Below are 115,343 nucleotides of genomic sequence, written 5' to 3' on the forward strand. Positions count from 1 at the left end.
CGCCGGTGCTCGGCTCCGGTCGGGAGGACGTCCCGTTCGACGACGGTGACGCGCTCGAACGACTCGCTGAGGACGCGAGCGGCCAGCAACCCGGCCATGCTCGCGCCCAACACGACGGCGTGGTCGCCCCGGCGATGCGGCACGGCGATCCCCCTTGAACGCGGATGACACGGACAGAACCCTGGGCAGTGTCACCGTCGTCCATCGGATCGGTATCCGTCTTCTTCGAAGATGCCGTCCCGGCCCGGCTACCAGTCCCGGCCGGTGAAGAAGACGTTGAACGGCAGGGCGCTGATGTTCCCGTATCCGTCCCAGCACTGCACCTCGACCGCCTGGTCGCTCCAGTTCACGACGCCGCAGTAACCCGCCTGGTCGCCGTGTGCGACAGCCTGGACGTCTCCCCACCCGGTATACGGGGGCATCGTGACCTTGGTGATCCCCGTGCTCGGGTCGTAGACCTGGGCCATGGTGCCGGTGCCGTAGGTGCTGAAGGCCCAGTCGGCCTGCGGCGTCCCCGTGGTTCCGGCGGCGGCCCAGGCGTAGCTGGACGGCAGGGCGCCGCTCGTGCCGCCGGACTTCGGCCGGTTCGGAGCGTCGAAGAGGTTGCCCTTGCCGACGTAGGTGAGGGTGAACTGCGAGTCTGCCGGCTTGCCGCCCGCGTAGCAGCCGATCGTGGCGGTCGAGCCGTAGGAACCGCTCACCTGGCACGTGACGTTGCCGTTGACGACCCGTTTGGTGGCCGGGTCGTAGGTGATGCCGGCGGCGCTGACCAGGACGCTGTTATACGTCGCGTTGACGACGACCCCGGTCATGGCGACGGTGTATCGGCCGACCCCCGTGCGCACGACCTTGTTGAGCGGCTGATCGACGTTGGTGCTGTACTGAGAACTCGGGTCCGGGGTGTAGGACGCCGCGGTCGGGTTGTTCGCGAACAAGTACCCGTAGTCATAGCCGCTGAAGGCCCTCATGTTGGTGTATGAGGCGGTGAACTGCCGATCGACCGGCTGCCCGGACGGTGTGAAACAACGGACCGCCACCAGTTGGTCGGGACCGTTCGATCGCCACGAGGCGACCTTGCACTGCCCGGTCTGCGGCGGTTCTCCGGGGGCGGCCGGCGCCAGATCGGGACCGTAGGCGGTGACGTGGGCGATGCCGCCCGGCTGCCCGAGTCCGGCGAAGCGCACCACGTAGGAACCGACGTCCACGTGGTCGACCGAGTTGGGGTTCCGGGTGGAGTTGTACTGGTAGGCCGGATCAGCGACCACCCTGTCGCCGGGATCGGCCGCGCAGTCCGCGTCGTAGACGTAGCCGTACCCGACGCCGTCGGCCGTCGGGGCCGGCGGCGGTGGCGTCGGCGTGCCGCCGAACAGATTCTGCCGCTGGATCGCGCAGATGCCCATGTTCGCCGCCGCGGGCGGGGCCTGCACGATCGACCCGGCCAGCAGCGATCCGGCGAATCCGGCCGTCGTCACCACCACCGCGGCCCTGGTCCCGAGCGGGCCGTCGAGCCGTATCCCAGCTCGCAGAGCCCTGATTTTCCACATGCTGCGTCCCCCTGATCGATCGATCCCTTCCGCGCCATAATCACGAAGGGCATCAAACTTTTCTCAAAGCGAAGGACGTGCGGTGAACGAGATCGCTTTGGTGCGGGCGAGTCTGGACGCCGGCGACCACGACCTCGCCGTGCGGCTGCTGTCCTCGCACGGCCAGGACATCCTCGCGCGGGCCGGCATGGCCACCCTCATCGAGCTCCTCGAGCGCGTGCCGGAGAAGCTGTGGACGACCCGGATGCGCCTGGTCCACGCCGAGGCCCTGGCGCTCAACGGCGACGTGGACGGCTCCCGGAGCCGGCTGACGGACCTGGTGGCCGGCCGGGAGCGGATCGAGCCCGGCCTCGCGCGGCGTCTCGGCTACCTCGACTACCGCAACGGCGACGTCCAAGCCGCGTTGGACGTCTACCGCCACGGGCTCCTCGACCAGGAGGACACCGAGGAGGAGGCGCTGTTGCTGGCCTGGATGAGCGTGGCCCACTGGGCGGCGGGACAGATCCAGGAGGCGGTGGACGCCGCCGAGCGCGCGGCGCCCGCCGCCCGCCGGGCCGCGAGCTACCGGGCGGAGATCGCCGCCAACATCGCCCTCGGGTTCACGGCCGAGGCCCGCGGCGTTCCGTCGGCCGAGCAGCATCACTACGAGGTCGTGCTGGAGCTGGCGGAGAAGAACCGCGACGTCATCCAGACCGCGCTGGCCCGCAACAACCGGGCGTCGCGGCTGTTCGGCGAGGGCCGCCTGACCGAGGCGCTGGCCGACGCGCGGGTGGCGATCGAGTCGGCCGAGACGATCGGCCTGGCGGCCATCATGGGCATGGCGTTGTGCAACGCCGGACGCTCGCTGCGCCAACTGGGACGGCTGGACGAGGCCGTGGAGATGTTCGAGCGGGCGATCGCGCTGGAGCACCGGGTCGGGTCAGCCTGGCTCTCCCGGCCGCTCGCGGACATCGGGGACGTGCACCGGCTACGGGGACAGGTGAATCTGGCCCGCGCCGCCTACGAGGAGGCCGCGCGGATCGCCGAGGACCACGGCGACCGCCACGGACTGGTTCCGGCGCTGGCGGGGCTGGCGCTGACCCTCGCCGACCACGACGCGGCCGCCGCTCGCGCCGCCGTCGACCGGGCCCGGCCGCACGCGGTCGGCCCGCCCGAGGCGACCTACCTGGCGGCGGCGGGACACGTCGCCCGCGCCGCCGGCGACCGTGCCGAGGCCGCGGATCTGGCGCAGCGCGCCGCTGCGGCGGCGCGGCTGCATCGAGACCGTTTCGCGCTGGCGTCAGCCCTCGAACTCGTGGCGGTCACCACTGAGGACGCGCGCCTCGCCCGGCAGTCGCTCGAAGAGGCGTGCGGCATCCTGCGCGGTCTCGATGCGCGGATCGACGTCGATGTCCTCGTGGCGCTGTCCGGGACGCTGCCCGACAGCCGGGTGGGGGACCGCACCGCCGCGAAAGCGGCTCGGGACCGCCTCGCGGCCGCCGGGATCCCGGTTCCGGGCCACACGGCCTGGTCCGGCGGAGCGGGGCGGCCGGTGGTCGAGGTGCTCACCCTCGGCCGCTTCGCCGTCGTCATCGACGGGACGCCGGTCCAGAACTCGGTGTGGCAGTCACGCAAGGCGCGTGAGCTGTTCAGACTGCTGCTGGCGCGGCGGGGGAGGCCGGTGCCGCGCGAGGAACTCTGCGTTCTGCTTTGGGGAGACGACGACCTGGAGAAGACGACGCACCGGCTGGCGGTGGCACTGTCGACAGTGCGCTCGGTGCTGGATCCGGACCGTTCGCTGCCGTCGGACTGTTTCATCATCACGGATGCGAGCAGCGTCGCGCTGGACACCAGCCGGCTGATCGTCGACCTGGAACGGTTCCTGGAGGAGGCTGATCACGGGCTCCGCCTGCGCGCGCGTGGCGACGTCGCAGGCGCGCGCGAGGCACTGGTGATCGCGGAGCAACGCTATGGCGGCGACTTCTTGGAGGACGAACCGTATACCGAGGCCGGTACAGCGGTCAGAGCGTTGGCCAGAGCGCGCTATCTGCAAGTGCTGCGTGCGTTGGTCGAGATCTGCCGTGAGGCGGCGGACTTCGAGACCTGCATCCACTACCTGCACCGCATACTCGCCGTCGACCCGTATGACGAACAAGGACACCAGGACCTGATCGCGGTGCTGACGGACGGCGGTTCGCACGGCGAGGCGCGCCGGGCCCGCGACCGCTATCGGCGGGCGATGGCGGAGCTTGATGGTTGAGCCGGCTTTGAAGCGACCTTGAGACCGCTCGAGATGCTGGCGGCAAGCGTCACAGCTCGAACGACAGAGAGGTCGACCATGCTCACCAAGAAGCGCACCTTCCGCACCACCGCCCTCGCCCTCGCCACCGCCGCCACCTTCCTGGCGACCGCCACGACGGCGAGCGCCGCACCGCTGCCGCCCCAGGGACCGAACCCCGACCAGTGGCACTGCACCCCGGCCGGCTTCTACGACGACAGCATCTGCTTGCACCTTAACCAGGTCCTGGGCTGGTGGACCGGCTTCAACGCCGAGTACTTCCGGGGCGACAGCGGGCCGTCCCTGATCACACTGTGGCTCCACTGGGATGGGCCCAACGGTCAGCACGGTGACTTCCCCAACAACACCACCGGTGCGGGCTACGGCTTGTTTCCCGGCGACACGGCTCCGATCGACAGCTGGGCGAGCCTCCCCTCCCGCTCCTGTATCACTGTCAGCGGCACCGTGTTCGACGGGTGGAGGTACTACCCGGTGACGCATCTGTCGGTGTGCCGCAACAACTGAGAGGTCAAGGCTGCTAGTCCGAGAAGTCCTGCGTCATCCACACGTCGCCCTGCGGATCCCGGGTCACGAGGATCCCGATGTGCCGGAAGGACGGGCTCAGGATGTTCTGACGGTGCCCGTCGTCGGGCGCCGTCTCGGCGAGCATCGCGTCGGTGAGGCCGACCGCCATCGAGACGGCACCACCGGCAGACGAAACCGGCCCACCAGACCCGATGTTCTCGCCCGCCGTGCCCCATCGGACCCCCGCCGCCGTCTCCCGCGCACCGAGGGCTGCCTCGCCGGGGCACTGGTGACTCAAGCCGCAGCCGGCGGCCATGGCGCGGTTGTGCGCGGCGGCGCTGGCATCCAGGGCCGGGGTCCGCGTCATGGGCGGCAGGCCGTGGCTGGCGCGGGCATGGTTGATGACGGCGAGGACCTGCTCCTCGGCTGTGGGTGACACGGTCGTCGACTTCGTCGTGGCCGGTGGTGACGGGGTCGTGGCGGCGGTCGTCGCCGCGGCCGACGACGGTGCCGAGGGGCGGGCCACCGTGCCCACGCCCGATTCGACGGCGGCCACGGGCGGCCGGTGGCCGCCGTCCGGCAGGCTCACCATCACTGCCGTACCCGTGGCCGCGACGGCCGTGAGTGCCGCCGCGGTGACCTTGCCCGTGAGGGTATGCAGGCCCAGGTGACCGGCCTTCGGAGCGGCATGTCCAGCCCGGCCCACCGTGGCCGAATGACGCACGGCCACGTCGGCAACATTTCCCGCACCACGGACGCCGACGTGTGCCGTCTGCAACGCCGCCATATGGAGTCCCGACCCCGCGGGCACGGGGACCAGCGCCAGGCCGGCGAGTAGCCGCTCGGCGGGTATGAGCCCGGACGGCGTCACGCCGCAGTCTTCGCAGTCGCGGATGTGGCGGGCGAACCGCTTCCGCCACAGCGGAGTGGGCACACCGTCCCACCGCTCCCCGACCTCCCTGATGCCCCAGCAGCGCGACCGCCTTGCCAGCACCCGCACTATCTGCCGCGCCACTGCCAGCTGGTCCCGCATCCGCGCGATGCGGACCGTGACGTGGTGCCGGTCCAGCCCGACCGCGGCGACCAGTTCGCCGCGCGTCAGCTCCCCGGCCTCGACCAGCCACCACAGGGCGAGCAGTTCGCGGTCGCCCTCGTCGAGCCAGCGGGTGGCCTCGGCGACCTCGCGTCGCTGGCCGGACAGGTGCAACCGGAGCACGGTCTCGTCGACGAAGTCACCGCCGGGGTCGGCGAACTCCGTGATGTCCTCCACCGGGGTGGGACGGGTGCCCTGCACCCGGACGTGGTCCCGCACCTGGTTGATGACCACCGCCACCAACCACGACCGGAAACGCTCGGGATCCCTGAGCCCCGGCAGCCCGCGAACTACCCGCAGCATCGCCTCCTGGACCACGTCGTCCACATCCGCGGCGCGGCGCAGCGCATGGCCGACGATGTTGTAGGCGAGCGGCAGGAACTGCGCCATCAGCGTCTCCAGCGCCTCGGCGTCGCCGGCCCGCGCCGCGACCACGAGCGTGGAGTCGGTGTTGGTTCCCATGCGTGGGGAGACGTGGCGCGCACGGAGGCGGTCACAGAAAAGTCGGCCCGGAAAGTTGTGGCGCTTCACCTGGAGGCGGGGGCTGAGGCCTCGGCCACCTGATCGAGCGTCTCCATGGGAGGCCAAGGTACCGGCGTCCATGAGGGGTGATCGCGGCGCAACCCGATGTAGATCAGGCGTCTATCCCGGCATTCGAAAGTTGGCGGCGTTCCGCCGACCACCGACTTTCGACTCGAAGGAGTACCGTGTCCGACCCTGCCCGGATCGCCGACGATCCGCGCTTCGCTGAACTCAGGGGCGCCTACCGCCGCTTCGTCTTCCCGGTGACCGTGGCCTTCTTGGTCTGGTTCCTGACATATGTGGTCTGCTCTGCCTACGCGCGCGGCTTCATGGCGCACAAGGTGGCTGGGAACGTCAACGTCGCCTTGGTGTTCGGGCTGCTGCAGTTCGTCTCCACGTTCGGTATCGCCGCCGCGTACGCGCGCTTCGCCGGCCGTCGGCTCGACCCGCTGGCCGCGGCGTTGCGGACGTCGGCAGAGGCCGCCGCTCCCGTCGCCGCCGCTCCGGCCGCCCCGACCACCGACATCCGCCTCATCGAGGAATCCGTGTGAACCACCACCTCCTGCTGGCCGCGACCGAGCCGGCCAAGTCCACCAACAAGGCGCTGACCGTCGGCATGTTCGTCGTCCTGGTGCTCGCCACGCTCGGCATCACGTTCTGGGCCCGCCGCAGCACTCGCGGCACCGGCGGCTTCTACACCGCCTCCGGCGAGTTCAACGCCCTGCAGAACGGCATCGCCATCTCCGGCGACTACCTGTCCGCGGCCTCGTTCCTCGGAATCGCCGGCATCATCGCGCTGTCCGGCTACGACGGGTTCCTGTACTCGATCGGGTTCCTGGTCGCCTGGCTGGTGGCCCTGTTGCTGGTCGCCGAATTGCTGCGGAACACCGGTCGTTTCACCATGGCCGACGTGCTCGCCGCGCGGTTGCGCAACGGCCCCATGCGTACCGCCGCCGGCGTGTCCACCATCGTCGTGTCGATCTTCTACCTGATCGCGCAGATGGTCGGCGCCTCGACCATCGTGGGGCAGCTGCTCGGCGTCACGGGCGCCGGTGCGCAGATCTGGACCATCGTCGGGGTCGGCGCCCTGATGATCGTGTACGTGGTGGTCGGCGGTATGAAGGGCACCACCTGGGTGCAGATCGTCAAGGCCGGCCTGCTGATCGCCGGCACGCTGACCATGACGGTGTGGGTGCTGGCGAAGTACGGCTTCAACGTCAGCCACCTGCTCGGCGACGCCGCCGCCCAGTCCGGCAAGAAGGACGCGTTCCTGCAGCCCGGCCAGAAGTACGGGGCCACCGACGGCTGGTCCAAGCTCGACCTGATCAGTCTGGGCGTCGCGCTGGTGCTCGGCACCGCCGCACTCCCGCACGTCCTGGTCCGCTTCTACACGGTTCCGACCGGCCGCGACGCACGCAAGTCGGTGAACTGGGCCATCGGCATCATCGGCGTGTTCTACCTCATGACCCTGGTTCTGGGCTTCGGTGCGGCGGCGATCGTGCACACCGCGGTCATCAAGGAGAAGGACCCGTCCGGCAACACCGCCGCCACCCTCCTCGCCGAACACCTCGGCGGCGGAGCCGGCACCACCGGCGGCTCGATGATGCTGGCGTTCGTGGCCGCGGTCGCCTTCGCCACCATCTTGGCGGTCGTCGCGGGCCTGACCCTGACGTCCTCCTCCTCGTTCGCGCACGACCTCTACGCGAACGTCATCAAGAAGGGCAAGGCCACCGAGCGGCAGGAGCTCTTCACGGCGAAGATCGCCTCGGTGGCGATCGGCGCGGTCGCGATCGTGCTGTCCATCCTCGCGCGCGAGCAGAACGTCGCGTTCCTGGTGGCCCTGGCCTTCGCCATCGCGGCCTCGGCGAACCTGCCCGCGATCCTGTTCACCCTGTTCTGGAAGCGGTTCACCACCTTCGGCGCCAAGTGCGGCATCTACACCGGACTGATCGCCTCGGTCGGCCTGGTGCTGCTCTCGCCGATCTGCTGGGGCGGCGCCACGAGCACGGTGCACGCCGCCAAGCTCAGCGCCAAGCAGGCCGCCGACTGCGGCGTGCCCGTGCAGAGCAAGGAGGTCGGCAACGCCACCGCGCTGTTCTCCTGCACGGCCAAGGCACCGGTGCCGTTGCAGAACCCGGGCCTGATCTCGATCCCGGTCGGCTTCGTGGCGGCGATCGCCGGTACGCTCCTCGGCGGCCGCCGCCGGGACGAGGAGCAGCAGGAGGCTGAGACGTACGAGGCGCTTGAGGTGCGGGCGCTGACCGGCGTCGGCGCGGTCTGAGACGTGTGGGAAGTGGACGGTCGGCAGCAGCCGGCCGTCCACGGCCACGATGGGTCCCTCCGCCGCCATGGCACCCGGCCCGTGGCACCTGGCCCATGGCAACTGAACTCATGGCACCTGACCCCAGGCGGCAATGATTCCGAGCCCTCGACCCGTGTTGATGAGGGAAGCGAGGGAGGAACCTTTGGACACCGAGCACGAACAGGAGTTCCGTGCGTTCGTCGCCGCCAGATCCAGGGCGCTGACGGCGACGGCGTACCTGCTCAGCGGTGACGCGGAGCAGGCCCGCGACATGGTGCAGAGTGCGTTGGCCGCGGCGTGGGTCCGGTGGTCCCGGCTCAACGACCGCGGGCGGGCCGAGGCCTACGTGCGCAAGACCATGTACCACGCCTACGTCGATCGGACGCGGCTGTTCTCCTGGCGGAGGGAGCGCAGCGCGGCCGAAGTGCCGGAGCCCGTGCCCGCCGGTGCCGACATCGCCGACGCCGTGGCCCGCAGTCACGATGTCGCGGCGCTGGTCCGGCGGCTGCCGCGCGGGCAGCGTGCCGTCATCGTCCTGACCTACTACGAGGACAAGTCCGATACCGAATCCGCCGAAGTGCTCGGCGTCAGTGTCTCCACGGTGCGCACCCAGCGTTTCAAAGCCCTGCGTGCTCTCCGCGTCATGGTCCGCGAAGAAGAAGATGAGCGGCTCGCCGACAGCGCGGGCCGGGAGGTGATCGCGTGAACGGCACCGGTCCCACCTACACCGAGGCCGAGCTCCACGCCGGTCTGGCCGCATCCGCCGACGAGGAGGACTTCGACCTGCTGCTGACCGGAATGGCCGATCGCGCCATGACGCAGGGGCGGTCTCTCGCCCGGCGCCGCCGCGCGACCACGGTGGGCGCCTCCCTGGCAGTCCTGGGCCTTGCGGCTTCGGCGGCGTTCTCCCTCCGACCGGGGCATGAGGACGATCAGCCAGCGGTTCCGCCGCCCGCAGGGATCACCACCGTCGGAGCGACGGCCCTGACCGCATACGACGCCACGTGTTTCGACGGCCCAGTGGCACAGCCGTCGCTGACGACGTATGTGTGGGATCCGGTGACGAAGCAGTATGCGAAGACCACAGCGGGTCCCACGATCACCCTGTCCCCGGACGGCAGGCTGGCGCTGCTCCAGACCGGCATCACCACCGATGGGGTCACCAGCTACGCCGTGGCCTCCTGGCCGGATGTGGTGGCGGGGCGGGTTCCGGCCGGTGCGTACCGGCAGGTCCCGGCCCAGGTGTCCCTCAAGTGGACGACCGACAGCACGGGTCTGATCGACGAGGCGGCTGGCCGGAACGCGAGTGACCCCAGCGATGCCTCCATCGACTTCTACAACCCCACCAACCTTGGGAAGACGGCTCGCCCGCTCCCCGCCGCCGTCGTGGACATGATCACGACGCGGCACGCCGGCGGACCGTGGCACGTCATCGACATCTCGGGCACCGTGGTGGACTTCACGGTCACCGTCGTGTCGAAGGACTACAAGCAGCTGCGCGTCATCACCAGCGGGGGGCAGACCATCAGGAACCTGAAACTGCCGAGCGTTCCGAGTCGGCTCGTTCAGAACAGCCCCAGGCTCGCCTTCTCACCCGACGGCCGCTATCTGGCCCTGTGGAACGGCTCCGGCTCGGCCGTCTACGATCTCGCGACCGCGTCGAGCCGCATGGTCTTCCACGTCGAACGCAGCGGTTCAGCCGACGGCGGCAAGCCCGACCCCCAGAACTTCGAGCTCACCGGTTGGACCGCCCACGACCAGCTGTTCGGCGTCGTCCGCTGGTCGACCTCCGGTAGCCAGCAGCGTGACGTCCATCAGGAGATCAGGCTGCTGACGCCCTATGGCGAGGAGGTCGACTCGGTCGAGGTCTCCGTCCCGGGTGACACCAAGCGTGTCTGTTCGCTGTTCACCATGACCATCGGCCCGGCAGAGGACTTCCCGACGGCGACCAAGGTGTAGGGGCAGTGGGGTGTGCGCTCCTGGGATCCGGGAACGCACACCCCGCGTCGCGTCGACGACGACCGACCTACTTGGTGTTCAACGCGGTGTCATCGAGGACGAAGCTGGTGGTGCCTCCGTTCTTGTCGGTCTCGGTGCCGGTGGCCCGCAGCGTGACCGTCTGGCCCGCATAGGCCGAGAGGTCGCTGCTGTGCTGGGTGTAGCCGCTGCCCCGGTTCAGGTTGCTGTAGCTGGCGAGCGTCGTCAGGACGGTGCCGGACGAGTTGAGCAGTTGGACGGTGAAGGTGTCCGGTGTCGCGGTGGTGGTGTTCTCCGTCGAATCGATGTGCAGCCAGTACGACAGGGTCGCGGTGCAGCCGGACGGGATGGTCACCTTCTGCGAGACGGTGTCGGTGTCGGAGCTTCCGTTGCCGTTGAACCAGGCTTCCCAGGAACCCGCGTGGGGAGGCTCGCCGCTGGTGCTGTTGGTGATCGGGTTGAACCCGAGCGTGGAGGCGCCGGTCCAGCCGCTGCCGGTACCGCTCTCGAAGCCGGGATTGACCAGTAGCTGGGCCGCGGTGCAGCCGCCGCCGGTGGTGGGGGTGACGGTCAGGGTGTAGGTGGTGGTGTGGGTGCCGGACGCCGCTGTGCCGGTGACGGTGATCGGGTAGGTGCCGGCCGCGGTCGTGGAGTTCGTCGCGACCGTCAGGGTGGAACTGCCGCCGGAGGTGACCGACGCCGGGGTGAAGGTGACCGTGGAGCCGGCCGGGCCGCCGGTGGCGCTCAGGGCGACGGATTCGGCGCCGCCGGCGGTGACGGCGGTGGAGATGGTGGCGGTCGCGGTGCCGCCGGCGGTGACGGAGGCCGTGGCCGGGCTCGCCGACAGCGAGAAGTCGTTCGACGTCGTCGAGGCCGGGATGAACGTCCACGTCTTCGTGCTGCTGGAGCTGCTGCCCGCCTTGACCTTGCCGGAGGAGTCGTTGATGTACTTCTTGCCGGACTGGATGTCGGTGAACGTCAGGTCCGTGTTGTACGACCACTGCTGACTCGGTCCCGCCGTGCACTTCTGCATCGAGATCTGTGTCGTCGAGTAGTCCGCGCAGAGGTGGTTGATCTGGAGGAACGTGCCGTCGAATGTGAACCGTTGGCCGGCCGCCGCGCTGTCACAGGTCGAGGTCACCAGCAACACCCCGGCTGTCGAGCTGTCGTTCGGATCGGTCATGCACTTCCCGGTCGAGACGTTCTTGTACTGGCCGACGGTGATCGTCGGCTTCGCGCCGCCGTAGCACGCACCGGTGCTCGTGGTGAAGATCGGGGTGGAGGTCACCGTCTCGTTCGACGGCGGGTTGACGATCACCGGCTCCATGGTCGGTGTGCCGTCGGCGTTGTAGTCGGTCAGCGCGTTCTCGCACTCGATGGCGGCGAAGGCGTCGCCTCCCTCGCCGCCGAGCCACAGGTCGAGGTGCCGCAGGCCGGGTCCGCCGTTGGGGCCGTGACCGGTCCAGTCCGAGCTGCATTCGTCGCAGCCGTCCTCCATGATGAAGTACTTGGCGACGCGGGGTACGTAGACGATCGTTCCCGGCGGCTGCTCGCTGGAGTCGGTGGCGAGGGTGATCGGGTCGGCGTAGGTGCCGGTACCGCCGGCGGTCTGGTGGATCTGCGGGTAGGAGATGTCACCGCCCGGCGGGGTGTTGTCCCACCAGCCGTAGAAGGTGAGGAACGTCTGCTCGGTGGTGGCGGATCCTGCGGCCTGGGCCGGGCCCGCGAGCAGACCGAGAGCGGCGCCGAGGCCCAGACAGAGAGCTGCGAGTGCTGTGATCATGCGCCGCGCGGATGGCTTCATAGCTGTTCCCCTTTCGTCGGAAGGGTTGGGGATGCGACGGGGCGGGCGGGCAGGCCGGTGCCCGCGGTTCGCGCTGATGCGTGGGGGCGATCGCCATGGTTGCGCCGGTCCGGCGATCGGGCTTACCGCGTGCCCTGATCCGCGGCGGGGATACGCCGGCGAATCTTTGGTTAGTAACCTTTCCTAACTCAATGGAGGAGAGTAGGTAGCGCCGGCCGGAGCGTCAAGACACGTCATCGCTGTTTCAGGCCTCGAAGATCCTCGCCGGATGGACGACTCCGAGGTATCGACACACGTCCGTGACTGCCTTACATTGTGCAGGCGCCGGTCACATCAATGAACTCAGTTCACATATATGAACGACTTCGGTGAATCGCCACGGGCGGAGCCGTCGAAGTCCTTCGTCGATGAGAGGGCACCATGAGACCTATCTCCACCCTGGGCAGATCACGCCACGTACTCTCCGCGGGCGCGGCACTCGCGATCGCCGGCGCCGCCGCGCTGGTGACGATCGGCTCGTCCGCGCAGGCCAGTGCCACGGACCTCGCCTGCGGGCGCCCCGCGAGCGCGTCGTCGAACTCCGCGACGGCCGGCCACGCCGACGACTGCGCCGCCGGGACCGTCTGGCAGAGCGGCACCACCAAGCCGCAGCAGTGGCAGGTCGACCTCGGCGCCGGCACGATCGTCGACCACGTCACCGTGACCTGGGGCGCCGGCTACGCCACCACCTACAAGATCCGCACGTCCAGCGACGGCTCCACATGGCACACCGTCGTCGGCACGTCCACGGGTCACGGCGGCACCGAGACGCTCACCCTTCCGGCGAACACCACGACCCGGTGGATCCAGCTCTACCTGAGCCAGTACGCGGGAACCGCGGGATTCACCATCGACGAGGTGGCGGTGTACGGCACGCCCGGCACGCCGAGTTCATCGTCGACCTCTTCCACCACGCCGTCGACCACGCCTTCCACGACACCGTCGACCACGCCGTCGACGACCCCCTCCACGACGCCCTCCACGACCCCCTCCACGTCGCCCTCTCCCGGCGGGCACACCTGGAACGTCACCACCGCATCCGGGCTCACAGCCGCCTTGGCCGGCGTGGCCCCCGGCGACACCATCTCGCTGGCCGCCGGCACTTACGACGGAGCGTTCTACGCGACGACGTCGGGCACCTCCAGCAAGCCCATCACGCTGACCGGCCCCCGAACCGCGAAGCTCTCCAACAGCGCGTCGGGGTGCGACCCGAACGTGCCGTCGTCCCCGGCCGGCATCTCCTACTGCGGCTACGGACTGCACCTGAACGGCGTGTCCTACTGGCACCTGTCCGGATTCGCCGTCACGGGCTCGGCCAAGGGCATCGTGCTCGACCGGTCCAGCAACAACATCCTGGACGGCGTCGAGGTCTCGGACACCGGTGACGAGGGCGTGCACTTCCGGACCGACAGCTCCGACAACCTGATCGAGAACTCGTCGATCCACGACACCGGCCGCGTCCAACCGGGCTACGGCGAGGGCCTGTACCTCGGTTCGGCGCAGAGCAACTGGCCCAAGTACGGCGAGAACGGCGGCACCGGCCAGGACCGCAGCAACAACAACCGGGCGGTCGGCAACGCCTTCGGTCCGGGCATCGCCGCGGAGCACATCGACATCAAGGAAGGCACCACCGGCGGTCTGGTCCAGGGCAACACCTTCACCGGCGGCGTCTCGGGCGAGAACAGCGCCGACTCGTGGGTGGACGTCAAGGGCAGCGACTACACGCTGACCGGCAACCACGGCAGCTACGGCAGCGGCGGCGTCCTGGCCGACGGGTACCAGGTGCACCAGATCGTCGCGCCGTTCGGCTGCGGAAACGTCTGGAAGGACAACGACTCGGACCTCGGGGGAGTCGGCGGCTACGCCGTCAACGTCACCGACCAGTCCCGCTGCACCGCTGATCCGAACGTGGTCTACAGCAGCAACACGGTGACGCGCGCGGTGACCGGGCTCACCAACATCACGGTGACCGCCGGCGGGTGACCGTACCGTCCGGCTGCGTGCCGCGTTCTCAGGCCTCTGCCCTGGGAGCGCGGCACGACGGTGAACGGGCCGAGGTGAAGCCGTGATCGCTGAACAGGATTCGGCGGCGTGTCCTACAGTTGGTGCGGTCTTCACGAGGGGGTTGAGAAGCCGTGGATACTTGCCCGAACTGCGGGAGCGAGCTGCCGATCATGGGAGGCGGAGCGTTCTGCACGCATTGCGGCGCGAGGGTGCGTTCCGGTGCCTCGGATGCGGCGCAGGACGAGACGATGGTGCTCGCCGCGGTGCGGCCCCATGTGGCGAGTGCCACGTACCACCAGCCGGCCGACAGCGGCTGGCCGGGCGAGACGCCGCACACGGTCGCCGACTTCGACGGCGGCAGCCCTTACCGGGACGCGTATTACGACGCTCCGGCCGGCCCCCGGGCCAATCTCGGTGTGGTGATCGCCGTCGGGGTCGCGGTCGTCGCGGCGGTGGTCGTCGGCGTCTCCCTGGTCACGCTCGGAGGCGGCGGCGAGTCGCCGGCCGCTGCCCCGCCCCCGCAGGGGGCGACCGAGGTCGTCACGCCGACGAACCCGGTGACGACGTCGCCGACGGCCGAGGCGTCCAGCCCCTCGGAGGCCCCGAGCAGCTCGACGAGTGCCACCACGTCCGCGGCTCCGCACGCGGCCCCGATCATCGGAGCCGGGAGCGCCAAGTGCATGGACATCCCGGGCGCTCACAACGCCGACGGATCCCAGCTGGATCTGTTCACCTGCAACGGGACCGCCGCCCAGGCGTGGACCTACAACGGCGACGGAACGGTCCGGGCCATGGGGAAATGTCTGGACGTTCGGGGCGCCGATCGGCGTGACAAGACCGCGGTGCAGGTCTTCACCTGCAATGGCACCGCCGCGCAACGGTGGAGTTACGATCCGCGCACCGGGGAGCTCAAGACGCTGGGCAAGTGCCTGGACGCTTCCGGCGCGAGCACCGCCGACAACACTCCGCTGATCCTCTATACCTGCAACAAGGGCACGAATCAGCAATGGCACATAGCTTCGCTGTCCTGAACTGCGGAACGAGCGTAACACCCTGCCATGCCGACCGAAAAAGGTATGGAACCGGACAACAGTCGTCCTTGAGCCACATATAAGAACAGGTCGGATGGTTCGGGCGGATGCTGGGTCCGGACTCAAACCCCGGGGGTCAAGAGCTCGCCGTCTGGGCATATGCTTCTGCCCGTTGGCAGCAGCCGTCTCGACTTGCATTGGTGTCGGAGCTCAATGACCGCAGCGCTCTCCCACGACTCGGTGGCGGCAGGCCGGCGTACGCCGCACCTGCCGTTGATCATGATGTACCACTCGGTGGGTGTCCGCCCGTACGACCCGCACAACCTCGCGGTGACCCCGGAGCGGTTCGAAGAACAGATGGCGACGCTGAGCCGGCGCGGGCTGCGCGGTGTCTCCGTCGCCGAACTCCTCGCCGCGCGAGCCGCCGGGTCGGCGCGGGGCCTGATCGGCCTCACCTTCGACGACGGGTACACCGACGTTGTCGAGAACGCGCTCCCGATCCTGCAGCGTTTCGGCTTCTCCGGGACGTTCTACGTTCTGGCCGGCCGGATCGGCGGGGCGAACGAGTGGGACGAGGGCACTCCGTGGCCGCTGGTGGACGAGACGGGGATCCGGCGTTGGGCTGACGCCGGGTTCGAGGTCGGGTCGCACGGCACGATGCACACGGCTCTGGCCGGCGCCGCCCCGGAGGTGCTGCGCAGCGAGGTCGCGGACAGCCGCGAGAAGCTGTCCGAGATCATCGGGAAGCCGCCGAGCGGCTACTGCTACGCCTACGGGTCGATGGACGCCGCGGCCCGCACGGCGGTCGCCGAGGCCGGCTACGACTACGGGTGCGCCGTCGTATCCCGGTTGTCCTTGGGGCGGCACGCTCTGCCCCGGATCTGGATCGGCCAAGTGCACACGTCCAAACATATTCTCAAAATGCTCTACACATACCGGCTCCATCGACGGATCTCCGGGCGGAATGCCCTATGATTTCGAGGCCGCACGCCACCGACGGCCCGGCGCCCCCGACAAGTTCCACCGCTCGTGACAGGGCTCGTAGTTCTTGTCTTCCGGTGCCCCTTGAATACGTGCACGACGCGTAACCCTGCCGTACACCTTTCGCCACTGGCCGATTCCGGCCACAGGGCCGAAGGAGCAACCGCCAGACCGTTCCGTTGGGGGGACTCGAATGCGATCGTTGTCGGTCGTGATACCGGCTTATAACGAGGCCGAGAACATAGAAGCCGTCATAGCTTCGATACCGGTTTCGGAGTTGGCCGATCTCGGCTGGTCGACGGAGATCGTCGTCGTGGACAACAACTCCAGCGACGGGACCGGGGAGCTGGCGCGGGCCTGCGGCGCCCGGGTCGTGTTCCAGCCCGAGAAGGGCTACGGCAACGCCTACAAGGCCGGCTTCGCCGCCGCCCAGGGCGACGTGATCGCCTCCGGCGACGCCGACCGGACCTACCCGTTCGACCACCTCCCGGAGCTCCTCGCCGAGCTGGAGAGCTCCGGCGCGGACTTCCTGACCACCGACCGCCTGCACTCGGCCAACCTGGGCGCCATGAAGCACTCCCACTTCTGGGCCAACCACGTCCTGAGCTTCGTCAGCCGCCTCATCTTCCGCCACGGCATCCGGGACTCCCAGTCGGGAATGTGGATCTTCCACCGCCACGTCTGGGCCGGCGTGGACGTCCGCTCCCCGGGCATGGCCTTCTCCCAGGAGATCAAGAACGCGGCGGTCCTCGCGGGATATAAAGTGACGGAGACTCACATCGAGTACCGGGTGCGCGGCGGCGATGTGAAGCTCAACTCGGTCCGCGACGGAGTCCGGAACCTGGCTCACCTGATCGGCCACCGGATCCGGCACGACAGCCCGGCGACCGGCGGCTCGTACCAGGTCCAGGACGCCCCCGTCCGGTCCGAGGTCCATCGCACCCGGTTCCCAGCGATGCGTTCGGCGAACGCGTCAGAGGCAGAAGGAGCAACACCGGGATGCCAGACCGGCAGCGGCACGGCCGCCTGAGCGACGCGTTCGCCCGGCTGTTCGCGGCCCGGTCCCCGAAGTCCCCGGCCGCGGGACAGGCCGGCGCCGCCGTCCCGGGAGACGGACACCGGGCACCGGGACGTCCCTACGAACCCGTTTCCCACGAACCGGTTTTTGACGAACCAGGTACCCACGAGCCCTTCTTCCACGACCCGCGATCCGGTGGCCGGAGCCCTGTGGCCGGGCCGGGCGAACCGATCTGGCCGGGCGACCCCCGGGCCGGAACAGCGGAGTCGAGGCGGCAGGCCTGGCAGCTCGCTGCTCAGCAGAGCCACGAGCCGGACCGTCCGGACCCGATGGCCGACACCACACAGTTGAGCCCGCTGACAATGCCGCGGCAGACCGCGGAGCCGGCAGCTCCGGGCTACGGTCCTGACACCGGCCTGGTCGACACCACCGACGCCCAAGCCAGCGCTCATGCCGCCGCCGATGCTGCGGCCGCTGCCGTCGATGCGCCCACCCGTTCGGGGTCCGTCCGTTCCTTCCTCGTGCAGAAGCGCCGACGCCTTGCGGCGGGCGCGGCGGGCGTCGCCGCCGTCGGCGTGCTGCTCACGCTGCCGCCGGTCCGCGCCGAGCTGCGGGACTCGTTCACGAGGACGCCGCAGCCGTACACGGCTCTCTACTTCACAACACCGCCTCAGGTCGACGGCACCGTACTGACCGTGCCGGTGAGCGTGCACGCCGTCGAAACCGGCACGGACGCCTATAGCGTCCGGGTCTGGACGGTCGACGCCAAGGGCAACGTCGACGACAGCCGCAGTTCCGTCCTCACCTGGGACGGCCAAGCGATCAGCGCTGTCGTCAGCATGCCCGTCAACCCAGCGGCCGAATACGTGTGGGTCGCCCTCAACGGCAGCGACCAAACCCTCCACTACAGGATCGCGGTGGCATGACCGAGCAGAGTTCTCCTGAGCACATCCCCCCCGTCGGTTCCGTCGCCGGCTCCGCGTCGGGCAAGCGCCGACGCGTCGTTCAGGTCACTCCGAACTACCCGCCGCTGCTCGGCGGTCTGGAGCAGGTCGTCCAGATCCTGGCCACTCGGCTCGCGGCCCGGAACGACGTCAGCGTGGTCACCACCGACAACGGGGCCGACGGCGCGCCGCGCCAGGCGGTTGAAGAGGGCGGCGTCCAAGTCCGGCGGCACCGTGCGCTGACCGTCGCGCATACACCACTCGCCCCCGGCATGTTCGGCTCACTGCTGCGGATCCGGCGTGGCACCGTGGTCCATCTGCACTGTGCGGCGGCGGTGGTGCCGGAGCAGGTCTGGCTCACTGCGCGGCTGCGCGGCCTGCGGTACATCCTGCACTTCCACATGGAGGTCGACGCCTCGGGACCGCTCGGCCGTCTGCTCCCGTTCTACAAGAAGCACCTGTTCGGCCGAGTTGTCCGGAGCGCGGCCGGCGTCATCGTGCTCACCGAGTCGCAGCGCGACTTCCTGGCCGAGCGGTACGGCGCGGACCGGGCGAAGATCTACGTGGTCCCCAACGGCGTCGCCGACGAGTATTTCCTGCCGCCGCGCGCTCCGAGTGTGGAGCCGGCAGTGGGTTCGGGACCCGACCCGCTGCGGCTGCTGTTCGTCGGCCGACTGGGCACCCAGAAGAACGTGGCCCGGCTTCTCGACGCGATGGCGAAGGTCACCGAACCGGTACGGCTGCGGCTTGTCGGCGACGGCGACCTGGGCCCGGCCCTCCGGGAGCAGGCGACGCGGCTCGGGCTGGACGATCGCGTGGAGTTCGCCGGGCGCAAGCACGGCGAGGACCTGATCAAGGAGTACGCGGACGCCGAGCTGTTTGTCCTTCCGTCGGACCGCGAGGGCATGGCGCTGGTGGTGCTGGAGGCCATGGCCGCCGGGCTGCCGGTGCTGGCGACCGCGGTGCCCGGCAACATCGAGACGGTCGAGGGCGCCGGCCTGCTCGTCCCGCCGACGCCGCAGGACCTGGCCGCCGCGATCGACAACCTTGCCCGGGATCGCTCGGCGCTGGCCGCCCTGGCGGCGACGGGCTCCGCGCGGGTCATCGGCAGTCGCTGGGACCACGTGGTCTCAGCGATCGAGGACGTCTACGAGCAGGTGGGATTCTGAACACCGAGAGGATTCTGAACCGGGAGAGCTCGAACGGCAGGACAGCCCTGCTGGCGAGCGTCGTCCTCGCCGGCGTGACCGCCTCCTTCGGCGCCTACTACCTCCCCGGTCCGCTGGCCACTCTGGCGGGTCTGTGGCTGATCCTCGGAGCGCCCACCACGTTGTGGCTGGGCCTGGCGCGTCGCGTCGTGTCCCGGCTCGACGCCGCGCTGCTGGTGGCCTTCGCCTTCGCAATCGTCACCGACTTCGGCGTGCTGCTCCTCGTGAACTTCGGCGCGCCGCTGGTCGGCTACCACCGACCGCTCGCGACCGTTCCGTTGGCGGCCGGGTTTGCGCTGGTCAACCTGATGATCGGGGCGTTCTCCCCGGAGTGCGGACCGGTGGACTGGAGCCGGGTGCGGCGGCTGCCCGGCCTGCAGGTCGTCGCGGGCTACGGCGCACTGTGCCTGGTCCTGGCCTTCGCGGGCGCCACGCGGTTGAACAACGGGCTCGGCCCCCAGGTCAGCATGCTGGCGTACACGGGGGTCGCCGGGTTGCTGGCCCTGATGCTGATCCGGCACAACCGGTACGCGGTCGAGGTGCTGGAGCTCGGCGTCTTCCTCGGCGCCGGCGCACTGCTGCTGCTGACGTCGCTGCGCGGGTGGCTGATCACCGGGCACGACATCCAGGTGGAGTACGAGGTCTACCGGCTCAACCTCGGCGGCGGGCACTGGGTGATCTCGGACTACCCGACCGCGTACAACGCCTGTCTCAGCATCACGTTGCTGCCGCTCGCGCTGACCAAACTCACCGCGATCTCCGCGGCCGGGGTCTGGAAGATCGTCTTCCCGCTGATGTTCGCGGCGGCTCCGGTCGCCCTGTTCCGTTCGGTCCACAACCTCGCCTCGCGGCAGGTGGCACTGCTGTCCTCGGCGCTGTTCCTGACGTTCCCGACGTTCTTCACCGACATGGCGTACATGGCACGCCAAGAGATCGCGTTCGTCGTGCTGGGTGCCGCGGTCGTGGTGATGTCCGAACAGAGGGGGGACGCCCGAACACGTCGCTACGCGTTGATCCCCTTGATGGCCGGGATCGTGCTCGCGCACTACTCGACGGCGTATGTGCTGGTGATGGTTCTGGGGTCCGGGGTGGTGATCACGACGGCCTGGCGGCTGCTGGACCGGATCGGAGAGCGGCGGCGGAGCCGGGACGGCCACGGCGCCGCCGCAGACGGACAGACCGCTGCCATAAGAACCGCCGACAGCCAGACCGCAGGCGTCTGGGCCTATGGCGACGGCGTGGACACGGCCCGCGAAGACGGCGCGTCCGACGCGGACATCACGGCCACGGTGCTCATCCCGGCCGTCGCCTTCACCGCAGGCGGCGCCGACTCGGTCCGGCGGCGCTCCGCCCCTGCCCAGTCCCCGGCCGCCCCGCCGCCGGTCCCGGACAGCTCGATGCCGAAGCGGACCGCCCCGGCGTTCCTCACCGTCTGGCTGGTCGCCCTCACCGCCGTTCTGGCCGTGGGCTGGGCCGGCCCGGTCACCAACACGAGCGGACAGCTGACCAGCACCCTGACCTCCGCGTGGAAGGAGGTCATCGGCCAGAAGTCGGATGTCGGTTCCGCCGACACCGCCAACAGCCTGGTCGGCGCCTCCCAGGTCACCGACCAGCAGCGCATGGACGCCTACCTGGCCGAGACCCGTGCTTCGACCGCCGGCGACCGCGAGCAGGGCCTGCTGTTCCCGCAGGAAGTCATCGACAAGTACCCGACGCCGATCACCTCCATCCCGGATCTGCCGCTGACCTCGCTCGGCACCAAGCTGCAGAGCCTCGGCCTGCCGGTGGCGAGTCTGAACGGCCTGGTCCGCTTCGGCATCGCCGCCGCGATCCAGCTCCTGCTGCTGCTCGGCACCGCCGTCGCCCTCCTGGGCCTGCGCTACCGGCGGGTCCGCGCCGAACTGACGCCGACCCGGGACCAGGCCGCACTGGCCGTGGGCTCGATCGGGGTCCTGGTCCTGCTGACGCTCGTGCCGCAGCTCACGGTCGACTACAGCGTCCTGCGCGCGCTCCAGCAAGGCATCTTCTTCTTCGGCCCGTTCATGGCCGCCGGTCTGCTCTGGGCGCTGCGCTGGTGCGGCCGCTACCGGACACCGCTGCTCGCGGCGATGATCGCCGCGATGGCCGTCGACATCACCGGTGTGGTGCCCCGCCTCACCGGCGGCTATCAGCCGCAGCTCGCGCTGTCCAACTCCGGCAAGTACTACGACGAGTACTACCCGACCGCGCCGGAGAACGACGCGGCGGCCTGGCTCCAGAGCGTGTTCGACCGCACCCCGCCGGACGCGCAGCAGACCATGCTGCTCCAAACCAGTCAGGACGTCTGGGAACGGATTCAGACGATCTTCATCGGCCCGGTCGAGATGACGGTCAACCCGCTCCTGCTGCAACCGGGGAGCTACGTCCTGCTCGGGCACGCGGAGGTGGACGAGGACCGGGCGTCCATCGACTACCGGGGTACGGCCGTGCCCTACGTGTACCCGACCAAGCTGCTCGAAGACCTGATGGACAAGATCTACGTCAGCCCCGGAGTGGAGATCTACCGATGAGTGACGACGTCGCCGGACCGCTCAAAGTCCTCCTCGTCTGCCACTACTACCCGCCACACCTGGGCGGCATCGAGAACGTGGTGTACTCCGAGGCCCGTCACCTGACCGCCGCCGGGGTCGACGTGACGGTGCTCACTACCGGGGACCGAAGCAGCATCACCGATGAGGACGGGGTCCGGGTGGTGCGGGTCCGGGCCTGGAACGGTCTGGAGCGCAAGGCCGAAGTGCCGTTCCCGATCCCGGGACCGAAGCTGCTGCGCAGTGCGGTGCGCTGGGCGCGCTGGGCCGACGTCGTGCACATCCACGATGCCTTCTATCTGACGTCGTGGGCCGCGCTCACCGCGGCCAAGGTGACCGGCACCCCGATAGTGGCCACGCAGCACGTGACGCTGGTGCAGCACAAGTCGGCCGCTGTGGGCCTGATCCAGAAGGCCGTCTATGCGACGGCCGGCCGGCTGCTCATGCGGACCGCGCGCTCTGTCTTCACCCTGAATTCGGACGTCGCGGCCTTCGCCCGCGGCCTCGGGGCGCGGCCGGAGCGGATGCGGCACCTGCCGAACGGCGTCGACACCGCACTGTTCCAGCCGGTCCGGGACGCCGCCGAGCAGGCCGCCGAGCGGGAGAAGCTGGATCTGCCGCGAGACGGCGTGCTGGTGCTGTTCGCCGGGCGGTTCATGCCCAACAAGGGATTCGACATGTTGCTCGCGGCGGACGATCCGGCCTACCGGCTGGTGTTCGCCGGTGGGCCGGCCGAAGCGCTGGCCGCGGCGGAGGACTCCGTGATCTACCTCGGCTCCCTCGCTCCCGTCGACATGGCCGCCGCCTACCGGGCGTGCGACATCTTCGCCCTCCCCTCGACGGCCGAGGGGTTCCCGCTCACCGTCCAGGAAGCGATGAGCTCCGGAATCGCTGTCGTGACCACCGATTTCAGTGGATACGCAGCCTATGAGCTGGATCGCGATCGGATATCGTTGATCGACCGGGACACGGAGACGCTCCGCCTCCGGCTACGGGAGATCGCCGCGGATTTCGAGCTGCGTCAACAGATGGGCAAGTACGGCCGGGAGTACGCGCTGGCGCGCTTTGCGTGGCCGGACCATGCTTCCACGCTGATCGAGACCTACCGTGCGGCGATCGGCCCGGGGAAGAGTACTGCCGACCGGGGATGATGTATGAGGACGATGTTCCGGCCCGCCGCTGAGACGGCGATGGTTGCCGGGCTGTTGGGCTGGGTCTATGTGGCTCTGATCGCGGTGCTGCGGCCCGGGGTGCTCAGTGAGCCGATCACCGCCGTGCTGCCGCTGCGGCGTGACACCTTCGGGGCGCTGTGCCTGGCGCTGTCGTTCGGGTGCGCTTTCGCGCTGCGTGCCCGGACCGGCACGTTCTGGACCCGTCGGGCCGGGCGGCCGGACGCGGTTGAGGCCGGGTTGGCCGCGGTCGGCGGGTACTCGTTCCTGGTGTGGGTTTACCTGTGCCTCGACAACCTGTCCCACCCGCAGACCACTGGATACCGGCTCACCCACTTCTTCGAGCACCCGTCGGAGGGCACGACGGCTGTGCTGTGCTTCCTGCTGTTGTCGGGCTGCCTGTTCGGTCTCCGGGTCCGGAAGGCGCGGCATGGCTAAGGGGCGCCGCCGACGGGGGGCCGCCGAACCGGACGCAGACACTTCGAATGCCGGCCATGCGAACGCCGACTATTCGGACGCTGACGGCTCAGACCACGACGGTGCGGACACCGGCGACGCGGGTGGCGGCGCGGGCACGAAGATGCTCCGGAACTCGCTGTTCCTCATGGCCTCCGCCGGCCTCACCGCAGGCATAGGCTTTATATTCTGGGCGCTCGTCGCGCACCTCTACAGCTCGACCCAGATCGGCTTGGCGACCACGCTGCTGTCGGCGATCTCGCTCATCTCGTTCATGAGCACCTTCGGGTTCGGGGCCACGATGATCCGGTTCCAGGCCCGCGGCGCGGCGCGCAACCGCCAGGTGTCGGTGATGCTGGGGCTCGTGGCGGCGGCCAGCTTCCTGATCGGCACGGGCTATGCCCTGGCCGTGAAGAAGATCTCGCCGGACCTCGCCTTCGTTCAGGACAAGCCGGTCTACGCCGTGGTCCTGATCGGCATCTGTGTCTTCGCCACGGTCAACCTCGTGACGGACTCGGTCTTCATGGCCGCGCGCCGGGCCGAGTACAACACGCTGGTGGACGGGTTCGTCCAGAGCCTGGCCAAGCTGATGATCCCGGCGGCGGTGGTCGGCATGGGCGCCATGGGCATCGTGGCGGCCTCCGGAGTCGGATACGTCGTCGCCACCCTGGCGTCGGTGTACTTGATGTACCGGAAGCTGGGTTTCCGGTTCTCCTTCCGGCTCGGAGGCACCCGGATCCGGGAGACGGCGAGCTACTCCGCGACCACGCACTTCTCCTCGCTGCTCAACCTGGTCCCGCAACTGGCGCTGCCGATCATCGTGTTGCGCTGGTTGGGGCCCGACAATGTCACGTACTACTACCTGGGCTCCCAGATCGCGGCGCTGCTGTCGACCGGTTCGTACGCAATCGGCGACGCGCTCTTCTCCGAGGGCGCCCACGACCCCGCCCAGCTCCGCAGCCTGATGAAGCGGTCCGCGAAGATCATGACCGCGGTGATGGTCCCGGGCGTCGCGGCCGTGATCCTGGTGCGCAAGCCGCTGCTCAGCCTGTTCGGCGGCAAGTACCCGGAGCACGCGCAGGGGCTGCTGACGGTGCTGGCGCTGGGCGCGCTCGCGGTCGCGTTCCACACCTGGGCCAGCAGCGCGCTGCGGATCACGGGGCGGATGAAGCCGCTGCTCGGCAGCAACGTGGTGTACCTGGTCGCGACGCTGGCGTTGGCGCTCGGCTTCGCGCACCGGGGCCTGAACTGGGTCGGCTGGGCCTGGGCGCTGGGGAACCTGGCCTCGGGGCTGTTCGCCGTGGCGTTCGTGCCGGGGGCGAAGATGGCGGAACTGGACGCGGTCGGCGAGGAGTACGACGCCTACGACTCCTTCGAGGTGGAGACCGACGAGGACTTCGCCCCCGACGGGGAGCGGGCTCCGGCCGGCGTCGGCGCCGCGGCGCCGCCCGGCGGCCTGCGGGAGCGTCCGCGAGCCCGGCAGAGCCCGTGGATCGGGGTCGGCGACTCGACAGCCGTCACCGAACCGATGTTCTTCCCATGGAACCGTCCGGAGGCACGAGGGCGCAGCGACCGCTTCGACGCGTACGGTGCGGGCGTGGACGGCACAGAGGACGACGGCTATGCCACGCCGCGGTTCTACGGACGGGAGAGCTGGCGGCCGCCGCGGACGGGGGGCCTGCGGGTACGGCCCCGGTCGACGCCCCGTCAGCCGGGACCGGCGGGATCAGGAGGACCGGCAGGTCAGGGGTCTGCGGCCGAGCAAGCCCGGTTGCAGTACCGGGACGGATCGCCGGGCCGGGTGCCGCCGCCGTCGGCGGCGGACGCGGAGACCCAGATCCTGCGACCGATCGTCGTGCCCGAATCGTTCTTCCGCCCGGAACCCGAAGAGCGCGATCCGCTTCCGGAACCAGGTCGTCGCCGTGCTGGGCCGCCGGGCGCGGATCGATGACGGTTTCCGGGCGGGTGCGGCGGACGAGGTGCCGACAGCCGCCCGGACTATCCGGCGCCGGCTCCCACCGGCGCCAGCGCGCCAGTCCTACCAGCGCCGGTGCGCCAGCTGGACCCCTTCCCAGACCATGTGCTTGAGCCGGGTCACCGGCACACTGAGCCCTAGTCGCCGGGCCGCCGCCACCTTCTCGCGCCGCAGCAGGCCGCTCTGCGGCATGATCTTCGCCCGGTGGCTGAACTGCCCCTCATGCACGCGGTAGCGCAGCAGTTCCTCCGGCACCGCGGCGATCTCGGCCCGGCCGAGGATCCGGAGCCAGAGGTCATAGTCCTCGCACTGGATCGCGGCGCTGCGGAAGTAGCCCGCCTCGCGCACCACCTCCGGCCGCGCCATCACCGTGGACACCGTCACCGTGTTGAACAACAACAGTCGGCGGGCCAGCGCGTCGGACTCGGTGGGGCAGTGGAGCGGGCCGAGGTCGGCACCGGTGGCGCTGTCGAAGCGGCGGGCCCAGGTGGAGACCATCCCCAGGGTGGGACGGCGGTCGAACTCGGCGACCTGCCGGGCCAGTCGCTCCGGCTCGCACAGGTCGTCCCCGTCGCAGAAGGCCACCAGGTCGCCGCGGCACTCGGGGAGCCCGGCGTTCCGGGCCGCCGCTATGCCGGAGCGCTCTCGCGGTGTGACGGCGAACCGGAGCTGGTCGGGGGGCAGCATGGAGGCCACCCGCCGGTTCTCCTCGCACTCGCCGTCCAGCACCAGGACCACTTCCCAGTCCTGGAAGGTCTGCTTCTGGATGGAGAGCAGTGTCTCGTCGAGAAAGGGCTGACGGGGGACGACCGGAATGACCACGGAGACCCGTGGCGCCTTGCCCGTGTTCATCGTGCCTTCTTCGCGTCGGCGATGATCTGCTTCAGGGCGTCGAACGAGGGCCGGTAGGTCCCGTCGCCCCGCCGCAGCCCGAAGACCAGGTGGGCGGGTGGGTCGTCTTGGTAGGAGAACCAGAAGAAGGACACCACGTTCGGATACGAGGACAGTACCTCCACCTCGCGCTTGGCCTGCTGCACCTGCGCCGTCTCCTGTGGCTTGACCTGCTCCGGCGGTCCCCAGATCAGCGCTGGGATGTTCGCTCCGGTCTCGGTGATCCAGATCGGCATGTTCGGGGCCCCGGCCTGGTTCAGCGCGGCGATGATGCTCTTCGGCGATTTGCTGATGGCCAGGAAGGTCTTGCTGGTCGCGGGGTCGCCGTCCGGGTAGGGGTGGTAGCCGATCGCGTCGACGGCCTTCAGACCGCCGGCGTTGGCCACGGCGGTGATGAAGTCGTACGGGGCGATGAAGGGCGCGCCGGGGCTCGGATGGTCGGCCGCGAGGCCCCCCATCAGGATGTAAGCGTGCGGGTCCGCGGAGCGGATCGCCGCGGAGACCGTCACAAGGAGTTTGGTGTAGTCCGCCGGGTCCGGGAGCGGGGCCCAGGCCACGATGTTGGGCTCGTTCCACACTTCCCAGTAGTGGACGCCCCGTGCCGAGTAGCGCGCAACCGCCTGCTTCACGAACTTCGCGAACAGCGCGTTGTCGGCGGGCGGGCAAGCGGCGGTGTCCTTGCAAGCGTCCCGGCGCGCCCACGGTGGCGGGAAGTCGATGGTGGCCAGGATCTTCAGGCCGTGGGCGTTCGCTCCGGCGACGACCTTGTCGAACTTGGAGAAGTCCGGCGGGAAGTTCGCGAAGTTCTGGTGGTCCTCCCAACCGAAGTCGACGCGGATGTAGTCCATCCCGAGTCGTTTGGCGTCGTCGAGGGCGGTTTTCACCTGGTCCGGCGTGTCGTATGCCAGGGTGTCGCTGTAGTCCAGACCCCACTTCATGTCGGCCAGCTGCGCGTTCTTGGCGGCACTCGTGCTCGGTGCGGTGATGCCGGGTGCGGAGCCGTTCGACGTGGAGCCGGTGCTGCCGGCCGGAGCCGTGGGCGCGCCGGCCGGGCTTGTGGTGCCGGACGTCGCCGCCGGCGAGTGGCCGAAAGCCGTGGGCCCGCCGGGGTCTCCACCGGAGACGGCGGTCGCGATGCCGGCGCCGACGACGACCGCGGTCACGGCGGCGCCGACAAGCGCCCAGTGCCGTCGCTTGCTGTTCGCCATTATGATTTCGGGGCCGGTGACCGGCTGCCCTTCGCTCCCCTCGGCCGGATTTCGTCGCTTGGCGGATCCGGTCGGTGACCGGGAGCGGCCGGGAGGCCGCCGCCGTCGCCGGGCGCCCGTGAAAAGGACGCCCGTCTGCGAGCGTTCATAGTGCCATGGTTCGGTGTCCTCGGTGTGGCTGTGCCGATTCTCGAACCAGGGCGGTTCGCAGCCCCCCTTGTCGGTTCGAGGATTGCGCGGCGCCCGTGAGAATTCTGCACATCGTCAACCTGGGCTTCGAAGCCGGGGGCGCGGAGAAGTTCGTCCGCATGCTCCGGGACGGCCAGAGCGCCCGGGGCCACGAGGTCCGGGTGGTGGCTCTCGACATCCCTTCGGGCGATCGGCCCGTCTTCGCCGACGATCTCGTCCCGCCGGTGGCCGGCGGGCCGGTCGGCAAGCTGGCCGGGTTCGTCTGGCACCACCGGGCGTACCGCGAGGTGCGACGGATCATGCGGGAGTTCCAGCCGGACTGCGTCCATCTGCACACCGTCGGCGGGTTCGGCCCGGCAGTGTTCCCGGCCACGCGCGGCGCGGTGCGGATTCTCACCATCCACGGCCCCGAAGACTGGACCCGGAGACTGCTGCGCTGGCAGGTCGCCGACAACGCCGGCCGGATCTCGCCCGGTGCGCTGCTCCGCTACCTGCACCTGCGTTTCCTGATGCGGCCCGCCTACCGGCTGTTCGGCCTGACCCGGATCGACGGTTTCGCGGCCCCGAGCCGGTTCGTCGCCGACGCGATCCGCCCCGACACCGGCCGGGTGCCGGTCCGGGTGATCCCGCACGCCGCGGACCGGGTCTTCGCCCCGGCTCCGGTCACGGACGTGTGGCAGGCGGCCTTCGTGGGCCGGCTCAGTCCGCTGAAAGGCGCCGACGTCCTGCTGGCGGCCTTCGGCATCCTGGCCCGGACGCAGCCGAAGGCGCGGCTCGTGGTGGTCGGCGACGGTCCGGAGCGCGCCCGCCTGGAGGCGGAGGCCGCGGACCTGGTGGCGGCCGGCACGGTCGAGTTCCGAGGCTGGCTGACACCGCCGGAGGTCGCCAAGTGCCTCCGCGGCTCCGCGCTGCTCGCCGTGCCGTCGACCACTCCGGAGATCTTCGGGCTGACCGCCCTGGAAGCGTTGGTGCAGGGCCGGCCCTTGGTCGCCAGCCGGATCGGGGCGCTGCCGGAACTGGTCGGGCCGGACAACGGCGTGCTCGTCGCCCCCGGCGACGCCGCCGCTCTGGCCGAGGCGCTGGGCGGGCTGCTCGGCGACGCCGAGCAGCTGGCGCGGTTGGGTGAGGGCTCGGCCCGGCGCGCCGAGGAGTTCGACCTGGATCGTTGCCTCGACGATTATGAATCCTGGTATCGGGAGACGCTCGCCGCCGGTGGCCGTCCGTAGCGGGCGCGTCCGTTGCCCGGGGAAAACGTCCCCGGTGTGGGCTTCATCGGCTGAGACGGTTCTTCGCGGCCTGCCACAGCGTCCGTGCACCGCTCAGGAAGAACGGGGCGAGGTCGTCACGGGCGAACCAGGCGGCCTCGTCCGCGGCGCGTAGGGAAGCCAGCCAGGACCGCGTCGACAGGGTCCCCTCTCGCCGATAGCCGAGTGCGGCGAGCGGATCGAAGTTCTCCACGACCAGAGCCCGGCCGGGCACCGCATCGCCCGGGGTGAAGCCGCGCCCGGTGAGGTCCAGGTGCAGGGCCCGGACAGCGTCGATGCCGGCCGTGTCCTGGAACAGCCGGAACTGGGCACCCAGCCGGGGGTTGAAGTCCAGGAGCCGATAGCTGTCGTCGCGTGGGTCCCACCGGTAGTCGAGGTCGACGACCCCCTGGTAGCCCAACCCGGACAGCAGGGCGACCGCCTCCGCGCGCAGCCGGTCGTTCGGTACCCACCGGCCGTAGGTCGTCAGACCCGCGTTGACCGGGAAGGAGCGCTCCTTGATCCCGGTGTGGCCGAACAGGCAGCGCGAGGCCGTGTCGAAGTAGCCGTGGAAGAACCAGTCCTGGCGCGTACCGGTCGGCGCGGGCGCGAGGTATTCCTGGAGCAGCAGGCCGGTGTCCGGGCCGTCGCCGGTCGCCCGGCGGGCCCGCTCGACCAGCCCGAGCAGTTCGTCCCGGCCGCGGACGATCGTCGTGCTCTGCACTCCCACTGTTCTGTCGGCGGCCCAGGGGAGATTCACCTTGGCGACGACCGGATAGCCGCAGGAATCGGCGAAGGCTGTGGCCTCGGCGGCGTCCACGGGAACCACCGTCGCCGGATGCGGCACCCCGGCGGCGCGGCAGATCTCGGCGAGCGTCGCCTTCCCGGCCGCCCGGCGCGGCAGATCGGCCGGGGGATCGGGGAAGAGATAGCGGGGACGCAGCTTGTCACCGTGCTCGGCCAGGAAGATCGCGCCGGCGTCGTCCGTGGTGACCAGGACGGCCGGTCCGGGGAGCCCGTCGGCGAGCCGGTCCAGCAGATCGAGCACGTCGTCGGGATGGGCGCGGGCCGGCATCGGTGACATCGTCCGGCGCGCGTAGCGGGAGACCCCGGCCGGGGTGAACCGGTCCTCGCGCATGGCGTGGACCCGGATCCCCAGTCGTCCCAGACTCCGGATCACTCCCAGCCCGCCATGGTGGAAGATGTTCCGGTCGAGCTTCAGGAGCACGGCGTCGGTCGCGGTGTCCGCGTCCATCGACGCTCTCACTGACATGGAAACCAGCTTATAGTGAAGTTCAAGGTAGCCCTCGTCTTGCCAAGGAAATGCCGAACCGAACGGAAGCCCTGGTGGCGGAGCTCGACCTGATCATATGGCTCGTCTCTGTTGACTCGGCGTGAAGACCACCGTGCGGCCCGAGCTCAGCGTGGCAACCTCGGCGCCACTTTGCGAGCCGCGAACGCGGACCCGAACACGAACCGCATGGACGGCCCGAACGTCGCCGCCGCCGCCAGCCCCACGATGTGCAGTCCGGGCACCGACGAGTCGAAGCCCGCGCCGAGGTGCGGCGGGCCGTACGAGCCCAGCAGGCCGCGGACCCGGCCGCGCAGCTCGTCGCCCAGTACCGTCAGCTTCCGGATGTCCACCTCGAACCCGGTCGCGGCGATCACCCGGTCGGCCTCCAGCTCCCGGCCACACGACAGCTCCAGCCGGAGCGCATCGCCCTCGGGCTGGGCCGAGGTGATCTGGGTGCCGGTCAGGACGTGCGCGTCGTCGAAGGACTTCTCGAAGCGGTCGCGGATCCACCACGAGCCCTGCGGGCCGAGCGTCTTACGGACGACCTCCATGCGGTACGCCCCCGGCAGCCGCCGGAACAGGGACGGAAGGTCGCCCAGCACCTTGTTGTAGTAGCCGGGACCGAGGCCGCTCTCCGGCTGGCGGAGCCGCTGCCACAGGCTGGTGGGCAGATCGGCGGGGAAACTGTTCCACGCCAGCCTGGCAGCCCGCGCCACCAGTGTCACGTCCGCGCCCACCTCGTCCAGCAGCACGCCGATCTCGATCGCAGCCTGTCCCGCGCCGACCACGGTGACCCGCTTGCCGGCGAAGGCGGACAGGTCGTTCACCGTGCTGCTGTGCAGCACCTGCGGGGCCTGGAGCCCGGCCAGCGCCTCGGGTATTCGCGGGAACGGCAGGAAGCCTGCGGCGAGCACCACCGTGCGGGCCCGCACCGAGCCCCCGTCGGCCAGCTCGAGCGTGAACACCGAACCAGTCTGATCAACCCGTACCACGTCGGTCTCGTGCACATCCGGCACGGCCTCCTGCTGGAACCACCGGCCGTAGTCGACGAACGTCTCGACGGGCGTGGGGACACCGTGCGCGTAGGGCAGCCCCTTGAGCCGGCAGAACTCCCTCAGCGTGTACTGGTCACGCGGATCCGACAGGTGCGAGGCCCACGGCTCGGACTTGAGCTTCATGCCCACCGGCATGTGCTCGGCCCAGGCCCGCATCGGCGTGCCGAACACCCGGGTGCGGGAGCCCCGCGCCCGGGCGTGCGCCCCCACCGAAAGGCCGTAGGGCCCGGCGCCCACCACGGCGGTGTCGAGGACCTCTGTACCTGTCATGCGTTTCCCCCTCGCTCCCATCCCGCGGAACCTGTTCCCAAGTCTCGCGGATGCCTTCTTCCGCATGGATCCGGGCATACCGGCCGAGGCGGATCGCCCGGTTTCCTGCCGCGGTGATCGCTTGACGACAAATCAGGACTCTTCACTGGACCGGCTGTCGAACACCAGATTGTGGCACGATTTCGCAGCGGTTCAGCCGCATGTGACCCGTTCGTCAACGCGATCACGCGGGCTTGCTGCTAAGAGCCTCCGTCTTGCCGGCGGGCCGGGCCGAAGGCGTAGCCCGCCAGAGTGCGCATGCCGGAGGCGTTGCCACGCCGCATGGCGGAGGGCAGGAGAGTGGCGGCGTGGATGCGGGAGGACAGGTGCAGGCGGGCTGCACGGGCCGCTTTGTGCCAGCCGAGGTCGTCCATTCTGGCGGCCTCGTCGAGGAAGAACGCGCGCTCCTCGGTGAAGCGGGTGCCGGCGAAGGCACGCTCGCTGGAGACGCTGACGGCGTGGCGGCGGTACTGGAAGCAGGCGGTGTCCGAGACGACGATCTGGGCTCCGGCGCGGACCCAGGCCAGCGTCAGGGCCAGGTCCTGCACGACGCGCAGGGCCGGGTCGAAGCCGACCTCGGTGATGACGTCGGCGCGCCAGCAGATGGCGGGGAAGTACATCCAGTTGCCGCGCAGCAGGCTGACGGCAAGGCTTTCACCGCTGAGGGCGGCCGCCCCGTGGACGCGGGGGGCGTACACCCGGCTCTTGATCTTGTCGACCCAGGGCTCGGTGAGCTCGCCCTTCTCGTCGATGATCTCGACGCCGGGCTGCGCGAGAGAGGCTTGAGGGAAGTCCCTCATCAGGGCGCGGACGGTGCCGACGTAATTGGGCAGCATGCGGTCGTCGCTGCCGATCATGGTGACCAGCGGCTGGGTGACCAGGCTCAGGCACTTCTGGAAGTTCTCCGTGATGCCGAGGTTGGTCTCGTTGCGCTGGTAGCGGATCTTGTCGGCCCCGTGGACCGCGGTCAGCTCGGCGAACCACTCCGGGACGCCGGGCTCGGCGCCGTCGTCGACCACGGTGAGCCGCCAGTGCGGGTCCTGCTGGGCCAGGACGCTCCGGACCGCTTCCTGCATCATGCCGACGTCCCCGTAGTAGGGCATCATCACGTCGACCAGATCCCGGCCTGAATCATCGGCGCCCTGTTCCGACAGCGGCGCTCGATGTGACGGCTGCGGCTCGAAGGCGTTCATCACCGATCATATATATCACTGGTCCTTTGGCACTTTCCACAGCCCGACCAGGCTCCGGGTCACAGCGGTGGAACCTGCGTCGAGCTGGGAACATGCCACTCAAGGAAACGGCCACCCGCTACTGGACCGGCGTATGTTCGGCATCTGATCCAGCCGTTATATTTTCTTGTATTGCTTGTACGCGGCATTGTCGATCTAGAAGCCCGGCTCCGCTGGCCGAGGAATCGCTCTCCGCATTCCTGCTGTGGCTCACCCACCGGCTCGACACCACCCCGGGCCGAGTCGCCGCCCTGACCGGCACCGCCGCTCCAAACAGGGCCAACGTCCCGGCCAACCGCATTTTCTGCTCGGCGACAGCACGCTGCATCCGGCCGCATGCCGAGTACCGATCGGCTGCCGTGTCGTGACGGTTCCGAGGCATACCGCTACGCGTTCCTCCAGAAGCTGACCATGCTCCATGCCGTCGGGGGAGAACTCGAGGTGGTCCGGGGGGCTCGTGTACGCCTTGATCACCGACTGCGTCGACAGCGTCGCCACGATCGTGGCGATCAGCTCCGCACAGTTGTCGCTGAGTTCTCACCCCATGGTCTTTGCGCCGTCGAGTGACTCGCGGATGATGTCGGCATGTCCGGAGTGCTGGGCGATTTCGCCGATCAGGTGCAGAGCCACCATCCGGACGGACCAGCGAGCCCCGGGTTCGAACCACGGCGCAGACGGCAGCTCCCATGTCCGGCCGAGGTCCGCTGTACTGAGGAAAACATCAGTTTGAGAGGATGCGCTGGCGAAGTCGGCGAGCACACTGTCCAAGGTTTCGTCTTCCCCCATGCGAAACTGGTTCGTCCAGTCAGTGGGTTCACTCTCCATGGCCTCGGCGCCGCCGGCCGCGAAGCGCGTCCAGCGCCGCTCCATCTCCGCGATGTGCTTGATCAGGCCGCCGAGACAAAGATCGCTGACTGTGGTGCGCTCGCGCGCCTGGTCATCCGTTAGATCACGGACGGTTCGGAGCAGAAGGCCACGATGGCTGCCAAGCGCCGCGAGCAGGTCGGCACGTTCTCCAGGCGGAACAGCAGCGGGGGCAGATTCATCGACTTGTGTCATACCCGCAGGCTTGCCGCCTTGAGGCCCGGCCCAAACGCGCGCCCGAAAAGCCGCTGATCTCGCTCAGAAACCGGCCCGCCCGACGCATAAGGAATTTGGTGGGTGGCACGCCAGTCACGACGGACCATGCCCTCACATTTCCGCCGCGATCCGGTCCAGGGCGGAATGATAGTCATCAGCGCCGTGCGTTCTGAATCGTCAAGCTGTTCGGTCAGTACCTCGTGGAGCCTGCGAAGAACCTCGGCATCACGTTCTAGTACTGACTCCAGCTGAGGTTTGTTACTGGTGAGGTTGGAGGGGTCTGGCCACGCGGAACGGCCACCGCAGATCATCGTGGTTTGTGAAGTCAACAAAGACCCGAGCAGGCCGGGGACGTGAAGAAGGGAGCACACCGTCGGGGTGCAGCGGCAGTACTCCGGCACCGCCGGGCGGATCGAGATGCGGCCTTCATACTGCCCCTCCTGAATTGATGAACGTTGCCGTACTTCTGATCTACGGGGATTTCGCGATCAGGGTTCTGCAGTGGGCTTCGATGTCCGGGTCCCAGGGGACGCACCAGCGGCCGACGACGGTGTGGCGGGCGGCCAGTCGTCTGTCGTGGATCCAGCGATAGACCACGCTGGGGTTGACGCCGAGGGCCTGCGCGGCCGCGGCGACGGTGATCTCGCCGGTGCGCGGGGTGCTGGGCGCGGGCAGATCGTGGTTCTGCCGGGTCCAGCGCATCGCGGCGATGGTGAACTTCTCGCCGCGTGCGGTGGTCAGACCGTGTTCGTTGAGCAGGGCGACCATCTGGGCGTCGGGCAGTGTGGTGCCGTGTTCCCGGATGAGGCGAGCGGCCGGGAGCTCCAGGCGAGGCGGCTTGGTCGGGATGGTCAGGGTGTCGGTGGCGCCGGTGTGCCAGCGGATACCCAGCCGGATGCGGTCACGATCGGGTTCCGGGAGCACGGTGACATCGGCGATCAGGGTGCGCATCAGCCGTTTCCGGTCCCGGTCGCTGGTGCTGTCCGCGTTCCACAGTGTCTCGACGTCGGCGACCAGTTCCTCCAGGACGCTGCGTTCGGGCAGCTGCGGGGCGGCGGCACACAGATCGGTCAGGGCGTTCTCGGCGTCGGCAAGGACAGCCAGGGCCGCTTCCCAGCGGGCTTCCAGGGTCCGAGCCACCAGCCGGTTCTCCGGTTCGACCTGGCTGAAGGCGCGTTCGGCGCGGTCGGCCTGGTAGTGGGCGCGTTCGCACGCCATCTCGGCGGCGCGGATAGAGCCGGTGGCGCGCACGACGACCTCATCGACGGCAGCCAGCGTATTCGCGACCTCGGCAGGGTGAGTGCCGCCAACAGCAGGCCTGCGACCGCAGCGTCGACGGGACCTGCCGGAACGGTGCGGCAGGTGGTGGACTGGAGCTGGTGGGTCTTGGCCGAGGCGCCGCAAAAGTAGTTCGTGTAATGGTGCGTGGCGTGCGGGTAGTGGGTGCGCATCGGTGCGCCGCACGAGCCGCAGACGATGATCCCCTGGCACAGGGCGCTGCCTTCCCGCGGCGGGCGGGCACCGGCGCGGGTGTGGTTCGCGGCCCGTTCGGTCTCGTCGGCCTCGTACTGCTCCCAGCTGATGAACGCCGGATGGTGGTCGGGGATCAGTACCGGCCACTGCTCGCGGGTCCGGGTTCCGGTCACGGTGCGGACACTTCCGTCGGGCTGCAGCCGCTGGGCCGACGGCCGTCGTCCATAGGCGTAGGCCCCGGCATAGGCCGGGTTGGCCAGGATCGACAACACCCGATCGTGGGTCAGCACGCTCCAGCGCAGCTGCCCGTGGAACGGCCCGTCGTGGACTCGGTAGGGGAACGGCCGACCGGCGAACGCCGAGACCACCGCATAGGCCGAGCCGGTGCGGGTGAACTCGGTGAACACGTCCGTGACGGCGGCGACTACCTCGGCGTCCGGGTCGATGGCGACCTCGCCGTCGGCGTCGTAGAGGTAGCCGACCGGCAGGCGGACGGCCAGATCGCCGCGGGCTGCGGCGGCCTTCTTCGCGCCGTCCAGTCGGGCCTTGAGCAGGTGGATCTCGGTTTCGGACATCTGCCCTTTGAGGCCCAGCACCAGGCGGTCGTTGATGTCGGCCAGGTCGTAGACCCCGTCCTCGTCGATCAGCGACGTGTCCGACAGCCGGGCGATCTCCAGCAGCCGAGTGAAATCCGCCGAGGACCGGGCCAGCCGGGAGGCCTCCAGGCCGACGATCGCCCCGACTTCGCCGAGACACACCCGTGTAACCACCTCCTGGAAGCCACCGCGGCCGGCCGCGGTGCGTCCGGACAGCCCCAGATCCGCGTCGATCACCGTGACCCGTTGCGGCGGCCAGCCCAACGAGGCCGCCGTGCCGGCCAGGTCGTACTGCCGCATCGTGGACTCGGCGTGCTCGCGGACCTGCGCCACGGTCGACTGCCGGACATAGATGAGCGCGACGCGTTCCAGGTGCGACCGGGTGATCTTCGTCGTGCCGTTCACCGCCGCCTCCCTTCAGCGCCGCCAGCGCCATGTTCGCCAGCACCATCACCGGCTCCGTCGCTTCCGGCACCGACGCCATGGCGGACCTCCGGTGAATCAGCGTTTGGTGACGAGCCCTCCACCTGCAGCTTCTCGCCACCCCGCAGGCTGGCGCAACGGTGGCCCGGAGCCTTCGACAACGCATCGACCAGCGCTTTGAGCGCGGTCAGCCCCTCGGCCGACAGCCGGTGCCCAGCCAGCAGCGGCACCTTGTCCGTCCAGCTCAACGGGATGCGCACCCACTCAGCGTCGCCGTCCCCGCAGACGAAGACCAGAGATCCGGCCTTCCGCTCGGTGAACGCCACCGCCAGCCGGCACCCAGCCAGCGGATGGAACGGATGCGTCACCACGACCGAGGATGAGACATCACTACTTCCGATGGCAGTTCGCCGTGCACGTCGAGAACTCCCAGGTCGTCGTGTGTGCAGTGTGGGCCACAACGTGGGGAGCGGCGTTCATTGACCGAGACTTGTATGTCCCGGCGTCGTGGATCGGCGAGCCCGGTCGGTGTGCGGCAGCCGGCCTGCCGGACGACTTGGCGTTCGCCACCAAGCCGGTGCTCGCCCTCGGTCTGGTTGAACGTGCCCTGGCTGCTGGCCACCGGCCGAGCTGGGTGGCCGCTGACGAGGTCTACGGCAACGATCCGGCCCTGCGGGCGGGCCTTGAACGGCACCGGATCGGCTACGTCCTGGCAGCCGCGCGCTCGATGCGGATCAGTATCGGTCCGGCCCGGATTCGCGTCGATGAGGTGGCCGCCGAGCTGCCCGTGCACTGCTGGCAGACGCGGACGGCTGGCGCCGGAGCCAAGGGCCCCCGCTGGTATCAGTGGGCCTACCTGCACCTGGACGACCCCGAACCGCCGGCTGACGGGCAGCGCTGTCCGCTGATACGTCGTAACCCGACCACCGGCGAAACCGCGTTCCACCGCTGCTGGTCACCAGCCGCGGTCGGGCTGTTCAACGTCCTGCTCCTTTGTAGTAGCCGTTCCGGTGCAACGCCGACCGGTGCGCAGGTGACACGGTGGCGACGAGGAATCCTTAATGTAAAGCATCACTGCACGGAGAAGAAAGCACCGATCCGGGCGGAATCCCGTCGGCGGCGACCCAGACGAAGATCGTCATAGCCGCTTCACCGTCATCCGTACCTTGATATTCACCGACAACGGACTCCAGCAGAATGGTCTCCGTGCCGATTCGCAGATCGGCATTGCCCGGCTCAGTCGGCAGGCAGCCCTCGGACGTCCCGACGACAAGTGTTGCCGACTCTTCCAAAACAACCGCCTCCGTGATATTCAATCGCCAGTGGCTGTCCGCCACCGCCAGGAGATCCTTGCCGAGACGGCCGATATCGGTGAGCGGGGGTCGACGCGCCCGAATTGAGCGAGCGATCGCACAGCACAGTGGGAATTGGAAACCATCGCCGGTGTCGACGGTGTTGAACCCATACAGGGGCGCGTAATCCATCCCTTCATGGAGCAGACGAATCGCCGCACTGCGCGCGGCAGGGTTTGCGTGTTCGATGATGTCCAGAAGGATCGGGGCGGCTGCGACAGCAGCGGGATGCACCATGGCGCTGTGATCATGAGTGAGGCCGGCGGCGGACAGCGCAGAAGCCGCGCCTGCCGCCTGGGCAGCAGAGGTTGACCTGCTCAAAGCTCGAAGCGCTGGAGCGATTACTCCCGGCTCGTAGAACTTGGGATATCCGGGAATCGCGAACCAATCGGTTGACTCAATGGCCTCGAACATGGCGGTGATACTACTCCTTCGAACCACGGCACCAAGGGGTCTCCACGGCACCCCGCCGTGGAGACCCCGCCCCGCCCGAAGGCGAGCTTTCACGGTGAATCAGGGGTTAGAAAAACATCGTTCGGCTCCGATGGACAGCCCACCCCATCCCGGCCGTGGAAACCCCGGGAGAGAAGTTCTCAGGTGGGTAAGTGTCCCTGCAGACCATACAAACCGGCTTCTCCTGCGTGATCTTACCGAGGCCGTCGTCAAGGTCCTGCAGCTGGAAGGCCTTCGTGAAGACGGTGGAGGAACGAGCCCATCCCGTCTTGGCGATGATGTTCGGTTCAGCGCAGCTCCCACCGCCCGAGCAGGTAACTGCTATGTCGCCGGTATCGACGTTCAACGCGCCGACCCAGGTCCTCGACTTCTTCGCCAGAACAGGCTGTTGCAGTGCATGGCTGTAAGCGTGAGCAGTCGCATCACCGAGCCGTGCGTCAATATCGCCGTCCCAGTTGTCCGGCGCCGGATAGTGATATATCGGAGGGTCGAAAGCTCCGACCTGGCCGCGTGTGCCTTGCGCCGGCGCGGTGGCAGAGCCAGACGAGCTGCCGCCCGTCACCATGTTGCTTACTTCCGCGGCGGTGACGACACTGGCAACCGCGGCTCCCGAGGTGCACAGCGCCGCGCATGCCGCCGCCGCCCCGTTGGCGAACCCGGCTGCCGCGGCGAGCGCCGGTGTGGCGCCCGCCACCGCCGCGGTGGCTGCTCCCTCAGCCGCGGCTGTGGCGATCGCGGTACCGGTCGCGGAGGCAGCCGAGGCCGCGGCGGACGCGGCCGCCAGACCCGTCGAGGCAGTCTCGGCCACCGCGGCCAGAGCGGGCAGGACCACCGGCGCGGCGACCACCGCGACGGCCACCACCGCGACCACCGCGACGGCCGCGACCACCGCGTGGAACGGGTTGCAGATCCAGCAGCGGCCAGTCGGATCGGCGTTGTTGACGGGGTTGTTCCCGCCGTACGCGTAGCCGCCGATGTCCTGAGGACTGTCGGGCTGGAACTTCGGGTCGACGGAGATGAAGCGGCCGACAGCCGGGTCGTACTTGCGGGCTCCCACGTCCACCAGGCCGGTTCCGACATCGGCCGGCTTGCCGAGGAAGGCGTGGTCGTCGACCCAGCCCGGGGTGGTGGTCTGCGTGACCGGGATACCGCGGGCTTCGCCGTACGGCTTGGTGTAGCGGCGAGCGATGACCTGACCCTGCTTGGCGTCACCCGGCGTGGCGTCGAGCGTGGTGCCGCCGGTGCCGTGGTCGTCGATGACTTCGACGGTCGTGGTGCCGTCGGACCCGACGACGGTGGTCGGAGCGTCAGGGAAGGCGTAGTAGCGTTGAGCGGTCGTCTTCCCCGAGCTCAGGTGGATCTCTGTACTGCCGATGTAGAGCGTCGCGGTGACGGTGCTGCCGGTGGTGTCCCGCCGGATCAGCTCGGTGCCCGCGGCGTCGTACAGGTAGTTGGAAGTGGTGTTGCCGGCGCTGTCATTGTCCTGCGACAGGCGCCCTTCGGAGTCCCACTGCAGGTTCTCCGCGGCGGCCTGGACCCCGGCGCGCGCGCTCACTTGGCGGCTCGTGGTGTTCCCGCTGGCGTCGTACCCGTAGGTGTCGTTACCGGTGGCGCCGCCACTGGTCGCGACCCCGCTGAGCAGGTGTGGGCCGGAGCCGGTCCCGGAGTTGCGAGTGCCGGCGGCAGCGGTGCCGTAGTTGTGGGTGATGTCCTGAGCACCGGTAGTGGCAGCGTGGTCGACGACCTGGACGCGGTTGCCCATGCTGTCGGTGGCCATGCCGGAGCCGGCCGGGCCGTTGAAGTCCTGCCAGTACGGAGCGGGTCCGGCGCCGATGACGTCGGCCGCGGTCGGGGTGGTGTCGCTGCAGGTACCGACGCCGCCGGGGGCGAGGCCGGTACCGAATCCCGTGGGGTCGTCGTTGACGCCGGGCAGGGTGCCCTTGTCAGTCCAGGCGGACTTCAGCCGGTCCAGGGCGTCGTAGGTGAAGCACTGCAGGTCGGTCGTGTGGCCGGCGGCACCGAAGTTCTGTTCGTCATTGACCCCCGTGACCTGCCCGGAAGCGTCGTAGGCATAGGTGCGGTAGTCGACGCCGTAGGACAGCAGCTTCGGCGGGCTGGTGGTGCTGGCGGGGTCAGGTCCGGCGGTGGCGTCGATGAAGCTCTTGGTGACGCGCCGGGTCGGGGTGTCGTACAACTGCTGCTGCACGACCTGGTACGGGTAGTCGCCCAGAGTACGAGAGCTGATCTCGCCGAACGGGGTGAGTTGGGTGTCGGACAGATAGTCGCCGTTGCCCGCGGCGGTGAGCAGCTGGCCGGCGGTGTTGTAGGTGTTGTAGACGGTCTCGGCGGAGAGTCCGGCGGCGGGAACCGCGGGATTGTCGTAGTGGTAGACGCTGCCGGAGACCGGGTTGTAGGCGGTGTTGACGGTGAACGGTCCGCCGAACGCGGCGTCCGGACCGGTGGTCGGCAGAGTCAGGGTGTTGGTCAGCGGCCGGTAGGCGGCGTCGTAGCTGCCGACGGCCTGGGTGTAGGCGCTGCCGCCGGTGCCACTGCCGCCGACGTAACGGATCGACTGGTACGGCTGGTTGGCAACGGTCTGGCCGGGGCGGGTCGCGTCGGCGGCGCCGTCGTAGGTCCACGCCGCCAGCTCGTTGGCGGCGCCTGGTGTCGCTCCTCCGGTGGTGTCGTATTCGTGGCGCTTGCGGCCCAGATTGTCGTAGGTGTACGTCAGCTGCTTGCCACGAGCGTCGGTCGACGACGCGACGGCACCGCCGGGGAGGTACCGCGTCGTGGTGACACCGGCGTTGGGGTCGTCGGACTGCACAGTACGGCCCAGCAGGTCGTCAGTGGTCTTCCAGTAGTTGCCGGCCTGGTCGGTGACCGTGATGACCGAGCCGTTGCCACCAGTGAAGACACCGGGGAGGTCGGTATATGTGTAGTGGGTGACATCGGCGTCGGACTGTGCTCCGGGATTCGCCGGCGGGTTCTCGTGGTACTGCCACCGCTCCGCGGTTCGGCCGCGCACGTCGGTGACGGTGCTGGTGGCGACGCCGCCGGCCGGCGGGGTGACGTCGGTGCGGTCGTCGCCGTAGTAGGTGGTCGCGGTCGACCACATGGTGCCCAGCGCCTGGCCGTTGACCGAGTCCTTCAGCTCGGACAGGACGATGCGGCCCATCGCGTCGTAGGTGCTGACCGTCACGGACGGCACGCTGTTGTCGGCGTAATACAGCCAGCCCGACCCCGGGCCGTTGGTGCCGTCGTAGTGCGCGGCGCTGACCACCTGGGTGCGGCCCTGCCAGTCGTAGCGGGTGTCGGTCACCACCGCGCCGTTCGAGTCGTCGACCGGGGTGCTGCGGGTCTGCACGACCCGCCCGAGCCCGTCCATGATCTGCACGGAATCGGCGTACTTGCCGTTGTCCAGCAGGTTCTGGGTGTCCACCCACGACGGATTGGGCGCGTTGCCGGGCCCCGCCAGGTCGTAGACGAAGTGCTTGTTCGGAGTGGCCTGGTTGGCGGCCTTGTCGTTTCCGGGCAGCCAGACATCGGTGATGCGCCCGGCGCCGTCATAGTTGATGGAGGTGACCCGGCCGTTGGAATCGGTGATGGTGGCCGGCGCCTGCCGCCCGACGATCTCCTTGGTCGTCGACGACCAGCCCTTGACGTTGCCGGTGCCCGCGTTCGGGTCCGCGGTGGTGGCGACGACGGTGTCCGGCAGGTAGTTGCCGGCCGGGCTGTTGGAGGTCCAGCTCGTCGTGCCGTCGGCGTTGGTCGCCGACAGCGCGTTGCCGTAGGTGTCGAAGTCGCTCTTGGGAGTGGACGACTTGCGCATCCAGTGCTCGCCGGAACCGTCGACGCCGGACACGACGTCGGTCTCCGTCGGATCGGTCACCGGGGTCCGGTAGTCGAGTGTGTTGATCTGCCCGCCCGGGGCACCGTCGTAAAGGGTCTGAGTACCGCCGGTCTCCAGCTCACCGGTGACTCCGGTGCAGTTCACCGGAGTGGACGGCATGGTGAACCCGACGGGGAAGGTATAGGTGTGCGTCTGCCACGGGTACGACGTCCACTGCAGGTTTCGCATGTCACCCGGATTCGCCACAGCGGTGGCGTACTGAGTGTCAGTGCAGGTGGCAGGCACCTTGCCGTCAGCCTTGTCGACGGTCGCGAGCAACTGCCCGTTGTAGCCGACGCCGCCGGAGCCGGTGAACGTCGGGACAGTGTCGCCGTAGTAGTAGTCGACCTCAGTCGTGCGGGTCCCCGCGGCCACCTGCTGGTGCGTGATCGCAGCCTGGGTGTGCTGGAACCTGGACCGCTGCCTGGGCAGGGTGTCGTTGGCCCGCTTGTGCTCGGCAGTCGGGGCCGACAGCTCCGGCTTGTCGATGACCTGGGTGAACGCCGGTGCGCCCTGGGCGGCCGAGGTGAAGGTCTCAGTCTCCAGGACTCGGCCGGCGTAGGCGTTGTCGTCGACGTACGCGTTGTTGTCGGTGTCGTACGCGGATGCTGCCGGGGCAGTGCCGTCCAGGTGCTTGTCCTGGTCCATGCCGCGCAGGTAGATGGTGGCCGTCTTGGAATCCTGAGTCAGGTCCGCGAGGCCGCCCACGGTGGCGTCGATCTCGGTGAAGCCGCGGAACTGGTCGTAGGTCCGCATCGCCACGGGGGTCTGCTCGGAATCGTTGGAGTGCCACGACCCCTGCAGCGTGTACGCGTAGTCGGTGCGCACGCTGGAATAGCCGACGGTTCCGGTTCTGGCCGGATTGACACCGGGGTTCAGGGTGGTCATGTCGTCGTGCTCGACGGAGGTCGCGACGTGCTTGATCATCCAGTCGGTGGTGACCGTGCCGGCCGGATCACCGGGCTTGGTGAACAGTTCGGGATAGCAAAGTGTGCCGTTGGAGTCCAAGGCCGGCGCCACGGTGCAGTTCTCAGCACCCTGGATCGGGGTGGTGCCGTCGTAGCTGACGCGGATCGCACCGCCCAGCTCGTCGTCGACGGCGATCAGCCGGTTGCGCTCAGCCGGACCTTGTGACGTGAACAGCGGGGACAACGCAGACCGGTTCGGCAACAGCGTGTAGCCGAAGTGCACCGCCGGGCCGGCTGCGACGTCGTGGACCGCGTCCGTGGTGCCGCCGACGACGGTCGCGGCGCCGGAAGCCGGATCGAAGCCGGTACGGGAGACCGAGTCCAGCATCAACGCGGTGCCGCCGGACTGGATGGCGAACGACTGGCTCAGGGCGTACTGATCCACGGCGATGTAGCCGGCCTGGGCGTCGACGCCGGTGATCGCCGGCTGGCCGCCCCCGGCCACCCGGGCGTAGGTGGTGATCTTTCCCAGGCGCGCGGTCTGGTAGAACGACGGCGAGGTGTTGTTGCACGTACCGGTGGAGTTACACACCTGGTCGGTGGGAGCGTCCTGATACGTGGAGGAGTTGTCGGCAGATCCGCTGCCCTTGACCAGTCCGGTGTTGGCGATGCCGGAGCCGGGCGTCGTTTCGGTGATCTTGTCGTAGCCGGGAGCCAGGGCCGGGCAGTTCACGCCCGGGAAGTCGGCGACGCACCTCGGCAGAAGGCTGTACATCACCTTGGCGGCCGGCGCCCCGGCGGTGGCCACGTCGGCGGCCTTCATGCCGTAGTCGATCTCGGACACGTACCCGCCGGCGGTGTACTCCAGCAACCGGGTGCCCGCTGTGTGGGTGTACCAGTTCTCTTCCCGCAGGTAGCTGTAGCGCGTGAGGTTGCGATGCGGGTCGATGACGAAGTCGAGGTTCCACCGGTAACCGGCGCGACAGTCGACCACGGTGGTGGACGTGGGGTCGTTGCAGGGGGTTCCGGTTCCGGTGCCGTAGACCGGGATGCCCCAGGCGGAGAAGGTCGGGGCGTCGGTCCCGGTGCCGCCTTCCGGCTGCGGAAGGCGGTTGGCGCCGAAGTAGTACTCGGTGCCGTCGGTCGCGGTCAGGCGCCAATAGGCGTTGTTGTCCGCCGGGTTGCCGTTGTAGCCGCCGGTCAGCTCCTCGATGCGGGAGCCGTCGTCCGGGGACAACCGCCAGACGCCGGTCGTGTCGTCGTGCACGATCTCCCCGGAGTGGCCCGGCAGGGAGATGGTGGCGTTCGGGATGCCCTGGCACATGTCGCCGGTGTTGGAGCACGGCGTGAACGTCTTCTCGATGAACCCGCCGCCGGTGTCCCAGCCGTCACCAAGTAATGAGGCCTGCGGATTGGAGTTCGCATTGGCTCCGTCGACGGAGTCCGAGGAGTAGGACAGCGCGACACTCGGAGCGGTACCCGCTCCCAGAGCCGGCGGCACCGAGACCGCGTAGGTGTAGCTGTAGCCGCCGGTGTTGGAGACAGTCCAGGTATCCGACGCCTTCAGCGACGTGGCGTTGTAGTTGCCGTTCGGCGACTGCGGTCCCGGTACCGCGCCGAACACGGCCACGCCGGAGGTCCGGGCCGCCGCATCGGTCTCCATACCAGCGGCTGTGCTCTTCTTGGGGGCCCCGGGTACCGTCACCGGAGCGGTGAGCAGGTGCACCGTCTTGGTGTCGGTGTTGGTGAACGCCATCTGCGTCTGCTGGCGGCAGCTCTTGCTGGTGGGCTGTGTCAACACGCAGTCAGGCAGCTTGACCAGCTTCAGCCGGTCGCCGTAATCGCCGCCGTACGCGTCCTTATAGCCGGTGTAGTCCAGGTTCAGCTTCACGTGGGCCGGGGCGCTGATGCCGTCGGCCCGGGACACCGACACGATCACTCCGGGGATTCCGGCCTTCTGCGCGATCTGCGGGTCCGCAACGGCGACATGGATCACCGGCTGCGCCGTGGTCCCGGCAGCAGGTGTGGCACCCGCCTGAGTGGTCGGGTCCGCCAGCGGGTCGGCCGCGGCCTGCGGGTCCGCGGCGACGGTCACTGGGAAGTCCGGCGCCGACGCCACCGCCGCCTGCGCCGGAGTCTGGTTGTGGGTACCGCCCTGCGTGCCGGCTGCTGCTCGCGGTGCGGCGGCCGGGACAGTCAGGTCGACTGCACCGGCCTTGGGCCACACCGGCGCCGTTGGGGTGGCGACCGCATAGTGCGGCACGATCGCCGGCGGGTGCCCGGTCCGTTTCGTCCCGGGTACCGACGTGGTGGCGGTCAGCGGCCGGGGCCGCCAGATCTGCTTGTTCTTCTTCGCGCCGGTGGCCGCCACGGCTCCGCTCTCGGTACCGGCGACCAGGCCGGCGACGAGCGCGCCGACCAGCAACCATGTCACAGCGGGGCGCGAGCGTTTCAAGGAACGCGCGGGCCGCTTATACGCAGCCTGACGAGGTGGAGACACCGGAAACCCCCAGGGAAACAGAGCACGGAAATCGATCATCAGAGCGATGACCACCGGAAGATAACAGCTTGCTGATTCGCTCGGAAATGTTCGAACCGGGCCCGTCGCCGATTCGTTATCCGACGGCGGACTACCTGGTCAAACACTTGTTGGGCCGGGTTTTCGGCCACTAGCCTGCCCGCCGGTCATGCCTTTCTGGGCACCGACAGCAGTGCTGAAGAAGCTAGGGGGTTCCCCGTGCGGGGACGACAGGCCGGACAGTTCCGGCAGGCGCGGCGGACCGGCCGCGATCAACGAATAAGGCGTCTGAGCCGCGCCGTCACGGCGATGACAGCCGCCACCGCCTTGTTCGGCGGTGGGGCCCTCACCGCCCACGCCACCGACACCGCCGGCGCCACAACCGGACAGTCCACGGCGGGCGCGCACAGCTCCGCGGTCAGGGGCGGCACTCAACCGGCGCCCCCGCTGACGCCGAAGCAGCAGGCCGACCAGGCCGAGCTGAACGATCTGCACGCTGCGAGCGCGCAGGCGAAGAAGACCGGCAAGCCTGTGACCGTGGATTCCCAGACCACTGACCACTCGACGGTCGTCGCCCTGCCCAACGGTCACTTCCAGTCCCAGGACTACGTCACGCCTCAGAGGCTCAAGCTGTCCGGCGCCTGGACGCCGATCGACTCCACCCTGACGACCGCCGCCGACGGCTCCTTCGCTACCAAGGCCACCACGGTCGCCGTCACCTTTTCCGGCGGCGGAACCGGACCGATGGCCGTCGAGGACGATCGCGCGGGCCACAAGCTGGCCGTCTCCATGCCGGTGACGCTGCCGAAGCCGACGATCTTCGGCAGTACAGCGCTCTACCCGGATGTCTATCCCGGCGTCGATCTCCGTCTGACCGCCACATCGGTCGGTTTCAGTGATCTGCTGATCGTGCACGACGCGACGGCTGCGGCGAACCCAGCGCTCAAGACGCTGCACATGACGACGGTCGGCACGGGGGTGACCGTGTCCACCGGAGCCGACGGGTCGATCCACGCCAAGGACGCCGCCGGCCACGACGCGTTCGCCAGCCCGCGACCGGAGATGTGGGATTCCACGGGCGCAACCCCGGCCACGGTGGCCGCGCTCACGTCCCACGCTGCCGGATCAGCGAAAGCACCGAACTCGGATGACGCCGCGTCCGACCCGTCGGTGACCGGCAAGCACGCCGCGATGCCGGCCAAGTCCTCCGGCGACGGTGTCGACATGACTCCAGACCAAGGACTCCTGAAGGGGCCTGGGACCCACTATCCCGTGTTCCTGGACCCGGCGGTGGCAGTACCGCAGGTGCGCAACTGGCTGGAGGTCTACCAGGCCGGGGACCGCGGCTACTGGGACGGGCAAGGCTACGTCTCGGCCAATCCCGACGTCGCACGGGTCGGGCACAACGCCTCCAGCCCCGCCGGACCGGTCCGCACCCTGATCGACTTCTGGCCCGCCGGGGTCCCCAACAACGCTCTCATCTCCAACGCCACGGTGATCCTCAGCCACGACGGCGGCGGCAACTCCTGCACGCCCAGCGACGCCTTCCAGCTGTACCGCACCAATCCGATCGCCCCGGGGCAGACCTGGTCCTCGGTGGCCGTGACCGGCGGCGGATTCGTCAACCAGCCGCAGCCGGTCTCGACGGCGAACTGCGGCAACGACGGCAGCCTCCGGCTGGACGACAAGCAGCAGCTCATCGACATGCAGTCCCGCGGGAACCTCGAGGCCACCGTCGGAATCCGGCGCGTCGACGAGTCCCAGCAGCAGGTCGCGTTCTGGATGACCGGCCCGGCGGCGGCCCGCGTCGAGGTCGACTTCGACACCCCGCCGTCGTTCTACGGCCTGGCGGCGGAGAACACGAACCTGTGCGGCGGGTATGGGAACCCCACCGTGCTGCCCGCCACCGCCACGACCGACTACACCATCGACAACTTCGTCGCCGACGACGGCAGCGGCCACAGTCTGCAGGTCGAGGACGACGTCTGGGACGGCGCCAACCGGATCGGGACGTTCACCGGCAACGGCAACTCCGGCACCGTCTCGGTCCCGATGAATCTCAACCTCGCCGACGGCCACGAGTACTACATGACCGGCCGCGTCTGGGACAACGCCACCAACCTGTGGACCGACCTGCCGCCGAACTGCTGGTTCACGCCAGACCTGTCGGCTCCGAAGCCGCCGTCCGTCACCTCGTTCAAGGACGGCTCCGGCAATCAGCTGTTCCCTTCGATGGGCACCGGCAAGGAGTCGATCCCGACAGCCGGATCGCCCACCGGTTCGGGTACCAGCTACGCCGGGGCGTTCACCCTCGGCAGCAGCGTCACCAACCCGCACGTCTCGCTGGCGAAGTTCGAGTACGCGCTGAACATCGACGCCTCGCACGCCGGCCCCAACGGCAACTGCCCGGCCGGCGCACAATGCGGTGAGCTCCTGGCCGGCTCCGGCAACACCGCGGTGCTGAACCTCAACAGCGGTTCGACGCACCTGGGCGTCAACGACCTGGCCGTGCAGGCCGTGGACTCGGTCGGCAACGTCTCGCCATGGTCGCATTACATGTTCTACATGTCTGCGACGTTCCAGAAGACGGTGTGGGGCAACGTGCTGGGCGACGGGATCCCGGACATCGTCACCGTCGCCCCGGATCCGGCCAACCCGAACGTCAAGGCCCTGCTGACCTTCCCCACCAACCACGACCCGTCGAAGTCCACGACGCCCGGCTGGGGCGGGAACTGGATCGTGTCGGCCCCGGCAGCGTCCGCGCCCAACGGCCGCACCTGGGACGGCGCGCTGATCACCCACCGCGGTGCCGACCGGGTGGTGCCCTGGGACGACCTGTTCGCCTGGCAGGACGGGGCGTTGTACTACTACTTCAACACCTTGTCCGGCACCGCCAATCCGACCGGTTCCCCGGTCAACGCGTTCGCCAAGACCAGCAAGGGCGTCGTCACCCGGCCCCCGGCGCCGGTCTGCTCCGGAACCTGTGCGTACTACGGCCCCGACTGGTCGGGAGTGAAGCAGATCCTGGCGATCGGCCCGATCGCGGGCGGGGCACCGGGCACGTTCGCCGGCAAGACCTGGCTGATCACCGTGGAGGCCGACGGGCCCAACGGAACGGGCGGCAATGTGTGGGCCTACCCGCCGGCCGGCATCGGCCAGCTGGGCACTCCCAAGCTGATCTCGTCCTGCCAGCCCGGCGTCGGCGCGGGCTGCCCGCAGAACTGGAACTGGGCCAAGACCACGCTGGTCTCCCCGGGCAACGCCGCCGGGCATCCGGCGATCGGCGGCTCGACCTTCAACGGGCTGCCGGACCTGTGGGTCCGTGACGAGTCCAACCCCGGTCACGACGTGACTTGGCAGTTCGCGAACCGCATGGCCAACGGGGTCGAGGACCCGACCGGGCTGGGCGACTTCACCACCGCCACCCAGATCGGCACGGCCGGGCAGCTGGACTCGAAGACCTGGCCCACTCTGGTCTCCGACGGCAACATCCTGGTCGGTGACACCAGCCCCTCGCTGTGGGGAGTAGACCTCAACGGCAAGCTCGACCTGATCCACAACGTGTCCGCGACCGGTGCGGCGATGAGCCCGTCGCAGTTCATCGCGACCTCGTCGACGACCACGAACTGGCCGGGCTCGTACAACATGTCCACCATCGACACCGCGCCCCTGTCGGTGTCCTCCGGGCCGCTGACCTCCAACGTGTCCGCCAGCGGCGCACTGCGCTGCCTGGATGTCCCGAACGGCTCGACGGCCGTTGGAACAGTGCCGCAGCTGTGGGCCTGCAATGGCGGGGCTGCGCAGGTGTGGACGTTCACCAAGGACAGCACCATCGCCTACGCCCCGGCCGGCAGCGGCCCGTCGGCGATGTGCCTGGACAGCGGCGGTGCGGGCCAGGGCGCCCAGCCGTATCTGGCGGCGTGCAACGCGTCCGACTCCCAAATCTGGCGGGTCATCGAGTCTGGCACCGCGACCGGGCAGATGTCGCTGTGGAACAAGGCATCCGGGCTGTGCCTGGACGACCCCAACTCCGCCACAGCACCCGGCACCGTCTACCAGCTGTATCAGTGCAATGACACGAACGCCCAGCAGTGGACCCCGCCGTCGGCGGCTGGGAAGAACCTGAGTGTCGAGGCCGAAACCCTGACCACGTCGAACACCACCGGCACGATGAGCGTGCAGACCAACGGCGGAGGGATCGCCTTCTCCAACGGCGCCCAGCTGTTCGATTCCGCCGCCACAGTGAACGCCGGCTTCACTGTGTCCTACTACGTCCCGGTCGGAGGGGTCTTCCAGGTCGCACCGGCCATGACCAAGGCCAACGACTACGGACAGGTGCAGGTCACCGTGGACGGCGCGGCCACCCCGTTGCCGAACACCTACGACGGCTACGCCCCGGCCGTCACCGCCCCGGTCCCGTTCACCTTCGGCACCGTCGCGCTCACCGCCGGGATGCACACCTTCACGTTCACCGCGACCGGCACCAACGCGTCCTCGGTGAACAACCGGTACAACATCGGCGTCGACATCCTGAATCTGAACTACACCCAGGTGACCTCGCCGGCAGCGGCACTGAGCCTGTCGTCGAGCAGCGTCGCGGCTCCGTCGCCGGTCACCGCCGACGCCAGCCACAGCGCACCCGGCGGCGCGCCGATCGCGGCCTACGGGTTCGACTTCGGCGACGGCACCGTTCTGAACGGTACGGCGCCTACCGCCAGCCACGGATACGTGTGGACCGGCGCCTCGGCGACATACACGATCAGGGCTACGGTCACCGACACCGCCGGCAAGTCCGCCAGCACCAGCCAGACCGTGACCGTCACCGCCCCGACCGGGCCGACGGCCCTGGTCGACGCCGCGGCCAAGGCCCCTGCCAACGTGGCGGTGCCGATCTCGGCTGCGTCGTCCACCCCGGGCTCGTCGCCGATCACCAGCTACACGTTCGACTACGGAGACGGCTCACCGGTCGCGACCGGGTCCGCTGCGGCCACCAGCCACACCTACACGACAGCGAACACGTACACGATCAAGGTCACCGAGACCGACGCGGAAAACCTGACGTCCACGGCCACCACGCAGATCGTCGTCGGCGGCTGGCCTGCGGCCGGGTACGTGCAGCGGGTGGGCTCGGACGCCAAGGCGACCGGCATCCAGCCGTCGATGGCGGTCAACCTGCACCCGGCCAAGGACACCGCCCCGGGCAACGCCCTGGTGGTGTCGGTGATGCTGACCAACGAGCTGTACGGCAACGTCACCGCGTCCGACAGCGCGGGCGACCAGTTCACCGTCGTCAGCGACATCAACAACGGCACCGTCGGACACCGGCTGGTCACCCTGGCCGCGTTCCGGACCCGCGGCTTGAACCTGTCGGACACGATCACGGTGAACTTCGGCCGCTCCGCCGAGCACCAGATCGCGATCGACGAGTACGCCGGCGTGAAGGCCGTCGACCAGGCCAACGCCGCGACCGGGGACGCCACCACCACGTTCAACTCCGGCTTCGTCCAGGCCACCCGGCCCGGCGAGATGGTGATCGGCACCGCGGGCATCCACAAGACCGCCCCGCCGTCGTTCGCCGCCGGATGGACCGGGCTGCCGCAGTTGCAGGTCCCGACCGGCCAGCAGCCGGACTACCTGATCGCCGGGTACCAGCCTGCTGCGGCACCGGGCTCGTTCGCGGCCACCGGGTCCTCCACCGGCATGTGGATGGCAAACGTGGCCAGCCTGGTACCGAACGTGGTCACCGGGGCGATCACCGCGGCGCCGTCCGCCGGCCTGGCACCGCTGCCGGTCGCGTTCGACGCCAGCGCCTCGAGCCCGGGACCGAACCCGATCACGAGCTACGCGTTCGACTTCGGAGACGGCAACACCCAGGCCGGCAGCGGCAACCCGAAGACGAGTCACACTTACGCCAACCCCGGCACCTTCACCGCGAAGGTCACCGTGACCGACTCGGCGGGTGCCACCGACACCGTCAGCGTCCAAGTGGTCGTCAGCGCGGCCCAGAAGCCGCTGGCCGACCACGGCATGGTCGCCTACCACGTCAGCCCGCCGACCACGAGCTCCACCAACCCCGACATCACCACCTCGGTGGGTACGCACCCGCTGTCCGCGGTGCCGGCCGGCGACACCCTGGTGCTGTCGATGATGATGACCAACTCCAAGGGTGTGAACCCGACCGGCTCGGTCACGGCCTCCGACACCCAGGGCAACGCCTATGTGCAGGTCGGCACCGCCATCACGGACAACGCCGGCGACTACGTCGTCGCCATGGCGGCCGTCAACATCAAGAAGGGTCTGGGCACCGGCGACACCATCACCGTGAACTGGCCCTCCAACAAGGAACACCACCTGGCCGTGGAAGACTTCTCCGGGGTCTCTGCCGTCGACCAGTTCAGCGGCTACTACGCCAGTCTGGCCAAGACCGGCGGAGCTTTCACCTCCCTGCCGGTGACCACCGGCGCCGCCAACGAGTTGCTCTACGGCTTCGCGGGCATCCAGGGTGGCAGCCCGCCAGTCTGGGACACCGGCTGGGCTCCGGGGAACAACGCGCTGGTCACCAACCGGACCGACCGGCTGATCACGTCGGCACGGCTGGTCGCCGCGACCGGCTCCTACGCCGCCACCGGTACCGCCTATGCCGCCTACATGGCAGGCATCGTCACCCTGCGATGAAGCAGGCTTGACGCAGTAAGGCAGGTGGCCCGCCCGAGTCCGGGCGCCCCACCTGCCTAGTGACGGGGCGGTTCGACTGCTTGCCTGAGCAGTCGAACGGCCCTTCTTCCGTGCGCGGCGCTATGACCCTGTCGCACCTACACGGCGCTGGCACGCCTGGCGTCGAGCACTTCCGCAAGCGCCGCCAGGTTCTTCGTGCACTGCCTGAGGAGCTGCGAAATCTGAGCGATGCAGTGCACGGGAATCGCCTCGGCTTTGTCTTGGCACTGACCCGCGACGGCCACGCCTTGGTCGAGCCACCGCAGCAGATCTCGGCCGGAGTCGGAATAGCGCAGCATGGGGTCTCGGCGCAGCGCCCCCATCAGACTTTCGAGGTCGGCGGTAACCTGCGGCCGGCGTGCCGCCTCGGTAGCGGAGGGCTCAGGCCCGAGCGGCATCGAGACCGGCCTGCTCCCGGTGGGCACGGGTTCGGCTCCGGCCAGCACGCGCTTGCGAACATCCAGCGCCGTGCTGACCGAGATACCGGCCTCGCGGGCGATGGTGCGCAGCGAAGCGTTCGGACGCTCGGCGATGATGGTGCTCGCGGTCAGCCGCCCCTCGGCGGCGAGGCGAGGGCGGATACGGCCGTCGGCGCCGACCCTGGCCGCGCCCGTACCGGGGCCCTCGACAGCCGCTCGAATCGAGGCCACTGTGGCCGGGGCCATTCCGACGCTCCGCGCGATTGACCGATCGGACAGTTCGGGATGCGTTCGCATCAGCCGGGCGGCCGCGGCACGGCGGTCGGCCAGGCTCAGCGGCTTACCGTTTGCGATGTTCGCCTCGATGCTCAGCCTGAAGACCTCGTCCACCGCGCAGTCGACGAGGACCGCGTCGATGTCCGATCGACCCCGCAGGCGTGCGGCCGCGAGCCGGTGCATCCCGTCGACGACCATCAGCGTCGAGCGGTGCACAGCTATCGGAGGAAGCAAGCCGATCACTTCGGCCAGCGTCCGCACATGCTCCGTGTCTAGCCCCCGCAACCGCGGCGAATCCGCGGCCCGCAGATCCTGAATCGACAGTCGAACGACAGAAGAGGACATGGAAACTCCAGAAGTGAGGCGGATTGCACCGCGCTCCGCTGACCCGTTGGGCTCCATGCTGAAAGCTGCTGCTCCCAGCCCGGTCACAGACCACTCACAGGGCCGTGGACAGTCTTGGCGTCGGGCGTGAACGCTGGCTAACATCTCGCTCACAGGGCTTCCGACCTGCACATCCGCTGCATCCAGCACGACCACTACGGGGAATCGATGCTTCACGACGTCAGCTTTGGTCTGCTCGGGCCGTTGTCGATTCGGGACCGGGAAGGCGAACGTCCTATTCGTTCGACCCATCAGCGGATACTCATCGCGGCGTTGCTTCTGCGCGCGGGCCGCCTCGTCTCGACGGATGAGCTCGTCGAACTCGTCTGGGAGGAGCAGGCGCCCGGCCGCCCGCGGCAGGCCTTGCAGAATCACGTGATGCGGGTGCGCCAGGTTCTCGGGCTCACAGTGGCCGAACGCTTGCGAACTCTGCCCAGCGGCTACGTCCTCGATGTCGAAGCCGGTGAACTCGACATCGACCGCTTCACGGTGCTCCAGGCACGCGGGCAGGCCGCCGCAGCCGTCGGGGAGTGGCGGGATGCGCGCAGCCATCTGGACGCAGCCCTGGATCTGTGGCGCGGCGAGCCGCTGATCGACATTCCGTCCCCAAGCCTCCAGGACGAGCACTGTGATGCCTTGCGCCATCACCATCTACTCGTCCGCGAAATGCGAATCGACGCCAGCCTGCAACTGGGCCGATACACCGACGCGGCCGGAGAGCTGCGTGCACTGACGGCAGCGTATCCCTGGCGTGAGCGCCTCCGCGGCAGGCTGATGATCGCGCTTTACGGCGATGGCCGCCAGGCCGAAGCGCTCTCCGTGTTCCGCGACTTCCGGAACGCGGTCACGGAGGAGCTCGGGATCGAGCCCGACGCGGATCTGCAGTTGCTTCACCAGAGGATACTGGGCCAGGATCCTGTGTCCTCCCTCCTGGAGCGGGTCAACGAGGCGTCGCGGCTTCCTCAGGGCAACGAGGCGGACACGACGCCTGATGACAGCTCAGGATCCAAGGCAGCCGAGCCGGCGGTGCCGCAGGTGGAACCTGGAGGTCGGCTTTTCCACCCCCAGCGGCGTGGCGGCGGATATCACCGGTTCAAGCCGTCCACGGCTGTCATGATGGCGGCGGCGTTCGTTGCCGGACTGCTGTTGGGGCGTCCGCTCCTCGGAGGCGAAGCGCGTCCGCCGGCAGCCCCGGACGCCGAACTCATCGGGGTCGAAGATCCGCTGCCGCCGGTTCAGAAGACGTCGGCGGACGGGGTCGTCCGCTTCATCGGGAGGGTGGGAAGCGATGCTCAGATCCTCTCGACGACAAGTGTCGACGTTCCTGTGGAGAATCCGGTCACCACGGGCGACACCGTCATCGTGAGCTTGGGCTTGACGTCCACCAGCGCGGGGGCGGTGACCGTGACCGACAGCGCCGGAAATGTGTACACCCCGGTGGGCGATGTCGTCGACGCCTACTGGCACCGCACCCTGATCTACGCCGCGTTCAAGGCGGGGGCCCTGAAGACCGCGGACCGCATCACCGCCACCTACCCGAGATCGAGCAAGTACCACATCGCGGTGGACGAGTTCCGGGGCGTGACGGGGGTGGGGGCGAGTGCCAGCGGCTCGAACGTCTATGAGCAGAACGCCTCGTCGTTCACGACCAGCAAGACCCCGCTGAACTGCAAACGAGGCGACTTGTTCGTGGCCGCCGTCGCGTCCAACTCCTCAGGGGTGCCGCCGAGGTTCTCCGCCGGATGGCAGACGCTTCCGATCCTCAAGCTGTCGTCGTATCGGCTGACGACGGCGTTCCAGTACGTGACCGACGACGGGAAGTGTGCGGCGACCGGGCAGACCCGCGCCCAGTGGGAGGCCATCGCGGTCGTCTTCCACCGCTGAGCGGTCGCGGAGAGCGGGCAACCCCCGACGCCACGACGCATTGCGGCGTTCGAGCATCAGGTCGAACACCCCTTGTAGAACACGGGTTTCGCGGATTATCTTGCACGCCGATCATGCCTGTCGCGATCACAGATCGACATTCTGCGGACCCAGGTGGTCCTCGGCGCGGGGACGGAAACAGCGAGCGAGTCCACCCCGCCGCGGACCGGATAATGCCTGTCCTCCGCGGATTCCACCAGGATGGAAGGAACCCCATGGGGGACACTCAACTGGGCCTCACCGGCCTCCCGGCACGACTGGCGCGCACGGTGGCAGTCGGCACTGTCGCAGCTCTGGTCGCCGCGAGCGTCGCCGCTACGGCAGCCGCGGCCACCGGATCGACGCTCTATGTCGGCGGCGCCGGCTGCTCGGACACGGCATCCGGAGCCGGCGGCATTTCGACGCCGTTCTGCACGATCTCCAAGGCGGTGGCCTCCGCGACGGCCGGCACCACCGTTCTGGTGAACCCCGGAACCTACAACGAGCAGGTCAGTGTTGCCGCTTCCGGCACCAGCGGGGCGCCCATCACCATCCAGTCCGCGACCCGAGGTGCTGCCACGGTCACCGGCGGCGGGCACGGGTTCAACGTCAGTGGGCAGCACTATGTCACCATCGACGGTTTCGTCGTCACCGGCACCAGCGGCGACGGTGTCAACCTCGTGAATTCCGACCACCTGACGATCACCGACAACACCATCACCTACTCCGGGCATCCCGCGCAGGGGCAGACCGCGGCCGGGATGGTGACTTCAGGCGTCACCGCTTCGCAGATCTCAGGGAACCGGGCGGACCACAACTCCGACTACGGGTTCCGTATCGACAGCGGCACCAGCGGGGTCACGATCTCGGGCAATGAGGCGTCGTTCAACGCCGAGGGCTGGCAGCGTAACGCCAACGGCATCGACGTCACCGCATCGGGCAACACCATCACGGACAACGTGCTGCACGACAACGAGGACTCCGGGCTGCAGTTCTATGCCGGCGGGGACAACAACCTCGCCGCGAACAACGTCTCCTACAACAACGGCGACCACGGCATCGACGATCTGAACGTCACCGGAAACACCCTGGTGGGCAACACGGTCTACAACAACTGCACGGACGGCATCAACGTCGAGGGCACCAGCTCCAACTACACCGTGGAGAACAACATCTCCATGGACAACGCGATCAACACCAACTGTGCCCACGGTCCGGCCGGCAAGGACGGCAGGGGGCGCGGCGGCGAGATCGGGATCTACGACACGGCCACCACGGGCACCAAAGTCGACTACAACCTCGTGTACTCCACTTCCGGCGTCGACCAGCTCTATCAGTGGGGCCCGAACTCTTACACCACGCTGGCGGCTTTTCGTTCCGGCTCCGGTCAGGCTGCTCACGATGCGGTGGCCGACCCCGAGTTCGTCAACGCTACCGGTGGCGACTTCCACCTGAGGGAGGGTTCCCCCGCGATCGACTCGGCCGACTCCAGCGTTACCGGCTGGCAGAATACTGACACCGAGGGCGATCGGCGGGTGGACGACCCGAACGTGGCCGACAGCGGCGTCGGACCGCGAGCCTTCGACGACCGCGGGGCGTACGAGTTCCAGCCGGCCGCGAACCCGGTCCTGTCCGCACGGCTCGCCGTGAGCCCCGCGTCGGGCACAGCCCCGCTCGTCGTCACGGTGGATGCTACGGGCTCGTCGGCTGGGGCGAACCCGATCGCGTCCTACACCTTCGACTTCGGCGACGGCACCGCACCGGTCAAGGTCAACGCGCCGGCTACGTCCGTGCAGCACACGTATGCCAAGACCGGTAGCTTCACCGTCGTCCTGACCGTCACAGACTCGACGGGTATGACGGCTACGACGACCGCTGTGGTGGCCGCTACAGCGCCGGTCGCGGCGACCGCACACCTTTCCACCGCTTCGGGGTCCGCGCCACTGGCCGTCACCGCCGACGGAGGTGGGTCCACCGCAGGCAGCGCCGCCATCGCTTCGTACACCTTCGACTTCGGCGACAACACCGGACCGGTCACCGTCAACGCGCCGACCACGTCCACGTCGCACACCTACGCTGTGGGCGGCACATATCCGGTCACGCTGATCGTTACGGACGTGAACGGCCTGGCATCGGCGCCGGTCACCCAGCAGGTGACGGCGTCAAGCAGCGTCGCGCCGACAGCGGTGCTGTCGCTCACGCCGAGCACCGGTACGGCACCGCTGACCGTCGTGGCCGACGGCAGCGGATCCGCAGCCGGAACCGCCGCGATCACCGGATACAGCATCGACTTCGGTGATGGCTCGCCGGTCCAGACGACCAGGACCGCGACCCATGCCTACCAAGCGGGCACCTACACCGTGACGCTGACCGTCACGGCCGCGGACGGCTCGACCTCGCAGGCCACCAAGACCGTCACCGCGGCCCCGGCGACGCAGATCTCGTACATCGGGCGTCCGGCCGCCGAGGCGCTGGTCGTCGCCAACGCCGGCACCACGATCAAGGTCGGTACCGCGACCCGCTCCGGCGACGCGTTGATCGTTTCGATGTATCTGACGAGCACCACGGGCTGCAGCGCAGCGTCCGGCATCGGCGCCAGCGACACCGGGCACAACACATACACCCTGGTCTCAGCTGTCATGGACGCAAGCAATCACTGCACCGCCGTCCTGGCTGCATTCGACACCGCAGCGCTCGCTACGACTGACAGCATCAGCCTGACCTGGCCGAGCGCCAGCAAGCACAATATCTCCGTCGACGAGTTCACAGGAATCGGCGCAGTCGACGCACAGAGCGCCGCCACCGGCCCTGCCGGCGGCACCACCTTCTCCACCCCCGCCGTCACTACCGGAGCAGTCGGCGAGCTGTTGTTCAGCGCCATCGGCACCAACTCCGGAACCGCACCGACCTTCGATGCCGGCGCCGGGTGGAACCAGCTCGCCTCGCTGACGTTGTCGAGCTATCGAGTCACCAGCGCGTACCGGGTGGTGGGGCCGGGAAGCTTCAACGCAGCGGGAGCCACGACCGCCCAGTGGGGAGCTTCTCTGGTCGCGTTCAAATAGAAAACCGACGGTTACCGACCCACTCGGCCGAACCGTCACGACCAGTCTTCTTCTCATCGGGTGGCGGCGACGGCCAGGTTGCGCGAGCCATTCGCGAACCGAACCTGCGCAACGCGTAGCAGCACAGGTCTGGACACCAAGTATGTCAATACCACCGCTCCGGGTGGCGAAGACGCAGCTTTACCGGTCGTCGTAGACGGCGTCGAGGAGTCCGCGCACGAATGCGTCGATATCGGTCAAGCCGGTGGCTGCGAGGGTTTCCGGGCCGGCGACTAGGAGCTGTGGGATCGCGGCTTGCAGCGCGAGCGTCACGACGGCTGCGCGGGCCGGGGTGACCGGCAGGCCGGCTGTGCGCTGCGCCGCCTCGAACGCGGGCAGGCCGGAGGCTGCGATCGGGTCCAGGACGGCGGCAAGCCATGGGCGGCGCAGCGCCTCGGCTTGCAGCTCCAGGTAGGCCTGGAGTCGAGTTCCGGACCGGAGTCTGAACAGCCGCTCGCACCCACGTAGATCGTCGTCGTGACGGCGTGCGCGCTGGCCGCAGCGATGGCCCCAGCCATTGCTGCGGCCAGGAGCGGAGCGGTTGCGCGAGCCGTTCGCCTGCCGAGAGTGCGATGATCGGGACGGCGGCTTGTCCCCACTGGGTCTCCTTCACGTGATGCGGTGCCGGATATGCGGGCGGGTGAAGTGTTCGTCAGCGGTGGAGCACCACGGCGGTCGCCGCCCATTGCGCCGTGGAATTCGTTCCGGTGACCGCGCATTTCCCGCTCTCGGTCACGTAGCGGAACACCGTGGTGAGCCGGTAGGACGACAGCTTGAGCGGCGGCAGCGTCTGCCATCCGTGGGCCAGCACCGGCGGCGGCCCGGAGTTCGTCGCGACGACGGCCAGCAGGAGGTCGCCGGGCTCGCAGGACAGAGGCGTGCTGCTGGTGGTGAACGATCCCGAGTTGTGCTCGTACGTGTTGGGGGCGGCGACGCTGGCCGAGGCGCGAGACAGACCACTGAACGCGTCTATGGCGATGTGGTACTTGCTGGACTGTGGATAGGAGATGATGACGCGGTCGACGGTCTTCAAGGACCGCGCATGGAATGCCGCGTAGATCACGGCACGATGCCAGTAGGCGTCAATGACGTCGCCGACCCTGGTGTAGGTGTTGCCTGCGGTGTCCTTCACCGTCACCGGGCCGTCGGTGGTGGCGGTAAGGCCGAGGGAGACGACTACGACATCTCCTTCCGGCACCTCGTTCACGACCGGTACCTCGATACTGGTGGTGTACATGATCTGCTTGTCGCTGCCGACACGTGTCACGTATCTGACCCCGCCCCCGCCATCGGGCCCCGCTTTCACGACGGCGGGTTCGGGGTCCTCCACGCTGATGGCCTGATCGTGCACAGGGCGTCCGTACAGCGGTTGACCCACTGCAACCCCGGCCACGAAGGCGGCGAGTACGGCCAGGTAGACCCCAACTGGGAGACGGCGCCGGAGCTCGTGGCGCTGGCGACCCGATACCGATGCCGCGCGCCTCTGCGGTGGATCGGCTGTGAGGCGCGGCTCGACCGCTGACGCCCCAGGAAACAGCTGAAGCTCGACCGGGCCTTCCGGGCCGGGTTGCACGGCTGCTAAGGTCTGCTCCCCGTCGCGGTCCAAGAGCGATCGGACAGGTTCCTGCGCGAGTATGCGCTGGTGCAGTAGCTGAAGTTCGGTACCGGGCTCGATGCCGAGTTCCTCAATAAGGTTCCTGCGGAAGTCACGGAAGGCCGCCAGGGCCTCAGCCTGCCGCCCCGCGCCGTAGAGCGCGATCATCAGCTTGGCGTGCAGGGACTCTCGCCAGGGATGCGCAATCGTCAGAGCGCGGAGTTCCTTAACGGCCCCGGTGTAGTTTTGCAGGTTGATGTCCGCGTCGACGCAGAGCTCCCGCACTGTCAGGTGCTCCTGGCGCAGAGCCTCACAGTGCTCTGACTGTAGTCTCGTCGACGCGATGTCGGACAAGGGCTCGCCTCGCCACAGGCTCAGCGCGGTATGGAGCTGGTCCCGAGCATCCTCCCAGGCGCCGACGGCGGCCGCGGTCTGGCCGGCTATGCGCGCCTCGGTGAACCGGCGGATGTCGAGTTCGGCGTCCTCGGAATGGAAGAGGTAGCCGGTGGGCAGCGTGAGCAGGCGCTCGGCGAGCCGGGGACCGAGCAGCTGCCGCATCCGCATCACATGGTTCTGCAGGGCCTGCCGAGGCCGCTCCGGTGGCTCATCATCCCAGATCAGAGCGACAAGTTCCTCAACCGAAACCAGGCGGTCGGCGTGCAGCAGGAGGGCCGCGAGCAGGATCCGCTGGTACGAGGAACGGATCGGGTGTGCGCCGGCCTCGTCGCGGACGGACAGGGGCCCCAGGAGACCGAAGGAAGGGTGATCGTCGGACATTTGTTGCTTTCCCCAAAACAGAGCCGGATCGTCGAGCGGCCGAGAGCCGACACCAGGCGATCAGATTGCGCGGCCGATGAACGGCCCGCCGACAGACGATCAAGGCCGCAGACAGCCGCCCCGTCACCAGCGCGAACACAGTAAACCCAGCCACGCCAGCGCCCTGGCCAGCACGGTCAGCTGGCGTAAGCCCATTGACTCGCCCGACAGTGGTGAATTCGCTTGCTGTCTCAGCGTCGCCGCGCGCGGGATGCGGTGACTAGGTTTTCCGGGCAAGTCCGGGCACCTACAATCTGGCCAAGGTGATCAACAGCGGGGGTGAGGCGGGCATGGTTGATCTTCGGAACGGCATACAGCCGGACCCAGAACAGGCGGGAAGCCTGGCCGAGTTCATCGAGCTCCTCGAACAACTGCGTCGATGGGCCGGCTCGCCGTCGTACCGCACGCTGGCCAAGCGCGTCGGTCCACTGCTGGTGCCGCCTCAGACGGTCTCGCAGTCCACACTCACCGATCTCTTCCAACCCCGACGGCGTCGCTTGAAGCTCGATCTGGTGGTGGCGATCGTCCGTGCATTGGGGCTGGACGCGCCAGCAGTAGCCCGATGGCGGGCCGCATGCGTAGCGCTGCACGCCGACGGCAAGGACAGGGGCTCGGGGCGGGTGCCCCGCCAGTTGCCCGCGGACCTGGCCACGTTCACTGGCCGAGCCTCAGAGCTGCGCGCCATTCTCGGCGCGACCGGCGAAATCCCGGACTGCGGGTCGGTGGTGATTTCGGCAATCGACGGAATGGCCGGGGTCGGCAAGTCCGCCCTGGCCATACGCGCCGCCCACCTGTTGTCAGACCGGTTCCCGGACGGTCAGTTGTTCCTCGACCTGCATGGCTACACCCAGGGCATGGCCCCGCGCGATCCCGCCGGCGCCCTGGACCTCCTCCTGACATCGCTTGGCGTTCCGCCTGGAAAAATACCCGCGGAACTGGATGCCCGGGCCACGTTCTACCGGGAACGCCTGGCCGGCACCAGAACCCTGGTTCTGCTGGACAACGCCGCCACGGAAGCACAGATACGGCCTCTGATTCCAGGAAACAGCGAATGCCTGGTCCTGATCACCAGCCGCAAACGCCTCAAAGGCCTGGACGAGGCCCGTACCGTCGCCTTGGACGTGCTCCCGGAAACCGACGCAGTCGCTGTGCTACGCGCCCTGGTCGAGCCCACCCGCGCACCGGCCGATGACCCGGGGTGGCAGCAGATCGCCCAGTTGTGCGGATGCCTCCCGCTGGCCCTGCGCATCGCCGCGGCCCTGATCCGCCACCGCCCTGCCTGGACGCTGGGGCATCTGGCCGACAAGCTGCGTGCGGCGCCGCTGGACCTGGGCTCGTTCACCGACGGCGAGCGGGACATGTCGGCGATGTTCGACCTGTCGTATCAGAGCCTCGCCGGCGACCAGCAAGACCTGCTGCGCCGCCTGGGCCTGGCTCCCGGGCCCGACATCGACGCCTACGCAGCCGCCGCCTTGCTGGGCACCGCCCCGGCGCGGGCCGAGCGGCTCCTGCAGGGCCTGGTCGACCATCATCTGCTGGCCGAACCGGCCCCGGGCCGGTACCGGATGCACGACCTGGTCCGCGCCTACGCCCACACCCAGGCCATGGCCCTGGACCCCGGGTCCGTGCGCGACCACGCACTCGACTGCCTGCTGCACTACTACGCGCACACCGCCCAGACCGTCTCCCATGCCATCGCCCGCTATCCGCGCCCCGAACCGACCGGACCCAACCCCGCCCACGCGCCCGACCTCGGCGATCCGGACGCCGCCCGTGCCTGGCTGCGCGCCGAACAGCCGAACCTCGACGCCGCCTTCACCCACGCCCACACCCACCGCCTCGACGGCCGTACCGTCGCCCTCGCCGCCGGGCTCGCCGACATCCTCCACACCGACGGCCCCTGGTCCCGCGCCATGGACGTCCACCGCATCGCGGCCGAGACCGCCGAACGCCGGGGCTGGCCCGCCGCCCACGCCACCGCGCTGACCGACCTGGGACGCGTGAGGTACCAGACCGGGAACTACGAAAGCGCCGGTGAACCCCTCATTCGGGCCGTGGAGGTCCAGCGGGACATCGGCAACCGCCTCGGCGAAGCACACGCCCTCACCGACCTGGGACGCGTGCAGATGCAGATCGGGAACTACCTCGGGGCCGTCGACACTCTCACCCGGGCCCTGGAGATTTTCCGCGAGATCGACAGCCGCAACGGCGAAGCCCACGCCCTGTCCGCTCTGGGGCGCGCGCGGTATCAGATCGGGGACCAACCCGGAGCTACGGACGCCCTGACCGGGGCCCTGCGGATCTTCCGCGAGATCGGCAGCCACAGCGGCGAGGCATACGCCCTGACCGCACTCGGGCGGGTACGGCTACAGATCGGGGACTTCTCCGGGGCCGGCGACGTCCTCACCCGGGCCCTGGAGATCTACCGCGACCTCGGCCACCGCGGCGGCGAGGCCCACGCCCTGTTCGAACTGGGACGCGTACAGTTCCTGACCGGGGACCTTCCCAGAGCCGATGACACTCTCACCCGGGCCCTGGATATCTTCCGTGAGACTGGCGGCCGCAACGGCGAGGCCTTCGTCATGGCAGAGCTGGGGCGTGTGCAGTTCCTGACCGGGGACTTCCCCGGAGCCACCGGCACCTTCACCAAGGCTCTGGAGATCTTCCACGAGATCGGTCACCGGAACGGTGAAGCCACGGCCCTGACCGAACTGGGGCGCGTGCGGCTGCAGACCGGGCACCATCCCGGGTCCGTCGACGCCCTCACCCGTGCCCTGGAGATCTACCGCGAAATCGGCAGCCGCAGCGGTGAGGCCTGGGCGACGAACCACTATGCCGCCGCCATATCCGCAACCGGCGACCGCTCCCGGGCCCTGGCCCTCTACCAGCAGGCACTGGCCATGAACCGGGAATTCGACAAACCCGACGACGAAGCAATCTCCCTCGAAGGCATCGCCGACCACCATCTCACAGCCGGTGAAACTCTCCAGGGCACAACACACCTGCGCGAGGCTCTCGAGATATACCAGCGTCTCGGCATGAGCGCGGACGTAACCCGCCTCCAAACTCGCCTTGCTGACTTGCCCAAGAGCCAGCGTTCCTCCCCGTAGCACGACACAAAGCCTGATATGTTGAACCGAAAGTTGATGACTGAGTCCGTCGTTGGGCTCGGCCAGACGGCTGGCTCGCGCGGGTTTCGCCGATTGGTAGAAGTTTCGCCGTCACACATTCCGGTGACTTGGTGCCACGGCGGCATCGTCCGCGGGCGGTGGTCTGGACCGAGGACCTGATCGCGCATTGGAAGGCTACCGGTGAGCGGCCCTCGGTCGCGGTGTGGACGGCGACTCAAACTGCGACGTTCCTGGCCGCGGTCGCAGAGGACCGGATGTATGCGGCCTTCCATCTGATCGCGCTGCGCGGCCTGTGCCGAGGTGAAGCCGCTGGTCTGCGGTGGTGCGATCTGGACCTGGACCGCGGCTTGTGTTTTATCACGCGTCAGGTGCAGCGGCGGGACGGCGAGATTGTGCAGGGTGATCCGAAGACGCCCGACGAGGGTGCGGGCGGTGGCGCTGGATCCGACGACGGTGAAGGTGTTGAAGACGCATCGCCGATGTCAGGACGCGGAATGCCGTGACCGCAGTGTGGTGCCGTCTGAGTTCGTGTTCACTAGGGCCGATGGCCAGCCGCTGGCCTCGGAGTATTTGTACCGACGCTTGGTGAAACTGACCGCTGAGCACGGGTTACCGCCGATCCGGCTGCACGACCTGCGCCATGGCGCGGCGTCGTTGGCGCTGCAGGCCGGCGTGGACCTGAAGGTGGTCTCAGACCAATTGGGGCACTCCTCGATTGTGCTCACCGCTGACACGTATGTGAGCGTGCTGTCGGCGTTGGCGATGAAGGCGGCGGAAGCCACAGCGCGGCTGGTAGCTGAGGCTGGCCGGCGAGCTCCGGGGTCGAAGCATGTGACGAGAAGGAAGCCGAGCCCGCCGGATCCGTCCGGGCGCGGCAAGCATCGACGCGGTTCTCGCCGGCCGATGCCATCTGGCCCGTCCACGTCGATGAAGAGCTCTGGCCGGTCGGAGATCGGCTCGGTAGCGGCGGGGAAAGGTGGCCGCCTGAGACAGCCTGCTGGGACAACCGGAAAAGCGGCGCGTTCGGGGCCGGCTGAAGGCATGCCTGCTGGCGCTGATCAGGCCGGTTTCGAGCAACGCCGACGAAAATGCAGAAGATATGGCACGGGTGTGGTGCCGGTGGGGTGTGTGGGGTTGGTGAGGTGGCCCAGCGGGTGCTCAGGCGTCGCACATAGCGATTGTCATTCACGACTAGGCGGCTAAAGGCCTGGTCAGAAGGTGCCCCCGGCAGGATTCGAACCTGCGACCATCGGATTAGAAGTCGCGTGAAGCGCCGTCTGCGCGGTTCGCGGCTGTTGACCCGCGAAGCGCCGCGCAACCGCGATGGCCACCAGCGCGTGAGGGGCGCAGTGCGCTCACGGAACACCACTGTGCACTGCCTGTGAAGGCGGGCCCTGGATTGCTCCGCGAGGATCGAAATCGTACGGTCTGCCACCAGCGAGGGAGCCTCATGCACAAGCGTCTTGCGGCAGCGGCAAGCGCTGTCGCCGTCTCGGCCAGTCTGCTGTTCATGCTCGCCGTTGTCCCAGCACAAGCGGCCGCCACTTCGGCGAATCCCTGCGGGCACGCGGAACTCATCGGAGAGTACTGCGGCTACTACGCCGGCAGCGACACCATCGCGGAGTGGAGCGGCAACACCGCCGCCGTCATGGAGATTCAGGACCTCATCAATCGGGACACCGACTATCCCAACTGGCTGTCAGTGGACGGCAGCTTCGGGTCCAAGACCTTCACCGCCGTCGAGTGGCTGCAGAGCCACCACCACCTGTGTGGCGGCGTGGACGGCATCGTCGGCTCGTGCACGTGGAGCTACCTCCGCGGCTACACCAACTGACAAGGGATGACATGATTTCTTCTGACAGGAAACTGCCCCGCTGGGCGCTGGCGGCGGTGCTGACGACGACGTCGATCACCGGTCTCGGGCTGGCCGCGGCGGCTCCGGCGTCCGCGGCTCCGGCGTCCCCGGCCGATTACCGCTGCGAGCAGAACGACACCTGGCGCAACGGAAGCCTGTACCTTGACGTCTCCGGCAGCGGAGGCTCCGGCACCCGCGTCGTCACCTGGTACTACAACGGCCATGCCAACCAGCACTGGTGCCTGGAGCGTGCCCGGGAGGGCGGCTGGTACTTCCACCCGTCGTACAACCTGGGCCTGTGCCTGGACGTGCCGTACAGCAACTACACACAGGGCCAGAGTCTGTGGGTCTTCTCCTGCAACGGCACCGGTGCCCAGAGGTTCAGCGTCACCGGCAGCGGTGGCTACTACAACATCGGCACGGAGGATGCACAGTTCTCGGTCAACAGTGATGGCCACGCCGGCGACAGCGTGTACCTCAACCAGCAGGGTGACGCCACAAGCTGGCAGTAGCGCCATTCGGTGGCAGCGCTGTCCGTAAGAGCACTCTGCCGAGCGCCCGCGACTTCCGGTCGAATCAACCCCCGCCGATCAGTCCGCGGTGAGGTGATCCGGCCGGAGGTCCGCGTTCTGCCGGGGTGGATCAGCCGCTCGTCAAGCTGTGCCGAGGCCGGCGATCCCGGTACTCGCTGGGCGTCATGCCGTAGGCGGTCCGGAAGACCCGGGTGAAGCTGGAAGCGCTGGCGAACCCATGCCGGGCGGCGATCGCAGCAACCGGCAGCCCCGGATCCAGCAAGTCGCGGCAGGACAGTTCCAGACGCCGTTCCCTGACGTAGGCGTGGACCGTGATGCCCTGTGACTCGAAGATCCGGTGCAGATAGCGGACCGAGATGTGGTGGGCCGCGGCGATCCGGCGCGGGCCCAGCCACGGATCGGCGATGTGATGTTCGACGTAGCGATAGATGCGGCCGATCAACGCCTGCGTCCGGGATTCCGACGGCAGTTGCCGCTCGGTCCCCAAGCTGCGGGCCAGGAACACCGAGGTCAGGTCCTGAACGGCGCCGGCCAGCCGGGGGCCGTCTGCCGGCTGCCAGCCGGCCGCGTGGTCGACGAGCCCCTGCAGATACGACCTGAGCACGGCGGCGGCGGCGTCGTTCGCCGGGAGACGCCGGCCGAGCAGGCGATCCAGGCCGTTGAGCCGAATCGAGGCGCGCGGCACCATCGTGACGATCATTTCGGCATCCCCGGTCGTCGCGGCGGCGTAAGGACGGGAAGTGTCGTAGACCACGATGTCGCCTCGCCTCGCCAGGGCTTCCGCACCCCCTGCGCGGGCGATCCCGAAGGTGCCTCCGAGCACGGTGGCGATCACGAGACATTCGGGATCGGACCGCCTGATCAGCGCGGCAGTGCGCCCGGAGCGAACCGGGGTGAGGGCCACCGCGTTGACCTCGACGTCGGCGACGGCCACCTGTGTCGCCGACATCCGGAACCGGTCCGGTTCATCGCAGGTGAGACGTGACGGCGCGTAGCTGTGATTCACCAGCTCGCGGTACCAGCCGAAGCGCTCGTCGAACGGCAGACCGTCCGTGGACAGTGTGATCATCGGTCCCCCGACCCCGTGCTCCGACCCGCCGTGCGAGAACGTTGTATCCCATACAACCATATCTGGGCATCCAGCGGAGCAAACCTCCGGCTGCCACAGCATGACCGTACCCGCTGACGACAGCCGTCGGACCGACCCGCGGGAGCGCGCCGGCCCGACGTCGTGTCTCAGCGGGCGAAGTCCGCCACGATCACCCGAGCTTCCACTGCTGGCTGCTCTGGTCGTTGCAGGTCCACAGCTCCACCAGGGCGCCGCTGGCCGTACTGGCTCCGGTCACGTCCAGGCGGAGTCCGGACTGGACCCCGGTGACTGTGCCGTTGCTGTTCACGTCGATGCCAAGCAGCGCCCCGTGAATCGCGACATCATCCTTGAATCCGGAGTCCACCCAGGCCTTGGTCGCCGTCGGTGCCGCGACGGCGACCTTGTCCAGCAGCCGCGGGTGGGGCCGGCCGCCCTGGGAAGGGAACCCAGGGCGGCCGACAGCGAACTGCTCGGTATCAGTTGCCGATCAGCGCAGGTCGTCCATGATCCACTGATTCACCTCAGTCGAGGCCTGCGCGGCTGCCGTGTCGTAATCGAAGTGCGGTCCGAACGTGGGGTCCACATTCTTGTTCGGAATGGTGAACGGTATGTGCAGCGGGCCCAGATTCAGCATCTTGTCCCGCATCCCCTGACAGACGATGTCTCCGTGGTTGCAGTAGGACATGATGTGCTTGCTCTCCTCGGGGCTGTACGCCGGTCGCTTGCCCCGCCCGCCATGGGCATAGTCCGCGTAGTCACTGCGGCCTCCTTGGGAGTCCTGGTTGAACTTCGGGTCGCCGAACAACGCCATGCCGAGCACGCCGCTCTTCTCCCCTGTGGACAGCTTCTGGTACACGTCCGCGGTCACCTCGGCGCCCTGGCTGTAGCCGGCCAGGATGATCTTGGCGTTCGGGTGGTCGCGTTCCTCGATGGCGATCTCATTGCTCAGCCACGCCTCGCCCAGAGCCACGGATGTGGAGTAGGGGCCGGGAGTGCGGGTAGCCGCCCCGATCCCGGCCGGGCCCAGGACCGCGACCGCCGGATACGGGTTGGCCATGTAGAGCACGTTCGACAGGCCGGCCGCGGCCAGCTGGTTCCTCAGGTCGTCGACGAAGACTCCCACGGGCTGGCCGTAGCCTGACTTGCCCTCCCCGGAGCCCCGGGTCCCGATCACGATGTACTGCGGTGAGCTCGGGCTGCCGGTGTCCTGGCTGCTCTTGCCGGGGGTGTCCGACGAGCCGCCGGAAGCCACGGGTGTGTTCATCGCCGGGTCGTTCCACCAGTCGTCGCACCCGCAGCCCGCTCCGTCGCCGTTGTCGGAGACCGGGCCGAACGCGCCGCCGGCGTCGCCCTCGTACATCAGCCCGCTGGGATCACTCCCCGTGGTCGGCGTGTTGTCGGCGTAGGAGTACCCCGTCATCGACTGCGGATCGAGCATGTCGAGCCGGGGGTCGACGCTGATGAACCTGCCGATGGTGGGGTCGTACTCGCGGGCGCCGACGTCGACCAGCCCGGTCCCGGTGCTGACCGGCATGTTCAGGAAACCGTGGCCGTCCGGCCACGCCCCGCCGGTGACCGTGCCTCGCGGGTTGCCATAGGGGTCCGTGGACCGCCGGGTCACGGCCAGCGTGGTGGTGTTCACCGCGAGCTGCTGGGTGCCGTGCTGGTCGCCGACCAGGTACTGGGTCCCGGCTGTGGTGCCGTCGGAGACGGCGATCAGCAGGCTGCCGAGGGAGTAGTACCGCTTGGTGGATACGGTCCCGGTCAGGCCGTCCCGGGTCACCTCCTGGCCGGGCAGGTCCAGCGTCGTGGAGCTGGGGTCGCGGCGTACGAGTTCGGCGCCGTCAGCGTTGTCGATCCAGGTGGTGGTGCCCGCCGGCGTCGTGGCGGTCGCCGCCTTGCCCTCCTCGTTCCAGGTCAGCGTCTGGTTCCCGCCCGGCAGGCTCCGGGCGACGGTGTTGCCGGCGGCGTCGTACTGGTAGCCGGTCGGGCCGCCGGGCCCGCCGGTGGTGCCGGCCAGGCTGTGCCCGCCGGCGGCGTTGTTGTAGGTGTAAGCGGTGGTCCGGTCGGTGCTCTGGCCGCCGGGGACCGCGTAGGAGGTCTGCGACGTCCGGTCGCCGGAGCCGTCGAAGGACCACGCGGACCAGTACGGGGCCGGGCCCCCGACCGCTGTCGCGCCAGCCGTCGCAGGGTTCCGCGAACAGTCGGCCGTCGCGCTGGTCCAGGCCTGGTTCAGGTGGCCGAGCGCGTCGTAGCCGTAGCACTGGTCGTCCACCGGCGAACCGTTCGGGCCCTGCGTGTCCTTGACGGATGTGACCTGGCCGTCGGGGCTGTAGGTGTACGAGGTGTCGTCGGCCTGCGCGGTCGCGGTCTGGACGCTCAGGTTCACGTCCGTCGGGGTCAGCGTCTGGACGTCGTAGGTGTACGACAGCCAGGCGTTGTTCGTCGATCCGCCGTAGGTCACCAGTGCCGACTGCCCGTAGCCGCTGAGCGACTGGGAGGCGGTCACCGACGTGCCCTTCACCCCGACAGCGTGGCCGAGGCTGTCGTAGCTGGTGCTGATCATCTCGCCGGGCATGCCGGCGATCGGTGCCGGGGTGGTGGTCAGCAGCAGACCGGTGGAGCTGTAGCCGAAGGCGGTCGTGTACCGGCCGGCCATCCCGGTCTCGCCGGCCGGCACGACGGTCAGCTGGCCCTGGGCGTTGCCCTGGCCGTCATAGCCGGTCGTCCCGGTGACGTACGCACCGCTGCTCGTGTACCGGACCTCGTTGGTCAGCCGGCCCGCCTGCAGCGTGTCGTACAGCCAGGAAGCGAGCTTCGGGCCGCTGGTCGATCCGGAGTACTCGGCCGTCTTGCGGCCCAGCGCGTCGTAGGAGTACGCCAGGGTCTGGCCCCGGGCGTCGGTGGTGGACAACAGCTCGCCGATGTCGTTGTACGTCCAGCTCGCCGTACCGTTGTCCGGGGTCTGCTGCGCAGTCCGCCGGCCCAGCAGGTCAGTGGTGAACGTCCAGGTCGACCCGCCGGACACCACCTTCGCGAGGTGCCCCAGCGCGTCGTTCGTGTACTGCGTCGCGGTGGAGGTGCCGCCGCTGACGACGCTGCCGGTGACGGTCGGCGCGCTGGTGTACTGGTCCAGTTCCACGACGCGGCCCCGGGAGTCGTCGATCTTGGTCGAGACGGTGCCGCCGGTGGGCGGGAACGTCGTGACCCGGTCGCCGCCGTAGACCGTCCTCGTGGTCTGGGTCACGACACCGTCCCGGGACCGGGACGTCCCGACGATCCGCCCGCTGCCGTCGAAGGTGTTCACGGTCCGGTCGTCGACGGCGCTCGCCGCCACCTGCTGCACGGTGGTGCCGGGCAGCGCGGCGATCAGGGTGTGATTGTCGGTGGCCGTCGTCCAGCCGTGGCCGTCGTAGAAGGTGTCGGTGATCTGCGAGCCGCCGTTCTCGGCCGCGGTCTGGGTCTGGACCTTGCGTCCCAGCGCGTCGTACAGCGTCACCGTCGGCACGTAGCTCGTCCCGGTGCCGTAGTCGACCAGGTCGTTCTCGGTCACCGCGTCTGGGCTCTGAGCCCGGACCAGATAGCTGTAAGTGGTGTTCGGGGTGTCCTGGCCCTGGGTGCGGCCGGGCTTCCAGACCTGCGTGATCCGGCCCAGCGGGTCGAAGGTCGCGCTGCTGACGTGCCCGGCGACGTCGGTGCTCGACGTGGTGGTGCCCCGGGCGGGGTCGATCACCGTCGTCCGGTGCTGCCTCAGGGCGTTGGTCTCCACGATGCCGGTGAGCACGCCGCCGTCGGCCGGGGTGTAAGCCTTCGACGTCACGTTGCCCAGCGCGTCGGTGGTGGCCAGGACCCGGCCCGAGGCGTCGTAGGTGCTGGTTGTGTCGGTGAACCAGCCCGACGTGTTGAGCCTGTCGGTCCGCGTCAGGCTGCCGGGACCGGGCAGCGAGCCCAGCGTGCCCGAGCCGTCGTAGAAGTTCCGGGCGTCGGCCCGCACCGGGGTCTGCGCCGTACCGGTCGGCGGGCAGGCCTGCGTGCTGGTGATGGTCTCGGCGACATGGTCCCGGATCCACGCCGTGGTGTTGTCCGCGTAGGACGTCTCGGTGCACAGCTCCGGGACGCCGTCGCCGGTCGCGTCGGCACTGACGACCCGGCCCGCCGAGTCGTAGGTGCTAATCGTGCTGGTCGAGTGCGTGCCGCCGGCCGCCAGGTCGGTCACGGCGGTCTGCTTGGTCGTCTTCACGATCGTCGCGGTCAGCGCCGGCAGCCCCGTGCGGGCGCGGGTGGCGGTCGTGGCGATGATCGAGGGGGTGGTGATGGTCCGGGTCAGGCGCGCGCCGCCGTCGCCGTTGTCCGCGGTCGTCTCGAAGACCTGGCCGGCCAGGGCGTTGTCGTCGTTGACGACCTCGCCCAAGGAGTCGGTGAGGGTGGCGCTGCGGGTGCCGTTGTTCGGCAGGGTGTCGCCGTTCATGCCGCGGAAGTACGTTGTCACGTTGTCGGTGAGCGTCTCGCCGGCCGACGTGTCACCGGTCTTGACGTCCACCTCGCCGTACCCGCGGAACTGGCCCCAGGTGCGGTCGGAGGGCTTGACGAGCTCGTTGTCGTCATGGTGCCAGGCGGGGTTGCCGACATAGACGTACGCGGTCTTCTTCGGCGGGGTCAGGCCGCTCGGGTCGAGCCCGTCGACTTCGGTCGTCATGTACTTGTCGAAGTAGTCGAAGACGGGGGAGTAGAAGGATGGGGGAGTCCAGTACGTCGGCATGCACTGGGAGGTGTTCTGCGACGGGTCGGACGGGATGGTGCTCGTCGAGCACTTGGTGCTGTACGTGATGTTCACGATCGAGCCGGTGTCGGTGGTCACCGAGGTGAGGCGCCAGTGCGGCATCGATGGCAGGCTGTTGTAGCCCGGGGCCCGGTTCACCATCGCCAGCCCGTAGAACTGGGTGGGCAGCAGGCTGAGCGCGGTGCCGTCGCCGTCGTAGCCAGTCCGGGTCACCGAGTTCATCCACAGTTCGGGATCGGCGTCGGTGGGGAATGTCTGGCCCAGGTCGTAGGAGTCGACCTTGGTGTAACCGCCGGAACCGTTCGCATACTGCGTCGTGATGTCCGTCAGCCGCTTGGTGCTCCAGAAGGTCGGGGAGTGCGTGTTGCACACCGCGCCGCTGTCGCACTTCTGGTCCACCGGCACGTCCGGCCACTTCGCGGAGTTGGCTGTGGTCATCTGCGCGGGGTCGCAGGAGAACGAGGACGTCGGCAGGCACCGCTCGGCGAGGGTGAACGTCACCTGGTCGGGTGCGGCCGAGCCGTACACTGTTCCGTTCTCGTCCCGCAGACCGTAGTCGATGCGGTTCAGATATCCGCCTCGTATATAGCCGACACCGGTCGTGGAACCATTTGCTCCGTAGTAATTCGACTCTGTCGAGTAGTAGTACATCGTCGCGTTGCCGTGGACGTCTTCGACGAAATCGAGATTCCAGCGCCACGCCTGCGTGCAGGACGACGCCGAGAATCCCGACGCCGAATAACAGGGATCCCCGGAATGCCCGCCGTAAACCGGGGCGGTCCAGGCCGAGTTCGTGGCTCCGGCACCGGGGCCGCCGTTCCGCCCGAAGAAGTACTGGGTGCCGTCCGGGGTGGTGACCTTGAAGTACTCGCCGTTCCGCGCGCCGTTCGAAGCGCCGGTGAGCATCTCCACCCGGTCTCCGGCGTCCGACTGCTCGTGCAGAGTGTGCGTGGCGTCGTCGTAGACCAACGGGATCGAGCGGCCGTTCAGGTTCAGCATGAGGAGCTGGCCGGCCCAGCACAGGTCCCCGGTCTGCGACGCGGTCGGCAGATCGGTGAGGCTGGAACAGGGACGGTAGGTCCGCTCGACGTAACCCGGCGTGTAGTCCCAGCCCTCACCGATCCAGGAGGACTGGTTGTTGGTCGCGCCGGTACGGCCGTCGACCTGATCGGAGGAGTAGTCCAGGGCGATGTTCGGGGCCGAGCCCGAGGCCGACGGGGGCAGCGCGATCGGGTAGGTGTAGTCGAAGCCGCCGGTGTTGCCGGCCACGGACCAGGTGCCGGTCGGGGCCAGTGAGGTGGCGGTGAAGCTGCCGCTGGAGCCGGAGCTGCCGGCCGTCGCGGCCAGCACCGTCGTCGCCTCCGCTGTCGAGGCGGCTCCGCTCGGGGCCGTGGCCTTCGGTGTGGCCGGGTCCAGCCGTGCGGTGAGAGTGTGCCGCACCGGGTCGTTCTCCGCGCCCGGGATCGGCGTCTGGACCTGGCAGGCGGCGATCGTCGGCGTGGTCAGCGCGCAGGCCGGCAGCCGCACCAGGCGCAGCCGGTCGCCGAAGCCGGCGCCGACCGCGTCCCGGAACGTCGAGTAGTCGACCGTGGCCTCCAGGCCGCCGGCCGCGCCGGCCTGGTTCGGGGTGAGCGAGAACATGACCCCTGACACCCCGGCCTTCGCGGCCGTCGCCTGGTCGTGCAGTTCGAGGTGCACGGTCGGCGCGGCGCCGCCGGCGGTGGTCGCGGTGGCGGCGGCGTGAGGGGCCGTCGCGTGCACCGTGATGGGCAGCGTGGACGCCGCGGTCGAGGTGGTGGCCGAGGTGGTGGCCGAGGTGGTGGCCGAGGTGGCGGCGCCGGACAGCAGCGGGACGTCGGCGGCGGCCGGGGCGGGCCAAGCCGCCGCCCGGGGACCGCCGCCGGGCTGGCCGCCCTTGATCAGGGCCGCACGGTGGTCCTGGGGGACGAAGGGGGTCGCGGCCGCGCGGTGTTCGGGCGGTGGTTCGGGCCGCGTCACATGGCCGGCGGCCGCGCGGGCGGGAATGTACGGACTCACGGCGAACGCGAGCACGGCGGCGACGCCGGCCGCGGCTGCCCGCGAGCGTCGGGAACGAGAAAGTGCCACGAGACTTCCTGACCTTGAGGTATTGGGAAAGACGTCATTCGACGTGCGGCACGGCGGATGCTAACGGCGGCCGTTTCGGCCGGGCAACGCACCGAAAGGTGCGCGTGCCACCCGTTTCCGACACCTTTCCGACGTGCGGTTGGCGCATTGTTGGAGCCCGGTTGGTGAATTTCATCGTTCCGTGATCCGGATACTCGCCCGCTGCGGTTAGCCTGAGCCGCCGACTGCTCCTCGGCTTCGCGCTTTATCAAACCATTGAGGAACCAGACGAGATGAGACGTCCCCTCCGGACGCGGCTGGTCCGGACGAGCCTGAGCCTGGCCGCGGCGGTCACCGCGATCGCCGTGGCCGCCCCCGGTGCGTCCGCAGCCCCGGCGGCACCCTCCACACCGGCCCCGTCGCCGTCGCCGTCCCCGGCCGCGTCACCGGTGCCGAAATCCCAGAGTCCTGACCACCACTCGACCACCACGCCTCCGCCCGCGCCCCCCGCCGCGGCCGCGAAGGCGAGTTCCGCGGCAGCAGTCGCGCCGGACGCGCCGGCGGCGGCGGACCGGGCCAAGCACACCGGCAAGGAGGTCGAGGTCCCCTCGCTCACCTCCGAGACCAGCCGGGTGCTGGTGAAGCCGGACGGGACGCTGCATTTCGAGAGCTACGTGCACCCGGTGCGGGTCCAGCAGAAGGGCGCCTGGACCGCCGTCGACACCACGCTGGTGCGCCGGTCCGACGGCAGCGTCGCACCGAAGGCGGCCGCCGGCACGGCGGTGTTCTCCGGCGGCGGCAGCGGCCCCGCCGTCACCCTGACGCACGGCGACCAGCGCCTGGACCTGTCCTGGCCCTCGGCCCTGCCGGCCCCTGTGCTGGAGGGCCCCAGCGCCACCTACCCGAACGTGCTTCCCGGCGTCGACCTGAAGCTGACCGCGACCTCTGATTCGTACACCGAGGTCCTGGTGGTCCACGACGCGCAGGCGGCGGCCGACCCGGCGCTGAAGACGATCCGGCTCCTCGCCACGGGCACGAACCTGACGGTGCGCGCCAACGACGACGACACGCTGTCGGCGCTCGACGGTGCCGGCAAGGAGGTGTTCCGCTCCTCGCCGGCGACCATGTGGGACTCGGCGATCGCCCCGCAAGGCGGCGACACCCCGTCGGCCACCGACCCCGGCTCCGGGCACGTCACCAAGGTGGACGTCAGCGCCAAGCCGGCGCGAACCGCCTCGGCCGCGGCCAAGACCCAGGACTACGACGTGGCGCTGACGGTCCCGGGCTCGGCTCTGACCGGCCCGGCCGTGCGCTACCCCCTGTTCATCGACCCCTGGTTCACCGGCGGGAGCGCGTACTGGGTCACCGTCTCCAACAAGGGATACAACACCTTCAACGACAGCACGCAGGACGCGCGGGTCGGGTACTGCGGCTGGTCCACCTGCAACTACGACATCCAGCGCACGTACTTCGACATGGACGTCTCCGGGATCGCGCCGCGCAACGGCGTCAAAGCGAACCTGACGAGCGCCACGTTCTGGGCCACCCAGACCCATGACGCGGACTGCAACAGCGAGCCGACGGACATCAACGAATCCGGCTGGGTGGACGGCAACACCCGGTACCCCGGGCCGCTGGGCCGTCAGCTCGACCAGCAGTGGTCGGACGGCGGCGGCAACTCCGCCTGCTCCAAGAACTCCGCGGCGGTCCCGTTCAACATCGCCGGCGGCGTCCAGGACGCGATCAACTACGGGTGGACCTCGCTCACCCTCGGGCTGCACGCCGACAACGAGAACGCCGCCCTGCAGTGGAAGCGGTTCGCGAACAACCCGCACCTGGACATCGACTACGACTTTCCGCCGCAGGGGACGACCAACCTCTCGGTCGGCGGCGAGTTCAACTGCAACGGCACGAACTACGTCAGCAACTCGACGAACTTCTGGGTCGGCGCGCAGTCCTGGGACAACAACCCCTCCGCCCTGCCGCTGAAGTACTGGTTCGAGGTGTGGCAGGCCAGCGGCAGCCGGATGTCGTGGAACTGGAACTACGCCCCCGAGCAGAACCCTTCGGGCGCGTACACCTGGTGGCCGACGAACTACGGCACCTTCCCCAACGGCAACTACAGCTTCCGGGCGACGGTGGAGAACGTGCCGCAGAACGACCCGGCGCCGCCCTCGTGGGCCTACACCGGCGCCAGCGGTGACAGCGACGCCAACTACAGCAACTCCATCGCGAATGCCGGCTGGCACAACTTCACCGTGCTCAACGAGGCGATGCCCACGCCGTCAGTGGTGAGCCACGACTTCCAGGCGGATCTGAACAACAACCCGGTCTGGGGCGCGCCGCAGAACACCGGCGGACAGTTCGTCCTGGGGAACGCCGGCAACGGCAACACCGTGGGCTACTCCTACGCGTTCGACTCCGGCGGCACCGTCAACAGCGTCGCCAGCAACGTGTGCAACTACAACAGCCAGTCCCAGTCCGGCGGCGCGACCTACGGTCTGGTCTCCGATTCCGGCGGCACGGCGCAGCTGTCGCTGCCCGCGGGCCTGGCCGTCGGGCACCACACGCTGTACGTGAAGAGCTTCGACGCCGCCCACAACATGTCGGCCAACGCCCAGCGGTACGAGTTCTTCATCTCCCCGAACTACAACGTGAGCCAGACGAAGTTCGAGGCCGAGGACGGCAAGTCGGTGACGCTCGGGGCCTCCGCCCCCGGGACTGCCACGGCACCCACCACCGCGGTGCAGAACTGGGGCAACACCGCACTGTGGTCCGGCGGGGCACAGGTCATCTTCACGGGCCACGAGGTCGGCGACAAGTACTCGATGACCTTCAACACTTCCCTGGACGCCGACTACGCCCTGGGCATCGGGCTGACCAAGGCCACGGACTACGGCCGACTACGGATCGACGTCGACGGCAACGTCCTCGCCGGGACCGACGGCCAGCCGTTCGACGCCTACTCGCCGACGGTGACGTCCGTGCTCCTGAACAGCGGTATGCGGCTCGGTCCGGGTCCGCACACGCTGACCCTCACGGTGGTCGGCACCAACCCGGCTACCGCCAACAGCGCCAGCAAACAGCAGTACCAGGCCGGTGTGGACTACATCAAGGCCGTGCCGATCAACAACGTCACCTTCTCGAGCTTCTCGGCCGCGATGGACGACCACGGCATCAGCGACGACTCGGCACCGGGGGCGGCGAACCTCGACTACGGCTCCCGCTCCGCCGACGGTGACGTCGGCGGCACGACCGGTACCGGCTACTCGCTGTCCAAGCAGGCGATGGCCGCGGCCGGCCTGGGTACCGGCACGACGTTCACCACCTCAGGCTTCACCTTCACCATGCCGACCGCGAACGCGGCGGGGAACGACAACGTGGTGGCGATGGGGCAGACCATCACCCTGGACCGGAGCCAGCAGGTGCCGGCCGCCGCCGTAGGCCTGCTCGTCGCCAGCACCTGCGGCACCACTCCCCAGTCCACCGCGACCGTGACCTACAGCGCCACCGGCCCGGTCGCCGACCACCCCACCACCTCGCCGGTCGGGGACTGGGTCTCCGGCACGAGCCAGACGGCGGCCTACTCGCCGGCGTACTTCAACGCCGCCGGCGGCAAGGTGTCGTCCGCGACGCGGATCTACCTGCTCGTGCTCCCGGCCGACCCCGGGGCCACGCTGCAGAGCATCACGCTGCCGAACTACGGCACCACCCTGGTCCCGGGCACCTGCCCGACCGCGCTGCACGTGCTGGCGGTCGGCGTCCGTCCGGCGGCCTCGGCGAACGCCTCGACCAGCGCCGACATCAGCGGCGGCAACCACCCGCTGGCCTCGAAGGGATACGTCGGGTTCGCCCCGGACCACGGCAGTTCGGCGGCCACCGGCGGTTCGGCGGTCTTCGACGGGACCGGCGGCGACCTGCGGACCGCCGGTCCGGTGCTCGACACCGCCAAGAGCTTCACCGTGTCGGCCTGGGTGAAGCTCCAGGCGAAGCCGGCCGGTGTGTGGCAGACCGCGGTGGTGCAGCAGGGCACGAACGTCGGCGGCTACTACCTTGAGTACAACCCCGATGTCGACCGCTGGTCGTTCGACCGCTCCACCACCGACGTCGCCAACGCGGCGGGTAACGGGGCGCAGTCGCAGGCTGCTCCGACGGTGGGGGCGTGGACACATCTCGTGGGCGTCTACGACGCCACCGCGGGCACGCTCGCGTTGTACGTCAACGGCGCCCTGCAGAACACCGCCGCCTACACCGGCGCCATGCCCTCCACCGGGATCATGGCGATCGGCCGCGGCTGGTGGAACGGCGCCGCGGTCAACCCGTGGCTGGGTTCGATCTCCGACGTCCAGGTGTATCAGCGTGCGTTGACCACCGCCGACGCCACCTCGTTGTTCACGTCCCCGGCGCCGACGGCGTCGACCACGCCGGCCGGCGTGTGGCCGCTGTCGGACTTCGGCAGGTCGTGGATCGGGGGCTGGGCCACGGTTCCCACCACCGGTGCCACCGCCTCCGGGGGCCCGCTGTTCAACGGCCAGACCATTCGCCAGACCGTGCCGCTGAGCACATACGGCTCGGGCGCCGGCACCCCGCCGGACACCAAGCTCCGCGTGCGGCTGGGCAACCGGTTCGATCCGTCGCCGGTGACCGTCACCACCGCCACGGCGGCGCTGGCGGGCGGCACCGGAGCCGGAGTCAGGACCGTGGTGCCGCTGACCTTCGGCGGCGTCGGCAACCGGTCGGTGACGATCCAGCCCGGTGCCGAGGTCCTGAGCGACCCGATCCCGGTGTCGGCGCTCGGCGGGACCGGCAACCTGTCGGTCAGCCTGTACCTCGCCGCCGGTGCTGCCGCCGCCCCGCAGTCGCCGCAGGCCGCAGCCGTCGGCTACACCGCCGCCGGCGACCAGACCGCGGAGGCCACCGGGGCCTCGGCGACCTGGACTCCGCTGGCGACCGCGGCGAAGGGCTGGTACTTCCTGTCCGGCGTCGACGTCACCTCCACCGACACCACGCAGGGCACGGTCGCAGTGCTCGGCGACGCGAATTCGCTGAGCGCGTCGGGCACGGCACCGAGCTGGGTCGACGATCTGCCGGGCGCGCTGAACACGGCCGGCGTCGCCTCGCCGGGCGGGGTCGTCGACCTGTCGACCGCAACGGCCGGGGCGGCCGGCGCGGCCAACTCGCTGGGACAGCGACTGCACAACTGGTGGCGGTTGTCCGACGGCTCCGGTGCCACCGGCGCAGACCTGCTCGGTAACAGTCCCCTGACGATGTCGGGCACCACCTGGTCGACGAGCGACCACCCGACCAGCACCACCGGCTCGGCGGTGTTCAACGGCGGTGCCGCGGCCGCGACCAGCGGCCCGGTGATCGACACCTCGCAGAGCTTCACCATCTCGGCCTGGGCGAAGGCGACCCAGCTCCCCAGCGGCAACAGCGAGGTGGTCGCCACCGAGGGCACCACGACGTCGTCATTCATGATCGGCTACAGCGCCGCCGCTTACACCGGCAGCGGCAACACGTGGTGGGTGTTCATGCCTTCCGCCGACATGGTCAACCCGGGCGGCACGATCATCGCCGCCCAGTCCAACGCCGCCCAACTCAACACCTGGACGCACCTGACCGCCGTTTACGACGCGGCGGCCGGCAGTATCAAGCTGTACGTCAACGGCAAGCTCGCCGCCAGCGGCCAGGCCCACGGTTTCCGGGCCGCCGGCCCGCTGGCCGTCGGGCGCTCCATCTGGAACGGCACCCATGGCGACTACTGGTCCGGCGACATCGCCGACGTCGAAGCGTTCCAGCAGGCGCTGCCCGCCGGCGACGTGGCGATCCTGGCCGCCGGCGCCGGCGCGGACCTGCAGGCCGGAAACCTGCTGAACGCCTCCGCGCTGGACGAGCCGAACCTGCGCACCGTGGTGCTGTCCCTCGGCGCGGTCGACCTGGCCCACGGCGACACCCCGGCCGTCGTGGAGACCAACCTCCAGGCTCTGGTCACCGACCTGAAGACGGGCTTGAAGCAGTACAAGAGCCCGAACGGCGACGCCACGGTCACGGTACTGATCGAGACCGTGCCGTCCCAAGGGTGGGCCTCGTCCGATCCCAGAGAGCGAGCCCGCCTCACGCTGAACAGCGACCTGCTGTCCGGCAAGATCGGCGCCATCGACGGAGTCGAGGACTTCGCAGGAGCCGTCGCGGGAGCGGGGAGCACCGACCCGGCGACCGTCGCCGGGGCCGTGGCGACGCGCTTCGCGAACGACGTGGCCGATTACGCATTCAGCATCTAGTGAAGGGTTAGTGGACACAGGGGTATCGGAACCAACGGCGGGGCGTCTTCGGACGCTCCGCCGTTTCGCGTCTCGCGGACGTCGGCTGGAACGAACCCGAGTTCTTACGTAGCAAATCAGGGATCTTCCCGATTGCATGTAAGGATGCTACGATCCGTACCGGCGCGGGGCCCACGGACCCATCGGATGAACGCGCTCCAAAGGCGGCTCTCGCGCACGGGGGAGGGGCGCGGCGATGCGATTCGATCTCCTCGGTCCGCTGCGAATCCAGGTCGACGGCGAGCCGGTGTCCGTCCAGAGCCCGAAGCTGCGCGCCCTGCTGGCGGTCCTGCTCTTCAACCCCGGGCGGCCGGTGGCGCTGGGCACCATTCAGCGCGTCCTGTGGGGCGAGGCCCCGCCGCCCAGCGCGACCGCGTCCTTGCACAACCATGTCACCCGGCTGCGCCGTCTGCTCGGTGCCGCGGGGTCCGCCCGGGTGTCCACCGTCCGCGCGGGCTACCAGATCCGCGTGTACGACGGTGAGCTCGACACCGTGGCCTTCACAGAGCAGGCCCGGGGCGTCGGAAAAGCGCGAGCCGACGGCGACTGGGCCTTGGTGCTGCGCCTGGCCTCGGACGCCCTGGCCCTGTGGCGCGCCGTCCCGCTGTCCGACGCGCCGATCGAGGCGCTGCAGCCGTATGTCAGGCAGCTGGTCGAGGTGCACGTCGAGGTGTTGGAGGCGCGTTTCGAAGCGGCGCTCGCACGGGAGGAGGGCGACGGACTGGTGTCGGCGCTGAGGCAGGCGGTCGACCAGTATCCGCTGCGTGAGGCCTTCCACGTCCAGCTGATGGAGGCGCTGTTCCGCGCCGGCGGCCGGGCCGAAGCGCTGGAGGTCTTCCAGGCGCTTCGGCGTACCCTTGTCGATCGGCTGGGCATCGAGCCGAGCGCTCGGGCTCAGCGCACGCAGCAGCGGATCCTCGCTGCCGAAGGCCGTGGCGGTTCGGCGAGGGCGGAGCCGACGTTGAGGGCGGAGCCGACGTCGAGGTCGGAGCCGACGTTGATACCGCCGACGTCGCCGACGTCTCGCGAGGCCGCCCCGGACATCGCCGATGCCATGCCCATTCCGCGCACTCCGGGCCCGGACAGTGGTGATGGTTCCCTGCCGCCCACTGAATCGCAGCTCTCGGAGCCGCCGCCCCGGCAGCTTCCGGCGGCACCCCGGTTCTTCGTCGGACGCGACGCCGAGACCGCGGAGTTGTTCGGAGCCAGGACGAGCGGCGACACGGTCCTCGCCGTCGTCGGGCCCGGCGGTATCGGCAAGACGGCGCTGGCCCTGGCCTGGTCGCACCGGATCGTCGAGGACTTCCCGGACGGCCAGCTGTACGTGGACCTCCACGGATTCTCCGCCGGCGGCGGGCCCGTCGCGCCGGCGGACGTGCTCGCCGGGTTCCTGCACGCTCTGGGCGTTTCCAGCGGCCGGATCCCTGCCGACTTCGCTTCCCGGGCGGCGCTCTACCGCACCCACACCGCCGAGAAGCGGATGCTCGTGGTGCTGGACAACGCCGCCGGCAGCGCGCAAGTCAAAGACCTGCTCCCGGGCGGCGCCAGCTGCCTGACGGTGGTCACCAGCCGGAGCCGGCTGGCGGACCTGGTGGCCACCGGCGGCGCCCGGCCGGTCCGGCTGGGTCCGCTGGGCGACGACGAGGCCGTCGGCCTGTTCCGGCGCCGGCTCGGAGCGGACCGCGTCGCGGACGAGTACCAGCAGTTCAAGGCCGTGGCGGAGGCGTGCGCCGGCCTGCCACTGGCGCTGGCGATCGTGGCGGCCCGCCTGTCCCTGGAGCCCGACCTGGCCACGGCCGGCCTGGTGGCCCGCCTGAGCGACGCCCGGACCAGACTGGCGGCGCTGGACCTCGCCGAGTCCGCGACCGGCCTGCGCGAAGCGTTCTCCTGGTCGCAGCGGCTGCTGGGCCCGACCACCGCACGGCTCTTCGCCGCCCTCGGTCTGCATCCCGCGCCGTCGATCTCGCCGCAGGCGGCCGCCTGTCTGGCGGATCTGTCACCGGAGGCCGCCGGCCGGGCCGTGCACGAGCTGGTCTCGGCGCACCTGGCCACACCCACGCCCGAGGGCCGCATCCAGCTGCACGACCTGATCCACCTGTACGCCGCGGAGTCGGCGGACAGCGAACTCAGCCCGACCGAGCGCAATGACATCCGCCGACGGATGTTCGACCACTACACGGGCAGCGCCGCGGCCGCGGACCGGATGATCAACCCGACACGTCCCGTGGTCGCCTTCCCCCGGCGCGAGCGCTACGCGCCGGCCATGGGGTTCAGCGACGCCATGGATGCCGCCGCGTGGCTGGCCCGGGAACGCGAGGTGCTCCTCGCGATCAGCAGCCTGTCGGCCGAAGCGGACTGTCCCGAGACCACGTGGCGCCTGTCCTGGTCGCTGACGGTGTTCCTCGACCGCCGAGCGGACTGGCAGGCGCAGATCGGGCTCCAGGGACGAGCGCTGCACGCGGCCTGGAAACTCGGCCGTGCGGATCTGCAGGCCAGGACCTACGGCGACATCGCGACCGCCTGCTGGCGGCTGGGCCGGTTCGAGGCGGCCCTGGGACATCTGGCCCGGGCCCATGACCTGTGGCTCGGCCTCGACGACCGGGCCGGCCTGGCCTGGGTGGAGCGAATCAGATCCCTGGTGCACGAAAGCCGCGCGGCCTATCCCGAGGCGCTCGAGCACTCCCTGGCCGCACTCGGCCACGCCCGCGCGGCCGAGGACGTCGCCGGCGAAGCCATGGCCCTGGCCGCAGCCGCCTGGTGCCACGCCTGTTGCGCCGACTACGAATCAGCGCTCGATCTTGCGGCCGGGGCCGTCGCCGTCCACCGGCGGATCGGCCACGGCGTCGGCGCCGCGCACGCCCTGGACACGATGGGCCTGGCCAGTCACCGGCTCGGCCGCCACGACGACGCGCTCACCTACTATCGCCAGGCCGCATCAGAGTTCGAGTCCGCCGGTGAGCACTACTACCTCGCCAACACCCTCGTCAGGACGGCCGAGGTCCACGTCGTGACCGGCGAGGCGGACCAGGCGTCGGACTGCCGCGCCGCGGCTCGCGCGATCGTCGACACCCTCGGCGTACCGGACAACGATCCGCTCCTCAGGGCGCTCCGCACGCCGGATCCGCTGAGGCTCGAGCTCATCCAGGACGCGCCGGCGCTTGATCAGCCGGATGTCGCGGGGTGAACCGGACCGTGTTGTTGCAGCGGGCGGGTAGCGGCCGGGTTCAGTGATGCCCAGCCCTGTTCCATTTTCCGTGAGAACCACAACCCCTGATTCGGTGACGAGGACGATGTGGCTGGCTTCGACGCTACGCCGCCCATCCTTGGTGCGGTCCGTACACCACAACGAGCGAACTCGAACCGGATATTGAGCCATCAGACGCCCACTAAGGTATCCCGTGGCATTATCGAGGTCTGTGGTCTTCCGTTAGGACAGGTAGTCGGCCGGGCGTCATCGGAATCCGGTGCGATGTGCTGCGACATCGCACCGGATATGTGGTGCTATCTGACGGCGAAGGACGTGTCTGTGCGGGTCTCGCCGCCCGGCGCCAGGCCTGGAGAAGTATCAGAGGCGTTGAACTCGCCGGGCACGTACGCTCTGATTCCGAGGTCGCCTGTAGCGTTCGCCGTCGCAGTGGTCGCGAGGGTGAGTCGTAGCCGGACGGTGGTTGTCGCTCCGGATGCCAGCGGCCGGGTGGCGATGACCGCTGTACCTAGTTGGTCGAATGAAACGGTATGCCAGGCGCCGCCATCATAGACCTGTACCTGGCTGGCCGAAGAGATCGGCGAGAAGGTGACGATTTCACTGGTCCAGAAGGCGATCGATGGGTAGTCCATCGATGTCCTGTTGGCAACGGTGATGTCGAATTCCCCGGTTCCGCCGGGTGTCATGGCCTTGGGGCCGGAGACTGTCAGGGCCGGGAAGTTCACGGGGATCATTTCGGTCTGGGCTTGTGCCAGCGTCAGTGAGCCGGCGGTCAGCTTGACGCCGAGGGCGAAGAACGACCCTTCGGGGTCGATGCGCAACTGTTCGGTGCTGGTGCCGCTCGGCAGATCGAAGGTGTAGTGCGCTGCGCGGACGTCTTCGCGGTGTGGGTCCCCGCCGGTGTCGAGGAACGTGACGGTCACCTTGGTCCAGGCGCCGGTGACCGGGTCGTGCCGTTCAATCAGGTCCAACGGCCACGGGCCTGTCGTGTTCGCGACCTCGCTCTTCGGCCGAGCGAGAGTGAGGTCGGCGGTGACGGTTACGGCTGATCCGTGGTTCTGGACGGTGAACGTCACAGGGTTTAGCACACCTGCGGCGTACTCGGTGGGCGGGCTCAGCGTCAGGCTGATAGGTGCGTTCCCGCTTGTGTTGGCGCTGTCTTTGGGCGAAGAAGGGGGACTTGCACTTGTGCGCTGTGGCTGCTGTGCCGGTGCCGTAGTCAAGGGTCTTGTCGTCACGGAGCCCGACATCCCCCCGTTCACGGTGGTCATCGGCGGTGTCGTGGGAGCGATGGCATGTTGCCCGTCGCCGGACGCCGCGCCGACAGCCGCGATACCCAGACCCGCGACCAACGACAGGGCCACCGCGACCGTTCCGATGACTTTTTGGCGGTGCAAGCGCTCGCCCCGGGCCCGCACGGAGGCGACCGGTGCCGGCACAGTGTCTTCGTTGAAGTGGGCAACGCTCTCGCGCAGCTCGGTCTCGAAATCCTCATGCATGGCGGGGCTCCTGTCCGTCAGATGTGAACCCGTTCTCGCGGTCAGCCAGATGCGGTGCCAGCGCTCTGCGGCCGCGGGACAAGCGGGCCTTGACAGTGCCGACCGCCACGTCGGTCTCGGCGGCGATCTCCTCCAGCGACAAACCCACCAGATGATGCAGGACTATCGCCTGCCGCTGGTTCGCCGGAATCCGCCGCAGCGCCGCGACGATGGCCACGTTGTCCACGCTCGCCTCCGGTTTCGCGTCCGGCGGACCGTGCCGGCGGTGAGCACGCAGCCGGTTGACGGTCTTACGCCAGGCACTCACCCGCGCCCGGAACGCCACGGTGCGCACCCACGCTTCGGGGTCGGCGTAGCCGGAAACCTTGTCCCAGTGCTGCCAAGCCCTCGCGAACGCTTCCTGGGCCAAGTCCTCCGCGTCAGCCCGATCACCCGTCATCGCATAGACATGGCCTGTGACGCGCCGGACGCTTCCCGCGTAGAAAGCGTCAAAATCGCTCGTGTCTCGCATGACCCCCCTGTCAACTCGGCTGGCGGTCGCCACTGTGCAACCTCGATGCTTAATCACGCTCGGCGGAGCCGCAGGTTGCGTAGATCTATCCGCCTCGGCGCCCCTGCGGCTGTGGTCGACCAGCCGGGCGGAGCAATCCGTTCCTACTGGCAATCCCGATCCGCAGGCCAGATCGCGGTGCTTGGCTGGCAGGCCGTGTCTGAAACGTGGTCATAGCCAGCCGTTGAGGGCTGCGATGGTGTCGGTGGCCTGGTAGCGGCAAGCCAGCTTGCCGTACCGGGTCGCCACCGCGCGGTGCTGCTTGAGATGGCTGATACCGCATTCGATGTCGAATCCGCGCAGGAAGCTCATCCAGCATCGGTCGGCCTCCTGGGCTGTGGCGTCGATGCGGGACCACCACAGCAATCGCCGCCGTGCTTGGCAGGGCGTCCGCCCTTGGGAGGATGGGTGTAGAGCGGGGCCGGGCGGGGGAACACCCGGTCGCTGCGCAGCCGCCCGAGTATCTGGACCGGGAGGTCTGCCAGCAGGAAGGGCATGCGCGGAGCGTCGTATCCGGCGTCGGTGACGATGAGGATCTCCGGCGTGGTCGGTTCAGCGCCGAGCCGCCTGCAACTCGCTCTCTGCCATCGCCTCGAGTTGCTGCACCTGCCGAGCGTTGTCATGCAGGAAGACCTGCTGAGCTTGGAGGGTCATCGGCTCGACGACCTGCATGACCGGCTTCGCGCACGCGGCGAAGACGGGAGCCCACCGCTGGTCGTTCGCGGTGATCGCCGCGGAGGTCGCGGCCGCTTGGTCGGCACCGTTCTCCCAGGCGAGGAAGTGGCCGAACGCCTCGCCGGAGGACGTCAGGGGGATCTGGTCGGCGGGAGCGCCGGATTCGGCCAGGCAGTCCCGGAACGCCGGAAGGACCGCCCGGACCTGCTGCGACGACTGGATCCGGCGAACGCCGGCCCACCACTGGTCGGTCAACGGCCCGGCGGCGTTCTGGACCGGGAACAGCGCGGCAGAGGACTGTCGGCATCGTTGGGCGGCCGCCCGCCCGGAGTCCGTAGGAGTGGCGGGAGCGGAGGCGGGCACGCGAGGTGCGGCCGCGGGCGGGAACGCGATCGGCGGCACGAACGCCCTTTCGGAACTGATCCGGTCCAGGTCCGGGAAGTCCACGGTGTCGACGCCCGCCATCGCGATCTCCGCGGCGCTCGTGGCGTCCACATCCGGGTTCGCGTTCGAGGCGGTCCCGGCCTTGGCCAGGCACGCGCTCGTCGCGGCCGCCTGCGCCTTGAGGCGTGCCGTGGTGAACTGCGCCCCGTCGGTGAACTGGGCGGCGCTTGCCGGGAAGAAACTGTGGACCGCCTCACCGGCGATCGGGGAGCTGGGCACGAAGGCGGGGAGCGCGGAGGGGCCGGACACGGTGGAGCGACCGCAGGCGCTGAGCACCAGGCCCAGCGCAGCGGCCGTTCCGATCCAGCTCGCGCCCCGAGATGGAACCAGGGCTCGCATGGTGATCGTCGCGTCGGCTACAGGTCGACGTGGACGCCGTAGCCGGCCCCACCGTCAGAGGCGACGACTATCACCCGGGTGCCGGTGTTCACGCTCGTCATGATGACCTGGTCCCAGGTCGAGTACGCGGAGTGCCACTGGGCGCCGGTGGTGGACATGTGCGGATTGCCCGCGCTGTCCCAGTAGAAGGCACCGTAGTAGGACGAGTGGTCGACCCAGGTCAGGTTCACGTCGTGGCAACCGGGCGGCTGCTTGACGAAGACGGTCCAGACGTCCGTGGGCTGGCTGCTGTAGCCCGAGAAGTAGTACCCGCAGTAACCGCCGGCGGTCGCATGCGCTGCGCCGGGGGTGGCGACGGCCAGTGCGGAGGCGGCCAGGGCCGCGGCCGTGACGCCGGTCACCGTGCGGCCGCGCAGTCCGATCTTGAACATGGTGGCGTTCGATCCCTTCCCGTGAGACGGCGCGACGACGCCGAAGTGTCATCGAGCCCTGATGGGGACCGAGCCTGGCAGCGGCCGGTGCGGCGGTATTGAACAAAAACGAAATCCGGCCGGATGCGCTGGACGTGACCTACCGCACACCGGCGATGCCGGAGTCGGCCATTGAAACCCGACGTCGTGTCCGTTACGGTCGCCGTCAGCCGACGTCTTCCGATAGCGCGGGGGCCTGCTGATGCCGTTGGGTGACTCCCGGACGCCTCTGTTCGGCGCTCGTCTGGACCAGCGATCTGACCCGGATCGCAGCCACCTGCAGCGGCGCTTCGGGCAGAACGGGACCTGGCGGACCACGCGGTCGCCGATCGGCCCGGCCCTGCCGCGCGGCATCCTCGCCTACAACGAGTTCGACCTGCGCCTGGGCGGTACCCGCCGGCGTCTGGAGCTGCCGATCAACGCCGTCACGGTCCTGTTCCTGTTCGAGGGCTCGGTCTGCATCGAGTCGGTCCCCGGCGGCGACGCCCGCTTCACGTCCCTGGTGCGCGGCTCCGTCGACCGCGCCGGGATCGGCCGCCACGACGGCCGGCTGTCCGGCGTGGAGATCCTGCTCGAGCCCTGGCTGGCCTGGCGCGTGTTCGGCATTCCGATGCGGGAGCTGTCCGAAGCCCCCGTGGCCCTGGACGCGCTGACCGGTCGCCGCGGCCTGCGGGTGGCGGAGCAACTGGCCGAGGCCGCCGACGCCCGCCGCCGCATGACGATCCTTCGCCGCTTGCTGGCCGACCGCGTCCGTGAGGGCCCGCAGGTCGCGCCCCAGGTCCTCTGGGCCTGGCAGCGCCTGGTCGCCAGCCGTGGCCAGATCCGCATCGCCGACCTGGCCACGGCGTCTGAGTGGACCGCCCGCACCTTGGAGAACCGCTTCGCCGAGCAGATAGGCCAGACCCCGAAGAGGGCCGCTCGCATCCTCCGCCTCCGCGACGCCGCCGCCCAGCTCATCAACGGCCTGGTGCCGTCACACGTCGCGGCCTCCTGTGGCTTCGCCGACCAGGCTCACCTCGGCCGGGAGGTCAAGGCGATGACCGGGTTCACACCGGCGCGGTTGGGGGCGCAGCGGGCCGGCGGGGTGGGGACGGAAGGGCCGCCGCTGGACCGGCTTGACGGGCAGGTGACAAGTTTGTTGTTGCCTGTAGTGGGTTCTGGTGCTGTTCCCGTGAGTACTCCGTCAGCGCGCTGACTCCACGAACCCGCCCCGCGTTGTCGTGACTCGGGTGTTCGCGTGGCTGTGGCTGGCGGGGCGGGAATCGGCGGCGAAAGACGTGGAGATTTTGATGCTGCGGCATCAGCTCGCTGTCGCACAGCGCCGCGATCCGCGCGTCGCGCGGAAGCTGACCTGGGCCGATCGGGCATGGCTGGTGTTGCTTGCGAGATTGTCGCCCACTGATCGTGTGCCGCGGCTTCGGCTGATCGTTACGCCGGCAACGCTGCTGCGTTGGCATCGGGACCTGCTGCGGCGGCGCTGGGCGAGGCGTAAAACCCCAGGCCAGCGACCTGGGGTTAATGGCTTTCGAGTGCCCCCGGCAGGATTCGAACCTGCGACCATCGATTAGAAATCAGGCCTCTTATGCAAGAGACTTTATCAATTGCTTGTGTCCAAGCACGTCCTGTGCTGTTTCGACCGAGCCGACTCGACTCGTAGCTTCCACCTCTTATCGACTGGTGCCATTCGTGAACACGACGTCCGCTACCACACCGCTACCACGTACTCGTCAGAGAGCGGGTGCCTACGATCACAAGTCGGGTGTTGTGGGTGTCGAGAATGTTGTCCGTGCAGGTGGGGAAGGGCCTTGTTTGTCGGCTCGTGGTGGCTGGGTTGGGCGGTTATCGGTGCGCCGCCTGGGCCGGCGATGAAAGCTCGTTGTGCTGGTCCGGTTCGCCTACTTGGCGGTGTCGAACACGTTCGCTGCGTTGCGGCTACTTCCGATGGGCGGTCGGGAGAAGGACGCGGTTCTGCGCGGACAGGCCGAGGCGATCCTGGCTGATCTGGAATCAGGCACACCTGCCGCACGCGTTCCGCGAAATCGAGACCCACTACATCCGGCATCGGCCACACCGCTTTTTGGACCAGGACGCACCACCGCAGCCCGCGCCCGAACCGATCACCGGCAGCGCCGACATCGTCGACCTGAATTTGCGAAGACGCGACCGACTCGGCGGCATCCTGCACGAGTACGAGCGCCTCCAGAGTGTCCCGCAGCCCCTTTGGCCTCGCCGAGCCAGACTCGTTCCTCGGCCTCAATGATCCGCTCGACCAGATTGGCCTCCACGTCGTGCCCCCTGCCAGCACGAACACGCCTGCTTTTCTGAACTGAAGTCCTGAGAGCTGTCTCGCTTAAGGTAACTGCCTGTTGGCGAAGGGTTCTATGCTCGCCGCGTGTCTCCTAATGGTGTTGGTGAGATTGCAATGACCGCGCTGCTCGAAGATCCTGCGGGTAAGCCGCTGGGGTTCGCGCTTCCAGCTGGCGAGGTCGTGACCGACATGGCTGAAGCGCCGTGGTTCTGGCTGAGCGCGACCGCTCCCGAAGCTGGGCTCGTGGAACGGCTGCGCGCGGCGCATCGCCGGACCGGGTTGTGGCCAGTGCTGCTGGGAGACGATCCACTGTGTGTCGCTGCCGACCTCCACCCGGACTTGAGCGGGCATCTGAGCGGGCCGACGGATGGCGTCGTGACCGCAACGGATCTGGACGCTTGGATTGTTGCGGAGTGGGCTGAGATCATTGCGGAAAACGAGGCCAACGATTATTGGGAGCCTGAGGAGCGTGTATCGGCCCTGGCTCCGGCGGGGGCTTCCTGGCCGGGACTGGCTCTTGCCGGAGCACAGATTGCGGAGCCGCTGGCAGTTGCCGACGCGATCGTCGCGCACGTGCTCGAGAACGAGTGGTTGGGTGAGCCTCGCTTGGCGCTGGTGCCCAGCCGCGCGGGCAGTGAGGCACTGCTGAGGCTGGGCTGGAGGCCCTCCGAGGTCAGCGACATCGCCCCGTTCGCGGCGATGGTGCAGGGCTGGGAGGACCGCTTCGGCGCCCGGGTGGTGGCGCTCAAGCCGTCCACGCTCTATATGAGCGTGGCAGCTCCGCCGGCGACCGCGGAGCATGCGCTGCATGTGGCGGCCGAGCACCTGGTGTTCTGTCCGGACGCGGTGTTCCAATGCAGCGAGTCCTTCCTAGATCATGCGGAATCCCTGGTCGGCCAAGCCCACTGGGGCTTCTGGTGGGACTGACCGGATGAGGCCTCTCATGACGTTCCGGCTGCCTCGATAGTGTGTCCAACCGTGCCGCCGACGACGGGCACGCCGAGCACGACGGCGTCCCGTTGCTGATTGGCATGGTCGAGCTGGCCGAGCTTGTCTTCGGCGCAGGCCAGGCTGACGCGCAGTCCCTCGACTTCGCCGAGCCAGCCCTCGTGTTCGGCTTCGGCGATGCGGGCGATGAGGTTGTCCCGGATCTCCTCGATGCGGGCGCGTTGGGCCGGGTCCGGTCTGAGGAGTGAACATCTGACGGGCTGTCCACTGCTCAGCTGCAACTGGCCACCAAGCTCGGCGCCTCCCAAGTCCGGCGCGGCATCCTGTATATCCGGGAGATCTCCGCCCTGGAACACGCCTCCCCGCTGACCTGGTCAGCCCGTGGCGGCTATCAGCTGTCCGGGGATCCCGAGGAGTGGATCCGGTTCGAGCGGGCGGTGTTCCGCTCCGAGCTGACCAGGATCAGCCGGCTGTTGTCCGGGACGGCGGCCCCGCACCTGGCGGCGCTGCCCGGCGACGACTTCGCCCGGCTGCTGCTGGACCAGCTCGGCGGGGTCAAGGCGTCCCTGACGCTGTTGACCCGATCGTGAGCCGGACGTGCCTCGGCACTCTGATCGGTGTCCTGCCGCCAGGCCGCGGGCCTACCCGTCCGACACTACCGACGCCGAATGGGCGCTGATCGCCCCGCTGCTGCCGCCACCTGCGGCGACGACTGCTCGCGGCGGCCGGCCGGAGTCCCATCCGCGCCGGGCGATCGTGGACGCGATCCGCTACCTGGTCGACAACGGCTGCAAATGGCACGTTATTGAGAATGTTCGGTAACGGTTGCTGTGCGTGGTTGTGGTTGTGCAGGTCGACAGGGGTGTTGCTCCTTTGTTCCGACGCAATGGGATGTTTCGAGGATCTGCGGGGTTTAGGGTTGCCGGGTGATTTTCCGTGATGGTGTTGAGCTGGGAAATGAGGCTGCGCGGCTGTTGGCCGAGCGGAGCGCGAGCCTGACCCGGTGCAGGATCGAGCCTGGACTGACCGACGACGAGTTCGCTCAGATCGAGCGCGAGTTCGGATTCGAGTTCGCCGATGACCACCGGGCTTTCCTCGCCACGGGCCTTCCCGTGAGCGTGCCGTTCATCGATCCTCCGGGTGTCATCAGTGCATGGCGGGAACCGTGGCCCGACTGGCGCGACGGCGACCGCGACAGGCTGCGGGTCCGGCTGGCTGGACCCGTCGAAGGCGTGCTGTTCGACGTCGAGCGCAACGGGTTCTGGTCCGGCGAGTGGGGTGCGCGTCCCGACATCCGCGACGAGGCGGTCTCGATCGCTCGCGCGGCTCTGGCCGGCGTCCCGACCCTGGTCCCGGTGTTTGGGCACAGGTTCCTGCCGTCCGGGCGTGGCACCCTCGGCCATCCCGTCTTGTCGGTTCACCAGACCGACCTCGTCTACTACGGCCTGGACCTGCGTGACTGGGTCGGCCAGGAGTTCGGCGGCCCTGGACTTGACCGCAGGGACGACGCGTGGAATCCGCAGGCGACGGCGCGATTCTGGCGTGATCTGCTGTGACGGCAGCCCTCGTCGTCACCCGGAACGGCCGGTAAGCTCGCTCCGTGTCAGAGCCGAGGTCCGAGAAGCGCAGGCCCAGGCCCTTGGGCGAGCTGAGCGACATCTTCGACTTCCTCGAAGAAGTGCGTCTCCGTCCGGGGATGTGGGTGCGCTCCCTCGACGAGCTGCACTCTGTGCTGTGCGGATACCGGGTCGCACTGGAGGTCCACGACATCGGCGAGGAGTTCGACTTCTGGCCGATTGGCCCGTTCGCCGAATGGCTGTGGACGAGGCTTGGGCGACACAGTTCACTCGGATGGTGGGTCGAGATCGAGCGGGAGGCCGAAGAGCTCGCCCGTGACCCGATCGAGCTGTTCTTCACGTTCGTCGACGAGTTCCGCCTTGAACGGCGGTCGTCGGAAACGGACGTGGTGTAAGGGTTCTGGTTCAGGAGATCTCCTTGCTCTCGGAATCATCTGATGGCCTCCGCAGGCCGCCGGTGAGGGCTGTGGGGGGTATGAACGCGCTGGTCGTGCCGAGTTCGACAGGTGTCGGTCCGGCCGGGGTGGGGATGCCGGCGAGCCGTTCGATGAGTGCGGCGATGACCTCGCGGTCGCCTTCGAGGGCCTCCTTTTCCTCGTCGGTGAGGCTGAATTGTTCGAGCATCTGCTGGATGCCGTCCTTGACCGCGAGCAGTTGGCCGCGGCTGGACTCCTTGGGGATGTAGAAATCGCAGTGGGCGCAGGCCAGGCGGTGTGGGCATTTGGCGAAGAAGTCGTAGCTGCAGTAGCCCTCGCCCAGGTCGTAGTACTTCCACGGCTCGTCGCCTGCGGCGGCGGCTCCGGTGAGGATGCTGTCGCGATCGATGAGGACCTGGATGGTGCGCATGTTGCGGGCGAAATAGTCGGCGCGTTTGTAGGCCGCCGACAGGGTCCGCTGCAGGATCTTGGCGTAGTGACGGGTGCTGGACGGGTGCTTGTGGCCCAGCCACTGCTGCAGGTCGGCGAGGGACAGCGGCTCCTTGGCGTTGAGGAGTTGGGTGGCGATGGTGGCGCGGGCGCGGTGGCTGGTCAGCGCCCCGCGGGAGTTGGATTCGGGGATGCCTGCCTTGGAGCACAGGATCGGGATGAGCTTGTCGTTCAGGTAGTTGGGGCCAATAAGCTGAGCGCGGTAGCAGAACAGGTGCTGGCGGCGCTGGCCGGTCTTGCGGTCGGTGATGTCCGGCTGGGCTGGGCGGACACTCTGCCAGGCGTCGATGAGCTCGCCGACAACGGGGTCGACCGGTTTGGAGAAGGCTCCGGAGGTCTTGTTCGCCGGGATGTGCAGCAGGCAGACACGATAGGTCTCGCCGCTGTCCGCGTCGTCGGCCTGGTCCCAGCGGACGCAGTCCAGCTCCAGACGGCGGATCTCGTCCATCCGAAGGCCGCCGAACAACCACACCCCGACCAAGGCGCGGATCATCTCGATCGGGTAGTAGTTGGCGTGCCATCCGGCGGCCTTTTCGGCGGGCGTGCCGTAGGCGAGCATGTCGTCCGAGGTCAGCGTTAGTCCGGCCGCCATGAGCTTGGCCCAGGCCGCATCGTCGATGATGCGGGGGTCCGGATCGAGACCGGCCCGGGCCGACAGCGGCAGGCTGAGCACGCGGCGCGGATCGAACCGCGGCGTGATCCACTCCCACTCGATGAGGTCGCAGAAGAAGCTGCGGATCGCATCGATCCGGCCAGCCTTCCCCCGCACGTTCAGCGGCTCACCCACTCGGGTGCGGTTGCGGTTGAAGCCGGCCCGCTGCCCGCGAACGGTGGTCATCGTGTCCGCGATGTACTCGGCGGCGATGTCCCGCGTCCAGTCCTGAGGGCTCGTCGCCTCGGGATGCTTCTCCGCCGCCCATCGCCCGGCCACCAGCAAAGACGGGAACTTGGTGTGGATCGTGCTCTTCTCATTGGTGGAGAACCGCTGCCAGCGCAACACGAACTCCACCCACTGCGGCGGCACCGAGTCCAGGGTCTCCTGTCGGGGACCACGTTGCTGGTGGTTGACCGTCAGCGGTTCGGGGATGTACCCGTTCGCCGCCAGGACCCGCGACATCCTGAACCCGCGTCGGCGTGCGTTGGCTGCAGGGTTGTCCGCGACCAGGTCCTCCAGCAACTTCAAGCTCACGTCCTTCGAGTGCGGGCTGCCAGCGATGAGCAGGGCATCGAGCACGGAGGCGCGGACCAGCTCGGGAGGGGACTTCGGGGCCGACTCCCAACGCTCCAGCAGCACCGAGACCTCCGCCAGAGCTGGCTCGACGGCTCCGGCACCGAACACGAAGTCGGCGAGCGGGGGCAGCTTGGGCATCCCGAGCCTGTGGTGCAACCGCCAGTGGTCGCCGAACAGGTAGGCCCAGGCGACCAGGTGCGCCCGACGGCGGTGTCGATCTTCTCCGGTTGCTTCGGTGATGAACCTCGTCCAGGTCTGCTCGTCCCACGCCCAGTAGGCAAGACGATGCCGGCTCATCTTCAGCAGCAGCATGTTGCGGGCCGAATCGACCAACGAGTTGTCCCAGTCCACCGAGACGGTATCGAGAGGGTCGATCAGGCGGGCCAAGGCCGTGCGGTTCCGCGCATGGACGACCCGGTGGTCCATTCCGGCCAGCCGCCCGAGCACTTCCCGCCCCTCATCCGTCAGTTGCGGCATCTGAGCTTTGACCTGGGCGCAGTACTCTGCGAGGGGCACCGGCACCGGCTGAGTAGCCGCGCTCATCGGGTTGCCGCCAACTCCGCGAGCAGCTCCTCCCGGGCCTGCTGGACCGACGCCGATGCACGGTGCAGCCTCGCGGCCAACTCGCGCCCGGACAGGTGGATGTACTTCATCGTCGTGGCCAGGTCTCGATGCCCGGCATATTGGGCGATCTGGTCGATCGTCCACTCCGCCCGAGCCAAGTCGGTCTGCCGCAGGTGCCGGAAGGTGTGCGTGGACAATCGCGCCAGACCGCTGCGTTCGCTGATCCCCTCCACGACCTTCGACCAGCTCGACTACCCCAGCGGGGCGCCAACGTTCCGCTTCGACTCGCTGCGCAGCAAGGCACCGTCCAGGCGCCCGAACCGCTGCCGGCGATAGGCCAGGTAATCGGCGAACAACCGGCTACTGGCCTGGCCGTATGCCACCTCGCGGGACCGCTTGGACTTCGTGGTCTCGGCCCGCAGATGGATCAGCGAGTATGCGGGCTCGAAGTCGCCGACGTCTAGCTGCACCATCTCCTCCCGGCGCAGCGCACCGGATGGCGTCCTTTGAAGCGGTGTAACTGATCAGGCGGTCTTCTTGCTTCGTGGCAGTGCCGTCGGTCCGGTGATGACGGCGGTGGTTTCGGTACCGAGTAGTTCGGCCATTGAGGATTCGGATAGGTAGCGGCGGTCGGTGACCTGCCATTCGTCGTGAAGTTCGGCCAAGACTGCGCCGGCGAGGCGTTCCAGGGCGGCAGGGTTGGGAAAGACTTGGACAACGTCGGCTCTGCGTTTGATCTCGCGGTTGAGGCGCTCAAGGGGGTTGGTCGACCTGAGCCTGCCGAAAACCTATGCCACCTGGTGATATTCGTGGAGTAGGCCTCCAGCGTGGTCATGTCGGCGGGCGCGGAAGGTGTCAATGTCGACGAGGTTGTCCGGGCGTGGTTTCAACGGCGCAGTCTGGTCTATCGCCTGGTGGGGGCGATGCCGGTTGTAATGGTCCTCATACTCGTGCAAGAGCAACATCAGGTGTGGGATGTTCCAGATGAGCGTGCGGTCGGTGAGTTCGGCGCGGAGGCTGCGGAACCAGCGTTCCATTATCGAGTTCTGGCGGGGTACGCGGACCCCGGTGTGGATCACCTCGATGTCGGCAGCGCTGAACACCGCGTCGAAGGCTGCGCTGAAGGAGGCGTCCCGGTCGTGGATCAAGAACTTGGCCTTGGTTCCAGCGTCGTCCAGGTCCATGACCAAGTTGCGGGCCTGCTGCACCACCCATTCGGTGGTGGGGTGGAAGGTCGCGCCGAGCACGCGAACACGCCTGGTGGCGTGCTCGATCACCGCCAGGACGTAGGCTTTGGATCCGTTCAGTAGGTCAACGACGACGAAGTCGGTTGCCAGGATCGCCGAGGCTTGGGAGCGTAGGAACGCGGCCCAGGTCGGGCCGGTATCGCGTTGTGGCGCCGGGGAGATTCCGGCGTTCTTGAGGATCTCCCACACGGTGCTTGGCGCGACCTTGATGCCAAGGCCGGCGAGTTCCCCGTGGATCCGGCGGTACCCCCACGACGGGTTTTCTTTGGCCAGCCGTATGACCAGGGCTGTGATGTTCCTGTGGGTGCGGGGCCGGCCAGGTCGTTTGCGATGCGATCGCCGTGCCCAGCGGCGGCGTAGCAGGTCGCGATGCCACCGCAAGAGGGTGCCCGGCGTGACAATCAGCCGGATGTGATCTACGTGGCTGCGGGGAAGGGGTCTGGCGAGCAGGAGCAGCCATGCCGGTCGGCCCAGGTGAGTTTCCGGGCCAGGCGTGGATCCCGGCGCTGAGCGACCGCGAGCTGGTGCCGCAGAATCAGAATCTCGACATCCTTCGCTGTCGAATCCCGGGTGAGCAGGCTCAGCAACACGAAGATCCGAGTCGCCAGCAAGTAGATCAACCGTAACGACACAATCCCACATCATCCCAGCTCGCAGCAGTTTTCGGCAGCCTCAGGACCAGGCGCGTGCACATCCTCGGGGTTACCGAGCATCCCACCGCGGCCTGGGTGACCCAGCTGGCCAGGAACTTCCTGGCCGACGCCGGCGAGCGGTCCGACCGCTTCCGATACCTGATCCGGGACCGAGACGCCATCTTCACCGCTGCTTTCGACGCCGTCTTCACCGCCGTAGACATCGAGTTTAAGAAGTCCGCGCCGCAGTGTCCGAAGATGAACGCGTTCGCGGAACGCTGGGTGAAGGCGATCCGAGTCGAATGCACCGATCGCATGCTCATCGTCGGTGACCGCCACCTGCGCCTCGTCCTGGAGCAATACGCGGAGCACTACAACGCCGGACGTTCGCACCAAGGCCGCGGACTGAGCCTGCGGACACCGTTAGACGATCCCCACGTCATACCATTCCCGGCCCAACGGATCACCCGAACGAAGATCCTTGGCGGTCTGACGAACGAATACCACATCGTCGCATAACCCCAGATCAACGCTTCGGCAGGGTTATTGAACCCCGCAGGCGCGCCGAGTTCGACGCACGAGTCGGACCGGTCCGCGACGCGCTGGCTGTCGCCGGCCGGGACTGGACGCGGTTCGTCGAACGCACGGTGGAGGAAGCGCGACAGCTCGGCGAGCTGGCTGCGGACTCCGACGCCGGTCAGCTCGCGTTGAACTCAACGCGTTTCTGGACGCGGCGAACGCGGCCTCTGTCATGCACGACGACCCGGCTGCGTACGACCGAGCCCGGACCGCCATCCGTTCCCGGCTCCAAAGCGTCGCGACCGAACCCCGAACAGTGGTCTGACCGGCCGCCCTTCGCCGTGGGCCGCGGAAACGCCGCTCAGCCGCCGCAGACCGTCACCCTTCTCCCGGGCGGCGGCGACGTCATCCTCTACCAGGGCCGAGCGCGTCGGAGCGTGGATCCTGGCGGACGAGGTCTACCGGGGCACCGAACGTCTCGCCGACCGGATCGCGCCGACGTTCTGGGGCCGCGGCGACAGGATCGTCTGCGTCGGCAGCCTGTCCAAGGCCTTCGGCCTGCCGGGGCTCCGCCTCGGATGGCTCGCGGGCCCGCCCGGAATGGTCGAGGCAGCCTGGCGCGTCACGAATACGGGACCATCGCGGCCGGCCGGCTGTCGATGCACCTCGCAGAGATCGCGCTGACTCCGGCCGTCACCGAGCGTCCGCTGAAACGCATCGCGGACTGATTCGCGCCGGCTACGACCGGTTGGAGAGCTGGATCGAGGGGAGCGGGGGAGCGTTGTCGACCGTCCCGCCCGAGGCCTCCGCGCTGGCCTTCGTCCGCTACCACCTTCCGCTGTCCAGCCTTGAACTTGCTGACGAGCTGCGCGAGAGCGCCGGAGTGCTCGTCGCACCGGGGATCCACTTCGGCGTGGAGAACCATCTCCGGATCGCCCACGGCTTGCAGCCCCACTATCTCGATGCCGCGCTGGCCGGCATCACGAAGGTGCTCGTTGCGGCGTGACTGTCGCCCTTTCTGCCAACCGGTATCGCAGCGGCCTTCCAGCCGCTGCGATCCTCGCCGGCGCCTCCGCATGGCCCGCATCTTGCCTGGTTCGCAGGCACTGTCTATTATCCCAACATGTCTTTGGATTAGGCTGAGCCGGCCCTCGTCCCGCTGGTCTGAGGCAAGAACCCTTCGCTTTCACAGATAGGCAGGTGAAGGCAGGGGACCCCGGCGCCGTCGGGCGACCACTGCCGCGCTCCGTGATTACCTACATCATCAGGCGTCTGTTCTCAGCGCTCGCGCTGCTCTTCGCGATGAGCTTGATCACGTTCTTCATCTTCTTCGTCTTCCCGCGCTTGGGCGGGCAGACGACGGAGTCACTCGCGGAACAGTACGTCGGCAAGACCCAGAGTCCGCAGGCGATCGCCGGTGTCATCCACCGCTTCGGATTCGACCAGTCGGTCTGGGTGCTGTACGGACGTTTCATCAAGGGCATCTTCTTCGGGTACGACTACGACATCGGAACGCAGATGGCGCACTGCTGGGCGCCGTGCCTCGGGTACTCGTACAAGACCAACGAGCTGGTCTCCCACAGCATCGGCCAGTGGTTCCCGGTGACGTTCTCCCTGGCCATCGGCTCCTCGATCCTGTGGCTCGGCTTCGGTATCGCCGCCGGCATCGCCTCCGCCCTGAAGAAGGGCACCATCGTGGACCGGGTCGGCATGATCACGGCGCTGGTCGGCGTGTCGCTTCCGGTGTACCTCGTCGGCCCGCTGCTGATGCTGGCGTTCGTGTTCAACTGGCACGTCTTCCCGGACCCCGGCTACGTACCGTTCTTCAGGAGCCCGGTCGACTGGCTGACGCACCTGCTGCTCCCGTGGATCTCCGTGGCGTTCGGCCTTGCCGCCCTGTACGCCCGCCTCACCCGGGTAGGGATGCTGGACACCATGAACGAGGACTTCATCCGCACAGCGCGGGCCAAAGGCCTGCACGAGCGGACGGTCATCTTCAAGCACGCGCTGCGCGCGGCGCTGACCCCGATCGTCACGATCTTCGGCATGGACCTCGGTTTCGCCCTGGGCGGCGTCGCGCTGGCCGAGCAGGTGTTCAACCTGCCGGGCATCGGGCGTCAGGCGGTCGACGCGGTGTCCCAGTCCGATCTGCCCGTCCTCTTGGGCATCACGGTCGTGGCCACGGCCTTCATCGTGCTGGCGAACCTGGTTGTCGACCTGTTGTATAGCGTCGTCGATCCTCGGGTGAGGGCGTCGTGAGCCGAAGATCCTCCGCCGGAGCGGGCATGCCGCACATCTTGTGTGCCAGGTAAGCGGTACCTATTATCCCAATATGTCTTTGGATGATGCTGGGCTGATTCCCCTTCGAGCGCTGGCCAATCCCCTGCGCCTACGCATCGTGTCGTTGGTGACCGGTACGGCGATGTCAGCGACCGAAGTAGCGGAAGAGCTTGGCATCGCACACGCGTCAGCGAGCTATCACCTGCGACAGCTTGCCGCCGCCGGGTTCCTGCAACGGGTCGAGGACGTCAAGGACCCGGCCCCTCCCGGCCGCCGCGGGCGGGCTCGATTGCTCTATCAATACGACCCGGCCAGCGCCCACCGCCTGGATCCTTCCAGCGGTCGAGAGCTGCTGTATGAGGCGACATTCACCGACCTTCGCCGCCGATTGCCTTTGATGACCAGGCAACGGTCGACGACCGACATCGAGGTGTGGGTGGGCCGTGAGGTCTGGGACGAGGCATGCGACCTGGTCAAGCAGGCAATACAGCTCATCCATGACAGGGCCGGTCAGCCGCGGGCTGAGGGAAGCGTGCATGTCAGTATGACGGCGTTTATGTTCGAGTTGGACGACAGCGCATGAGCACCAGCATCCTTTCCCGGCTTCCGCGCGATAATTCGACGCCGAGGCCATCGCGGACCTGGCCGAGCGGTACGGCCGGCTGCTGGCCGACGTGGCCGCCCATCCCACGGCGGTACCGCCGCCGTCCCGGTTCCGGTCGCCGGCCGCGGCCGCGCGCCCGGCGACCGACCCGCCTCAGCCGCTCCAGCCCGGGCAGTGGAGCCTCCACGCGACGACACCGGCCGGCGCTCTCGCCGAACAGGCGCTTGCCATGGTGGCCCAGGAACTCGGGATCGCCGTCGACGCCCTGGGCCCGGACGACGACTTCTTCGCGGCCGGCGGCAGCTCGGCGCTCGGCGCCCGCCTCGTGCACCGGCTCAGAAGCGAACTCGGCGTGGCGGCGAGCCTGATCGATCTCTTCGACGCTGTGCCACTAGATGCGAGCAAGGAACGGCTCGTATGGCAAGTGATTGAGAGAGTTGACACGCAGGCGATCCCGGTGATCTCGGAGTTCTCTACGCTTCGTAATCACCGGAGGATCCGTGCCTGCCGTCCCGTCATCTCTGTTCGAACCACTGGGGGACCAGTTCGCAGCTCTGCTGCCTGAGCGTCCGGAGTTCGATCCGGCCCACCCGTGGGGCTGCCACCGCCGCCGTATCGCCGACCGGGTGGTGTTCACGCACGTCGTGGAGGCCCTCGTCCACGGCTCAGGCTACGAGCGCATCGCCAGCGAGCAATGCTCGGCCACCACCATCCGCCGACGTTTGAAGCAGTGGGCGGCCCTGGGTCTGGCCGAGAAACTGCACGCGATCTGCCTGGCCGCCTACGACAAGATGGTCGGGCTGGAGCTGGACGACCTGTCCGCCGACGGCTGCCACACCAAGGCCCCGACCTGCGGCGACAAAGCCGGCCGCAGCCCGGTCGACCGCGGCAAGCAGGGCCTGAACCGCTCCACGCTCGTCGAGATGCACGGAATCCCGCTGGGGATCGCCTCGGCGGGAGCGAACCGCCACGACTCGGTGCTGCTGGAGCCCACCATCACCGCCGCCGAACAGCAACTGGGCCCGTATCGCGCCTTGCCTGACCAGGCGCGAGCCCATCTGGACTCGGCCTACGACGGCAAACCGTCCCGCAAGGTTCTCTGCGATCACGATCTGGTCGGACAGATTGCCGCCAAAGGCCTGCCCCGCGCCGGTCCAGGTCGGCTGCCGCTGGGTCGTGGAGCGCACGCAAAGCTGGATGAACGGCTATGACAAGATCCGCCGCTGCTCCGAACGCGACGGCCAGGTCGTTGGCTTCTACCTCTACCTGGCCGCCGCGTTCGTCACCGTCCGTGCACTCATACGTCGAGCACGAACCCGCTACCGCTGGGACACCCGACCCACCTCACGCCGACTCCGGTAACCATCTACTGGCGGTCGCTCTAAGAACGCCGAGATCTTGGCCAGACATCGTGGCCAGCGGGGCTCCGGTTTCCCGAGGGATCCCATGGCTATCATGCCTCTGAGGCCAGGGGGTTGGATGTTCGAACGCGAAGAGCTTCTCGCTGCCGTCGCTCGGCGCATCGAGCAGGGGCCGGGCGGCCCGGACGGCTATCTGGACGTGAGCGTCGTCATCGAATCGATGCAGCTCTCGCAGATCCTGCGGGACGAGGACGGTGCCGCTGAAGAGTGGCATCAGTTGGCCGTTCTGCACTGGCTGCGCTTTACACACCCCGACGGCGGTTTCCAGCATGACCTCTACAACGCCGTTCAGGCCTTCACCCCGTGCTTCAAAGCCGGCCTGGGTACCGTGCCCGCTCCCCTCCTGCCGGCAGTCGCCGATGAGGCCGGGGCGGAAGCGGAGGCGCTCCTGGTAGCCGCTTTGGCCAGTCCCGATGCCGACGCGCTGACGGAGGCGATACGCTTTTGGGAGCGGATGGTAAGCGCGACTCCGGTTGGCCTGCCGCAGCGGGTCGGCCGGCTCAACAACCTGGGCGCCCTACTCCAGACCCGCTCGGAGCTGACCGGGTCGGACGAGGACTTCGACCGGGCGATCGAGAGCTACCGGCAGGCGATCGCCACGGCCCCTATGGCCCGGGCAAAGGCCGCCGGCATCCACAACAACATCGGCACTGCCTTTCTCAGCAGGAGCGAGCGGAGCGGCACAGCCGCAGACCTCGAACTCGCCATCGACGCGCTGCATGAGGCCCTGTGGCTACCCGCCGGTGATCCGGACCGTGGCACCGTCGTGGTGAATCTCGCGGACGCACTTGAACGCCTGGCCGCCGCGACCGGTGACCCCGGCGGCCTGGACGAAGCCGTCCGATGCCGCCAGGAGGCCGTGGAGCTCGTCGGGCCGGATGATCCGGCGTGGCCCGTCCGGTTGGGACGCCTGAGTGCCACACTTCGCAATCGGTACACATTCTCGGGTTCTCCCGCCGATCTCGACGCGGCGGTGGACGCGTTGCTCGGCGCAGCGGCCGGTCCGGATGGCATCCGGTATCTCCACATGCTCGGCAGTGCGCTCTACATGCGGTTCACCGAGACGGAATCGTCCCCGGACCTGGACGCGGCGATCGCTTTCCTGAGCATCGCGGCCACGCCGGGTCCGCACCACGACGGTTCGGACAGGGCCGTGGTCCTCGGCAACCTGGGAGCGGCACTGGCGGCCCGGGCCTCGCGGGACGATTCGCCCGAGGATCGTGACATGGCCATCGCCGCCCTCCAAGAGGCAGCCGACATCGCTCGACCGCAGCGACCAGGCATCCTGGGCAACCTGGGCGAGGCGTTGCTCGACCGGTTCAGGCAACGGGGAGACGCCGACGACCTCGAGTCCTCGATACGCGCCTTCCAAAAGGCGATCGACCTCGCGCCCCCTGCTTCCCAAGAAGTGTTCGCAGACCTCGTGTCGGGCTTGTCCCGTGCTTTGTGGCGTAGATACGAGTGGGGCGGTTCGCTGAACGACCTGAACGATGCCATTGACGGTCTCACCTCCCTGGCCGATCTCCCCGACGACGCACCGGGCAAGATCGCTTCGTTGGCCAACCTGGGCTCGATGCTGGAGTCACGGTTCGGCAGGCTCGGCGAGGTCCAGGATCTCGAGCTCGGGATCCGTCTTCACCGGCGCGCGGAAGCCCTCACCCCCGCAGACCATCCGAACCGGCCCGACGTCCTTAACAATCTGGGAACCGCGCTGAGGGTGCGTTATCGCCGGTCGGGCGACGCATCGGACCTTGAGGAGGCGATAAGCCTCCTGACAAGCGCGGCCCATACAGCTGCCGGAGATTTGAGGGCGCTGGTCCTCCATAACCTTGGCGCCGCGCTCGGGACCCGGTTCCGCCGGACCGGCGACGTTGCAGACCTTGACGCCGCCGTCGAAAAGCACCGGAACGCTTCAGTCCAGGCCAGGCCCGCCGATCGGCCGGGAATTCTCAGCAGCCTGGGCCAGGCACTGCTCAGCCGGTTCGAGTACCTGGGTGGGCTCGATGACCTCGAGGCCGCGATCCAGGCAAGCACCGCTGCGGTGGACGGGGCGTCTGACGGACACCCCGACCTGCCTCGGTATCTCAGCCATCTGGGCACCCTCCATGAAGCGCGGTTTGATCGGCTGGGCGCACTGGACGACGCGGGCGTCGCGATCGCCTGCGGGCGGAAGGCCGTCAGGGCGACGCCGGAGGATCATTTCGAACGGGCCGGATACCTCATCACGCTCGGCAATGTTCTCCTCAAGAGATACGCGGCAACAAAGAACGGCGCGGACCTGCAGGAAGCGGTAGAGGTGTCGGATGAAGCGCTTCGCCTGATTCCCGAGGAAAGCGCCGAACGCGGCATCGCTCTGAACCTCGCTTCAGCCGTGCGGGCAAGCCGTTTCAAGGTGTTCCAGGACAGGGGGGACGCTGATGCCGCCGTCGCCACCGCCGCCGCGGCCCTGGCCTCTACGCCGTCCGGTCAGAGCTACGTCGCCGGGTATCTCAATACTCTGGGGAATGCTCTCTTCACCCGTTTCGAAGGGTTCGCCGATGCACGGGACCTCGAGGCGGCGGCGACCGCCTTCGAACAGGCCGCGGCGGAGCCGACGGCGCCTCCGTCGTTCCGGATCCGGGTCGCCTGGGCCGGTACCCATATGCTCGCTGAGCACGAGCCCGCACGCGCCGCGAACCTCCTGCACGGCGCGGTGCGGTTGTTGCCGGAGGTCGCACCGCGTCGTTTGAAGCGTGACCAGCAGCAGGAACGGGTGGGTTCGTTCCAAATGCTGGCCTCCGAAGCAGCTACGTTGATCCTTTCGGACTCGTCGCGGCCGGCTCACGAACGCGCGGCCCGTGCCCTGGAAGTGCTGGAGATCGGCCGGGGAGTCCTGCTGGGGCAGGCGCTGGAGACGCGCAGCGACGTCACAGAACTCAGCGAGTCCCGACCCGATCTGGCGTTGCGTTTCGAGGCGCTGCGCGACGCCCTGGACACGGCTGTGGAGACCGCGGGGCCGGATGGCGAGGAACGGACACGCGAGCAGCTCGCGGCCGAATTCACCAGCGTGCTTCAGCAGATTCGCGAGCTTCCGGACTTCGCAGCGTTCGGTCGGGCGCCGACAGTTGAGGCCATGCTCCGCGAGGCGGCCCATGGCCCAGTGGTGACGATCAATGTCGGCCTCGACCGCAGTGACGCCGTGCTCCTCACGTCCGAGGGTGTCCGAGCCATCGAGCTGACCGGCGTGCGTTTGGAGACCGTCGTGGACCAAGCGCTGGCTTTCCATGACGCCCTGGACGTTTGCCTGGACAGGAATACCTCCCTCACGGGCCGGGCACAGGCCGGTAAGCAGCTCGACAAAGTGCTCAACTGGCTGTGGGATGTCGTTGCGGGCCCCATCCTGGACAGCCTGGGAATGGTTCCCGTCGACGGCGCACCGCTGCCACGCCTTTGGTGGGCGGTGAGCGGGCTGCTCAACCTCCTTCCGTTGCACGCCGCGGGCTATCACGGCGAGGGCGGCGCTCGCACGGTCATGGATCGGGTCGTCTCCTCTTCCATCCCGACAGTTCGTGCCCTCAGTCATGCCCGGCGGACGGCAAGACCGGAGTCGCCAGCGAATCGCTCACTGATCGTGGCGATGCCCACCACGGCCGGTCTTCCGCACGGAGACCTTCCCAACGCCGGGGTTGAGGCCGCGCAGGTGGCGAGGCGACTACCGGGGCCCGTCGTGCTCAGCGGACCGGATGGTTCCAGCACTGGGCAGGATGCGTGGCCCACTGCCGAGAACGTGCTCAGCCGCCTTACGAACTGCTCTTTCGCCCATTTCATCTGCCACGGCTTTAGTCACGCTGACGACCCGTCGCGAAGTCAGCTGCTCCTGCACGACCACGACGAGGATCCGTTCACCGTCGCAAGACTGGCAGCGGTCAAACTCCGCGACGTGCGCCTGGCGTACCTGTCGGCCTGCGAGACCGCCGCCACCCGCAACCTGGAGCTCATCGATGAGGCGATACATCTCGCCGGGGCCTTCCAGTTGGCCGGGTTCCCGCAGGTCATAGCCACTCTGTGGGCGATATCAGACAAGTATGCCGCGTCCGTCGCCGACCTCTTCTATCGCGGCCTGACCCAGGAAGGAACCGCGCCGCCGAACGCTGAGGAGGCCGCCCGCACGCTCCATGCGGTGATCCGCGCCGAACGTGACAAGTCCCCCCTGCTCGCCTACCAATGGGCCGCCTATATCCACACCGGAGCCTGACCCGAGGTCCCCAGTGGAGTGGGCATCGAGATGACCGAATCAACGGAAACGAAGGACATGTGAGCATCGATATCAGGGTCAAGGTGGCGAGTTTCTGCCGCGAGCTCGAGGACGGCACGCTGGAACAGCTGGTGCGGGCAGCCGGCCAGATTGCGGTCTATGAACAGGCGCGGACCTCTCTGGAGACCGGCACGATTGATGAAGCCCTCGAATCTGATCTCGACGCGCTGAACGCGGCCGTGGAGGACAGTACCGGCAGGGGCTTCTATCCTTCCGGGCTCCGGATATACACGCCGCTGCCGGGCGCCGCGGACGGGCACGGAGCCCGTGTGTGGGGCTGCCCGTGGGAGGCTTGCACTGGACGCGGCCGGGTCAAAGCGGGTCAGAACACACCGATATGTGCCGCCACAGGAAAACCGCTGACACCGAAAGCCATCGTCGAGTGAATGGCTTCCTGACTGAAGTCGCCAAGAAGGCCGTGGAACGGTGGGCCGCTCTCTTGGCACTGCCCGGATTGCTTTATCTGTCCACTGCCGTCGTCGCCCACTCGCTGCGCTGGCGGCACGCCTTGGACGTGGGTCGCCTCACCAGGCAGATCAGTGTCTGGGCGAAAGACCCGAATCTGCGGACGGTGGGCGGGACGATGCTCCTGGCCGCCGCGGCCCTCATCGGTTCGATGGCGGCGGGGCTGGCCTCGTCAGCGCTCAGCCGCGTCATCTCGCGCATCTGGACGACGCCGGGCCGGCGGCCACCGGCCAGTTGGTTCGCACAGTGGCGGCGGAGCCGATCGCGACGGGCGAAGGAGAAGGCCGACCACCCACTCGCGACGCCGGAGCAGATCCGCTCAGCCATCGCCCGAGCCGACCGCATCTGTCTGATCGAGGCGGACCGGCCCACGTGGGTCGGCGACCGCCTGCGCGCCTGCCGGCTGCGGGTGGAGCGCGCCTACGGTCTCGACCTCGACGCGATCTGGCCCAGGCTCTGGCTGGTGATCCCGGACCCGACCAGGAACGAGATCGTTGCGGCGCGCGACGCCTTTTCCAGTGCGGCCCGTCTGATGGCGTGGGGCGTGCTGTATCTGCCGCTGACGATCTGGTGGTGGCCGGCCGCCCTGGTGTCGGGCGCCATCCTGGTCAGCGCTCAAGTCATGACCCGCAGCAGCACGGAGGTCCTATCCGAGCTCATCGAATCCGCCGTCGATCTCCACGGCCGCGCACTGGCCACGCAACTCGGCCGACCCAAGTCGGATTCACCCGTTTCCGTCGACGAAGGCCGGATGCTCACCACTCAGACCCGCAAGTCGCGGTGGGACCCCGCATCGCCCCTCGCCGAATGATGTCAGACCGGCGGCATCAGATGCTCCCGGCGAGGACATGGGTCAGCGAGGGATAGGTGAAGTCTGTTCACCGCTGCACGAGAACCGGCCGGGAGCGGCCGGCCTGCTGCATCGTGATTAGTCCCAGCTCCTCGCGGCTCAGCTGGCGTCCCCAGCCCTCGGTGTTGTCTGACAGGTCGTCCCGGGCGGCTTCAGCCGGGTGGGTGTAGCAGTGCCACATGACCCGCGACAGTCTGTCCAGGCATATCGCCACCCGCAGTGCCACGTCCTGCGCCAGGTCGAGCGGCAGCGCCGTCACTGTGAACCCGACGGCGCCCGCACCGGGGGCATGCGCTGCCAGGAGCAAGCGCTGCTCGACGTCCACTGCGTACCGCGTTACAGAAGCCTCCGCAGGTTCGAATCGACTTCGGGTCCGCCCCCATTGTGTTCCTACGGGCACCGCTGCCACTGTGAAGTGCGAAAAGTCAGAACAACCGGCCCTCGGCGATCGCTCGAAGGGGTGACGGCTCGCCAGCCTCGCGGACGGGAAGTGACACGGCGGCACGGCCGAAAACAGCCTGTGACCACACGGACTCTGTACGGGCGCTACCACATCGCTACCACATCGGGTGTTTTCGACGACTTTGATCTTGACCCCGAGTCGAGTCGTCGAGTCGGGAAACGCAAAATCCCAGGTCAGAGACCTGGGGTTAGTGACTTTTGAGTGCCCCCGGCAGGATTCGAACCTGCGACCATCGGATTAGAAGTCCGGTGCTCTATCCACTGAGCTACGAGGGCCTGGCGGCGATGCGGGCTCATCTTAGCGGGTCGGCGAGGGCTTTCCGGCCGACGTTTCGGGGCCGGGACGGCTGTGGCCCCGCCGGTGGGCGGGGCCACAGCGTGGCTGGGGTCAGTCCTCGGTGGCGAGGATGGTGTGGAGGTCGCGGCGGGCGGCGGCCAGGATGCCGCGGGCCTGCTCGCGCCGGGTGTGGTCGGCCGTGCTCATGGCTGCCAGGTAGGCGTGGGTGAGCTTGTGGAGGGCGCGATGGGCGCCGGCCAGGGACTCGGTGAGCGCCTGGTGTTCGGCCGGGGAGTGGCGGTCGGCGAAGGTGCGGCGGCCGTACTCGGAGTGGCGGTCGGCGCGGGATTCGCGGATGGTCTGGCGGTCGGTCCGGGCCGAACGGCCGGAGCGGGTGGAACGGGTGGAACGGGTGGATCTGTCGGACTGGCCGGTCCAGCCGGGGCGGCGGTCTGCACGCGAGGTGCGGTCCGAACGGCGGCGGTCTGAGTCGCGCCGGTCCCGGTCACTCCGGTCTGAGTCGCGCAGGTCCCGGTCACGCAGGCCCGAGTCACGCCGATCCCGGTCACTCCGGCCCCAGCCACGCCGGTCCGAGTCGCGCCCGTCCCAGTTGCGCCCGTCCCAGTTGCGCCGGTCAGTGCGGTCGCCGTCGGGACGGCCACGGTACGTGCCGCGGGTGCTGCGGTCGGAGTCCCATTCGGTGCGGCGCTCGGCTCGGCGCTCGGCTCGGCGCTCGTCTCGGCGCTCGGCTCGGCGCAGGTCGCGGTACTCGTCGCGGAGGTGGTGGCGCAGTTCGCGGGTTTCGCAGCCGTTGTGCTGGCTGAGGGCGAAGTCGCGAGGGTTGCGGTCGCCGCGGCGGCTGAAGCCGCGCTCGTTGCGGGGGTCGAAGTCGCCGTCTCGGTCGAAGCTGCCGTCGCGCGAGGTGCGCTTACCGCGGCGGCCGAACTCGCGAGGGTACTCGCTGTGCTCGTCGTGCGGGCCGAATCCGACGGTGCGCGGACCGTGGCCACCACGTCGGCGGCCGCCGGCGCGGCGATCGTCGCGCTCGGGGCGGCGGCCGAAGTCGGGGCCGAAGCTGCCTTCGCGGCTGAAGTCGCGCTGGTCGGAGGTGCCGTCGAAGGTTCGGCGGCGGGGGCCGCGGCCGCTGTTACGCGGGGCGGAGGCGCGAGGCGCCCACTCGGCGGAGGGGTGGGCGGAGTGGTTGTGGTTGGGGGAGTTCATGCGAAGTCCTCTTCTCGCTGAAGATCGTCTCCGATCTATCGATGGGTTTGCGACAGTCTTCCGTTGTGCTGTCGATAGGTCAACGATATATCGATAGTGGAGTGAGTGCAAGTGGGGAGGTGGCGCGCCTCCAGTGGGGTGGGTGGAGCTGGTGATGCGCGTGGGTTGGCGCCGGTGTCCGAGCTCGCTCGGCTACTACGCAACAAGCAAAGGGGCCGACCTCCGCCGTGCTGGCGAAGGTCGACCCCCACGGAGCGTGGCTCGCTATGGCGTGAGCGTCAACGTGTCCTTGGTTGTCCTCTGCACCGCAGCCCTCGAATACGGCCACGGCAGCGTCCGGAGCGTCCGCCACAACGCCAGCTGATCCAGGTAGTGCGGATCGTCGACGTGGCCGGAGGCGCCCGTCAGGTTGACCCACGTGGACGCGTCCAGGTTCGACAAGTCCACCAGCATCCGCATGGACGGCACCTCGTCGACCGCGAAGTTCTTGCCGATGTCGAAGCCCGTCGCGTCGACCACGGCCGAGCCGCCGGAGACCGGGACCGGGTCGCCGTTGACCAGCCACTTGACGAACCACGGGCCGCCGGTGCCCAGGGTCTGGTTGGTCGGCGTCAGCTTGTGCAGGGCGCCCCACTCCCATTGCTTGACATTCGAGCCCTGTTGCGATGTCAGTTCGTCCGCGGCCTGGTCCATGGCCTTGGCCAGCAGGGCGTCGCGGTCGCCGTTCCACCAGAAGCTGGTGGCGTCCGGAAGCAGGGTCGTGGCGGCTGCGAACCACTGGTCGCCGCCGTCGACCTCGACCGATGACGGCAGCTTCGCGATGAAGGCGTCCTTGCAGATGAACTTCCAGACCTCGTAGAAGTACGCCGCGGGGGCCGACGTGGTGGAGGTCGTGTAGTCCCAGCCCTCGAACAGCGTGCGTGCGGCCCGGGTCTGCTTCGACGACGATGCCGGCAGCCGTGTCAGGTACGGCACCAGCACGGACGCGAACTCGTTGCGCGTGTCGCCCTGGATCGCCCGCATGCCGTCCGCGTCGATCTTCTTCCCGTCGGAGGTGGCGGCTTTCAGGCGCTGCGTTATCTCGTTCGCGCGGTATCCGTAGTCGAAGTCCATCGAGAGCAGGTACGGGTATTGCGAGCCGATGATCGGGTTGTTCGCCGTGGCCACGAACCCGTCCGGCGGGTTCAGGACGTGTGGCAGCTCGTCGAACGGTATATAGCCGCTCCACTCGTACTGGTCGGTCCAGCCCGGTACCGGCCACCGGCCGTCGCCGGCCTTGCGGATCGGGATCTGGCCCGGTGTCTGATAGCCGATGTTGCCTGCGGTGTCGGCGTAGATCATGTTCTGGGACGGCACCGCGAAGTCCTTCGCGGCGGCCCGGAACGTGCTCCAGTCGGAAGCGCGGTCCACCTCGAACAACGCGTCGGCCGTGCGCCCGGGGTGCAGCGCCGTCCAGCGGAGGGCGACGGCGTAGCCGTTCCCGGCGGTGCGCAGGTCCTTGTCGGTGTCGGAGACCAACGGACCCTGATTCGTCGAGCGGATGGTGAGGGTGATCGGCTTGCCGCCGGCCACCTTGATGGTCTCCTGGCGCACTGAGAGCGGGAGCTGCTGCCCGTTGTATTCGTAGCTGTCGCCGCTGACCTTCTCCAGCACCAGGTCGGTGACGTCCTCGGTGCCGTTGGTGAAGCCCCACGCGATCGCGGACGTGTGCCCGATCAGCACGCCCGGCGTGCCGGGCATCGTGAAGCCGGCCACGTCGAACGGGCAGGCGTCGTTCACCGTCGTGCAGTGCAGCCCCATCTGGTACCAGATCGACGGCAGCTGCGGCGCCAGGTGCGGATCGTTGGCCAGCAGCGGCTTGCCGGTCGTGGTCAGCGCACCGGAGACCACCCAGGAGTTCGAGCCGACACCGTCGACGTGCGGCTGCAGCGTGGCGGGAAGCGCCGAGACGGTGTGCGAGAGGCTTGCCAGGGCGGTCGCGGCCCCGGCCGGCAGCGCGGCCGGTTCGGCGGGAGCGGTATCCGACGAGGTCGCGTTCTGGTCGAAGGCGCCGTTGGTGACAGTGCCCTGATGGACGATCGTCGGATGGCCCGCCGGATAAGCCGGGAACAGCTGGTCCACCTGGTCCTTGGTCAGCTTCTGCGACGCCAGGGCGCGGTCGATCTCCGACTGCATGTTGTCGCGCAGGTCCCAGGCCAGCGCCTTGAGCCACGCCACCGAGTCCACAGGGGTCCAGTCGTACGGCGTGTAGTCGGTCTGAAGGCCGAGTACCGCGTACTCCACCGACGCCTTGGATCCCTTGTGGTCCTTCAGATAGGCGTTCACACCCGCTGAATAAGCAGTCAGATACGCCTGCGTGTCCGCGCTGAGTGTCGAGTACTCCTGCTCGGCGACGGCCCGCCAGCCCATCGTGCGGACGAACTTGTCGGTGTCGACCTGGCTGGAGCCGAACATCTCGGCGAGGCGGCCGGCGGTGATGTGGCGGTAGACGTCCATCTGCCAGAAGCGGTCCTGGGCCTGGACGTAGCCCTGGGCGAAGAACAGGTCGTGGGAGGTGGCGGCGTAGACCTGCGGGACGCCTTCGGCGTTGCGGTCCACCTCGACGTTCGCGTCCAGGCCGGGGACGTGCAGGGTTCCTGTGGTCTGCGGGTAGGAGGCGTGGATCGAGGAGTTCAGCCACCAGGCGCCGCCGCCGACCAGCACGACGAGCAGCGCCGCCAGGACCGCTGAGGCGGTCTTGAGCTTGCGGAATCGGCGGCGCGGGCGGGAGCGGGGCTGAGCCGGTGGGGTGGTCGGCTCGAGGTCCGGCTCGGGTCCGGGGCCGGGGCCGATTTCCGGCCCGGCGTCCGGCTCGGACGCGCCGTCGGCGGTCCCGGCGTCGGGATCGGCCGGCTGCTCCGGGAACTCGTCGTGGTCGGTCTGCATCGCGGAAGATTAAGGGCAGCGATCAGACTTTGGCCATAGGGAGAAAGACCGTGATCAGGTGGTTCTGGGCGTTCATCGACCGGCCGGCGGCGGATTTCGAGGAGAGCGCGCGCTTCTGGACGGCCGTCACCGGCACCACGCTCTCGCCGCGGCGCGGGGAGCGTGGCGAGTTCGCGACGCTGCTGCCCACGGCGGGGGAGGGCGATCCGTGCGTGAAGCTGCAAGCCGTGCTCCACGGGGGCGGTGCTCACGTCGACATGGAGTTCGACGACTTCGAGGACGCTGTGACCCGGGTCGTGGAGCTCGGCGGCGAAGTGGTGGCGCGCGATGACGAGTGGGCCTATGCGAAGTCGCCCAGTGGATACGGGCTCTGCGTCACGACCTGGAACGGTGGGATGGAGACGGCGAGAGCGTTCGCGGGGACGGATGGGGCGCGGAGCCGGTTGGACCAGGTGTGTATCGATGTCGCGCCGTCGGCGTTCGACGCCGAACTGGCGTTCTGGTCCGGGGTGAGCGGGCTGGAGGTCATGCCGAGCCGACGATTCGCGGAGTTCAGCTGGCTGCGGCCGCCGGAGGGGGCGCCGGTGGCGGTGTTGTTCCAGCGGGTGGGGGAGGAGCGGCCGACCTCGGCACACCTGGACGTGAGCTGCTCCGACGCCGACGCGACGCGGGCGGCGCACGAGGCGTTGGGGGCGGAGTTCGTGGCCGAGCGGGCGAACTGGCTGGTGATGCGGGATCCGGCGGGGTGGGAGTACTGCCTGATCCGGAAGGATCCAGAGTCCTGAAGAGAAGCGGGAAGCCAGGGCGAGAGACGGCAGCTGGAAGCCGGAGCTAGGAACGGTCCGGCGCGGCCCTGATCCGGTCCCGGCCGGACTCCTTGGCCGCGTACAGGGCCAGGTCGGCGGCGATCACCAGGTCGGTCATCGTCGACGCGGAGTCCGGGAGGGTCGCGACGCCGACGCTGACCGTCACCTTGTGCGCCCAGGTGCCGGAGACGGCGCTGACTTCGGCGCGGAGGCTGTCGGCGCGGGCCAGGGCCTGGGCGTGGCCGCAGTCCGGCATCAGGACGCCGAACTCCTCGCCGCCGATGCGTCCGATGACGTCGCCGGCGCGGACCAGGCGGGGGAGGAGGTCGCCGAGGGAGGCGAGGGTCTCGTCGCCGGCGGCGTGGCCCCAGGTGTCGTTGATCAGCTTGAAGTGGTCGACGTCCACGGCCAGCAGGGACAGCGGGGCGCGGGTGCGGCGGTGGCGGGCGATCTCGCGGTCCATGGCCTCGTCGAAGGCGCGGCGGTTGCCGAGACCCGTGAGGGGATCGGTGCGGGCCTGCTGGGCGAGAACCCGTTTCAGGCGGTCGGCCTGGGCCCGGACGTGGAGGATCACGACCAGCGTCAGGATCACCGAGGCGGTGATCTCGACCCACACCGTGAAGCGACCCGGGCCGGTGCCCTCGGCCAGGACGACTGCCAGGCAGCCGATGACGACGAGCAGGGTCCAGTACGCGGTGCGGCGCGGCAGCAGATAGGCCGCGAACAGAACGGGCCAGGTGAGCAGGAGCATGCCGTCCGCGGCGTTGTTGTGGTTCAGCGCCATGGGGGTGGTGATCAGGAGCGCGGAGAGGGCGGGGGTGGCCTTCAGAACCGGGTCGGGCGCGGGGCCGGGCAGCAGGAGATAGACCGTGCCCCAGGCGACGCCCAGGGCGCAGGCGCCGATGAGGCTCCACCAGCTGGACGAGAACGTCCCCGCCGGCACGCCCAGGATCAGCGTGAGGATCATGCCGAGACTGGCGCCGAGGACGAGGAGCCGGCCGGCGAAGCGGGTGGCGAACAGGCGGCTCTCGTGCTCGGTGCGCTCCCACAGGACGGCGACCGAGGGGTCCGGCGGACGGGGACGGCCGCGGGGCCACGAGCGGTGGCGGACGGGCCTGGCCGGAGCGGCGGGGCTGCCAGGACTCGGGGGGCTGACAGGACTCGGGGGGCTGACAGGACTCGGGGGGCTGACAGAGCGAGCGGGGTCGGCAGGGCTGGCAGGGCTGGTGGGATGGGCCGGGTCGGCAGGGCTGTCAGAGCTGGCAGGACCAGCGGGCCCGACAGGCCTTGCCGGGCTGGCGGGACCACTCTCCGGCGGCGGGTCGGAGACGCCGTCCTCGTTCGAGGCGCGCCGGCGCTCGTCGCTCACGAGTCCGCCTCCGAGTCCGCCTCGGAATCCACCTCGGAATCCGCCTCCGAGCCCGCCCCGGAATCCGCTTCCGCATCAGGCTCCACCGCAGGCGTGGCCTCCGCCGAAGGCCCGCCCCCCGAAAGCTCCTCGTCCTGCTCCGACCGGTAGATCCCCGCCGCGCCCACCGCCCCCAGGGCGCGTGTCGGCAGGGTGACGCGGCCGGCGCGGATCAGGGCCGTGGCCTCCGCTGTCGGCATCGGGCGGGCGTACAGGTATCCCTGTCCGAGGTCGGCGCCCATGTGTGCCAGGGCTCTGCGCTGCTCGGCGGTCTCCACGCCCTCGGCGACCACCATCAGGGTCAGGGACTTCGCGATGCCGATGATGCCCTTCACCAGGGCTGTCTGCCGGGGTTCGCCCGGGACGCCGTCGACGAAGGCCTTGTCGATCTTCAGGGCGGAGACCGGCAGGTCGCGGAGGTACGACAGGGACGAGTAGCCCGTGCCGAAGTCGTCCAGGGACACGCCGACGCCGCGGCGCGTCAGGGTTCTGAGGTTGGCCAGGGCGGTGCCGGCGCGGTCGATCAGGGAGCTCTCGGTCGCCTCCACCATCAGGAAGGCCGGGTCCAGGCCGGCGTCCGACAGGGCTTCGCCCACCTCGTCGGGGAAGTTCGGGTCGCGGAGCTGGTGGGCCGAGACGTTCACCGAGATCTTGATCGGGGCGATG

78 protein-coding genes, 1 tRNA gene and 7 pseudogenes (2 of these 86 cut by a window edge) are annotated in these 115,343 nt (G+C 68.7%); 47 read left to right on the forward strand and 39 right to left on the reverse strand.

The genetic code is table 11. The features are described from left to right. On the reverse strand, nucleotides 1-143 hold the 5' portion of the coding sequence (locus ABD466_RS08655) for an FAD-dependent oxidoreductase (RefSeq protein WP_344656436.1). It extends 1,195 nt beyond the left edge of the window; the window shows 143 of its 1,338 coding nt (coding positions 1-143); the start codon lies at nucleotides 141-143; its stop codon lies beyond the left edge, outside the window. A gap of 105 nt (nucleotides 144-248) precedes the next feature. Next, complete coding sequence (locus ABD466_RS08660) at nucleotides 249-1,544, reverse strand: hypothetical protein (RefSeq protein WP_344656437.1); 1,296 nt, start codon at nucleotides 1,542-1,544, stop codon at nucleotides 249-251. Nucleotides 1,545-1,626: 82 nt separating this feature from the next. Between ABD466_RS08660 and ABD466_RS08665 the strand changes: the two genes are divergently transcribed. Both ABD466_RS08665 and ABD466_RS08670 read left to right on the forward strand, forming a co-directional pair. After that, nucleotides 1,627-3,783, forward strand: a complete 2,157-nt coding sequence (locus ABD466_RS08665) for an AfsR/SARP family transcriptional regulator (protein WP_344656438.1) — start codon at nucleotides 1,627-1,629, stop codon at nucleotides 3,781-3,783. Nucleotides 3,784-3,861: 78 nt separating this feature from the next. Then, nucleotides 3,862-4,326 carry a hypothetical protein gene (locus ABD466_RS08670; RefSeq protein ID WP_344656439.1) on the forward strand — a complete coding sequence of 155 codons (465 nt, stop codon included), beginning with the start codon at nucleotides 3,862-3,864 and terminating at the stop codon, nucleotides 4,324-4,326. 13 nt (nucleotides 4,327-4,339) lie between these two features. On the opposite strand, the gene ABD466_RS08675 is transcribed toward ABD466_RS08670, so the two are convergent. Then, nucleotides 4,340-5,881, reverse strand: coding sequence for a sigma-70 family RNA polymerase sigma factor (locus ABD466_RS08675; RefSeq protein WP_344656440.1), 1,542 nt, complete (start codon nucleotides 5,879-5,881; stop codon nucleotides 4,340-4,342). A 245-nt stretch (nucleotides 5,882-6,126) separates the two neighbouring features. On the opposite strand from ABD466_RS08675, the gene ABD466_RS08680 reads away from it, so the two are divergent. The 4 genes from ABD466_RS08680 (at nucleotide 6,127) to ABD466_RS08695 (ending at nucleotide 10,202) form a co-directional block, all read left to right on the forward strand. Next, the gene (locus tag ABD466_RS08680) at nucleotides 6,127-6,492 is read left to right on the forward strand and encodes a DUF485 domain-containing protein (RefSeq protein WP_344656441.1); all 366 of its coding nucleotides are present in this window, start codon (nucleotides 6,127-6,129) and stop codon (nucleotides 6,490-6,492) included. A gap of 65 nt (nucleotides 6,493-6,557) precedes the next feature. After that, on the forward strand, nucleotides 6,558-8,222 hold the full coding sequence (locus tag ABD466_RS08685) for a solute symporter family protein (protein ID WP_344656527.1): 1,665 nt from the start codon (nucleotides 6,558-6,560) through the stop codon (nucleotides 8,220-8,222). Between the two features lie 184 nt (nucleotides 8,223-8,406). Further along, nucleotides 8,407-8,949, forward strand: coding sequence for a SigE family RNA polymerase sigma factor (locus tag ABD466_RS08690; protein WP_344656442.1), 543 nt, complete (start codon nucleotides 8,407-8,409; stop codon nucleotides 8,947-8,949). Continuing rightward, complete coding sequence (locus tag ABD466_RS08695) at nucleotides 8,946-10,202, forward strand: hypothetical protein (RefSeq protein WP_344656443.1); 1,257 nt, start codon at nucleotides 8,946-8,948, stop codon at nucleotides 10,200-10,202. The genes ABD466_RS08690 and ABD466_RS08695 overlap by 4 nt, the downstream gene beginning before the upstream one ends. 67 nt (nucleotides 10,203-10,269) lie before the next feature. On the opposite strand, the gene ABD466_RS08700 is transcribed toward ABD466_RS08695, so the two are convergent. Beyond that, on the reverse strand, nucleotides 10,270-12,024 hold the full coding sequence (locus ABD466_RS08700; RefSeq protein WP_344656444.1) for a ricin-type beta-trefoil lectin domain protein: 1,755 nt from the start codon (nucleotides 12,022-12,024) through the stop codon (nucleotides 10,270-10,272). Nucleotides 12,025-12,444: 420 nt separating this feature from the next. Here ABD466_RS08700 and ABD466_RS08705 point away from each other — a divergent pair, with 420 nt between their 5' ends. The 10 genes from ABD466_RS08705 to ABD466_RS08750 all read left to right on the forward strand — a co-directional run bounded on the left by ABD466_RS08705 (nucleotide 12,445) and on the right by ABD466_RS08750 (nucleotide 25,392). Then, nucleotides 12,445-14,046, forward strand: a complete 1,602-nt coding sequence (locus ABD466_RS08705) for a discoidin domain-containing protein (protein ID WP_344656445.1) — start codon at nucleotides 12,445-12,447, stop codon at nucleotides 14,044-14,046. 230 nt (nucleotides 14,047-14,276) lie between these two features. Continuing rightward, nucleotides 14,277-15,098 (forward strand): ricin-type beta-trefoil lectin domain protein, encoded by an 822-nt coding sequence (locus ABD466_RS08710; protein ID WP_344656446.1) that lies wholly within the window; start codon nucleotides 14,277-14,279, stop codon nucleotides 15,096-15,098. A 213-nt stretch (nucleotides 15,099-15,311) separates the two neighbouring features. Next, nucleotides 15,312-16,073: a polysaccharide deacetylase family protein gene (locus ABD466_RS08715; RefSeq protein WP_344656447.1), complete on the forward strand. Its 762-nt coding sequence runs from the start codon at nucleotides 15,312-15,314 to the stop codon at nucleotides 16,071-16,073. Nucleotides 16,074-16,272: 199 nt separating this feature from the next. Beyond that, the gene (locus ABD466_RS08720) at nucleotides 16,273-17,109 is read left to right on the forward strand and encodes a glycosyltransferase family 2 protein (RefSeq protein ID WP_344656448.1); all 837 of its coding nucleotides are present in this window, start codon (nucleotides 16,273-16,275) and stop codon (nucleotides 17,107-17,109) included. Then, nucleotides 17,079-18,023: a hypothetical protein gene (locus ABD466_RS08725; RefSeq protein WP_344656449.1), complete on the forward strand. Its 945-nt coding sequence runs from the start codon at nucleotides 17,079-17,081 to the stop codon at nucleotides 18,021-18,023. The genes ABD466_RS08720 and ABD466_RS08725 overlap by 31 nt, the downstream gene beginning before the upstream one ends. Then, nucleotides 18,020-19,210: a glycosyltransferase family 4 protein gene (locus ABD466_RS08730; RefSeq protein WP_344656450.1), complete on the forward strand. Its 1,191-nt coding sequence runs from the start codon at nucleotides 18,020-18,022 to the stop codon at nucleotides 19,208-19,210. Before ABD466_RS08725 ends, ABD466_RS08730 begins: the two co-directional genes overlap by 4 nt. A 74-nt stretch (nucleotides 19,211-19,284) precedes the next feature. Then, entirely contained in the window at nucleotides 19,285-21,798 is a 2,514-nt protein-coding gene (locus tag ABD466_RS08735; protein ID WP_344656451.1) for a hypothetical protein, read from the forward strand. Then, nucleotides 21,795-22,967, forward strand: coding sequence for a glycosyltransferase family 4 protein (locus ABD466_RS08740; RefSeq protein WP_344656452.1), 1,173 nt, complete (start codon nucleotides 21,795-21,797; stop codon nucleotides 22,965-22,967). The genes ABD466_RS08735 and ABD466_RS08740 overlap by 4 nt, the downstream gene beginning before the upstream one ends. Nucleotides 22,968-22,970: 3 nt before the next feature. Next, the gene (locus ABD466_RS08745) at nucleotides 22,971-23,423 is read left to right on the forward strand and encodes a hypothetical protein (RefSeq protein WP_344656453.1); all 453 of its coding nucleotides are present in this window, start codon (nucleotides 22,971-22,973) and stop codon (nucleotides 23,421-23,423) included. Continuing rightward, nucleotides 23,416-25,392, forward strand: a complete 1,977-nt coding sequence (locus ABD466_RS08750) for a lipopolysaccharide biosynthesis protein (RefSeq protein ID WP_344656454.1) — start codon at nucleotides 23,416-23,418, stop codon at nucleotides 25,390-25,392. The genes ABD466_RS08745 and ABD466_RS08750 overlap by 8 nt, the downstream gene beginning before the upstream one ends. A gap of 87 nt (nucleotides 25,393-25,479) precedes the next feature. Here ABD466_RS08750 and ABD466_RS08755 read toward each other — a convergent pair whose 3' ends face one another. Beyond that, a complete protein-coding gene (locus ABD466_RS08755) occupies nucleotides 25,480-26,268 on the reverse strand; it encodes a glycosyltransferase family 2 protein (RefSeq protein WP_344656455.1) in 789 nt (262 codons plus the stop codon). Continuing rightward, complete coding sequence (locus tag ABD466_RS08760; RefSeq protein WP_344656456.1) at nucleotides 26,265-27,515, reverse strand: cellulase family glycosylhydrolase; 1,251 nt, start codon at nucleotides 27,513-27,515, stop codon at nucleotides 26,265-26,267. Before ABD466_RS08760 ends, ABD466_RS08755 begins: the two co-directional genes overlap by 4 nt. 245 nt (nucleotides 27,516-27,760) lie before the next feature. On the opposite strand from ABD466_RS08760, the gene ABD466_RS08765 reads away from it, so the two are divergent. Further along, nucleotides 27,761-28,930, forward strand: coding sequence for a glycosyltransferase family 4 protein (locus tag ABD466_RS08765; RefSeq protein WP_344656457.1), 1,170 nt, complete (start codon nucleotides 27,761-27,763; stop codon nucleotides 28,928-28,930). A 43-nt stretch (nucleotides 28,931-28,973) separates the two neighbouring features. On the opposite strand, the gene ABD466_RS08770 is transcribed toward ABD466_RS08765, so the two are convergent. From ABD466_RS08770 to ABD466_RS08800, 7 genes are all read right to left on the reverse strand, one after another. Next, nucleotides 28,974-30,221 carry a carboxylate--amine ligase gene (locus ABD466_RS08770; RefSeq protein WP_344656458.1) on the reverse strand — a complete coding sequence of 416 codons (1,248 nt, stop codon included), beginning with the start codon at nucleotides 30,219-30,221 and terminating at the stop codon, nucleotides 28,974-28,976. A gap of 146 nt (nucleotides 30,222-30,367) precedes the next feature. Beyond that, the gene (locus ABD466_RS08775) at nucleotides 30,368-31,567 is read right to left on the reverse strand and encodes an FAD-dependent oxidoreductase (protein WP_344656459.1); all 1,200 of its coding nucleotides are present in this window, start codon (nucleotides 31,565-31,567) and stop codon (nucleotides 30,368-30,370) included. 239 nt (nucleotides 31,568-31,806) lie between these two features. Further along, complete coding sequence (locus ABD466_RS08780; protein WP_344656460.1) at nucleotides 31,807-32,799, reverse strand: glycosyltransferase family 2 protein; 993 nt, start codon at nucleotides 32,797-32,799, stop codon at nucleotides 31,807-31,809. Nucleotides 32,800-33,375: 576 nt separating this feature from the next. Beyond that, nucleotides 33,376-33,897: a DinB family protein gene (locus ABD466_RS08785; RefSeq protein WP_344656461.1), complete on the reverse strand. Its 522-nt coding sequence runs from the start codon at nucleotides 33,895-33,897 to the stop codon at nucleotides 33,376-33,378. Nucleotides 33,898-34,389: 492 nt separating this feature from the next. After that, the gene (locus ABD466_RS08790; RefSeq protein WP_344656462.1) at nucleotides 34,390-35,058 is read right to left on the reverse strand and encodes a helix-turn-helix domain-containing protein; all 669 of its coding nucleotides are present in this window, start codon (nucleotides 35,056-35,058) and stop codon (nucleotides 34,390-34,392) included. Next, entirely contained in the window at nucleotides 34,989-36,392 is a 1,404-nt protein-coding gene (locus ABD466_RS08795; RefSeq protein ID WP_344656463.1) for a recombinase family protein, read from the reverse strand. The genes ABD466_RS08790 and ABD466_RS08795 overlap by 70 nt, the downstream gene beginning before the upstream one ends. Next, a complete protein-coding gene (locus tag ABD466_RS08800) occupies nucleotides 36,389-36,778 on the reverse strand; it encodes a DUF5372 family protein (protein ID WP_344656464.1) in 390 nt (129 codons plus the stop codon). The genes ABD466_RS08795 and ABD466_RS08800 overlap by 4 nt, the downstream gene beginning before the upstream one ends. 11 nt (nucleotides 36,779-36,789) lie before the next feature. On the opposite strand from ABD466_RS08800, the gene ABD466_RS08805 reads away from it, so the two are divergent. Continuing rightward, on the forward strand, nucleotides 36,790-37,554 hold the full coding sequence (locus ABD466_RS08805) for an IS701 family transposase (protein WP_344656465.1): 765 nt from the start codon (nucleotides 36,790-36,792) through the stop codon (nucleotides 37,552-37,554). On the opposite strand, the gene ABD466_RS08810 is transcribed toward ABD466_RS08805, so the two are convergent. Together ABD466_RS08810 and ABD466_RS08815 are read right to left on the reverse strand one after the other, a co-directional pair. After that, nucleotides 37,469-38,176, reverse strand: a complete 708-nt coding sequence (locus ABD466_RS08810; RefSeq protein ID WP_344656466.1) for a hypothetical protein — start codon at nucleotides 38,174-38,176, stop codon at nucleotides 37,469-37,471. The genes ABD466_RS08805 and ABD466_RS08810 overlap by 86 nt on opposite strands. Nucleotides 38,177-38,282: 106 nt before the next feature. Next, nucleotides 38,283-45,446, reverse strand: a complete 7,164-nt coding sequence (locus ABD466_RS08815) for an RHS repeat-associated core domain-containing protein (RefSeq protein ID WP_344656467.1) — start codon at nucleotides 45,444-45,446, stop codon at nucleotides 38,283-38,285. A gap of 393 nt (nucleotides 45,447-45,839) precedes the next feature. Between ABD466_RS08815 and ABD466_RS08820 the strand changes: the two genes are divergently transcribed. Further along, nucleotides 45,840-52,205 carry a PKD domain-containing protein gene (locus ABD466_RS08820; RefSeq protein ID WP_344656468.1) on the forward strand — a complete coding sequence of 2,122 codons (6,366 nt, stop codon included), beginning with the start codon at nucleotides 45,840-45,842 and terminating at the stop codon, nucleotides 52,203-52,205. A 137-nt stretch (nucleotides 52,206-52,342) separates the two neighbouring features. Here the strand turns inward: ABD466_RS08820 and ABD466_RS08825 are convergent, their stop codons facing one another. Continuing rightward, complete coding sequence (locus ABD466_RS08825) at nucleotides 52,343-53,284, reverse strand: ParB/RepB/Spo0J family partition protein (RefSeq protein WP_344656469.1); 942 nt, start codon at nucleotides 53,282-53,284, stop codon at nucleotides 52,343-52,345. A gap of 207 nt (nucleotides 53,285-53,491) precedes the next feature. Between ABD466_RS08825 and ABD466_RS08830 the strand changes: the two genes are divergently transcribed. Then, entirely contained in the window at nucleotides 53,492-55,207 is a 1,716-nt protein-coding gene (locus ABD466_RS08830) for an AfsR/SARP family transcriptional regulator (RefSeq protein WP_344656470.1), read from the forward strand. A gap of 254 nt (nucleotides 55,208-55,461) precedes the next feature. Further along, complete coding sequence (locus tag ABD466_RS08835) at nucleotides 55,462-58,287, forward strand: PKD domain-containing protein (RefSeq protein WP_344656471.1); 2,826 nt, start codon at nucleotides 55,462-55,464, stop codon at nucleotides 58,285-58,287. 180 nt (nucleotides 58,288-58,467) lie between these two features. Here ABD466_RS08835 and ABD466_RS08840 read toward each other — a convergent pair. Together ABD466_RS08840 and ABD466_RS08845 are read right to left on the reverse strand one after the other, a co-directional pair. Further along, nucleotides 58,468-58,752: pseudogene (locus tag ABD466_RS08840) on the reverse strand (TetR/AcrR family transcriptional regulator); the annotation flags it as partial. Nucleotides 58,753-58,978: 226 nt separating this feature from the next. Beyond that, nucleotides 58,979-60,697 (reverse strand): AfsR/SARP family transcriptional regulator, encoded by a 1,719-nt coding sequence (locus ABD466_RS08845; RefSeq protein ID WP_344656472.1) that lies wholly within the window; start codon nucleotides 60,695-60,697, stop codon nucleotides 58,979-58,981. Nucleotides 60,698-61,026: 329 nt separating this feature from the next. Between ABD466_RS08845 and ABD466_RS08850 the strand changes: the two genes are divergently transcribed. The 5 genes from ABD466_RS08850 to ABD466_RS08870 all read left to right on the forward strand — a co-directional run bounded on the left by ABD466_RS08850 (nucleotide 61,027) and on the right by ABD466_RS08870 (nucleotide 66,234). Continuing rightward, nucleotides 61,027-63,846 (forward strand): tetratricopeptide repeat protein, encoded by a 2,820-nt coding sequence (locus ABD466_RS08850; RefSeq protein WP_344656473.1) that lies wholly within the window; start codon nucleotides 61,027-61,029, stop codon nucleotides 63,844-63,846. 158 nt (nucleotides 63,847-64,004) lie between these two features. Beyond that, nucleotides 64,005-64,370 (forward strand): site-specific integrase, encoded by a 366-nt coding sequence (locus ABD466_RS08855; RefSeq protein WP_344656474.1) that lies wholly within the window; start codon nucleotides 64,005-64,007, stop codon nucleotides 64,368-64,370. Beyond that, the gene (locus tag ABD466_RS08860) at nucleotides 64,327-65,070 is read left to right on the forward strand and encodes a tyrosine-type recombinase/integrase (protein ID WP_344656528.1); all 744 of its coding nucleotides are present in this window, start codon (nucleotides 64,327-64,329) and stop codon (nucleotides 65,068-65,070) included. Before ABD466_RS08855 ends, ABD466_RS08860 begins: the two co-directional genes overlap by 44 nt. A gap of 247 nt (nucleotides 65,071-65,317) precedes the next feature. Further along, nucleotides 65,318-65,701, forward strand: a complete 384-nt coding sequence (locus ABD466_RS08865; protein WP_344656475.1) for a peptidoglycan-binding domain-containing protein — start codon at nucleotides 65,318-65,320, stop codon at nucleotides 65,699-65,701. A gap of 11 nt (nucleotides 65,702-65,712) precedes the next feature. Next, nucleotides 65,713-66,234 carry an RICIN domain-containing protein gene (locus tag ABD466_RS08870; RefSeq protein ID WP_344656476.1) on the forward strand — a complete coding sequence of 174 codons (522 nt, stop codon included), beginning with the start codon at nucleotides 65,713-65,715 and terminating at the stop codon, nucleotides 66,232-66,234. Nucleotides 66,235-66,364: 130 nt separating this feature from the next. On the opposite strand, the gene ABD466_RS08875 is transcribed toward ABD466_RS08870, so the two are convergent. From ABD466_RS08875 to ABD466_RS08885, 3 genes and pseudogenes are all read right to left on the reverse strand, one after another. Further along, nucleotides 66,365-67,426 carry a helix-turn-helix domain-containing protein gene (locus tag ABD466_RS08875; RefSeq protein ID WP_344656477.1) on the reverse strand — a complete coding sequence of 354 codons (1,062 nt, stop codon included), beginning with the start codon at nucleotides 67,424-67,426 and terminating at the stop codon, nucleotides 66,365-66,367. A gap of 88 nt (nucleotides 67,427-67,514) precedes the next feature. After that, a pseudogene (locus ABD466_RS08880) lies at nucleotides 67,515-67,652 on the reverse strand (RICIN domain-containing protein); the annotation flags it as partial. Between the two features lie 180 nt (nucleotides 67,653-67,832). Next, nucleotides 67,833-74,231, reverse strand: coding sequence for a cutinase family protein (locus ABD466_RS08885; RefSeq protein ID WP_344656478.1), 6,399 nt, complete (start codon nucleotides 74,229-74,231; stop codon nucleotides 67,833-67,835). A 272-nt stretch (nucleotides 74,232-74,503) separates the two neighbouring features. Here ABD466_RS08885 and ABD466_RS08890 point away from each other — a divergent pair, with 272 nt between their 5' ends. Together ABD466_RS08890 and ABD466_RS08895 are read left to right on the forward strand one after the other, a co-directional pair. Continuing rightward, on the forward strand, nucleotides 74,504-80,491 hold the full coding sequence (locus tag ABD466_RS08890; RefSeq protein ID WP_344656479.1) for a LamG-like jellyroll fold domain-containing protein: 5,988 nt from the start codon (nucleotides 74,504-74,506) through the stop codon (nucleotides 80,489-80,491). A 235-nt stretch (nucleotides 80,492-80,726) separates the two neighbouring features. Then, nucleotides 80,727-83,714, forward strand: a complete 2,988-nt coding sequence (locus tag ABD466_RS08895; protein ID WP_344656480.1) for an AfsR/SARP family transcriptional regulator — start codon at nucleotides 80,727-80,729, stop codon at nucleotides 83,712-83,714. A 317-nt stretch (nucleotides 83,715-84,031) separates the two neighbouring features. Here the strand turns inward: ABD466_RS08895 and ABD466_RS08900 are convergent, their stop codons facing one another. From ABD466_RS08900 to ABD466_RS08925, 6 genes and pseudogenes are all read right to left on the reverse strand, one after another. Beyond that, nucleotides 84,032-85,234: a hypothetical protein gene (locus ABD466_RS08900; RefSeq protein WP_344656481.1), complete on the reverse strand. Its 1,203-nt coding sequence runs from the start codon at nucleotides 85,232-85,234 to the stop codon at nucleotides 84,032-84,034. Then, entirely contained in the window at nucleotides 85,227-85,745 is a 519-nt protein-coding gene (locus ABD466_RS08905) for a SigE family RNA polymerase sigma factor (RefSeq protein ID WP_344656529.1), read from the reverse strand. Before ABD466_RS08905 ends, ABD466_RS08900 begins: the two co-directional genes overlap by 8 nt. Nucleotides 85,746-85,955: 210 nt before the next feature. Further along, nucleotides 85,956-86,096, reverse strand: coding sequence for a hypothetical protein (locus tag ABD466_RS08910; protein ID WP_344656482.1), 141 nt, complete (start codon nucleotides 86,094-86,096; stop codon nucleotides 85,956-85,958). Nucleotides 86,097-86,152: 56 nt separating this feature from the next. Then, nucleotides 86,153-86,335, reverse strand: a pseudogene (locus ABD466_RS08915) (transposase); the annotation flags it as partial. Between the two features lies 1 nt (nucleotide 86,336). Beyond that, entirely contained in the window at nucleotides 86,337-87,152 is an 816-nt protein-coding gene (locus ABD466_RS08920; protein ID WP_344656483.1) for a hypothetical protein, read from the reverse strand. Between the two features lie 107 nt (nucleotides 87,153-87,259). After that, on the reverse strand, nucleotides 87,260-87,673 hold the full coding sequence (locus ABD466_RS08925) for a hypothetical protein (protein WP_344656484.1): 414 nt from the start codon (nucleotides 87,671-87,673) through the stop codon (nucleotides 87,260-87,262). Nucleotides 87,674-87,914: 241 nt separating this feature from the next. Between ABD466_RS08925 and ABD466_RS08930 the strand changes: the two genes are divergently transcribed. The 3 genes from ABD466_RS08930 (at nucleotide 87,915) to ABD466_RS08940 (ending at nucleotide 90,947) form a co-directional block, all read left to right on the forward strand. Next, complete coding sequence (locus tag ABD466_RS08930) at nucleotides 87,915-88,907, forward strand: helix-turn-helix domain-containing protein (RefSeq protein WP_344656485.1); 993 nt, start codon at nucleotides 87,915-87,917, stop codon at nucleotides 88,905-88,907. A gap of 34 nt (nucleotides 88,908-88,941) precedes the next feature. After that, the gene (locus ABD466_RS08935; RefSeq protein WP_344656486.1) at nucleotides 88,942-89,280 is read left to right on the forward strand and encodes an integrase; all 339 of its coding nucleotides are present in this window, start codon (nucleotides 88,942-88,944) and stop codon (nucleotides 89,278-89,280) included. A gap of 854 nt (nucleotides 89,281-90,134) precedes the next feature. Next, nucleotides 90,135-90,947, forward strand: a complete 813-nt coding sequence (locus ABD466_RS08940) for a DUF4253 domain-containing protein (protein ID WP_344656487.1) — start codon at nucleotides 90,135-90,137, stop codon at nucleotides 90,945-90,947. Nucleotides 90,948-90,961: 14 nt separating this feature from the next. On the opposite strand, the gene ABD466_RS08945 is transcribed toward ABD466_RS08940, so the two are convergent. Then, entirely contained in the window at nucleotides 90,962-91,324 is a 363-nt protein-coding gene (locus ABD466_RS08945; RefSeq protein WP_425558588.1) for a hypothetical protein, read from the reverse strand. 81 nt (nucleotides 91,325-91,405) lie between these two features. Here ABD466_RS08945 and ABD466_RS08950 point away from each other — a divergent pair, with 81 nt between their 5' ends. From ABD466_RS08950 to ABD466_RS08965, 4 genes and pseudogenes are all read left to right on the forward strand, one after another. Beyond that, a complete protein-coding gene (locus tag ABD466_RS08950) occupies nucleotides 91,406-91,558 on the forward strand; it encodes a hypothetical protein (RefSeq protein ID WP_344656488.1) in 153 nt (50 codons plus the stop codon). Between the two features lie 7 nt (nucleotides 91,559-91,565). Beyond that, nucleotides 91,566-91,775: pseudogene (locus tag ABD466_RS08955) on the forward strand (transposase); the annotation flags it as partial. A 119-nt stretch (nucleotides 91,776-91,894) separates the two neighbouring features. Next, a complete protein-coding gene (locus ABD466_RS08960; RefSeq protein ID WP_344656489.1) occupies nucleotides 91,895-92,524 on the forward strand; it encodes a hypothetical protein in 630 nt (209 codons plus the stop codon). Nucleotides 92,525-92,607: 83 nt separating this feature from the next. Then, entirely contained in the window at nucleotides 92,608-92,940 is a 333-nt protein-coding gene (locus ABD466_RS08965) for a hypothetical protein (RefSeq protein ID WP_344656490.1), read from the forward strand. Between the two features lie 10 nt (nucleotides 92,941-92,950). On the opposite strand, the gene ABD466_RS08970 is transcribed toward ABD466_RS08965, so the two are convergent. From ABD466_RS08970 to ABD466_RS08990, 5 genes and pseudogenes are all read right to left on the reverse strand, one after another. After that, nucleotides 92,951-95,179 carry a tyrosine-type recombinase/integrase gene (locus ABD466_RS08970; protein WP_344656491.1) on the reverse strand — a complete coding sequence of 743 codons (2,229 nt, stop codon included), beginning with the start codon at nucleotides 95,177-95,179 and terminating at the stop codon, nucleotides 92,951-92,953. Nucleotides 95,180-95,241: 62 nt separating this feature from the next. After that, on the reverse strand, nucleotides 95,242-95,499 hold the full coding sequence (locus tag ABD466_RS08975) for a tyrosine-type recombinase/integrase (protein WP_344656492.1): 258 nt from the start codon (nucleotides 95,497-95,499) through the stop codon (nucleotides 95,242-95,244). Nucleotides 95,500-95,517: 18 nt separating this feature from the next. Then, nucleotides 95,518-95,739, reverse strand: a complete 222-nt coding sequence (locus ABD466_RS08980; protein WP_344656493.1) for a hypothetical protein — start codon at nucleotides 95,737-95,739, stop codon at nucleotides 95,518-95,520. A gap of 51 nt (nucleotides 95,740-95,790) precedes the next feature. Continuing rightward, nucleotides 95,791-96,045: pseudogene (locus ABD466_RS08985) on the reverse strand (transposase); the annotation flags it as partial. 9 nt (nucleotides 96,046-96,054) lie between these two features. Next, a complete protein-coding gene (locus ABD466_RS08990) occupies nucleotides 96,055-96,702 on the reverse strand; it encodes an integrase core domain-containing protein (protein ID WP_344656494.1) in 648 nt (215 codons plus the stop codon). A gap of 497 nt (nucleotides 96,703-97,199) precedes the next feature. Here ABD466_RS08990 and ABD466_RS08995 point away from each other — a divergent pair, with 497 nt between their 5' ends. From ABD466_RS08995 to ABD466_RS09040, 11 genes and pseudogenes are all read left to right on the forward strand, one after another. Next, a complete protein-coding gene (locus tag ABD466_RS08995; protein WP_344656495.1) occupies nucleotides 97,200-97,664 on the forward strand; it encodes an integrase core domain-containing protein in 465 nt (154 codons plus the stop codon). 26 nt (nucleotides 97,665-97,690) lie between these two features. Further along, nucleotides 97,691-97,843, forward strand: a pseudogene (locus tag ABD466_RS44395) (TetR family transcriptional regulator C-terminal domain-containing protein); the annotation flags it as partial. Nucleotides 97,844-98,108: 265 nt separating this feature from the next. Next, a complete protein-coding gene (locus ABD466_RS09000; protein ID WP_344656530.1) occupies nucleotides 98,109-98,348 on the forward strand; it encodes an aminotransferase class I/II-fold pyridoxal phosphate-dependent enzyme in 240 nt (79 codons plus the stop codon). Between the two features lie 97 nt (nucleotides 98,349-98,445). Further along, nucleotides 98,446-98,670, forward strand: a complete 225-nt coding sequence (locus ABD466_RS09005) for a hypothetical protein (protein WP_344656496.1) — start codon at nucleotides 98,446-98,448, stop codon at nucleotides 98,668-98,670. 242 nt (nucleotides 98,671-98,912) lie between these two features. Beyond that, nucleotides 98,913-99,923 carry an ABC transporter permease gene (locus tag ABD466_RS09010; protein WP_344656497.1) on the forward strand — a complete coding sequence of 337 codons (1,011 nt, stop codon included), beginning with the start codon at nucleotides 98,913-98,915 and terminating at the stop codon, nucleotides 99,921-99,923. A gap of 73 nt (nucleotides 99,924-99,996) precedes the next feature. After that, nucleotides 99,997-100,527 carry an ArsR/SmtB family transcription factor gene (locus ABD466_RS09015; RefSeq protein WP_344656498.1) on the forward strand — a complete coding sequence of 177 codons (531 nt, stop codon included), beginning with the start codon at nucleotides 99,997-99,999 and terminating at the stop codon, nucleotides 100,525-100,527. Nucleotides 100,528-100,618: 91 nt separating this feature from the next. Continuing rightward, nucleotides 100,619-101,113, forward strand: coding sequence for an acyl carrier protein (locus ABD466_RS09020; RefSeq protein WP_344656499.1), 495 nt, complete (start codon nucleotides 100,619-100,621; stop codon nucleotides 101,111-101,113). After that, nucleotides 101,049-101,910 (forward strand): annotated as a pseudogene (locus ABD466_RS09025) (IS5 family transposase). Before ABD466_RS09020 ends, ABD466_RS09025 begins: the two are co-directional and overlap by 65 nt. Nucleotides 101,911-102,027: 117 nt before the next feature. Continuing rightward, on the forward strand, nucleotides 102,028-106,203 hold the full coding sequence (locus tag ABD466_RS09030; protein ID WP_344656500.1) for a CHAT domain-containing protein: 4,176 nt from the start codon (nucleotides 102,028-102,030) through the stop codon (nucleotides 106,201-106,203). 59 nt (nucleotides 106,204-106,262) lie between these two features. Beyond that, a complete protein-coding gene (locus ABD466_RS09035) occupies nucleotides 106,263-106,649 on the forward strand; it encodes a hypothetical protein (RefSeq protein ID WP_344656501.1) in 387 nt (128 codons plus the stop codon). Then, nucleotides 106,646-107,539: a hypothetical protein gene (locus ABD466_RS09040; protein ID WP_344656502.1), complete on the forward strand. Its 894-nt coding sequence runs from the start codon at nucleotides 106,646-106,648 to the stop codon at nucleotides 107,537-107,539. Before ABD466_RS09035 ends, ABD466_RS09040 begins: the two co-directional genes overlap by 4 nt. 67 nt (nucleotides 107,540-107,606) lie before the next feature. Here the strand turns inward: ABD466_RS09040 and ABD466_RS09045 are convergent, their stop codons facing one another. The 4 genes from ABD466_RS09045 to ABD466_RS09060 form a co-directional block, all read right to left on the reverse strand. Beyond that, a complete protein-coding gene (locus tag ABD466_RS09045) occupies nucleotides 107,607-107,903 on the reverse strand; it encodes a hypothetical protein (RefSeq protein WP_344656503.1) in 297 nt (98 codons plus the stop codon). A 340-nt stretch (nucleotides 107,904-108,243) separates the two neighbouring features. Further along, nucleotides 108,244-108,316 (reverse strand) — tRNA-Arg (locus ABD466_RS09050). A gap of 112 nt (nucleotides 108,317-108,428) precedes the next feature. After that, nucleotides 108,429-109,538 (reverse strand): hypothetical protein, encoded by a 1,110-nt coding sequence (locus ABD466_RS09055; RefSeq protein WP_344656504.1) that lies wholly within the window; start codon nucleotides 109,536-109,538, stop codon nucleotides 108,429-108,431. Between the two features lie 264 nt (nucleotides 109,539-109,802). Continuing rightward, on the reverse strand, nucleotides 109,803-112,463 hold the full coding sequence (locus ABD466_RS09060; protein WP_344656505.1) for a penicillin acylase family protein: 2,661 nt from the start codon (nucleotides 112,461-112,463) through the stop codon (nucleotides 109,803-109,805). Nucleotides 112,464-112,513: 50 nt separating this feature from the next. Between ABD466_RS09060 and ABD466_RS09065 the strand changes: the two genes are divergently transcribed. Then, the gene (locus ABD466_RS09065) at nucleotides 112,514-113,248 is read left to right on the forward strand and encodes a VOC family protein (protein ID WP_344656506.1); all 735 of its coding nucleotides are present in this window, start codon (nucleotides 112,514-112,516) and stop codon (nucleotides 113,246-113,248) included. A gap of 46 nt (nucleotides 113,249-113,294) precedes the next feature. Here ABD466_RS09065 and ABD466_RS09070 read toward each other — a convergent pair whose 3' ends face one another. Next, nucleotides 113,295-114,236: a GGDEF domain-containing protein gene (locus ABD466_RS09070; protein WP_344656507.1), complete on the reverse strand. Its 942-nt coding sequence runs from the start codon at nucleotides 114,234-114,236 to the stop codon at nucleotides 113,295-113,297. Nucleotides 114,237-114,634: 398 nt separating this feature from the next. Further along, on the reverse strand, nucleotides 114,635-115,343 hold the final stretch of the coding sequence (locus tag ABD466_RS09075; protein ID WP_344656508.1) for an EAL domain-containing protein. It continues 2,942 nt past the right edge of the window; 709 of the gene's 3,651 nt are visible here — the last part of the coding sequence; the start codon falls outside the window, past its right edge — the gene reads right to left on this strand; the stop codon is at nucleotides 114,635-114,637.

This window comes from Catenulispora subtropica, assembly GCF_039531675.1.
Classification (GTDB): domain Bacteria; phylum Actinomycetota; class Actinomycetes; order Streptomycetales; family Catenulisporaceae; genus Catenulispora; species Catenulispora subtropica.

Excerpts from the sequence above, each read along its gene's own strand:
- ABD466_RS08660 (WP_344656437.1), bottom strand. The coding sequence starts at position 1,544 with ATGTGGAAAATCAGGGCTCTGCGAGCTGGGATACGGCTCGACGGCCCG.
- ABD466_RS08670 (WP_344656439.1), top strand. The coding sequence starts at position 3,862 with ATGCTCACCAAGAAGCGCACCTTCCGCACCACCGCCCTCGCCCTCGCC.
- ABD466_RS08675 (WP_344656440.1), bottom strand. The coding sequence starts at position 5,881 with ATGGGAACCAACACCGACTCCACGCTCGTGGTCGCGGCGCGGGCCGGC.
- ABD466_RS08685 (WP_344656527.1), top strand. The coding sequence starts at position 6,558 with ATGTTCGTCGTCCTGGTGCTCGCCACGCTCGGCATCACGTTCTGGGCC.
- ABD466_RS08700 (WP_344656444.1), bottom strand. The coding sequence starts at position 12,024 with ATGAAGCCATCCGCGCGGCGCATGATCACAGCACTCGCAGCTCTCTGT.
- ABD466_RS08705 (WP_344656445.1), top strand. The coding sequence starts at position 12,445 with ATGAGACCTATCTCCACCCTGGGCAGATCACGCCACGTACTCTCCGCG.
- ABD466_RS08715 (WP_344656447.1), top strand. The coding sequence starts at position 15,312 with ATGACCGCAGCGCTCTCCCACGACTCGGTGGCGGCAGGCCGGCGTACG.
- ABD466_RS08720 (WP_344656448.1), top strand. The coding sequence starts at position 16,273 with ATGCGATCGTTGTCGGTCGTGATACCGGCTTATAACGAGGCCGAGAAC.
- ABD466_RS08725 (WP_344656449.1), top strand. The coding sequence starts at position 17,079 with ATGCCAGACCGGCAGCGGCACGGCCGCCTGAGCGACGCGTTCGCCCGG.
- ABD466_RS08730 (WP_344656450.1), top strand. The coding sequence starts at position 18,020 with ATGACCGAGCAGAGTTCTCCTGAGCACATCCCCCCCGTCGGTTCCGTC.
- ABD466_RS08740 (WP_344656452.1), top strand. The coding sequence starts at position 21,795 with ATGAGTGACGACGTCGCCGGACCGCTCAAAGTCCTCCTCGTCTGCCAC.
- ABD466_RS08745 (WP_344656453.1), top strand. The coding sequence starts at position 22,971 with ATGAGGACGATGTTCCGGCCCGCCGCTGAGACGGCGATGGTTGCCGGG.
- ABD466_RS08750 (WP_344656454.1), top strand. The coding sequence starts at position 23,416 with ATGGCTAAGGGGCGCCGCCGACGGGGGGCCGCCGAACCGGACGCAGAC.
- ABD466_RS08755 (WP_344656455.1), bottom strand. The coding sequence starts at position 26,268 with ATGAACACGGGCAAGGCGCCACGGGTCTCCGTGGTCATTCCGGTCGTC.
- ABD466_RS08760 (WP_344656456.1), bottom strand. The coding sequence starts at position 27,515 with ATGGCGAACAGCAAGCGACGGCACTGGGCGCTTGTCGGCGCCGCCGTG.
- ABD466_RS08770 (WP_344656458.1), bottom strand. The coding sequence starts at position 30,221 with ATGTCAGTGAGAGCGTCGATGGACGCGGACACCGCGACCGACGCCGTG.
- ABD466_RS08775 (WP_344656459.1), bottom strand. The coding sequence starts at position 31,567 with ATGACAGGTACAGAGGTCCTCGACACCGCCGTGGTGGGCGCCGGGCCC.
- ABD466_RS08780 (WP_344656460.1), bottom strand. The coding sequence starts at position 32,799 with ATGAACGCCTTCGAGCCGCAGCCGTCACATCGAGCGCCGCTGTCGGAA.
- ABD466_RS08785 (WP_344656461.1), bottom strand. The coding sequence starts at position 33,897 with ATGACACAAGTCGATGAATCTGCCCCCGCTGCTGTTCCGCCTGGAGAA.
- ABD466_RS08805 (WP_344656465.1), top strand. The coding sequence starts at position 36,790 with ATGAGACATCACTACTTCCGATGGCAGTTCGCCGTGCACGTCGAGAAC.
- ABD466_RS08810 (WP_344656466.1), bottom strand. The coding sequence starts at position 38,176 with ATGTTCGAGGCCATTGAGTCAACCGATTGGTTCGCGATTCCCGGATAT.
- ABD466_RS08820 (WP_344656468.1), top strand. The coding sequence starts at position 45,840 with ATGACAGCCGCCACCGCCTTGTTCGGCGGTGGGGCCCTCACCGCCCAC.
- ABD466_RS08825 (WP_344656469.1), bottom strand. The coding sequence starts at position 53,284 with ATGTCCTCTTCTGTCGTTCGACTGTCGATTCAGGATCTGCGGGCCGCG.
- ABD466_RS08830 (WP_344656470.1), top strand. The coding sequence starts at position 53,492 with ATGCTTCACGACGTCAGCTTTGGTCTGCTCGGGCCGTTGTCGATTCGG.
- ABD466_RS08835 (WP_344656471.1), top strand. The coding sequence starts at position 55,462 with ATGGGGGACACTCAACTGGGCCTCACCGGCCTCCCGGCACGACTGGCG.
- ABD466_RS08845 (WP_344656472.1), bottom strand. The coding sequence starts at position 60,697 with ATGTCCGACGATCACCCTTCCTTCGGTCTCCTGGGGCCCCTGTCCGTC.
- ABD466_RS08850 (WP_344656473.1), top strand. The coding sequence starts at position 61,027 with ATGGTTGATCTTCGGAACGGCATACAGCCGGACCCAGAACAGGCGGGA.
- ABD466_RS08865 (WP_344656475.1), top strand. The coding sequence starts at position 65,318 with ATGCACAAGCGTCTTGCGGCAGCGGCAAGCGCTGTCGCCGTCTCGGCC.
- ABD466_RS08870 (WP_344656476.1), top strand. The coding sequence starts at position 65,713 with ATGATTTCTTCTGACAGGAAACTGCCCCGCTGGGCGCTGGCGGCGGTG.
- ABD466_RS08875 (WP_344656477.1), bottom strand. The coding sequence starts at position 67,426 with ATGCTGTGGCAGCCGGAGGTTTGCTCCGCTGGATGCCCAGATATGGTT.
- ABD466_RS08890 (WP_344656479.1), top strand. The coding sequence starts at position 74,504 with ATGAGACGTCCCCTCCGGACGCGGCTGGTCCGGACGAGCCTGAGCCTG.
- ABD466_RS08895 (WP_344656480.1), top strand. The coding sequence starts at position 80,727 with ATGCGATTCGATCTCCTCGGTCCGCTGCGAATCCAGGTCGACGGCGAG.
- ABD466_RS08900 (WP_344656481.1), bottom strand. The coding sequence starts at position 85,234 with ATGCATGAGGATTTCGAGACCGAGCTGCGCGAGAGCGTTGCCCACTTC.
- ABD466_RS08905 (WP_344656529.1), bottom strand. The coding sequence starts at position 85,745 with ATGCGAGACACGAGCGATTTTGACGCTTTCTACGCGGGAAGCGTCCGG.
- ABD466_RS08910 (WP_344656482.1), bottom strand. The coding sequence starts at position 86,096 with ATGAGCTTCCTGCGCGGATTCGACATCGAATGCGGTATCAGCCATCTC.
- ABD466_RS08925 (WP_344656484.1), bottom strand. The coding sequence starts at position 87,673 with ATGTTCAAGATCGGACTGCGCGGCCGCACGGTGACCGGCGTCACGGCC.
- ABD466_RS08930 (WP_344656485.1), top strand. The coding sequence starts at position 87,915 with ATGCCGTTGGGTGACTCCCGGACGCCTCTGTTCGGCGCTCGTCTGGAC.
- ABD466_RS08940 (WP_344656487.1), top strand. The coding sequence starts at position 90,135 with ATGACCGCGCTGCTCGAAGATCCTGCGGGTAAGCCGCTGGGGTTCGCG.
- ABD466_RS08970 (WP_344656491.1), bottom strand. The coding sequence starts at position 95,179 with ATGCCGCAACTGACGGATGAGGGGCGGGAAGTGCTCGGGCGGCTGGCC.
- ABD466_RS08980 (WP_344656493.1), bottom strand. The coding sequence starts at position 95,739 with ATGGTGCAGCTAGACGTCGGCGACTTCGAGCCCGCATACTCGCTGATC.
- ABD466_RS09015 (WP_344656498.1), top strand. The coding sequence starts at position 99,997 with ATGTCTTTGGATGATGCTGGGCTGATTCCCCTTCGAGCGCTGGCCAAT.
- ABD466_RS09030 (WP_344656500.1), top strand. The coding sequence starts at position 102,028 with ATGTTCGAACGCGAAGAGCTTCTCGCTGCCGTCGCTCGGCGCATCGAG.
- ABD466_RS09055 (WP_344656504.1), bottom strand. The coding sequence starts at position 109,538 with ATGAACTCCCCCAACCACAACCACTCCGCCCACCCCTCCGCCGAGTGG.
- ABD466_RS09060 (WP_344656505.1), bottom strand. The coding sequence starts at position 112,463 with ATGCAGACCGACCACGACGAGTTCCCGGAGCAGCCGGCCGATCCCGAC.
- ABD466_RS09070 (WP_344656507.1), bottom strand. The coding sequence starts at position 114,236 with ATGATCCTCACGCTGATCCTGGGCGTGCCGGCGGGGACGTTCTCGTCC.